General features: G+C 69.0%; 108 protein-coding genes and 12 pseudogenes (1 of these 120 cut by a window edge). 55 read left to right on the top strand and 65 right to left on the bottom strand.

What is annotated here, in order from left to right; genetic code table 11:
* The 4 genes and pseudogenes from AB0M39_RS01205 to AB0M39_RS01220 all read right to left on the bottom strand — a co-directional run.
* Window positions 1–581 (bottom strand): annotated as a pseudogene (locus AB0M39_RS01205) (hypothetical protein); the annotation flags it as partial.
* A gap of 150 nt (window positions 582–731) precedes the next feature.
* Window positions 732–1,070 carry a hypothetical protein gene (locus AB0M39_RS01210; protein ID WP_365358819.1) on the bottom strand — a complete coding sequence of 113 codons (339 nt, stop codon included), beginning with the start codon at window positions 1,068–1,070 and terminating at the stop codon, window positions 732–734.
* A gap of 400 nt (window positions 1,071–1,470) precedes the next feature.
* Window positions 1,471–2,007 (bottom strand): DUF4240 domain-containing protein, encoded by a 537-nt coding sequence (locus AB0M39_RS01215; RefSeq protein ID WP_365358821.1) that lies wholly within the window; start codon window positions 2,005–2,007, stop codon window positions 1,471–1,473.
* 610 nt (window positions 2,008–2,617) lie between these two features.
* Window positions 2,618–3,109: a helix-turn-helix domain-containing protein gene (locus AB0M39_RS01220; protein ID WP_365358823.1), complete on the bottom strand. Its 492-nt coding sequence runs from the start codon at window positions 3,107–3,109 to the stop codon at window positions 2,618–2,620.
* A gap of 77 nt (window positions 3,110–3,186) precedes the next feature.
* Here AB0M39_RS01220 and AB0M39_RS01225 point away from each other — a divergent pair, with 77 nt between their 5' ends.
* The gene (locus AB0M39_RS01225; RefSeq protein WP_365358825.1) at window positions 3,187–4,440 is read left to right on the top strand and encodes a multidrug effflux MFS transporter; all 1,254 of its coding nucleotides are present in this window, start codon (window positions 3,187–3,189) and stop codon (window positions 4,438–4,440) included.
* Between the two features lie 226 nt (window positions 4,441–4,666).
* Here AB0M39_RS01225 and AB0M39_RS01230 read toward each other — a convergent pair.
* Window positions 4,667–5,376 (bottom strand): annotated as a pseudogene (locus AB0M39_RS01230) (transposase); the annotation flags it as partial.
* Between AB0M39_RS01230 and AB0M39_RS01235 the strand changes: the two are divergent.
* Both AB0M39_RS01235 and AB0M39_RS01240 read left to right on the top strand, forming a co-directional pair.
* Window positions 5,371–5,541 (top strand): annotated as a pseudogene (locus tag AB0M39_RS01235) (transposase); the annotation flags it as partial. The pseudogenes AB0M39_RS01230 and AB0M39_RS01235 sit on opposite strands and share 6 nt — an antisense overlap.
* A gap of 124 nt (window positions 5,542–5,665) precedes the next feature.
* Window positions 5,666–6,181: a GNAT family N-acetyltransferase gene (locus tag AB0M39_RS01240; protein WP_365358827.1), complete on the top strand. Its 516-nt coding sequence runs from the start codon at window positions 5,666–5,668 to the stop codon at window positions 6,179–6,181.
* A 1-nt stretch (window position 6,182) separates the two neighbouring features.
* On the opposite strand, the gene AB0M39_RS01245 is transcribed toward AB0M39_RS01240, so the two are convergent.
* A complete protein-coding gene (locus tag AB0M39_RS01245; RefSeq protein ID WP_365358829.1) occupies window positions 6,183–6,710 on the bottom strand; it encodes a transposase in 528 nt (175 codons plus the stop codon).
* A gap of 191 nt (window positions 6,711–6,901) precedes the next feature.
* On the opposite strand from AB0M39_RS01245, the gene AB0M39_RS01250 reads away from it, so the two are divergent.
* Complete coding sequence (locus AB0M39_RS01250; RefSeq protein WP_365358831.1) at window positions 6,902–7,600, top strand: hypothetical protein; 699 nt, start codon at window positions 6,902–6,904, stop codon at window positions 7,598–7,600.
* On the opposite strand, the gene AB0M39_RS01255 is transcribed toward AB0M39_RS01250, so the two are convergent.
* Together AB0M39_RS01255 and AB0M39_RS01260 are read right to left on the bottom strand one after the other, a co-directional pair.
* Window positions 7,601–7,876, bottom strand: coding sequence for a hypothetical protein (locus AB0M39_RS01255; RefSeq protein ID WP_365358833.1), 276 nt, complete (start codon window positions 7,874–7,876; stop codon window positions 7,601–7,603).
* Window positions 7,877–7,946: 70 nt separating this feature from the next.
* Window positions 7,947–8,579, bottom strand: a complete 633-nt coding sequence (locus tag AB0M39_RS01260; RefSeq protein WP_365358835.1) for a tyrosine-type recombinase/integrase — start codon at window positions 8,577–8,579, stop codon at window positions 7,947–7,949.
* An 838-nt stretch (window positions 8,580–9,417) separates the two neighbouring features.
* Here AB0M39_RS01260 and AB0M39_RS01265 point away from each other — a divergent pair.
* Window positions 9,418–10,842, top strand: coding sequence for a hypothetical protein (locus AB0M39_RS01265; RefSeq protein ID WP_365358837.1), 1,425 nt, complete (start codon window positions 9,418–9,420; stop codon window positions 10,840–10,842).
* A 110-nt stretch (window positions 10,843–10,952) separates the two neighbouring features.
* Window positions 10,953–11,264, top strand: coding sequence for a hypothetical protein (locus AB0M39_RS01270; protein ID WP_365358839.1), 312 nt, complete (start codon window positions 10,953–10,955; stop codon window positions 11,262–11,264).
* A 278-nt stretch (window positions 11,265–11,542) separates the two neighbouring features.
* Here AB0M39_RS01270 and AB0M39_RS01275 read toward each other — a convergent pair whose 3' ends face one another.
* The 7 genes from AB0M39_RS01275 to AB0M39_RS01305 form a co-directional block, all read right to left on the bottom strand.
* Window positions 11,543–12,715, bottom strand: a complete 1,173-nt coding sequence (locus tag AB0M39_RS01275) for a hypothetical protein (RefSeq protein ID WP_365358841.1) — start codon at window positions 12,713–12,715, stop codon at window positions 11,543–11,545.
* Window positions 12,716–13,278: 563 nt separating this feature from the next.
* The gene (locus AB0M39_RS01280; protein WP_365358843.1) at window positions 13,279–14,457 is read right to left on the bottom strand and encodes a Cmx/CmrA family chloramphenicol efflux MFS transporter; all 1,179 of its coding nucleotides are present in this window, start codon (window positions 14,455–14,457) and stop codon (window positions 13,279–13,281) included.
* Window positions 14,458–15,183: 726 nt separating this feature from the next.
* Window positions 15,184–15,450, bottom strand: coding sequence for a hypothetical protein (locus tag AB0M39_RS01285; protein ID WP_365358845.1), 267 nt, complete (start codon window positions 15,448–15,450; stop codon window positions 15,184–15,186).
* Window positions 15,451–15,581: 131 nt separating this feature from the next.
* Window positions 15,582–16,214, bottom strand: coding sequence for a hypothetical protein (locus AB0M39_RS01290; protein WP_365358847.1), 633 nt, complete (start codon window positions 16,212–16,214; stop codon window positions 15,582–15,584).
* Between the two features lie 305 nt (window positions 16,215–16,519).
* Window positions 16,520–17,011, bottom strand: coding sequence for a hypothetical protein (locus tag AB0M39_RS01295; protein WP_365358849.1), 492 nt, complete (start codon window positions 17,009–17,011; stop codon window positions 16,520–16,522).
* Window positions 17,012–17,107: 96 nt separating this feature from the next.
* On the bottom strand, window positions 17,108–17,296 hold the full coding sequence (locus AB0M39_RS01300; RefSeq protein ID WP_365358851.1) for a hypothetical protein: 189 nt from the start codon (window positions 17,294–17,296) through the stop codon (window positions 17,108–17,110).
* A 94-nt stretch (window positions 17,297–17,390) separates the two neighbouring features.
* Window positions 17,391–17,747 carry a WhiB family transcriptional regulator gene (locus AB0M39_RS01305; protein ID WP_365358853.1) on the bottom strand — a complete coding sequence of 119 codons (357 nt, stop codon included), beginning with the start codon at window positions 17,745–17,747 and terminating at the stop codon, window positions 17,391–17,393.
* Window positions 17,748–19,035: 1,288 nt separating this feature from the next.
* Here AB0M39_RS01305 and AB0M39_RS01310 point away from each other — a divergent pair.
* The 9 genes and pseudogenes from AB0M39_RS01310 (at window position 19,036) to AB0M39_RS01350 (ending at window position 26,952) form a co-directional block, all read left to right on the top strand.
* A complete protein-coding gene (locus AB0M39_RS01310) occupies window positions 19,036–19,767 on the top strand; it encodes an HAD family hydrolase (protein ID WP_365358855.1) in 732 nt (243 codons plus the stop codon).
* Complete coding sequence (locus tag AB0M39_RS01315) at window positions 19,764–20,243, top strand: GNAT family N-acetyltransferase (protein WP_365358856.1); 480 nt, start codon at window positions 19,764–19,766, stop codon at window positions 20,241–20,243. Before AB0M39_RS01310 ends, AB0M39_RS01315 begins: the two co-directional genes overlap by 4 nt.
* Window positions 20,244–20,311: 68 nt before the next feature.
* Window positions 20,312–20,918: pseudogene (locus AB0M39_RS01320) on the top strand (transposase family protein).
* Between the two features lie 227 nt (window positions 20,919–21,145).
* Window positions 21,146–21,445, top strand: a complete 300-nt coding sequence (locus tag AB0M39_RS01325) for a DUF6506 family protein (RefSeq protein ID WP_365358858.1) — start codon at window positions 21,146–21,148, stop codon at window positions 21,443–21,445.
* Window positions 21,446–21,898: 453 nt separating this feature from the next.
* Complete coding sequence (locus AB0M39_RS01330) at window positions 21,899–22,447, top strand: hypothetical protein (protein WP_365358860.1); 549 nt, start codon at window positions 21,899–21,901, stop codon at window positions 22,445–22,447.
* 100 nt (window positions 22,448–22,547) lie between these two features.
* Complete coding sequence (fxsT, locus tag AB0M39_RS01335; RefSeq protein ID WP_365358862.1) at window positions 22,548–24,986, top strand: FxSxx-COOH system tetratricopeptide repeat protein; 2,439 nt, start codon at window positions 22,548–22,550, stop codon at window positions 24,984–24,986.
* 208 nt (window positions 24,987–25,194) lie between these two features.
* A pseudogene (locus AB0M39_RS01340) lies at window positions 25,195–25,293 on the top strand (hypothetical protein); the annotation flags it as partial.
* Window positions 25,294–25,539: 246 nt separating this feature from the next.
* Window positions 25,540–25,713: pseudogene (locus AB0M39_RS01345) on the top strand (helix-turn-helix domain-containing protein); the annotation flags it as partial.
* 798 nt (window positions 25,714–26,511) lie between these two features.
* On the top strand, window positions 26,512–26,952 hold the full coding sequence (locus AB0M39_RS01350) for a DUF6086 family protein (RefSeq protein WP_365358864.1): 441 nt from the start codon (window positions 26,512–26,514) through the stop codon (window positions 26,950–26,952).
* A gap of 67 nt (window positions 26,953–27,019) precedes the next feature.
* Here AB0M39_RS01350 and AB0M39_RS01355 read toward each other — a convergent pair whose 3' ends face one another.
* A complete protein-coding gene (locus AB0M39_RS01355; protein WP_365359317.1) occupies window positions 27,020–27,313 on the bottom strand; it encodes a hypothetical protein in 294 nt (97 codons plus the stop codon).
* Window positions 27,290–27,977: pseudogene (locus tag AB0M39_RS01360) on the bottom strand (transposase family protein); the annotation flags it as partial. The gene AB0M39_RS01355 and the pseudogene AB0M39_RS01360, both read right to left, overlap by 24 nt.
* A gap of 138 nt (window positions 27,978–28,115) precedes the next feature.
* Between AB0M39_RS01360 and AB0M39_RS01365 the strand changes: the two are divergent.
* The gene (locus AB0M39_RS01365) at window positions 28,116–28,691 is read left to right on the top strand and encodes a GNAT family N-acetyltransferase (RefSeq protein ID WP_365358866.1); all 576 of its coding nucleotides are present in this window, start codon (window positions 28,116–28,118) and stop codon (window positions 28,689–28,691) included.
* A gap of 238 nt (window positions 28,692–28,929) precedes the next feature.
* Here AB0M39_RS01365 and AB0M39_RS01370 read toward each other — a convergent pair whose 3' ends face one another.
* Entirely contained in the window at window positions 28,930–30,057 is a 1,128-nt protein-coding gene (locus AB0M39_RS01370) for a methyltransferase domain-containing protein (protein WP_365358868.1), read from the bottom strand.
* Between the two features lie 1,444 nt (window positions 30,058–31,501).
* Here AB0M39_RS01370 and AB0M39_RS01375 point away from each other — a divergent pair.
* Window positions 31,502–32,344 (top strand): phosphotransferase, encoded by an 843-nt coding sequence (locus AB0M39_RS01375; RefSeq protein WP_365358870.1) that lies wholly within the window; start codon window positions 31,502–31,504, stop codon window positions 32,342–32,344.
* Between the two features lie 400 nt (window positions 32,345–32,744).
* Here the strand turns inward: AB0M39_RS01375 and AB0M39_RS01380 are convergent, their stop codons facing one another.
* Entirely contained in the window at window positions 32,745–33,482 is a 738-nt protein-coding gene (locus AB0M39_RS01380) for a hypothetical protein (RefSeq protein WP_365358872.1), read from the bottom strand.
* Window positions 33,483–34,083: 601 nt separating this feature from the next.
* Window positions 34,084–34,479 carry a hypothetical protein gene (locus tag AB0M39_RS01385; RefSeq protein WP_365358874.1) on the bottom strand — a complete coding sequence of 132 codons (396 nt, stop codon included), beginning with the start codon at window positions 34,477–34,479 and terminating at the stop codon, window positions 34,084–34,086.
* A gap of 624 nt (window positions 34,480–35,103) precedes the next feature.
* Between AB0M39_RS01385 and AB0M39_RS01390 the strand changes: the two genes are divergently transcribed.
* On the top strand, window positions 35,104–35,469 hold the full coding sequence (locus AB0M39_RS01390; RefSeq protein ID WP_365358876.1) for a DsrE family protein: 366 nt from the start codon (window positions 35,104–35,106) through the stop codon (window positions 35,467–35,469).
* A gap of 412 nt (window positions 35,470–35,881) precedes the next feature.
* Here AB0M39_RS01390 and AB0M39_RS01395 read toward each other — a convergent pair whose 3' ends face one another.
* A complete protein-coding gene (locus AB0M39_RS01395) occupies window positions 35,882–36,040 on the bottom strand; it encodes a helix-turn-helix domain-containing protein (RefSeq protein ID WP_365358878.1) in 159 nt (52 codons plus the stop codon).
* A gap of 356 nt (window positions 36,041–36,396) precedes the next feature.
* Window positions 36,397–37,170 (bottom strand): SDR family oxidoreductase, encoded by a 774-nt coding sequence (locus AB0M39_RS01400; RefSeq protein ID WP_365358880.1) that lies wholly within the window; start codon window positions 37,168–37,170, stop codon window positions 36,397–36,399.
* Window positions 37,171–37,214: 44 nt separating this feature from the next.
* Here AB0M39_RS01400 and AB0M39_RS01405 point away from each other — a divergent pair, with 44 nt between their 5' ends.
* On the top strand, window positions 37,215–37,880 hold the full coding sequence (locus AB0M39_RS01405) for a helix-turn-helix domain-containing protein (protein ID WP_365358882.1): 666 nt from the start codon (window positions 37,215–37,217) through the stop codon (window positions 37,878–37,880).
* A gap of 526 nt (window positions 37,881–38,406) precedes the next feature.
* On the opposite strand, the gene map is transcribed toward AB0M39_RS01405, so the two are convergent.
* The 4 genes from map to AB0M39_RS01425 form a co-directional block, all read right to left on the bottom strand.
* Window positions 38,407–39,174 carry a type I methionyl aminopeptidase gene (map, locus tag AB0M39_RS01410; protein ID WP_365358884.1) on the bottom strand — a complete coding sequence of 256 codons (768 nt, stop codon included), beginning with the start codon at window positions 39,172–39,174 and terminating at the stop codon, window positions 38,407–38,409.
* Window positions 39,175–39,440: 266 nt separating this feature from the next.
* Window positions 39,441–39,653 carry a hypothetical protein gene (locus AB0M39_RS01415; protein WP_365358886.1) on the bottom strand — a complete coding sequence of 71 codons (213 nt, stop codon included), beginning with the start codon at window positions 39,651–39,653 and terminating at the stop codon, window positions 39,441–39,443.
* A gap of 656 nt (window positions 39,654–40,309) precedes the next feature.
* Window positions 40,310–41,221: a hypothetical protein gene (locus tag AB0M39_RS01420; RefSeq protein ID WP_365358887.1), complete on the bottom strand. Its 912-nt coding sequence runs from the start codon at window positions 41,219–41,221 to the stop codon at window positions 40,310–40,312.
* Window positions 41,222–41,223: 2 nt separating this feature from the next.
* Window positions 41,224–41,370 carry a hypothetical protein gene (locus AB0M39_RS01425; RefSeq protein ID WP_365358889.1) on the bottom strand — a complete coding sequence of 49 codons (147 nt, stop codon included), beginning with the start codon at window positions 41,368–41,370 and terminating at the stop codon, window positions 41,224–41,226.
* 416 nt (window positions 41,371–41,786) lie between these two features.
* Here AB0M39_RS01425 and AB0M39_RS01430 point away from each other — a divergent pair, with 416 nt between their 5' ends.
* Window positions 41,787–43,085, top strand: coding sequence for an alpha/beta hydrolase (locus tag AB0M39_RS01430; protein WP_365358891.1), 1,299 nt, complete (start codon window positions 41,787–41,789; stop codon window positions 43,083–43,085).
* Window positions 43,082–43,615 (top strand): DUF4158 domain-containing protein, encoded by a 534-nt coding sequence (locus AB0M39_RS01435; protein ID WP_365358893.1) that lies wholly within the window; start codon window positions 43,082–43,084, stop codon window positions 43,613–43,615. Before AB0M39_RS01430 ends, AB0M39_RS01435 begins: the two co-directional genes overlap by 4 nt.
* A 283-nt stretch (window positions 43,616–43,898) precedes the next feature.
* On the opposite strand, the gene AB0M39_RS01440 is transcribed toward AB0M39_RS01435, so the two are convergent.
* A complete protein-coding gene (locus tag AB0M39_RS01440; RefSeq protein WP_365358895.1) occupies window positions 43,899–45,275 on the bottom strand; it encodes a DUF5685 family protein in 1,377 nt (458 codons plus the stop codon).
* A 1,054-nt stretch (window positions 45,276–46,329) separates the two neighbouring features.
* Here AB0M39_RS01440 and AB0M39_RS01445 point away from each other — a divergent pair.
* From AB0M39_RS01445 to AB0M39_RS01470, 6 genes are all read left to right on the top strand, one after another.
* Window positions 46,330–46,806, top strand: a complete 477-nt coding sequence (locus AB0M39_RS01445) for a hypothetical protein (protein WP_365358897.1) — start codon at window positions 46,330–46,332, stop codon at window positions 46,804–46,806.
* Window positions 46,807–47,252: 446 nt separating this feature from the next.
* Window positions 47,253–47,456 carry a hypothetical protein gene (locus AB0M39_RS01450; RefSeq protein ID WP_365358899.1) on the top strand — a complete coding sequence of 68 codons (204 nt, stop codon included), beginning with the start codon at window positions 47,253–47,255 and terminating at the stop codon, window positions 47,454–47,456.
* 807 nt (window positions 47,457–48,263) lie between these two features.
* Entirely contained in the window at window positions 48,264–48,524 is a 261-nt protein-coding gene (locus AB0M39_RS01455) for a LuxR C-terminal-related transcriptional regulator (protein WP_365359288.1), read from the top strand.
* Window positions 48,525–48,606: 82 nt separating this feature from the next.
* Complete coding sequence (locus tag AB0M39_RS01460) at window positions 48,607–49,137, top strand: GNAT family protein (protein ID WP_365358901.1); 531 nt, start codon at window positions 48,607–48,609, stop codon at window positions 49,135–49,137.
* A 216-nt stretch (window positions 49,138–49,353) separates the two neighbouring features.
* A complete protein-coding gene (locus AB0M39_RS01465; RefSeq protein WP_365358903.1) occupies window positions 49,354–49,968 on the top strand; it encodes a transposase family protein in 615 nt (204 codons plus the stop codon).
* A 70-nt stretch (window positions 49,969–50,038) separates the two neighbouring features.
* Window positions 50,039–50,254: a hypothetical protein gene (locus tag AB0M39_RS01470; RefSeq protein ID WP_365358905.1), complete on the top strand. Its 216-nt coding sequence runs from the start codon at window positions 50,039–50,041 to the stop codon at window positions 50,252–50,254.
* Window positions 50,255–50,294: 40 nt separating this feature from the next.
* Here AB0M39_RS01470 and AB0M39_RS01475 read toward each other — a convergent pair whose 3' ends face one another.
* Entirely contained in the window at window positions 50,295–50,897 is a 603-nt protein-coding gene (locus AB0M39_RS01475) for a DinB family protein (RefSeq protein ID WP_365358907.1), read from the bottom strand.
* Between the two features lie 402 nt (window positions 50,898–51,299).
* Here AB0M39_RS01475 and AB0M39_RS01480 point away from each other — a divergent pair, with 402 nt between their 5' ends.
* Both AB0M39_RS01480 and AB0M39_RS01485 read left to right on the top strand, forming a co-directional pair.
* Window positions 51,300–51,431 carry a hypothetical protein gene (locus AB0M39_RS01480; RefSeq protein WP_365358909.1) on the top strand — a complete coding sequence of 44 codons (132 nt, stop codon included), beginning with the start codon at window positions 51,300–51,302 and terminating at the stop codon, window positions 51,429–51,431.
* A 190-nt stretch (window positions 51,432–51,621) separates the two neighbouring features.
* Window positions 51,622–51,813 (top strand): DUF6381 family protein, encoded by a 192-nt coding sequence (locus AB0M39_RS01485; protein ID WP_365358911.1) that lies wholly within the window; start codon window positions 51,622–51,624, stop codon window positions 51,811–51,813.
* 130 nt (window positions 51,814–51,943) lie between these two features.
* On the opposite strand, the gene AB0M39_RS01490 is transcribed toward AB0M39_RS01485, so the two are convergent.
* Window positions 51,944–52,351, bottom strand: coding sequence for a hypothetical protein (locus AB0M39_RS01490; RefSeq protein ID WP_365358913.1), 408 nt, complete (start codon window positions 52,349–52,351; stop codon window positions 51,944–51,946).
* Between the two features lie 970 nt (window positions 52,352–53,321).
* Between AB0M39_RS01490 and AB0M39_RS01495 the strand changes: the two genes are divergently transcribed.
* Window positions 53,322–53,963 (top strand): hypothetical protein, encoded by a 642-nt coding sequence (locus tag AB0M39_RS01495; RefSeq protein WP_365358915.1) that lies wholly within the window; start codon window positions 53,322–53,324, stop codon window positions 53,961–53,963.
* A 299-nt stretch (window positions 53,964–54,262) separates the two neighbouring features.
* On the opposite strand, the gene AB0M39_RS01500 is transcribed toward AB0M39_RS01495, so the two are convergent.
* The 6 genes from AB0M39_RS01500 to AB0M39_RS01525 all read right to left on the bottom strand — a co-directional run bounded on the left by AB0M39_RS01500 (window position 54,263) and on the right by AB0M39_RS01525 (window position 59,554).
* A complete protein-coding gene (locus AB0M39_RS01500; protein WP_365358917.1) occupies window positions 54,263–54,718 on the bottom strand; it encodes a peptidase inhibitor family I36 protein in 456 nt (151 codons plus the stop codon).
* 192 nt (window positions 54,719–54,910) lie between these two features.
* Window positions 54,911–55,993, bottom strand: coding sequence for a helix-turn-helix domain-containing protein (locus AB0M39_RS01505; RefSeq protein WP_365359290.1), 1,083 nt, complete (start codon window positions 55,991–55,993; stop codon window positions 54,911–54,913).
* 331 nt (window positions 55,994–56,324) lie between these two features.
* Window positions 56,325–56,705 (bottom strand): hypothetical protein, encoded by a 381-nt coding sequence (locus AB0M39_RS01510; protein WP_365358918.1) that lies wholly within the window; start codon window positions 56,703–56,705, stop codon window positions 56,325–56,327.
* Window positions 56,702–57,289: a TetR/AcrR family transcriptional regulator gene (locus AB0M39_RS01515; RefSeq protein WP_365358920.1), complete on the bottom strand. Its 588-nt coding sequence runs from the start codon at window positions 57,287–57,289 to the stop codon at window positions 56,702–56,704. Before AB0M39_RS01515 ends, AB0M39_RS01510 begins: the two co-directional genes overlap by 4 nt.
* A 620-nt stretch (window positions 57,290–57,909) precedes the next feature.
* Window positions 57,910–58,302, bottom strand: a complete 393-nt coding sequence (locus AB0M39_RS01520; RefSeq protein ID WP_365358922.1) for a DUF4267 domain-containing protein — start codon at window positions 58,300–58,302, stop codon at window positions 57,910–57,912.
* Window positions 58,303–58,636: 334 nt separating this feature from the next.
* Window positions 58,637–59,554, bottom strand: a complete 918-nt coding sequence (locus tag AB0M39_RS01525) for a zinc-binding dehydrogenase (RefSeq protein WP_365358924.1) — start codon at window positions 59,552–59,554, stop codon at window positions 58,637–58,639.
* A 121-nt stretch (window positions 59,555–59,675) separates the two neighbouring features.
* Between AB0M39_RS01525 and AB0M39_RS01530 the strand changes: the two genes are divergently transcribed.
* The gene (locus tag AB0M39_RS01530) at window positions 59,676–60,125 is read left to right on the top strand and encodes a helix-turn-helix domain-containing protein (RefSeq protein WP_365358926.1); all 450 of its coding nucleotides are present in this window, start codon (window positions 59,676–59,678) and stop codon (window positions 60,123–60,125) included.
* Here the strand turns inward: AB0M39_RS01530 and AB0M39_RS01535 are convergent.
* On the bottom strand, window positions 60,046–60,573 hold the full coding sequence (locus tag AB0M39_RS01535; RefSeq protein ID WP_365358928.1) for a recombinase family protein: 528 nt from the start codon (window positions 60,571–60,573) through the stop codon (window positions 60,046–60,048). The genes AB0M39_RS01530 and AB0M39_RS01535 overlap by 80 nt on opposite strands.
* A complete protein-coding gene (locus AB0M39_RS01540; RefSeq protein ID WP_365359292.1) occupies window positions 60,509–60,658 on the bottom strand; it encodes a recombinase family protein in 150 nt (49 codons plus the stop codon). Before AB0M39_RS01540 ends, AB0M39_RS01535 begins: the two co-directional genes overlap by 65 nt.
* Window positions 60,659–60,919: 261 nt before the next feature.
* Here AB0M39_RS01540 and AB0M39_RS01545 point away from each other — a divergent pair, with 261 nt between their 5' ends.
* The 3 genes from AB0M39_RS01545 to AB0M39_RS01555 all read left to right on the top strand — a co-directional run bounded on the left by AB0M39_RS01545 (window position 60,920) and on the right by AB0M39_RS01555 (window position 64,424).
* A complete protein-coding gene (locus AB0M39_RS01545; RefSeq protein WP_365358930.1) occupies window positions 60,920–61,459 on the top strand; it encodes a winged helix-turn-helix domain-containing protein in 540 nt (179 codons plus the stop codon).
* The gene (locus AB0M39_RS01550) at window positions 61,456–62,772 is read left to right on the top strand and encodes an MFS transporter (protein ID WP_365358932.1); all 1,317 of its coding nucleotides are present in this window, start codon (window positions 61,456–61,458) and stop codon (window positions 62,770–62,772) included. The genes AB0M39_RS01545 and AB0M39_RS01550 overlap by 4 nt, the downstream gene beginning before the upstream one ends.
* 950 nt (window positions 62,773–63,722) lie before the next feature.
* Window positions 63,723–64,424 (top strand): 2-phosphosulfolactate phosphatase, encoded by a 702-nt coding sequence (locus AB0M39_RS01555; RefSeq protein ID WP_365358934.1) that lies wholly within the window; start codon window positions 63,723–63,725, stop codon window positions 64,422–64,424.
* A gap of 216 nt (window positions 64,425–64,640) precedes the next feature.
* Here AB0M39_RS01555 and AB0M39_RS01560 read toward each other — a convergent pair whose 3' ends face one another.
* The 3 genes from AB0M39_RS01560 to AB0M39_RS01570 all read right to left on the bottom strand — a co-directional run bounded on the left by AB0M39_RS01560 (window position 64,641) and on the right by AB0M39_RS01570 (window position 66,121).
* Entirely contained in the window at window positions 64,641–64,805 is a 165-nt protein-coding gene (locus AB0M39_RS01560; RefSeq protein ID WP_365358936.1) for a hypothetical protein, read from the bottom strand.
* Between the two features lie 207 nt (window positions 64,806–65,012).
* Window positions 65,013–65,492 (bottom strand): SRPBCC family protein, encoded by a 480-nt coding sequence (locus tag AB0M39_RS01565; protein ID WP_365358938.1) that lies wholly within the window; start codon window positions 65,490–65,492, stop codon window positions 65,013–65,015.
* 41 nt (window positions 65,493–65,533) lie between these two features.
* Window positions 65,534–66,121, bottom strand: coding sequence for a TetR/AcrR family transcriptional regulator (locus AB0M39_RS01570; RefSeq protein WP_365358940.1), 588 nt, complete (start codon window positions 66,119–66,121; stop codon window positions 65,534–65,536).
* Between the two features lie 571 nt (window positions 66,122–66,692).
* Between AB0M39_RS01570 and AB0M39_RS01575 the strand changes: the two genes are divergently transcribed.
* Window positions 66,693–67,142, top strand: coding sequence for a DUF6415 family natural product biosynthesis protein (locus AB0M39_RS01575; protein WP_365358942.1), 450 nt, complete (start codon window positions 66,693–66,695; stop codon window positions 67,140–67,142).
* Window positions 67,143–67,551: 409 nt separating this feature from the next.
* Here the strand turns inward: AB0M39_RS01575 and AB0M39_RS01580 are convergent, their stop codons facing one another.
* The gene (locus AB0M39_RS01580; protein ID WP_365358944.1) at window positions 67,552–68,127 is read right to left on the bottom strand and encodes a TetR family transcriptional regulator; all 576 of its coding nucleotides are present in this window, start codon (window positions 68,125–68,127) and stop codon (window positions 67,552–67,554) included.
* A gap of 202 nt (window positions 68,128–68,329) precedes the next feature.
* Here AB0M39_RS01580 and AB0M39_RS01585 point away from each other — a divergent pair, with 202 nt between their 5' ends.
* The 5 genes from AB0M39_RS01585 (at window position 68,330) to AB0M39_RS01605 (ending at window position 76,093) form a co-directional block, all read left to right on the top strand.
* Entirely contained in the window at window positions 68,330–69,478 is a 1,149-nt protein-coding gene (locus AB0M39_RS01585) for an NAD(P)/FAD-dependent oxidoreductase (protein WP_365358946.1), read from the top strand.
* 522 nt (window positions 69,479–70,000) lie between these two features.
* Window positions 70,001–71,080 carry an LLM class flavin-dependent oxidoreductase gene (locus tag AB0M39_RS01590; protein ID WP_365358948.1) on the top strand — a complete coding sequence of 360 codons (1,080 nt, stop codon included), beginning with the start codon at window positions 70,001–70,003 and terminating at the stop codon, window positions 71,078–71,080.
* Window positions 71,081–72,148: 1,068 nt separating this feature from the next.
* Complete coding sequence (locus AB0M39_RS01595; protein ID WP_365358950.1) at window positions 72,149–73,726, top strand: MFS transporter; 1,578 nt, start codon at window positions 72,149–72,151, stop codon at window positions 73,724–73,726.
* Between the two features lie 13 nt (window positions 73,727–73,739).
* The gene (locus AB0M39_RS01600; protein WP_365358952.1) at window positions 73,740–75,530 is read left to right on the top strand and encodes a DEAD/DEAH box helicase; all 1,791 of its coding nucleotides are present in this window, start codon (window positions 73,740–73,742) and stop codon (window positions 75,528–75,530) included.
* 2 nt (window positions 75,531–75,532) lie between these two features.
* On the top strand, window positions 75,533–76,093 hold the full coding sequence (locus AB0M39_RS01605) for a hypothetical protein (protein ID WP_365358954.1): 561 nt from the start codon (window positions 75,533–75,535) through the stop codon (window positions 76,091–76,093).
* A 394-nt stretch (window positions 76,094–76,487) separates the two neighbouring features.
* Here the strand turns inward: AB0M39_RS01605 and AB0M39_RS01610 are convergent, their stop codons facing one another.
* Window positions 76,488–77,351: a LysR family transcriptional regulator gene (locus AB0M39_RS01610; protein ID WP_365358956.1), complete on the bottom strand. Its 864-nt coding sequence runs from the start codon at window positions 77,349–77,351 to the stop codon at window positions 76,488–76,490.
* 92 nt (window positions 77,352–77,443) lie between these two features.
* On the opposite strand from AB0M39_RS01610, the gene AB0M39_RS01615 reads away from it, so the two are divergent.
* Window positions 77,444–78,181, top strand: a complete 738-nt coding sequence (locus AB0M39_RS01615) for an SDR family oxidoreductase (protein ID WP_365358958.1) — start codon at window positions 77,444–77,446, stop codon at window positions 78,179–78,181.
* A gap of 203 nt (window positions 78,182–78,384) precedes the next feature.
* Here AB0M39_RS01615 and AB0M39_RS01620 read toward each other — a convergent pair whose 3' ends face one another.
* Window positions 78,385–79,020, bottom strand: a complete 636-nt coding sequence (locus tag AB0M39_RS01620; protein ID WP_365358960.1) for a DUF6188 family protein — start codon at window positions 79,018–79,020, stop codon at window positions 78,385–78,387.
* A 187-nt stretch (window positions 79,021–79,207) separates the two neighbouring features.
* On the opposite strand from AB0M39_RS01620, the gene AB0M39_RS01625 reads away from it, so the two are divergent.
* Window positions 79,208–80,491 carry a hypothetical protein gene (locus AB0M39_RS01625; protein WP_365358962.1) on the top strand — a complete coding sequence of 428 codons (1,284 nt, stop codon included), beginning with the start codon at window positions 79,208–79,210 and terminating at the stop codon, window positions 80,489–80,491.
* A 76-nt stretch (window positions 80,492–80,567) separates the two neighbouring features.
* Here AB0M39_RS01625 and AB0M39_RS01630 read toward each other — a convergent pair whose 3' ends face one another.
* Window positions 80,568–81,155 (bottom strand): GNAT family N-acetyltransferase, encoded by a 588-nt coding sequence (locus AB0M39_RS01630; protein WP_365358964.1) that lies wholly within the window; start codon window positions 81,153–81,155, stop codon window positions 80,568–80,570.
* A gap of 365 nt (window positions 81,156–81,520) precedes the next feature.
* Between AB0M39_RS01630 and AB0M39_RS01635 the strand changes: the two genes are divergently transcribed.
* Window positions 81,521–81,850, top strand: a complete 330-nt coding sequence (locus AB0M39_RS01635) for a hypothetical protein (protein ID WP_365358966.1) — start codon at window positions 81,521–81,523, stop codon at window positions 81,848–81,850.
* A gap of 684 nt (window positions 81,851–82,534) precedes the next feature.
* Here AB0M39_RS01635 and AB0M39_RS01640 read toward each other — a convergent pair.
* Complete coding sequence (locus AB0M39_RS01640) at window positions 82,535–83,467, bottom strand: LysR family transcriptional regulator (RefSeq protein WP_365358968.1); 933 nt, start codon at window positions 83,465–83,467, stop codon at window positions 82,535–82,537.
* 71 nt (window positions 83,468–83,538) lie between these two features.
* Between AB0M39_RS01640 and dapA the strand changes: the two genes are divergently transcribed.
* Window positions 83,539–84,462: a 4-hydroxy-tetrahydrodipicolinate synthase gene (gene dapA / locus AB0M39_RS01645; RefSeq protein ID WP_365358970.1), complete on the top strand. Its 924-nt coding sequence runs from the start codon at window positions 83,539–83,541 to the stop codon at window positions 84,460–84,462.
* Between the two features lie 617 nt (window positions 84,463–85,079).
* Here dapA and AB0M39_RS01650 read toward each other — a convergent pair.
* Both AB0M39_RS01650 and AB0M39_RS01655 read right to left on the bottom strand, forming a co-directional pair.
* Window positions 85,080–86,087, bottom strand: a complete 1,008-nt coding sequence (locus tag AB0M39_RS01650; protein WP_365358972.1) for a clavaminate synthase family protein — start codon at window positions 86,085–86,087, stop codon at window positions 85,080–85,082.
* 42 nt (window positions 86,088–86,129) lie between these two features.
* Window positions 86,130–87,128, bottom strand: coding sequence for a hypothetical protein (locus tag AB0M39_RS01655; protein ID WP_365358973.1), 999 nt, complete (start codon window positions 87,126–87,128; stop codon window positions 86,130–86,132).
* 485 nt (window positions 87,129–87,613) lie between these two features.
* Here AB0M39_RS01655 and AB0M39_RS01660 point away from each other — a divergent pair, with 485 nt between their 5' ends.
* From AB0M39_RS01660 to AB0M39_RS01670, 3 genes are all read left to right on the top strand, one after another.
* A complete protein-coding gene (locus tag AB0M39_RS01660; RefSeq protein WP_365358975.1) occupies window positions 87,614–87,889 on the top strand; it encodes a hypothetical protein in 276 nt (91 codons plus the stop codon).
* A complete protein-coding gene (locus tag AB0M39_RS01665) occupies window positions 87,889–88,338 on the top strand; it encodes a hypothetical protein (RefSeq protein ID WP_365358977.1) in 450 nt (149 codons plus the stop codon). The genes AB0M39_RS01660 and AB0M39_RS01665 overlap by 1 nt, the downstream gene beginning before the upstream one ends.
* A 91-nt stretch (window positions 88,339–88,429) precedes the next feature.
* Window positions 88,430–88,969, top strand: coding sequence for a hypothetical protein (locus AB0M39_RS01670; RefSeq protein ID WP_365358979.1), 540 nt, complete (start codon window positions 88,430–88,432; stop codon window positions 88,967–88,969).
* A gap of 253 nt (window positions 88,970–89,222) precedes the next feature.
* On the opposite strand, the gene AB0M39_RS01675 is transcribed toward AB0M39_RS01670, so the two are convergent.
* The 5 genes and pseudogenes from AB0M39_RS01675 to AB0M39_RS01695 form a co-directional block, all read right to left on the bottom strand.
* Window positions 89,223–89,408 carry a hypothetical protein gene (locus AB0M39_RS01675; RefSeq protein ID WP_365358981.1) on the bottom strand — a complete coding sequence of 62 codons (186 nt, stop codon included), beginning with the start codon at window positions 89,406–89,408 and terminating at the stop codon, window positions 89,223–89,225.
* 370 nt (window positions 89,409–89,778) lie between these two features.
* Entirely contained in the window at window positions 89,779–90,063 is a 285-nt protein-coding gene (locus AB0M39_RS01680) for a WhiB family transcriptional regulator (protein WP_365359295.1), read from the bottom strand.
* 623 nt (window positions 90,064–90,686) lie between these two features.
* On the bottom strand, window positions 90,687–91,658 hold the full coding sequence (locus AB0M39_RS01685) for an SDR family NAD(P)-dependent oxidoreductase (protein WP_365358983.1): 972 nt from the start codon (window positions 91,656–91,658) through the stop codon (window positions 90,687–90,689).
* Between the two features lie 260 nt (window positions 91,659–91,918).
* Window positions 91,919–92,450: pseudogene (locus AB0M39_RS01690) on the bottom strand (XRE family transcriptional regulator).
* Between the two features lie 121 nt (window positions 92,451–92,571).
* Window positions 92,572–93,786: an MFS transporter gene (locus AB0M39_RS01695; RefSeq protein ID WP_365358985.1), complete on the bottom strand. Its 1,215-nt coding sequence runs from the start codon at window positions 93,784–93,786 to the stop codon at window positions 92,572–92,574.
* Window positions 93,787–93,975: 189 nt separating this feature from the next.
* Between AB0M39_RS01695 and AB0M39_RS01700 the strand changes: the two are divergent.
* Both AB0M39_RS01700 and AB0M39_RS01705 read left to right on the top strand, forming a co-directional pair.
* Window positions 93,976–94,094: pseudogene (locus AB0M39_RS01700) on the top strand (IS5/IS1182 family transposase); the annotation flags it as partial.
* Window positions 94,095–94,471: 377 nt separating this feature from the next.
* Window positions 94,472–95,266: a hypothetical protein gene (locus AB0M39_RS01705; RefSeq protein ID WP_365358987.1), complete on the top strand. Its 795-nt coding sequence runs from the start codon at window positions 94,472–94,474 to the stop codon at window positions 95,264–95,266.
* Between the two features lie 332 nt (window positions 95,267–95,598).
* Here AB0M39_RS01705 and AB0M39_RS01710 read toward each other — a convergent pair whose 3' ends face one another.
* Window positions 95,599–96,003 carry a hypothetical protein gene (locus tag AB0M39_RS01710; protein WP_365359297.1) on the bottom strand — a complete coding sequence of 135 codons (405 nt, stop codon included), beginning with the start codon at window positions 96,001–96,003 and terminating at the stop codon, window positions 95,599–95,601.
* 307 nt (window positions 96,004–96,310) lie between these two features.
* Between AB0M39_RS01710 and AB0M39_RS01715 the strand changes: the two are divergent.
* A pseudogene (locus tag AB0M39_RS01715) lies at window positions 96,311–96,611 on the top strand (hypothetical protein).
* A gap of 28 nt (window positions 96,612–96,639) precedes the next feature.
* On the opposite strand, the gene AB0M39_RS01720 reads toward AB0M39_RS01715, so the two are convergent.
* Window positions 96,640–97,065: a MarR family transcriptional regulator gene (locus AB0M39_RS01720; protein ID WP_365358989.1), complete on the bottom strand. Its 426-nt coding sequence runs from the start codon at window positions 97,063–97,065 to the stop codon at window positions 96,640–96,642.
* Between the two features lie 100 nt (window positions 97,066–97,165).
* On the opposite strand from AB0M39_RS01720, the gene AB0M39_RS01725 reads away from it, so the two are divergent.
* Window positions 97,166–98,155 (top strand): aldo/keto reductase, encoded by a 990-nt coding sequence (locus AB0M39_RS01725; RefSeq protein ID WP_365358991.1) that lies wholly within the window; start codon window positions 97,166–97,168, stop codon window positions 98,153–98,155.
* Window positions 98,156–98,869: 714 nt separating this feature from the next.
* Entirely contained in the window at window positions 98,870–99,400 is a 531-nt protein-coding gene (locus AB0M39_RS01730) for a hypothetical protein (protein WP_365358993.1), read from the top strand.
* Between the two features lie 486 nt (window positions 99,401–99,886).
* On the opposite strand, the gene AB0M39_RS01735 is transcribed toward AB0M39_RS01730, so the two are convergent.
* The 11 genes and pseudogenes from AB0M39_RS01735 to AB0M39_RS01785 form a co-directional block, all read right to left on the bottom strand.
* Window positions 99,887–100,099, bottom strand: a complete 213-nt coding sequence (locus AB0M39_RS01735) for a hypothetical protein (RefSeq protein ID WP_365358995.1) — start codon at window positions 100,097–100,099, stop codon at window positions 99,887–99,889.
* Window positions 100,099–100,500: a hypothetical protein gene (locus AB0M39_RS01740; protein ID WP_365358997.1), complete on the bottom strand. Its 402-nt coding sequence runs from the start codon at window positions 100,498–100,500 to the stop codon at window positions 100,099–100,101. Before AB0M39_RS01740 ends, AB0M39_RS01735 begins: the two co-directional genes overlap by 1 nt.
* A gap of 51 nt (window positions 100,501–100,551) precedes the next feature.
* Window positions 100,552–102,015: a HAMP domain-containing sensor histidine kinase gene (locus tag AB0M39_RS01745; RefSeq protein WP_365358998.1), complete on the bottom strand. Its 1,464-nt coding sequence runs from the start codon at window positions 102,013–102,015 to the stop codon at window positions 100,552–100,554.
* A complete protein-coding gene (locus tag AB0M39_RS01750) occupies window positions 102,012–102,710 on the bottom strand; it encodes a response regulator transcription factor (protein WP_365358999.1) in 699 nt (232 codons plus the stop codon). The genes AB0M39_RS01745 and AB0M39_RS01750 overlap by 4 nt, the downstream gene beginning before the upstream one ends.
* A 467-nt stretch (window positions 102,711–103,177) precedes the next feature.
* Complete coding sequence (locus AB0M39_RS01755; protein ID WP_365359001.1) at window positions 103,178–103,675, bottom strand: hypothetical protein; 498 nt, start codon at window positions 103,673–103,675, stop codon at window positions 103,178–103,180.
* A gap of 133 nt (window positions 103,676–103,808) precedes the next feature.
* A pseudogene (gene tnpA / locus AB0M39_RS01760) lies at window positions 103,809–104,084 on the bottom strand (IS200/IS605 family transposase); the annotation flags it as partial.
* 7 nt (window positions 104,085–104,091) lie between these two features.
* Entirely contained in the window at window positions 104,092–104,232 is a 141-nt protein-coding gene (locus tag AB0M39_RS01765) for a hypothetical protein (RefSeq protein WP_365359319.1), read from the bottom strand.
* 4 nt (window positions 104,233–104,236) lie between these two features.
* Entirely contained in the window at window positions 104,237–104,713 is a 477-nt protein-coding gene (locus tag AB0M39_RS01770; protein WP_365359003.1) for a hypothetical protein, read from the bottom strand.
* A gap of 240 nt (window positions 104,714–104,953) precedes the next feature.
* Window positions 104,954–105,241 (bottom strand): hypothetical protein, encoded by a 288-nt coding sequence (locus tag AB0M39_RS01775; protein ID WP_365359005.1) that lies wholly within the window; start codon window positions 105,239–105,241, stop codon window positions 104,954–104,956.
* A gap of 388 nt (window positions 105,242–105,629) precedes the next feature.
* A complete protein-coding gene (locus AB0M39_RS01780) occupies window positions 105,630–106,148 on the bottom strand; it encodes a hypothetical protein (protein WP_365359007.1) in 519 nt (172 codons plus the stop codon).
* An 830-nt stretch (window positions 106,149–106,978) separates the two neighbouring features.
* Window positions 106,979–107,623, bottom strand: coding sequence for a hypothetical protein (locus tag AB0M39_RS01785; protein WP_365359009.1), 645 nt, complete (start codon window positions 107,621–107,623; stop codon window positions 106,979–106,981).
* Between the two features lie 615 nt (window positions 107,624–108,238).
* Between AB0M39_RS01785 and AB0M39_RS01790 the strand changes: the two genes are divergently transcribed.
* The 3 genes and pseudogenes from AB0M39_RS01790 to AB0M39_RS01800 all read left to right on the top strand — a co-directional run.
* Window positions 108,239–108,997 carry an Atu4866 domain-containing protein gene (locus tag AB0M39_RS01790; RefSeq protein ID WP_365359011.1) on the top strand — a complete coding sequence of 253 codons (759 nt, stop codon included), beginning with the start codon at window positions 108,239–108,241 and terminating at the stop codon, window positions 108,995–108,997.
* A 230-nt stretch (window positions 108,998–109,227) separates the two neighbouring features.
* The gene (locus AB0M39_RS01795) at window positions 109,228–110,619 is read left to right on the top strand and encodes an amidohydrolase family protein (RefSeq protein ID WP_365359013.1); all 1,392 of its coding nucleotides are present in this window, start codon (window positions 109,228–109,230) and stop codon (window positions 110,617–110,619) included.
* Window positions 110,620–110,642: 23 nt separating this feature from the next.
* A pseudogene (locus AB0M39_RS01800) lies at window positions 110,643–110,980 on the top strand (transposase family protein) (its annotated part continues 101 nt past the right edge of the window); the annotation flags it as partial.

The raw sequence follows: 110,980 nt of genomic DNA on the forward strand, positions 1-110,980 counted from the left end.
GTCGGGTGGGAGTCGTTTAATCGCGCCAGTGTCGCGGCCCTGCGACGCCGGGACGGCAGCGAGGGGTCGACGATGACCCCGGCGCCCTCGCCGGGAGCAGGTTCCAGCCACGGATCTTCCCGGCAACCCGGGCCAGGCGACGGCCGCCGGGGCCCACGTCTATGGAGAAGAGCGATTCGTCTGGCTTGGCGTCGTCGCCGCCCCACCGGACGATGCCTTCGAGGTCGGCGAGGATGTCGCGTATCACGTGCTCCTGGTGCGGGAAGAACCCGCCCTTCGCCCCGGCGGACAGTGGCCGGGGGCGGATCTGTACGGCGGGTTCCCGAAGCCTGGTCGCTCTCGGCCAGGCCCTTGCGGACCTCGCCCAGGGAACGCCAGCCGATGACGTCGCCCGTGCGGAACTCGTCGATCTCGTACCGGAAGCGGCGGATCACATGAACGAGGACGGCTACCACGTCCCCGATGCGTACGGCTGCCCTCATACCGACTCCGGCGACGGGCCGGCTCCAGACAGAGACACCGTCGTCGACGGCTTTCTCCATCTCCCAGCCGTTCGCACTCGGCCTGCCAGCAAGGACGCGGCACCGGTCAGGGTTCGCGGACGCTCCCGCAGCTCGGGCGGGGATGCCACGAGTGTGACTGCGGTCGTCGCGCGGTGGTGCCGGCAGCAGCGCCGCACTGTGCTGAGGATGGTGCGGCGCGAGAGATCAGAAGTCATGCCTGACTCCGATTCAGGTCAAGAGCGCACGGGCGGCCAGGAGCAGGACGTACGGGACAGGAATGAGAGCCGTGGCCTTCAGCCATGGGGCGAGGGGCTTGTCGCGGTGCAGCGGGATCAGCACGTCGACGACGAGGACCATCAGCAGGACCAAGCCGCCGACTACGGCCAGGACAAGCGTGGCCAGACCGGTCTGGTCGCGATCGGCTCCGCACACCTCGACGATGGTGGAGGGCTCCGTGTCGAAGGATGCGCCTGCGAACCAGTGGTGGTCGGCGAGCCACCACGCGCTGTGCAGTGGAATCACGGCGGGGACGCCGACCAGCAGATTGGCCCAGCATGCTACTCGCATCCGCAGAGACCCCCTCGCTGTCCGAGGCACTTCCGCATCGGCGCACAGTACTTGTCGTCAATCAACCGGCGGTCGAGGCTCTCGTACCCCGCCACGAGCGCGCAGCAAACGCACTTCGGGTGACGGCCTCACTGGAGACGACCCGCCGCGGTGGTGTTGACCGGAGTGCAGCGAGCACCGGGCAGACGGGGTGGTGGGGGTGCCATGAGAGCCGACCGGTCTGGCCCCAGGCCTCACACGGCAGTCGCCCGCCGCATCGCGTCGTGCGGCCGCAGCAGCCTGTTGCCAGCCTCCAACGCCGCCCGCGCATCGTCCGCGTGGGTGGGGACTTCCGGCGAGACGGGCCGGTCTGGCGGGCTGGTCGAGGATTTCTTGCAGTCAACTGCCAAGGGGCGGCTGTTCAGTCTGAGCAGAGGGCGGCGATGCGGGGCAGCCGGGGCGCAATCCTGTCGTGGTCGTCGAAGTCGAAGTCCCAGGAGGGATCGAGTTCCGGGCAGTCGACGGTGAAGGCATCGCTGGGCAGCTCCATGCCGGTTGCCGTCTCGTAGGCGTCCCAGGCGATGCTCAGGATCTGCTCGCCTTCCAGCGCGTCGCCCCCGGCTGCTGCCGCGTGGACGGCAGGCAGGTCGGCGAGGCGGTCGGCGTCTGCCATGACCTGCTCGAACACCGTGCGGCCCTGAGCTATCAGCCAGCCGCGGAAGTAGTCAAAGCCGTCGTCGGAGCATCCACCGTTGACCAGGTAGGCGGCAGCCCAGAGAGGAGCTCGATATGAGGCAGACATCAGATCCCACAGGATCTGCTGGGCGGCGATGATCTGTCGGGGCTCATACGCAGACAGGATTGCGGTGGCCTGCTCGGCGACGCCGTCGACATCCGCCGCATCGCCGGCTCGGCCACGAGCTCGGTCGATCAGACGCCCGAACTGTTCGATGTCCATGACGGCACAGCATGACACCCGGGTCGGACAACCCCCGGGGACTCCACTCCCGACCTCGGACCACCCGCTCCGCCGATGACACCTCCAAACCATGACGAGAGCCCGCCAGCCTCCCAAGACGCCACCCATCCACCGCCTCACAACCCCGCCAGACGGTGAACAGGCCAGACGACGCCTGCTGAAGGCGTCAAGCCCGCTACTCGCCGACAGTCCCGGCGTTGTTCCTGCTATGAACGACCCACCGAAGAATCACCATCCCCGCGGGCGCGGGGAGCAGGCATGCATGAAGGCGAGTGGGGCTGCGCGATTTCATAGTGGGCAAGTTTCTGGTCCGGCCGGGCGTGCCAGGATCTTCGGCATACCCACGCAGGGGTGGCCTGTGACGACGGTTGATCCGTCCGGGTGAGCGCGGGCCCACGGCGCTTGGAGGTCCATCCAGCCGGTCCCGGCCGGCCCACCCCCGATCCTGGACGATCCGCACCACTGCCGAGTCGCCCCATCGTCCGGCGGCCGATCGTAGGCGTGGCAGGGAACCGGCCAGGTGTCGCCGGGGCCGTCACCGACGGCTGAGGGTGCCATCGTGTGCCGACACCGGGCGCCCAGAGCACTGTCAATCGCGAGCGGTGTTGCGGAGGTCTCGCAAAGCGGAGCCGAGTGCACGCAGCGCCGGCGTCGCGGCGGCGAGTGCGGCACGGTCGTCGGCGGGCAGTGCAGCCAGGGCATCGGCGAACAGGGCAGCCCAGGCATTCTCAATCCGCGCCATTCCGTGCTGGGCATCCAGCGTCGGGTACAGCTGAACGGCTCGACGGTCCTGAGGATCGGTCTCGCGGCGGATCAAGCCCTGGGCGACCAGGCCTCGCACGGCTGTGCTGGCGTTGCTCCCCTGCAGCCCGAGTTCGCGCGCGAGCGCGCCCGTTCCCGTGCCCGGGGAATCCAACACATAGCGCAGGACCTCCAGCTCCGACGGCGGTAGCGGAAGCAGTCCCGCCTCGTCGACCCCTTGCAGCCGCAGGACTCGAGCGAGGGCATAGATCGCGGGGGTCAGCTGCCTGGCGTCGCGCAGCAGCGCATGGTCGTGGAGTTCGGCATCGCCCTTGGTCACTCTCCCATCCTAGCTTTTCCTATAGCTATATATCTATAGTCGTTGCGCCTGCCGTCCCTTCCTCACCCGGAGCGACCATGACCTCCCAAGCCCCCACCCAAGCCGGCCAGTCGGCGCCGAAGCCGACGCCCCCGTCCCCACCGGGCCCCCTTACCGCAACCCTCGCGCTGCTGTCCTTCGTGATCCCACTGTCCACGGACATGTACCTCCCGGGCTTTCCGGCCATGGCCCGGGATCTGTCCACGGACGCCGCCGGCGTCCAACTCACCCTCACAGCCTTCCTCTTCGGGCTCGCCGCCGGCCAGCTCGTACTCGGCCCCCTCTCCGACCGGTACGGACGCCGCAAGCCGATCCTCGTAGGAACCGGCATCTGCACATTGGTCACGGCTCTGTGCGCAGTCGCCCCCTCGCTCGAGCTCCTGACCGGCCTGCGATTCCTCATGGGATTCAGCGGGGCTGCAGCTGTAGTCGTCGGCCGGGCCGTGGTCTCAGACGTCGCGTCCGGCACGGCCGCCGCGAGGATCTTCGGCATGCTGATGGCCCTGGGCGGCATCGCCCCCATCGTGGCGCCGCTGGCCGGCGGGGCAATAGTGAACGGCTCCGGCGGCTGGCGCACGGTCTTCTGGGTACTGGCCGGCGCGACCGCGCTCATGCTCCTGGCCGCGCTGCTCCTCGTCCCGGAGAGTCTGCCCCCCGAACACCGACACCCCGGCGGCATCCAGGCCACGCTCAAGGCCGCCGCCTCGGTCCTGACCGACCGCTTCTACCTCGGCTACACACTTGCCTTCTGCTTCGCCAGTGCCACCCTGTTCTGCTACATCGCCGCCTCCCCCTTCCTGCTGCAGAACGTTCTGGGCCTCAGCGTCGGCGAGGCATCCACGGCCTTCTCCGTCGGCGCCCTCACCGCCACCGCCTCCAGCGCCGCCGCTACCCGCCTCGTGAGCCGCTACGGCTCTCGGCTCCTGCTGAACACCGGACTGGCCGCGCTACTGATGTCGAGCGCCGTCGCCCTGCTCGTCACCGCCACCGGAAATCTCAACCGGGTGTGGGCCCTGGGCTTGGTCGGCATCGGCTTCCTCGGCCTCGGGCAGGTCTTCGCCACCGCAACAGCACTCGCCCTCGAACGCGTGCCGCACGCGGCCGGTACCGGTTCCGCAGTGCTCGGCACACTGCAAAGCATCCTCGGCGCGGCCGTCGCTCCGCTAATGGGCATCAAGGGCGGCCACACCGTCGTGCCGCTCTTCCTCGGCATGACCGGCTGCACAATGATCGCCACGCTCGCACTGTGGTTGACCAGGCAAGACCCAGATCGGGCACAACGGAAGCAATAGCCGCACAAGACGGTTGACAGTCGACAGATGAACGAGCCACACGAGCAGACGGCTTTCGCTACACCATCCGGTCTACCCACTTAGGTGATCCGGTCCTTCTCCTGAACCGGCCCCGTTCGGGGCTGCGAGTCTGCCCAGCCGAGAACGTCTTCACAACGCTTCGGTCGTCCGCGCTTGGCCACGACCGGACCGATGATGCGCTGTGGCTGTGTAAGTTCGCGGTTGGTCAGGCTGCGGTGTTGAGGGGGCGGCCGCCCCAACGGATGCCCTTCTCGCTTCGGATGCGGGCGCGGTCCTTGCGCTCGGCGGCCAGGACGTCGCGGTGGCGGGCGTTGGCGTTGCGCCAGCGTAGACAGGCGTGCAGGGCTCGTGTCTGCACGGTGCGGTTGGGGTGGTTGGAGTTGGCGAACTGCCCAGCGGTCCGAAGTGGGCCTCGATGGGGTTGGCCCAAGAGGCGTAGGTCGGGGTGAAGCACAGCTCGACCTCGTGTTTTGTAGCCCAGCGGCGGATGTCGGTGCCTTTATGGGCGGACAGGTTGTCCAGGATCGCGTAGACGGGGGCACCGTCGGGCCGGGCGGCGCGGATCGACTTGAGCGCGGCCAGCGTGTTCGCGGCGCCTTTCTTGCGGCGGTTGACGCCCCACAACATGTCGTCGCCGACCGAGTAGCAGCCGTGGAAGTACCGGACTCCATGGGGGCAGTGGTAGGCGGCCGGCACCCGGTCGGAGCGATTCCGGTCGGCCCAGCCCGAGCCTGCGGTGGACCGGATCCCGAGTGGGCCGAACTCGTCGAACGCGAAGACCCGGTCGGGGAAACGGTCCAGGACGTGCTCGATCCGGTCCAGCTCCGCCTCGCGGTCGGGGTCGGTGGATTCCTTCCAGGTCTTGGTGCGCTGGAAGGTGACTCCACGGCGGGCGAGCAGGCCGCGTAACGCCTCACCCCGGCCCGGGTCCGCCGAGGGTTCAGGAACATCCGCGCCCACCTGCTCTGCCCGGCACATGTTCCTCAACCGACCGGAACCGGACCCGGACGCCCTCCCGGCTCGAAGAACCGGTGGCCCGCCACCCGCTACGACGTCGGCAAGACCGTCAAACGACCCTAAACCCTCAAAGCCATCGGCAAACCCGGTCGCTCCTGGTAGATAGAAAACAAGCTCAGTAAGTGTTTGAGATCCCCGCGAACTGGTGTCCTGTTGGTGCTGCGGGTGGCATGCCATGATCGGGCCCATGTCTGCTGCATCTGCTGTCGATTACTGGCCGGCCTCAATGACCACAAAGCGTCTGCTCTTGCGCCCTGTTGAACTGGCAGATGGATCGGCAATGGCCCGTTTGTGGACTGACCCAGAGGTGCGTCGATACCTCGGTGGGCCAGTTCCGGAAGACGTGGTGAGCGTCCGCCAGGCACGATGTGTCGGAGCCAAAGGGCTGTTCGCCGTGGTGCGGCAGCAAGATGACGAGCTCCTGGGATCAGTTTTCGTGGAGCCAGGAGGTCGAGATGGTCGGACCGAGATCTCGTATCAGCTCGCGCCGGACCACTGGGGTTTCGGCTACGCCCGTGAGGCGGTGGCTGCTGCAGTCAGCTGGGCTCTGGCAGAGATCCCTGCGGAAATGCCGGGGGTGGTCGCTGTGACGCAAGCTGCCAACGAGGGTTCACGACGTCTTCTTGAAGCTCTCGGAGCGTCCTTGGTCGACCACTTCGTCGCGTGGAACGCGCCCCAGGTGATGTATCGCTTCGACCAGTGATTCAGCCGCTGGACTTCCTCGCCCAGTCGGCGCGAGGTCCCTTGCGGGTGAGACGCCGGGTCATGAGTGTGATGAGTGCCCAGGTCAGGCGTGCTTCGGAGTGTTGTGGGAGGCGTTCGTAGTCGCGGACGTTGCGGCGGAAATTCATGATCCAGCCGAGGGTTCGTTCGACTTTCCAGCGCCGTGGCAGGACGACGAAGCCTTTCGCTCCGCGGGGTCGGGAGACCGTTCTGAGGGTCATATGCAGGAATTCGTCGGACCAGTTGGTGAGCTGGCCGGCGTGGGCGGAGTCGGCCCAGACCTGGGTGATCTGCGGTTGCAGGACGCGCAGACGCCAGAGGAGTTCGCGGGCGGCGTCGCGGTCGGTGGTGTCGGCGGGTGTGACGGTGATCATCACCGGGAGGCCGAGGGTGTCGATAGCGATGTGTCTCTTGCGTCCGTTGATTTTCCTCCCGGCGTCGAAGCCGCGGGTGGCTTTGGAGACGGTCTCGGCTCCCTTGACGGACTGGCTGTCAACGATCCACGTCACTGGCCAGGCGCATCGTCCCTGGCCAATGCGGGATCTGTCGGCGGAGCTGATCGCGCAGGAAGGCGATGACGCCGCGTCGGTGCCAGGCGGCGAAGGGGTAGTAGACGGTCTGCCAGGGCGTTCTGTGGAATCAACTGTGTTAAGTGGGTGCTGGTGGGAGTGTTGTCAGTGGGATCGGCTTGGATGGATCCGTGTCTGTCTATGAGCTCACTCGTCAGCTGCCGGAGATCTCGATCATTCGGGATCGCTCCCGTGCCATGGCTGTCCTCGACTCCATCATGAGCCCGGAGTGGGAGTCGCGGTTCTACTCGTTCGACTCTCAGTGGTCGCCGGCCGAGGAGATGGCCTCTATGCGCGATGGCTGCGGCAATGACTACTCGATCGTCTTCTCTCCAGCGGGTGCGTTTTGCCGCGGGTTCGATCACGAGTCGCCGATGAGCCCGCATCGGGTCACGCCTCCGGTTCCGTGGCCAGGGCTGTTCGATGGAGTGCCGGCGGCGTTTCTCCACCACGTCTCGGAACCCGCGTTCAGCGGGCCCGACGGAACACCACGGGCAACCGTATGCTTCTGGCGTGAACAGGCTGACTCCGAGTGGAGGGCCGGGACCATCGAGGCCCTGCCTGCGGGTGTAGAGGACGGCGACAGCGCGGAGTGGCTGTTCGACGTCTTGGTGGATGGCCGTCCCGAGGCGTATCAGCAGTTTGCAGAGGAGTACTACGAGGTCGCGGTGGACATCGAGGCCGTCCGTCACGTCTATGCCCTGCAGCCTCTTACTCAGGACGTGGTCTCTGCGTTGAACCTGGGCGTCGACCTTGCTGACCTGGCCGAGGATCTGACGCAGATCGGTTATCCCGTCCCGGGGCCAGCTTCTGGCCCCGGGACCGCGTGATCACTGGGCGGGTCCGCGTCTCACCTCGACCACAGGCAGCAGGGTCGCGGTGGCTGGGATGCCGATCTGCCGTGGTGTCGGCCCAGCCGGAGTCGGGACGTCGGTGAGTCGTTCGAGGAGTTGGTCAAGGGCGGTCTGCCCGTCGTCGACGGCGGCGCGTTCATCGTCGGTGCGTGGGATATTGGCCAGCATCCTCGGCAAGTTGTCTTTCGCCTCCAGCAGTTGCCCCTTGCTGGATTCTTTTGGGGTGTAGAAGTCGCAGCGTGCGCAGGCCATCCGGTTCTGGCACTGCTCGAAGAAGGTGTATGTGCATAGTCCGTGTCCCAGGTCGTAGTACTGCCAGGGCTCACCTGCCGCGGCGGCCCCGGAGGTGACCGCGTCGCGGTCGACGAGGACTTCGATGGTGCGTACGTTTCTGGCGAAGTAGCCGGCGTCGTTGTAGGCCCTGGCCAGGGTGTTCGGGGGTGAGCTTCGCATAGTGCGTGGTCGCCTCGGGAGTCTGGTGGCCCAACCATTCCTGCAGCTCGAAGAGGGTCATGGGCTCCGTGGCGTTGTAGAGCTGGCTGGCGACCGTGGACCGGGCCCGGTGGCTAGTGATGCTGCCGCGGACAACGGCGTTGGGGACGCCGGCCTTGCGGCAGAGCATCGGGATGATCGCCGTGTTGATGTAGTGCTTTGCGACCCGGTTGGCGCGGTGGGCGAACAGGAAGTCGGCGTACTCGTTGGTCTTGCGGTCGAGCATCCGCGGCTGAGCGGGTCTGACGGCCTGCCACGCCTCGATTGCTTGGCCCAGGAGTGGGTCGACGGGCATGGTGAACGCTGTGCCGGTCTTGTGGGTCGGCACGTCCAGCAGGCAGACGGCGTCGCGAGCGAGGACCTCTCCGGAGTCGCCGGGGATGGGCAGACCGTCGTGCTGCCAGCGGATGCAGCCCACCCGGAGGCGGGCGATCTCGTCGCTGGACGACTTCCTCGGCCCCATAGAGATCCCCGGCCAGCTCGGGGCAGACGAGCAGGGCATCGGTGATCATCGTGTCCTGCCGCTGCACGTAGCCCTCGGGCGACAACCCCAGCTCCAGCGAGGCTCCCATGGAAACCCCCCATGCCGCGACTTCAGGATCGCCGCTCCAGTTCACCCGCACCGAAACCCCCTCCCTGCGTGCGAGGCCGCGGATGTCCGTGCACGCCTCGGACGGCACACGGGCGATCAGCTCGACGTCCCCCAGCCGCACCAGCGGTCCGTCCATCGCATCGATCGCCACCGCGACCAGGTCGGCGTCCTCCCCGTAGACCGCGGTCACACCCCAGTCGCCGTAACTGCCCCATCCCAGCCCGCTGCCGAGGCCCTGCGAGACGTAGGCGACTGCCCCGTCCAAAGCCGTCGCCACCTGATCGCAGCTCATCCCGAACCGCAACGGCCCCACCCCGACCATCGGCTCAAGCACCCACTTGGCCCGCGCCCCGGGCCTCCTGTTCCACCAAGGCATGTCAACCCCAACGATCGCTTCGAGCAGCTTCGGCACATCCTGCCGGTGATCTTGTCGGCCACCCTAGGCACAGCCTCTGACAACGCGTTCGTCGACGACATCGCTCGCACGGTGGGGAACACGAGCTGGTCTGTCGAGCGAAGCAGACAACCATAGGGCTTTCAGGGAGCCCCGACGGCGGACGATCAACTCCTCAGGCAACCGCCCACGACCAGTGCGAGCACCCCGAGAGAGGTCAACACCAGCCCTTTGTCTGCGGCTTCAAGTCGACGGAGGCTCACTGCACCTCTGCTGTGCACCGAGACGTCAGTGGTCGTGTCTAGGCTGGCCCGCGTGAACGTCGACGATCTTGTATGGCAGGAAGACAGCTGCGGCGGAGTCTCTCCGCGGACAGTGGACTTGCTTCTCGAACACGGCCACCTGGACCTGGTCGTGCAGGCTGCAGGCGAGCGGGACGACTGGTTCTGCGCGCGGGCGGCAGCGCGTGAACTGTGCGTGGGAGGAGAGTTCGAGCGGGCCTGGGCGGTGATGAAGCCGTTCGCAGAGACCGGATGGCTGCCAGCCGTGTCGGCGGGCGCCGATGTCCTGCTCCAGTGGGGCCGTACCGAGGAGGCACTGACACTGGCGCGCCCGGACGGCGCGAGAGAGACGGGCGAAGCGTGCAGGAGGTACGCCGAAGTCCTGATGAGAGCCGGGCGGGCGGATGAGACGATCACGGTGCTCACGCCTCACCTCATGGATGACAGAGTGCTCTCGTTCCTGGTGGAGATGACCGAGGGACAGGGGCGGGACGAATCGGTCCTTCAACTGCTCACCCCGCTCGCTGAGGAGGCCCGGCAGAGGCCGGCCGAAGACCGGACACTCGCGCTGTGGCGGGCTCTGGACCTGCAGGCCGAGGTCCTGGAAAGGTCCGGCCGGCCAGAGCAGGCGATCCTGCTCCTCGGCGCGGACGTGGCCGGGCACCGAGAGGGTCCCGAGATCACGGTCGCGTCCTACGCAGCCCTCGTCGCCCGGCACGGACGACTCGAGGAACTGCGCCAGATGGCCGTCGGCGATCACGCATACGCAGCCTTCCCGCCCTTGGTGAAGGCGCTCGAACAGGCAGGGCGGGCATACGAGGCCGAGACGCTCCTGCGCGAATACATCCTCGCCGTCGACTGGCCGGGCAACTATCAGTGCCTCCTCATGGAACTGCTGGCCCGGCAGGGACGGATCGACGACGCCGTCGAGGCGGTGCGGCCCACATTCGACGATCACTGGAACGGCCTGCTGCAGGCCGCGGTGATGCTGCTCGCCGAGCACGGACGCCACGATCGGGCGCTGCAGCTCCTGGAGGAACGCAGCCCGGAGTTCCTTGAAGAGTGTGGGCACTGGGTTCCGTCCAACCGGTGGTGGCTGATGGGCGAGTCGGGGCGCAGCCGCGACGCAATCGCGGAGATCGAGGCGGCACCCGAGCTGGAACCGGATGAGCGGGATGCCACGATCGCCTGGCTGCTGGCACAGGACGGCCGGCTGGACGAGGCGATCGATCTGCTCGCCTCGTGCGGGGGACGCCACGCTACGGACCTCGCCGGACTCCTGATCAGGCAGAACCGGCCTGCCGAGGCGATCGCAGCCATCCCCAGCGTCGCCGCACAGCGGGAGGAAGAAGTGCGGCGGTGGGGCGCCCGGAGCAGCAAGGGAGACAGCGGGGCTTGCACCGGCGAGTGCAGCAGCAAGGAAGACGACGAGGGGCATACCGACGATCCGCGGTTCTAGGGCCGCATTCGCCAGCCCCGCATCACGGACCTCGGCGGCCGGCCATCACGGCTAGGCAGTTTCTTACGGATCACCGCACTGCTCCGAGCTGTCGATGCTGTGATGGCTTCATGCGACCTGAGCATTGTGTGACCCGGAACCACATCGAGGTGTGGCATGAACGTGCGCTGCCGTCGGGACCAGAACGGGTCGGGTTCTGGGCTGTGCTGCGTGGTTCGTTCCTGCCGATCCTTGTCTGGACGGGCGTCGCCTCTTTCGCGTACGTCGTCTACAACCCGCTCGCAGCGATGGGCCTCGGTGGGCTCTTCGCGCTGTCGTTCATCGTGGGGTTCGGGCTCCGCCGCAGGGCAAGGCACTCGGTTCGCTGCAGCGTCTACGGTGCGCTGGGCGGAGTGCTCGACAAGTCCATGGCCGGGTTCTGAAGCGTTGCCGCGGAGGGGAGGCAGGTCCTGCTTCGGGACTTGCCGAGTCTCAGCAGGTGTCCTGCCTCACATGAGTCGGGGCAGTCTCGATCATCTCAGGGCAACTGGGCAGGCGTCTCAGTCTTCTCGGGGCGCACAGACTCGGAGGCCAAGCAGCCGATCCCAGCCTTCAACAGGGCTGGGATCGGCTGCTTTAGCCCGGGGCCCGGTACCGGTGGCACAGTGACGGCATGGACCGCGTCCTCGTGCCTAGGCGACGCGGCGGCCGGGCGGCGCGATCAGCGATCGTGGAGAAGGGCGACCGCTTCGGCGAAGTCGGCATGCGCGGGTTCGAAGGATCGTGCCGCGACGAGGAACATCGACCGGTCGGTGAGGGCGCGGGCGAGGCGTGCGTGGTTGTCGGGCAGGCGGCGGGCGAGCGTCACACCCTCGTCGAAGTACGGCGTGAACCGGTCCTTGAACAGGTAGGGGTGGTCGCCTTCGCGGACGGCCGCGCGGATGCCGATCCTGCGTTGGACGTCGACCAGCTCGGGCAGCCGATCGGCCTCGCGCAGTCTCGCCGCCTCCGCTTCGAGGCCCGGCAGCATGCCGAGAAAACCTTCCCGCACGTCGCGCGACCATCGGAGCTCCGTGCCGAACGGCGGCATCGGCGACTCGGGGCTCGCGGCGGGTTCGGCTGCCCGCCCCGACAGGACGAAGAGCGTCCTCCACCACCCGAGGATGCAACTCCAGTTCTTCGGCTCGCCCGTGGTCGCGAGCTCCTCCAGGACACACAGAGCCTCTCGCCGGGCGGCCGCAGCACTCGCCTCATCCCCGACGGCCTCCCGCATCCGGGAGAAGTGAACCAACTCCCAGGTGAGAATCGCCAGAGCGGTGCGCTGTTCCGCCACCTTGCGCCGGGTCTCCTCAAGGAGCTCGCGGAAGACGGCTGATGCGGCGTCGTGCAGCCCGGCGCCCTCCAGGTTCGCCGCCCACTGGACCATGTTCCAGAAGGAGTGCTCCCGGATTCCGTTCCGGGCGGCCTCTTCGTCGAGCTTTGCGGCCTCCCTGAAGTGCCCCTCCTCGGCCAGAACGCTCGCCAAGGGCTCGCTTCGGCCGGCCTCGGCCAGCTCCTCACAGATTGCGCGTCCTTCCACCCTGTGCCCGAGGGCGAACAAGGAAGCCTGATAGGCGTCCAGGGCCCGGTGCAACCGCTCCGCCCGGTTCGGCGCCCCGACCTCTATCCTGCGAGCGGCCCGGGAAGCCTCCGCGGCGAGCGCGAGGTCCACCTTCGGATCCCGGCTCTCGTAGCGCAGCCCGAGCAGGGCGTCGACCAACTTCGGCATGTACGCCTTTGGACTCACCTCGGCCAGAACCCGGTACGCGCCGACCAGTTCGGCCTGACTCGGCCGTCCGGACCCCAGCAGCAGCACGCGGGCCCGAAGCACCGCGTCGTGATCGATCGTCACCATTCCCCCTATCTGCGGATGACGCACGAAGGAGATTCTGAGTGGCGGGGAACGGACCGGACAAGCCTCGCGAACTGTGCGTTCCGTCCTACGCAAAACGGCGCTGACCTGTCATGATGGACATGCTTTCGTCCTGAATCCACGAGCGTCCTGAATCCACGAGCGGGGAGCCGCACCGGACGCCTCCCGCACAGCACACAATGGGGCCGCATCCGGCACGGCCTGCGTCTCGGGCAGCGGTTGACCGGGCGGGTGAGCCGGGTTCCGACGTCCACTACGGCTGCACCCCATACCACGCTCGTGCTGCCGTGCCCCGAGATCGTAGAGACGAAACGACGACCCTCGTCTCAACCAATCTGGGGCACCGCAGGTCAAAGCCATGCTCTTCCTCCGTTGTCGGTGGCGGTGCCTAGGGTGCACTGCCATGGACGCTGCTGATCTCGACTACCGGGCCCGGGCCTTGTCCGAGACACCAGCCTCGGCGGCGACGGGCGAGATCGGACGGGTACGGCAGCGCTCCACAAGCCACCGGCGTCCCTCGATGTTCAAAGGAGCGTTCGCATGTGTCACCGCAGCACCTCGGTACTCCGGCCGGCCGTGACGACGGTGAGGAGGGGGAACGCGATGAGCATCGCGACCGCGACGAGAAGTCCGCTCGCCCAGAGCGGCCCGAGGACACCGGCTTCAGTGCCGAGGGTGGCCGCAGCCACAGCGGGGCCGACGGCGGCACCCACGTTGAGCGCCGCCGTCGCATACGAACCGGCCATCGTGGGGGCTCCCGCGGCCTCGTAGAGGACCCGTGTAATCAGCGTGCTGCCCAGCGCGAACGACAGCGCGCCCTGCACGAACACGAGGGTGAACAGGGCAATCGGCTCGTTGGCCAGCATCGCCAGAGCCGGCCAGCCGATGAGCAGCAACGGACCGCCGACCGCGACGACCGGACCGGGACTTCGGTCGGACAGCCGTCCGGCGACGGTGACGCCCACGAGGGAACCGGCGCCGAAGAGCACCAGAGCGACAGAGACCCACAACTCGCCCAGCCCGGCGCTGTCGGTCACCACGGGGGCAAGAAAGGTGAGGCTGCCGAAGGTCGCCGCGTTCACCAGCGCTCCGAGCAGCATCACCAGGATCAACCGCGGCCGGGCAAGCTGGGCGAGCTCCGCTCGCAACGCCGGCCTGCCAGTCGCCTCATCCTCACCGCGTCCTGCTGGGATGCCTTTCAGGATGCCGAGAGAGGCAGGCAGGCAGAGAACAGCGACGGCCCAGAAGGTGGCCCGCCAGCCGAGTGCCGTGCCGAGCACCGACCCACCAGGGACACCGGCGATCGTGGCCACCGTCGTGCCCGACAGCAGCACGGCCAGCGCCCGTCCCTTCCTGTCGGGTGAGACGAGCCCGGCCGCAGCCGTCAGAGCGACGGCGAGGAACCCCGCGTTCGTGATCGCGGCGACGACCCGGGTAGCGAACAGGATGGGGAAGCTCGTTGTGACGGCGCCCAAGACGTGAGCTGCCGCGAACACGAGGACGAACCCGAGAAGGACCGGGCGCCTGGGCCAGTTGCGGGCAAGCGCGGCCACCAGGGGAGCGCCGACGATCATGCCGATCGCGAAAGCCGAGGTGAGCACGCCTGCTGTCCCGACGGTGACGTCAAAATCCGAGGCGATGTCCGGCAAGAGGCCGGCGAGCATGAACTCCGAGGTGCCCATGGCGAAGACCGCCAGGGCAAGCAGGTACAGCGGGAGAGGCATCGAGTGGCTCCGAGGTGAGGAGAGGCACGAGAAGGTCATCTCGTCACCGCGGCCAGCCCCGAGCGCACATTCGTCCCACCGCAGAAGGCGGCGCGACGACAGGGCTACGAGCTCAGTGGTGCAGGGGGCTGACGGCGTGACCGAAAGCCCCCACCTTGTCTGACTCAGGACTCGACATGGCTCGCACGCTACCCGACCGATGCACGTCGAAGCATTCTGGTTTTACAGGCATCGGCCTGCGTCACCAACGTCCTGTCCCGCAACATCTAGTAGCGGATGAGCGGACCGCCGGCCGCCCGTGGAGGGGCAGTGCCGCGCAGTGGCTTCGGGCGGCGGCCGGGGGAAGGTAGAAGGCTCAAGGGCAAGCCCCGCCAGCCTGAAGGGACGTGTTGGGGACCGTGCGCTCAGGCGGGCAAGGGACTGAGGGAGCCGGTGACCGCGGCGATCAAGGTTCGCCCAACCCGGCTGATCCGCCCGGGAGCTGGGGCCAGTCGAGCGGTTCTCGTGCCCAGCCCCGGGGTCTGTGCGTGGGCAGTGGTTCCCGTCTGGGCAACGGCCAGGAGGACCAGTACCGACCGCGTCCACGAACAGGGTGCGGCCCGCGGCATGCAACCGCGCGATCCTCAGCTCGATCCCCGGAATAAGGACGTCCGACAGCTCACGCAACCCCCTACAGAAGTTGTGCCGCGACGAGACGATCCGGCATGCCTGCCGCCGAGCTCGTGGTCAGTACGGGCGCTGGATGCCGTGAGCCTCCAACGCGCTCTCGTAGCGGCCCAGCAATTCGTCGAAGTCGGCCAGGAGGACGGTGGCGGCCTCGTGAGCGTCATGGACGTCGCCCTGGGCGCAGGCCTCCACGATCTCGGCGACGTCGCCGCGGATGATCGACAGCGAGTCACCCTGGATCAGCACCCCCGGGAAGCGACGTGGGGGCAAGCGGACAACCGCGTCGTTGCCCGGATCCGTGAGCAGCTCAGCCTCAATGCGTTCCATCGGGCTACCCAACAGCAGACGCCATACCTCATCCAACCGTAGCCGTCACGAAAGCGCGGTCACAGCCGCATCCTTACCCGCCCGTGATCTCACGGGATTCGAGTCGAGCAGCGTCAGTAGAGCTGCTTGGGCTAGAAGGGGGGCTGCCAGTCATGCCAGTTCGGCGCGTAGCCAGGCGGGGGCCAGTGCTCTGAATGACCGGGGTACATCCACTGACGGCCTACCCACTCGCATTCCGGGATCGCGCCTTCCCAGTCGTCGGTGCAGCGGTCGGCCCAGGCCCGGCCCACCATAACCGGCCGGGTCACCACGTTTCCGGCGGCCTCTTGTACCCGCACGACGAGACCGAGCCCGTTGGCTCCGGGGTTTCCTCGCGGACCGTACCTCACATCGAGCACCCCACAATCGTGAGCATGCAGGAGGAACCGCTCTAGATCGGCCGGAACGCAAGCGGTCAACGCTCGTCCCCAGAGCGTCATCTGGGGGCCATGCACTGCGTCGACCGCGACGCAGAAGAGCAGGCCGTCGGCGAAGTAGGCATACACGGCGGGCTCCGCCGGCCCAGTACCGAACTCCACACCCAGGATTTCCCGAAACGATGGGTCAGCCTGGAACCGACGCAGTTCGGCCATGCCGGGCAGCACTGCGGCGACCTCAGCGATAGGCATGCCGAAACACAGCGGCCCGACGCCTTCCAGGGGCATCAGCTCCCAGTCGACCCGCGCCGGCCTCTTCACAGCATCTTGAGACTCTGCTACCGCCATCTGTTCACCCGCCCCCGCCCATGCACCGAGCCTCCCCACTTCTCGGCGCTCTACATCACCCTGGCATTACACCAGGCCCAAGATCGTTCACGGAACTCCGGTCAGAGCCAGAATCCGAGATCGGCATCAACTCAACTCGGCCGAAGGCATCTGGTCGTTGGCCGACCGACATCGGCGACTTCGCCGCCGCCGACCTCGGCGAGATCACCCGCGGACGCCAGGCGCCGGCTCAAGCAGATCCAGTACCGGCCTCACGTGATCGACGGCGGCCCTGCAAAACCGGCTTGGCCCTCGGGTCGTGATCGTCAGAAGTAGCCGAAGAAGCGGTGCCACCAACTGGGGCGCTGGATGTGCCGGGGCAGCCGGCTCGGCCCGTCGTAGTCGCGCTCCAGCAGCTCCTCGGCAACAACCGTGTACCCGAGGTCGGCCAACGCCCGATTGACCTTGGCGAGATCAGCGGCGTCCAGCTCGCCTTCGGCTCGGGCCTCTCCGGTGCCGAGAAAGGCTCCGGGGTTGTCTGCACAGACCAGGGCGAGCGACCCGAACTTGCTCACGCAGACCACGATCCGAGTCCCGCAGACGGTTGCCTCCGCGGGCACGACGACGCGTCCGTACTCGCTGGAGTCCTGGGTGTCCGGCTCAGCAACGCACCGGGCTGTGAAGTCGCCCTCGAGCCGTGCCACCAGGCGGTCGAACAGAACAGCGGTCTCACTGCGGTTGTAGTCTCGCGGCCGCTCCAGCCATGTGGGGTCGTCGAGCCCCCGCAGCAAGGTCAACAGATCCGCTTCGCTCTCCATCACTCGTACATCCTGGCCCGAGAGCTACACCTGGATCCACACGTATTCGGTCGTCCGCGCCCGCCCGACCCGGGCCCCGACAACACCCATGCACATTCAGTCGCGCAGGCTTTCCCGATCACCAGAGTGCGGCCCACCGATCTCCGCATCCGACTGCGGGAACGCGTCGACGTCGTAGTGCGGCTCCAGGAACAGTCCTCTGTACTGCGGCCGCGGATCGGCTGCGGCCATGGCAGCCTTCGCCTCCTGGTGCCGTCGCTGCTGCTGAACCGCAATGGTGGTCATGTGCATTCCCCTCCCGTGGCGTGCAGCTCGCGCGCAGACTGGCCTGCCGGCCTCGGTCCCGTTGTTGACATGAGGCGCGAGCCAGCCACAGTGATCATAGGCTCCGGCTGACCGGAGAGGGCCGCCTATTGACGTGCAGTCCTTCTCTGGCGGCCGATCGGCCGGCGCGGGGCTGTTCCTGCTCGCGGCGGGCGCTCTCCAGCACCTCTCGCCAGGACACCACACTGGGTCGGCGGCGCAGCAGCGCTCTCCGCTCGCGTTCGGTCATGCCGCCCCACACGCCGAACTCAAGGCGATTGTCGAGGGCTTCGGCGAGGCACTCAATGCGCACGGGGCACCCTGTGCAGACCTCCTTGGCCCGGGTCTGCTGCGCGCTCTCGGCGAACAACCCCTCCGGATCGACGCCCCGGCAAGCTGCCTCCTCGCTCCAGTGGCCCCTGACGCTCGGCATGTCATCATCCCCTCCCCCATCGGCGCTCGGCGACGGTGACGAGCCTATGGTGCTGGTCGTACCGGCCGCAGCGCGGGTGCGTGGCACGCGTCATGGGCGAGTGGCTCCCATGCGGGCGGACCGGTGGTCAGCCGCTCATGGAAGGGGTGAGCAGTGCTCTCAGAACAGTGTCGAGTACTGCTGCGCGCGGCGCGCGAATGGTTCGTGCAGACCCCCTGACTGGCGAGCTCCGCCGGTCTCTCGAGCAGGATGCAGGGCCAGCTCTGAGGCAGCCAGGTGTGCTTGGCGCCCGACGTCCGATGCCGGCGCGCATCCCGTCGGCTGCGCCGGCGTCGTGCAAGGCGGTCCCGACTGACGGAATCCGTGTCCAGGTCAGCCGAGCCGCAGCAGATCGAGGAATAGGACTTCGTGGTCAACGATCAGGCACTGCGCAGGATCTCGGTACAGGGGCACTTCCCCTGCGCGACTTACCTGCTGGACCAACGCGCCGGCGCAGATGGGGCGGGCTGATGCCTTCCCACGGCCTTCTCCGGGAGGCCGGAGGTTCAGAAGAGCGGTTCGGTGCTGCAGCCGCGGGCCCACGGGCCCGCGGCCTGCGGGGCCGGCGAGGGCGCTGCCTCCTGTCCCCAGGCGTTCAAGCCGCGGGCGGCGGCGAACGGTGGGACTCGTCGGCACTGACTGCCAGCACTTCGCGCACCAACGGAGTGAGAACTGCCGGTGCTGGACCAGCTCTGGAGCGTCCAGAAGGGAGACAGCCGCAGCGACGACCGCTTCCTGAACAGCAGCGTCGGCATCGTGAAGGAAGGCCGACACGGCCGAGAAAAGCGCAGGACGCAGTGCCCGAACCTGGACGGATGCCGGGTGTCTGTCCAGACAGAGCCCCAGCCGTGCCATCGTCGCCTCAGCCCCATGGCCGACCGCTTCGGTCACGGATTCCAGCCAGGCCAGCAGGGCCGCACGCACCTGCTTGCGGCCTCCGCCCGGATCGGGAAGGACCGTTGCCGTCGACGGATCCTCGAGTGCCGCTGCGACAAAACAGTGCTGCAGACGCCGTCGCCCTCAACGTCAATGATCGTCACACGCCGAGTCTGCCGGGCCGCCCCCGACAGTGCCTCAACTGCGCTGCCCTGCAGCGGACAGACGGCCCCGAAGCTGGTCACTTACGACCCCGGGGGGAAATGGGGTCCGGACGTGCTGGCCTGCCGCGATACAGCACTCGCTGAATGTAGCCACTGTTTGGGCAGTGGCCCTGGCGTCGAACGGGGCAGAGTGGCCAAGATCGTGAGCCATGCGTGCAGTTGTCTTCGATATGGATGGGACGCTTCTGGACAGCGTCCCCACGGTGTCCCGGGCCTACGCCGACGCGATTCGCTCGCTCGGCGGTCCGCCGGTCTCGCCTGAAGAGGTGGTCGCCAGCTGGCATGTCGGCCACACAAATCTGGTTCTGGCTCACTTTCTCGGCCGCGCCTGCGGCCCCGCCGAGGTCGAGTGCTTCCACGCACACCTGGATCCGGCCGTCACCGAGCTGCGGCCATTCCCTGGCATTGCGGCTTTGCTCTACGAACTCGCCGATGCTGGCTGGCGGTTGGGCGTGTTCACGGCGGCCACCCGGCGAGTGGCTCTGAGCATGCTCGCTGCCGCCGGCATCGACGCGCGGTTTGGCGTGGTCGTCGCGGGCGACGAGGTCGAGCGTCCCAAGCCGGCGCCGGACGGGCTGCTACTGGCGGTGCGGCAGCTCGGAGTTCCGGCCGAGGCAACCGCATATGTGGGTGATGCCGAAGTGGACCTCGGTTGTGCCAAGGCCGCGGGATCGCTGGGCGTGCACGCCAGGTGGGGTGCACGCGCCGGTGTCCGTGCCGGTGCTCACCCGGTCGCGGCGCGTCCGTGCGACGTGCTCAGCCTGCTGGTGGCGCCGCGCAGGCGCACGGGCAACGCAATGGCCCGCCCGGGCGCCCCTCAGCCAGAGTCCGGCAGATCGGCAGACCAGCTGAGGCTCGCAGGTGAGGAGGGGCAGCCGTGATCAACACTGGTTCGTTGCGCGAGGAGGATCGCGCCGCCTGGGAAGCCTTGGCGCGCGGCTACAAAGCGTTCTACCGCACCGCCGTGCGGGACAAGGGCTACGAGGAGACTTGGCAGCGGCTACTGCGCGCCACCGAGTTCCACGGCATCGGCGCCTGGTCGAACGGGACGCTGGTCGGCATCGCGCACTACCTGTTCCACCCGACGTTCTGGATGGAAGACAGCTGCTACCTCCAGGACCTCTTTGTCGACGAGGCGGCGCGCGGCCGAGGCGCAGCGCGGATGCTGATCGAGAAGGTGGCCGATGCAGCGCGGTTGCGGGGGGCATCCCGCTTGTACTGGACCACTCGGGAGGACAACACCGCCGCCCGCGCACTGTACGACAAGGTGGCGAGTTTCAAGGGGTTCGTCCGCTACGACTACCCCCTGGCTTGCGACCCGGGGGAAGCGCCGGCGGGCCGGTCGGCCGTGACGTGAGAAGGGCCGCGCGGTTTGGGTGAGTTGTGAAGCTGACCTGGGCCCGTGCGGCCTGTACCTATCCTGCCCTGTCCGGTGTCTCCCGCGCACACCTCGGCGAGTTGTTCGCCGATCTCGCCGCCCCATGGGAGGCGGCACGGCAGTCCGCGCTGCGCGAGGCCCGTGGCGGTGTGCGCAAGCGGGCAGCCGGCCGCGGGGCGCAAGCCGAAGCTGGTCTTCTACGATCGGCTGCTGCCGGACTTGGTGCATCTACGTCATCAGCTGCCGCACGAGGTCCTGGCCGAGCCGTACGGCGTCGACCGCTCGACCGTTTCGACGGCGATCCGGCCCTTGCTGGCGGCCCGCAGCTTCGCGGTGCCCGACCGGCCCGGGCTGCGCCTGCGAACGCTGGAGGACGTCTTCGCCTACGCCGAGTCCGAAGGTGACGCGTGTGACGGCGACAAGTGGACCTGGAACGAGGCGCGGCGGCGCCAATGCTCGGCCCGGATCTGCGTCGAGCACACTAACGCCGAGCTGCGGCAATGGGCACCCTTGCGGCGCTTCACCGGACGCCGCGAGACCTACGCGGATACCCACCTGGCCATCGCCGCCCTCGTCTCCGACCGCTCCGCGCACCGGCCCACCCGGCGCCGGACGAGCACCGAGCTCGTCCTCGTCCGTGACCGGGCCTGCTGATCACACACCAGCCGAACCGCCAGGCCAACACGTCCCGACTCAATTTCCCCAGAGGTCGTTAGGAGCTGTCCGGCGGATCATGTGCTAGCGGGCCGTATTGCTGTACTCGGACGGTGTGGGCATCCGGAGTGCGGCGTAGATCACTCACGGCTTGTCTCCGTTCCAGGCCGTTCCCGCCCTGGCTCTGCTTGGCTGGTGGCTCTGACGATCACAGGAGGTCGATACGTATGGCGCTCACACACTGGGGGTTCATCTACACGGCGGACGGCAGCGCGGCAGGTGGCGATGTCAGCGTCGTGGACACGGGTACGTGCCGCAGTGTGTTCGTCGGGGTGGAGAAGCCCGAGAAGGGCATCGAGGCCGCGCGCCGCCTGGTGGGCGAGGGCGTGCAGCTGATTGAACTGTGCGGGGGATTCGGGCCGGTATGGGCCGGGCGTGTGATCGAGGCGATCAACGGCGCAGTCCCCGTGGGCGCGGTTGGCTACGGACCCGAAGCGGTCAATCAGGTGCACGCGATTTTCTCGTGACGGTTGTGCCAGCTCCTTCACTCCGATAGGGACCGGAGCCAGAGCCGAATGGCTGCGACGGTGACGGTGCCGTGAAAGAGCCCCAGTGTCCTATCTCTCACCCACGGTTCAAAGTAGCCATCGGTCCTCTGGCCGTCCCCGTTGCTTCGTGCCCGGCCCCTTCGCTAGGCCGAACGAGTTGTCGACGGAGGGGCGGGGACGTTTCATGCGCCGGGAGTGGTCACCCGAGGACGTGCTGGCGAGCTGGACACCGGTAGGCCCTGACTGGGAGCTGGTCGCGAACAAGTCTGGTCCGACCCGGATCGGGTTCGTGCTGATGCTGAAGTTCTTCGAGCTGAAGGGCCGGTTCCCCCAGTTCGTCGAGGAGTTCCCGCAGGCCGCCGCGGTCGACTACCGGGCGGATGAGGAGCGGCTGACCGGCTGGCTCGCTGATGAGGTCTGCCCGGTGGAGTGGTGGAGGACCGGCTGCGCGAGGCCCTGCTCGTGCAGCGCCGCAGCGACCGCATCGAGCCCCCGGGGCGCATCGAGCGGATCGTGGACGCCGCGCGGGCCCGTGCGGACCGGGTCTTCTGTGCGCAGACCGTTGCGCGCCTGGGAGAGGTGTGCGCCCGGCGCCTGCTCGACCTGGTCGCGGAGGGCGATGAGGACGGCACCGCGCTGCTGGCCGCGCTGAAGCGGGACCCGGGCGCGGTGGGGCTGGACTCGCTGCTGACGGAGATCACCAAGCTGACCGGCATGCGGCAACTCGGGTTACCGGAGGGGTTGTTCGCGGTGACTGCGCTGTTCTGGTCGAACATCAACCCGTACGGCACCTTCCGCCTCGACATGGACAACGGCTCGACCTGCTGCCTGCCCTGGCGCCCGGGCCGCACCGTGCGGCGGATGACGGCGTTCAAGCAGCTGGCTCGGCATCCGGCCGCTGAACCGGAGCAACACCGCCGCCCGCGTCGTGAGCACCCGCACCCTTCCATGGACGTGATCCAGGCGGGAGCATCCTGGTGACGGTGGACGGGGGTGGCAGACCATGGGGCGTAGACGGGGTGCGTGGGCCGGGTCGGCGGTAGCGGGAGGGTCCGCATTGGTGGCGGCTGTGCTGGGGCCGGTGACCAACTACGCCAGTACGGCGGTGCCTGGCTGGGCGGCGCAGGCGTGGGTGATCTGGCCGGTGTTCGCCGCGCTGGTGGCGGTCAGCATCGGGCTGTTGCTGTGGGGCCGGCATCTGGATGCCGCACCAAGGCCCCCGGCGCGGCTGGCGCCGGTGAGCCGACTGGCCCGAGGCCAGCAGGCTTCGTTACGCCCCCCGCATGTTCAGCGCGTGCGGGGGCGTGAGGGAGAACTCGCCGTGCTGGCAGGCATGCTTCGGCGGCCACAAGGCCGGTTCGCGGTGCTGTGGGCGGTCGGCGGGATGGGCAAGACAACGGTGGCCGCGCAACTGGCCACCCAGGCCGAGGCTGCGGGCTGGCGAGTGTTCTGGGTGCGCTGGCGCGACGGTGCCGAGCTGGCGCAGCAGATGGTGCAGGCGGCGCTGGCCTGCGGCCTGCCAGAGGCAGAGCTGGAGGCCGCGCGAGCGGGGCAGGCGAGCCTGCCGGATGTGGTCTGGCGACAGTTGGGCCGGGTGCGGCGGTGGCTGCTGGTGGTGGACAACGCCGACGAGCCGCACGAGATCGGCCCGGCAGGGGAGCCGGTGGCCGACTATCGCGGCTGGATCCGTCCTCACGGCCGGGGCCTGCTGGTGGTGACCAGCCGGGATGGCAGCGAGCAGACCTGGGGTCCGTGCGCACAGCTGCTGCCACTGGAGCCGCTGCCGGTGCGGCCTGCGGGGCAGGTCCTGCTGGACGCTGCTCCCGCAGCCGGCACCGCCGAGCAGGCGCGGGAGCTGGCGGTGCGACTGGGCGGGCTGCCACTGGCGTTGCACGCGGCCGGCACCTATCTGGCCGGACCCACCAGCCGCTACCGCACCTTTGCCGCCTACCGCCAGGCCCTGGAACAGGAACTGCGGTTCTTGTTGGGAGCGGCGCACCCGAATGCCTCCCATCCGCAGGTCGCCCGCGCCGTGGTGCGGCACACCTGGGAGGTGTCCTTGGACCAGCTCGCCGGGGAGGGCAACGCTTTGGCCCGCCCTGTGCTGCGACTGCTGGCCCTGCTGGCTCAGGCCCCCGTCCCACTGTCCCTGATCACCCCGGACCTGCTATCCGTCGTCACCGGACACGACGTCACCGCGGTGGCCCTGGAGGCCGCGTTCGCAGGCCTGCACCGCTACGGTCTCCTCGGCCTGCCCCACTCTCCCGGCAGCACCGGCCCGGCGTCGGGCAGCAGTGAGGGGGCGCAGGTGGTGCTGCATCCCCTGATCCGAGAGATCAACGCTGTCGCCCTCACGGCCGAGACCTCCGATCTCGTCGTGTGGCACCGGGCTCTTGCCGAGCGGCTGACCACGGCTGTGCACGAGGCCAACCAGCGCGGGCGCGCTGGTTGGCCTGCAGCCGTGCTCCTCGCCCCCCACCTGCCGCTGCTGCTCGACTACGCGGATCCGCGCACCGCCACGCACCACCGCACCACTCTCAACGCCCTGGCGCAGGTGCTGCAGAAGGCTGGCGCTTTCGGTGCGGCGCGCCTGCTGCATGAACGGGTCCTCGACGTCGAGACCCGCATGTTGGGCCCCGAGCACCCCGATACCTTGACCAGCCGCAACAACCTGGGCAATGCCTTGTTCGGAATGGGAGAGCCGGCCGAGGCAATACGCCTGCTCCGGCAGACCCTGGAGGACCGCGCCCGCATCCTGGGCCCCGAGCACCCCGATACCTTGACCAGCCGCAATGACCTCGCATGCGCTTTGGACGGGACGGGTGAGCATGCCGAGGCGGTGGGTCTGCTGCGGCAGACCCTCAACGACCGTACCCGTGTCCTGGGCCCCGAGCATCCGCATACCCTGGCCAGCCGGGACAGCCTCGGTCTCGCGCTGGACGGGATGGGCGAGCACGCACAAGCAGTGCGCATCCACCGGAGCACCCTGGAGGACCGCATCCGTGTCCTGGGCCCCGAGCACCACCTCACCCTGCTCAGCCGCCACAACCTCGCCAGCGCCCTGACCAGGGCGGGTGAGCAGACGGAAGCGATACAGCTGCTGCGGCAGGCGCTCAACGACCACGCCCGCATTCTGGGCGACGAGCATCCGCACACGCTGGCCAGCCGCGACAGCCTCGGTCTCGCCCTGGACGGGATGGGCGAGCACGCACAAGCATTGCGCATGCACCGGCAGACCCTGGAGGACCGCACCCGCATCCTGAGCCCCGAGCACCCGGATACCCTCGCCAGTCGCCACAACCTCGCTCTCGCTTTGACCAGTGCAGGTGAGCAGGCCGAGGCGATAGACCTGCTGCGCCGAACCCTCGATGACCGCGTCCGCATCCTGGGCGACGAGCACACGCATACCTTGAGCACCCGCAACGCGCTGGAGACAGCGCTGGCCATGTCCGCCCAACGGCCACAGAGCCGGTGGTGGCACTGGCTGCGGCGCAGGAACGTCGCAGCCGGTGGCGGTTGAGGAGGCCCTGTATCCCCCGAGCCGCCGCCAAGCGACAAGTAGCACTCTGTAATTACTGTTGCATTGTGTGAGCGTAGCGGTGGTTGGGTCCACGGCTGCGAGCGTCGGCAAACGACGGCGAGCTCAAGCGGTCAGCGCATCACCGCCGTTCAGGTGAGCAATGTCGGCAACTCGCGTCGGAATTCAACGTCGGTGAACGGTCCGGCCGATGGATTTCGACACATGCTCCGCACCGCTCGCCTTGTCGACGTCCCGGCCGAAGCTCGAACTCGTCCTTCAGCTGCTATGGGAGGGCGACACGTTGAAGGTCACCCGACTCGACCGGCTCTCCCGTTCGGTGCTGCACTTGGTGACGCTCGGCGCCGACTTGCGCGAGCGCGCGGGATCGGGCTGCACGTCATCGAGCAGGGCATCGACACCTCCACGATGGAGGGCCGGGCGATGTTCGGGATGCTGTCCGTGCTCGCCGAGCTCCAGCGTGAACTGATCGTCGAACACCAACGACGGTCTCGCCTCCGCGCGGGCTCGGGGCCGGGTCGGCGGGCGCCGGCCGAAGCTCACCGAGGACCAGGCCGCGCTCGCCCAACGGCTCTACGACGAGCGGGAGAAGACCGTCCAGCAGATCGCCGACATGTTCGGCGTGCCCCGGTCGACGGTGTACGGCCACCTCGACAAGACCAACTCGGTCCCCCGCCAGCCGAAGAGGACCGCCGCCGCATCGTCTTGAAAGCTACCGGCGGGTTACTTGCTCCCTGGTGTCCGAGCTGGGACTACAGGGCCATCAAGAACGAGATCGCCTGGGATGACTGCGAGGAGTGACGCCACCGCCAGACCAGCGCATGAGCGTCCAGCTACTTTGCACCGTGGGTCACGGATAGGACACCGGGGCCGTCCTGATGCTCTTGCCACAAGCGGTCCAAGGTTTCGTACTCGGCAACTCTGTTCATACGGCTCATCGTCATACATCGTTCTCTGCGGCAGCAACAGTTCACCTGCTCAGGCGACGGTGCAGACGAGGGTCCCGGCTACGCCGACCAAAGCGAGGAAGTGACTGGTCGCGGTCCGCGATCGACTCGGTGTCCGAGCTGAAGGCGGGCTGCTGACCGGACCCTGCACGACGGCCTCAGACTGCAGCCGCTCGTGCGCGGGTCCCCCCGTCCGCTCCCACCCCGGACCCGCCGTCGTCCGGCCCTGCTCATTGCCGACAGGGGCTACGCCTACGATCCTCGCGGAATTTGGCTTCGCGAGCGTCGCATCCGCCATCGCATCGCCCGCAAGGGCGTCGAGCCGTCCACACGGCTCGGGCTCGGCCGACACAGCTGGACCGTTGAGAGGACACTCGTCCTGGCCGGCCGGATGCCGACGGCTACGGTGCTGCTACGAACACAGGCCGGAACACTTCCCGGCCGTCGTCGGCCCAGCCGCGGCCCTCCCCTGCCGTCCGCCTGGCCAGGGCGTAAAGCCGACGACGGCAGTGATCGGGCTGGATACGCTGGCCAGTCGTGACCAATGGGAAGGTGCCGCGATGAGCCAGTACTTCGACGTCGGCGACGAGACGCTGTGGAACCCGTCCAATGGAGCTTCTCGCCTGTTCCAGCAGCAGGCCGCAGTCTTCGAGGCAGAGCTGGGACTCCCTTCGGGCATCGGACCGATGGAGAACGACGAGTGCCAGATCAGCCTCGACACATTCGAGACCTTCGTGAACGCCCTCCTGGCGAAGCACCGAAGAACGAGCCATGCCATCTGGCTCGCGCTGTCCGAAGGCTTCATTGCCACAGTGCTGGTTCTGTCGGAACGCGCCGGGATCGAGGTGGACTGGGCACGGCACGGAGCCGCCCCAGAAGCCCCGCTGGAAGACGTGCAGGTTTCCACCGTCGCTGGGATGTCCACTCCTGCGGAAGGCGGAGCCTGGGCAGCGAGCCTGCGCGAGAAGGCGCGGGAGCTGGACCGTGGCATGCCCCGCTGACTGGAGCAACCGCGACGGACCGATCACCGTCCCGCGCCCGTGCAGCCCGCCGTCGGAAACGACCTCCTCATCCGTCGCCGCGGCTCGCGCACAAGGCCTGACCCAACTTGCCCGCGCCATGGCCGAGTACGTCCGCGCCGCCGGCCCGGACGCGGTGCGGGCGGCCAGGAGGAGCGCGCACAAGGGCGGCGGCCATGAGCGGGGCTGCGAAGCGGCCGTCGAGGGGGCCGGCCAGGGCGGTGCCCGTGGCCAGGCCCAGGCGGATCGCGCCGGACAGCCAGCACACGGCTTCGGTAGAGGTTCCCGGCGGGGCCAGGGAGGTGACCGGGCGGCGGCTGCGGAGGATCTTCCAGCTCATCATGCGGGCGAAGGTGTGCTCGACGCGGGCGCGTACCTTGCGGTGGGAGGTGTTGTGTTCCTATTCCCAGGCCGGGAGTTCGGCCTGGCCGGATTCGCGGCGGTGTGGAATGATCAGGCCGATGCCGCGGGCGCCGCCGTCAGCTATCGCCGCGGCGCGTCCGACGGCTGCCTTGACGCCAGACGTTTCCCACGCCTTGCAGTCGTTGCGATTGCCGGGGACCGGCTGGTCCGACGGTGACGACGAGACGGGTGTCGGCATCAATGACGACCTGGTGGCTGGTGAAGTACCGATAGTTCCTCAACTGCTCGACGACGGTGCGGGTGGGAACCAGCGTGCCGTCCACCATCAGCACGGTGTCCTTACGGAACCGCCTGCGGGGCTGGAGCGCGAGCGACGGGGCGAGGTGGTCGATGATGCGGTCGGCCGCGGACTTCGAGATCCCGAACAGCGGGGCGAGCTGCCGCAAGATCAGGGTCGTCCGCCAGTACGCGGCGACCAGCAGAACCCGGTCCTCCAAAGGCAGGCTCCACGGCCGGCCGCCCCTGCCAACCGGATCCGCACCCTCGCGCCGCAGGGCGGCGACCAGCTTACCGAACTGACACGGGCTCAGCCCGGTGAGCGGGGCTGTACAGGAAGGCTCCGAGGCCGTGACGACACCAGTCACCGCCGCGTAGCTGCGCACCGTGCCGTCGGCCGCCGCCGCACCGGTGACCCCGAGATCATCCACGATGTTTGGAGCGGCTCTTCGCGATGTCCGTGGAATCCGGTGGCGCGGCGCAGACCTGGCGCCCAGAATCGCCAGATGCATGAAGTGAAGGTGTCCGACGGGATCATCACCCTGTCCCCGCTGCGCCTGGACGATGCCGAGGCGCACCTCGCAGGGGAGGATGAGCCGCTGGTCCGCTGGCTCAGCGGCGGTCCCGGCACACGCGAAGGCGTCGTCGCCTACATCCGACACTGCCGGGAACAGTGGGACACGGCCGGGCCACTGCGCGCTTTCGGTATCCGGGCAGGCGCCGACGAGACGCTCGCGGGGACGATCGACCTGCGGTTCGCAGCAGAGGGCTTGTCTCCCGGCCAGGTGAACGTCGCCTACGGGCTCTACCCGTCCTGGAGGGGGCGCGGCCTGGCCACCCGCGCGGTCCTCCTGGTCTCCCGATACGCGGCAGATGAGGGCGGGAAAGAGGCGGTGATCCGGGTAGAGCCGGAGAACGCCGCATCCGCCGCAGTCGCCCAGCGGGCGGGGTTCACCCCCGGCAAGCACACGCACGGCGTGGACGGGACACGGCTCGACTGGTACATCCGGGACCTGCGCATCGATACCCAGGACGACTCCCAGTACCCCCAAGCCAGCATGAGCGCATTTGACAACGCGTGAACATGATTACGGGACAGCCCTGCCATGGGTGCGATAGGTGCTTGCGGCGGGAGCGGAACGGGTGGGGCGGCCGACCCCGGCCGGGTCGCTGCGGTCCGGCATGTCAGCTGGCTGGAGACCACGCGCTCTCGGCGGAATCGGCCCGCCTGCCCACTTCTACGGCTCCTACGGCTCGTACGGCTTCAATCCTGTGGAGCCCAGTGTGCTTGGTACATGACGACGGCGGCCGGCGGCGGGTTCAATCACCGTTCAACGGCCATCGCGGGCCCGTCTGCGCGTCATGGGCCCACGCGTACTGCTGGTCTGGCTCGACGGTCAGTCCGTAGTCGTAGACGTCGGGCTTGTCCAGGTCCAGCCACGCGTCCCAGGCTCTGTCCAGCTCGTCGGCCAGGCGGCGTGGGCCGCCTTGGTGGGCGACGGTCGTGCCGTCGCCGAGGGCGGAGAGGGACGCCCAGGAGCTCTTGGAGTCGTGGAGCCAGGCGTTGAGTCCGTCGGCGTCGGCGGCGAGCGTGACGTGCACGTCGGGAAGGGCGACGCGCAGGGCGAATCTGAGGTTCCAGTCGTCGCGCAGCGGTCCGATGTCTCGTTGGTACGGTCGCTCGTCGTCGGCCGGATCGGTGCCGCGCACCTGGCTGAAGTCGAGGTCGGCTCGGGTGCCGCGGGCGGGCATGAACTGGGCGAGGCCCTGTATCCAGCCGGTCGCCGACTTGCCGTCCTCGGCGACGGTCAGGGCCACGTGCCCCAGTCGGCCCCAAGCGGTGACGATGCGTCCGCCCGGCCGGGTCTGGGCCACCCAGGCCCACGGGACAGTGGGGACCGCGTACGTGGACATCACCCGGTCGTACAGCGCGCCCGCCGGCCACCCCGCCTCGCCGTCGCCGACCTCCACCGCTACCTGAGCGTCGACCGCGTCCAGGCCCCAACGGGCGGCGGCGGCAAGCGCAGGGTCCACTTCCACGCTGGTCACCTGTCCTCGGCCCGCTCGGAAGGCGAGGAGCGCGGCGTTCCAGCCCGTCCCGGATCCCAGCTCCAGCACGCGGTGCCCGGGCTCCACCTGGAGGGAGTCGAGCATGTCCACCACCACCGCCTGGCACGACAGGCTGGAGGAGGGCCTGCCGTCGGTGACCTGAGTGACGGCCGCCGCGTCCGGATCGCCGTACACCTCGGCCGCCCACCCTTCGGCGTCGGTCCGGCGGTCCACCGGGATGTAGGCCTGACCGTTCCAGCGCCACAGGCGCTGTGGGGCGAACCGGTGCCGGGGCAGAGCGTCGACAGCCTGGCGGATCCATGCGGAACGGGCAGGCCAGGCACCCCGGCGCTCCATGGCGGCCGCCAGGCGCCGACGTCGGTCGCCGAACTCGGACACAGGCCCCTACTTCTTGTGCTTGCCGTTTGAAGGCTGCGCCGGCGGCACTTGCCCGTCGGAGTTCCCGGGCGGCGGCTTGCCTTGCGAGGGGTCAGGCGGCGGCTTCTGATGCTTCCCCACAGTCCAGCTCCTCCATCATCGTCTGTCGGCGAGTCTATGGTGACGCACAATCAGGACGCTCGGTAGACGGCCGAGGCACACGGGGCAGGTGCCGCAGGCGACTCGTACACACTGCTGACCCTGGCCGATTTCCGGGTCGACGCCGGAGACCCGGCAGACGCTGAGGCCCTGGCCCTTCAACCTGCTCACTCGAGGTACAGCAGCTTCAGCAGTGTCTCGGCAGCCCGCTGAGCGTTCAGCGAAACGCGTGGTCGGGCGGCTGCAGGGGCTTTGGCTGATCGAGCAGTTGCCCGCGCCCCTGACAGGGCTGGGCAACCCGCACCGGACGTCTGAGCGCCAGCCAAGGTCACTGCGTTGACACGACAACGGGGGGGAACTCACAGGACATGGGGCAGCCGCAGGCCGGGGCGGACGGCAGATACCCGAGGGGCTGATCAGCTTCCTGCCGGACTGGCTGGAGATTCCGCTGCTGTGTCTGCTCGTCCTCATCGTCGTCGGGGGCTGGACCCGTTCGCTGACACGCAAGGTCTCGGCGCGTACGCCCCCCAGCAGCCAGGAACCAGACTCGCGCTGACCCGGCCGCGCCCGACCGCTTGGCCAAGGCCGGTTCCGGGGCCCCAAAGGCGGGAGACCGGGCAGGCCTTCTCCGCCCCCGGCCGAGGGCGGAGAAGGACTTCCTCCGCGACCTCGACGGACACCGACTGCGCACCAGCGAGCGGCCGGCTGTACCTGGGCTGGTCGACGCTCGGACAGTGACCTGCGGACGGGACGGGAGCAGCAGAGGATCCGTGCGGCCGTGCACAGTGCAACGGCGCGCGATGGGCGTACTCTCGCGTCGACTCGGGCGGGCGCCTGCACGATGACAGCCGAGCGGTTCGCCGGATGGAAGGCCAAACTCCGCCGCTTCGTCGACACGGACGACGCCGCCTCGGCGCTGACACACCTCGTACAGGGCAGGGCCCCCGTCCCGGGCCGTCGACTACGTCGATGTCTACCGCCGGTTCGACGGCGGGCCGGCGACGGCGGACGTGACCGGCCTTCTCGTCGCCCGCGTGCCGGGGTCGGACGACCCGCTGCCGGCCGTCCAGGACGCGGTCGCGCGAACGGCGCGGGCACGGTCGCCCCGGTCTACGAGGGCGACCGTGCCGAGCTGGCGGTGCTGGCCGAGGCGGCTGCCCCCGGCGCCGGGGCGTCCGGCTTTGCACCGGATCCGACTGGAACCGGCTCTCTCCGGGACCGGGTGCCGGATGATGTCCGCGAAGACATCGGGGCGCCGTTGCCGTCCCCGGACGCGTATGTGTACCCGACGATGAGGGAGAACGACATGGAGCCTTCGGAACTCCGTCGCGCAGTCGAGGCAGGACGGGTAACCGCTTCGGAGCTGGGCCTTCCGGTCGCCGATGTGGTCGTCATCAACAACTCGGACCGCGTCGCGCTGCGCCTGGCCCCTTGCGATGTTCTGGCTCGCGTCGCGCCTTTGGGGCATCTGGCTGATTCCGAGTTCGAAGTAGAGGTCGCCCGCCGTCTCGCGGACGTCGACGCTCCGGTGGCTGAGCTGGAGCCTCGGGTCGACCCCCGCGTCTATGTGCGCGATGCCTTCGCCATCTCGTTGTGGACCTACTACGAACCTGTGGAGACGGAGATCGCGCCGGCCGACTACGCGGACGTGCTCATGCGGCTCCATGCCGCCCTCCGCCAGGTCGATCTGGACGCACCGCATTTCACCGATCGGGTCGCCGGGGCACTGAGAGAGGTGAACGACCGGGAGCGGTCCCCCGAGCTGCCCGATGCCGACCGGGAACTCCTCAGCAGCACACTGAGTGAACTGAGCGCCGCGATCAGCGTGAACAAGGCCGGCGACCAGTTGTTGCACGGCGAGCCGCATCCGGGCAACCTCCTCAACACGAAGAGGGGGCCGCTTTTCGTGGACCTCGCCACGTGCTGCCGTGGGCCGGTCGAGTTCGACCTCGCCCATGCGCCCGACGAAGTGGAAAAGCACTATGTGGGGGCTGACCAGGACCTGATTCACCGGTGCCGCGCCGTGGACTGGGCCATGTTCTCGGCCTGGCGCTGGCGCCGGGAAGACCAGATGCCCGACCGGGTTCGCTGGAGAGCGGAGGGGCTCAACCGGGTTCGTGCCTCGCTCGACCGCTGCGGACTGGGCTGAACTCGGGGCAGTCGGGCTGCTTGTCCCGTCCGCTGCACCGTGCGAGGCAACCGACACGGTGCGGCGGGCCCTCGTTCTGTGTACCTGTGCAACGCGCTGTTCACCGACGGCTGGAGGAGATCACTCCTGCTCATCCCCGCCCATGGCGCCGGGTCGGCGGCCCCGCCCGCAGCGTCCTGGCCCCCGCTACCCGCAGCACCTCCGACCGGCTGCCCGGCGCCTGGAGCAGGTGCCGCAACGCCCGCCCGAGGAGGAAGCGCCGCCACAAGGTGACGCGGGCGCCCCGCACTGACTCGGCCCTGCCGGAGTTCGACCGCGGACAACCGCTGATCGCCCACAGACAGGCCCCGCCGGTCAGCGGCGGCCAAGGCGGCGGTGCGGGAGCTCCTGCGGCACGCTCCTACTGCGGTCGCATCAAGACCAAGTCCTCACCCCATGCGTCCAGCACCGCGCCGTGCCCGGCCCGCCGGGCCACCGCCTCGACGTGGGCGAAGAGACGACGCTGCGCGGACACGTCACCTGTCACCGAGATGCGGTCCACAGCGTCGAGCAGCATGGCGATGTCCCAGCCGGGCAGTGGGAATCGGGCCAGCTCCCATTCCAGATACTTGTTGTAGGGGCGCGGGCGACGGTCTAGAGCGAAGAGCAGCTCCAGCAGAGACCGGATGCTGTCGGCAGCGTCGAGCCGGGCTGCGAGCGCATGGCCGTCGCGGTCGTTCTTGACCGAGCGGTAGAGGGAGTTGGCGTAGGCATCGAGCCATTCGCCCGCCTCCCGGAAGGCTTCATCCGCGTCCAGCCGCGCCTTGCCGGCCAGGATCCGGGCGATGCCTCCGTCGAGCCGGTCGAGCACGATCCGGGCACGGGCGAGGGCGTACCGCTCGAAGCCGGGCATTCCGGCGGCGCGGAACTCGTCGAGGGAGAGGATGACGAGGTCGAGTTCTGGGGTGCGGTGGCCCGAGAACCGGGTGAGGGCTGTCGTCGCGCCGTCGTCGAGGACGACGTACAGATCGTGGTCGGAGTGGTCGGTGGTCATGCCCTCGTGGGCCCTGGAGCCCTTGAGGACGAGGCCGACGACAGCTGAGTCGGCGGCGGCGAATTCGAGGAACGCGTCGTAGCCGACGGGCTTCTGAGCAGTCATTGCTGACCTCCGGTGTGGTGAAGACGGGTACGCCGGCAAGGCAGTCCCGAACACATCGGGGCCGCCCGCACCGTCTGCGGCAGCGCTCGGCCGCCGCCCGGAAGATCAACGCACACGCGGACACTACCGCCCGCCCAGCCGGTAGGTCTCTCATTCGGCCGCCGTCGTCACGAGTCCGGTCGTTGCGCGGCTCTGCTCGACATCTCCACCACGATGCCCACGGGCGTCCTTGAACGGCTTCTCGGCATCAGCCCTGCCGCTGCCGACCGATGGCAGCCGGGGCTTCAGAACCGTCTACGCAGCTGAGGTGGCCCGCCGATCAGACGGCTGAGACCGATTACGCAGCACCCGCGTCTGCTCGACGGCCTGCCGTCATGCTCGGGTGGCCCACTCGGCGATGGCACTGTCCGGCTCAATAGAGCGGCAGGTCACAGGCTCAAAGGCTTCACCCGGTCCCCGCAGGCGCGACGCAGCGGCGGTCTCGTCATCGAGGGCGAGGAAGAACACTATGTCTCATGTCGTTGCCCTCCTCGGACCAGAGCCGCGTGGTCCAGCGAGTTGCCCGGCTCGCGGCGAGTACGGTGAACACCGGTGGCGGCCTCTACAGCTGGAGCTTCTGACCACCCGCCTTCGACGGCGGCTCGCGTTTGACGCCGCTGCACGCCAAGAGCTCGGTCCCCGTGGCGTCGAAGTACAGCGTGAAGTGCCACGACCGGTCTGCTGCGTCGATGATGCCGGTGCGCAGCTGCTTGTCGCGGTGCTGAGCCAGGATCTCGACGGTCTCGTCGAGGCCCAGGGTCGTCAGGCCGATTTTCAACGACCGCCTCAGCCTCGTCGCGGCAATGCCGGCGACCATCCAATGGGGCACCTCGTTGTCCCAGACCATCACCTGGCCGCCAGCGGCGATGGCGTCGCGTGCTGCCTTGCAGGCACGGGTCTGGTCGGTGAGCATCGCGGCGATGTCGGGCTGGCTTGAGCTCTCGTCCTCGATGGCCATGCGGTGACTGTAAGGGGCGAACGCTGGTGTTGCTACAGGATTCGGCGTGGCCTGCTCGGGGCGCTGGACCACTCTGCGTCTCCTGCAGTCCAGTTGACCTGAACCGGCTGCCCCTTTGCCGGTGAGCCGCTGGTTGAGATCACGCAGCCGGCCTATGCGGGCCTCGCGCGGGTCTGGCTGGCGGCCTGTGGCCCAGGCGGCTGCCCGCCGCTTCTCGTCCTCCTCGTACGGCTTCCTCCCGGGGGTGGAGCGGCGGAGTCTGCCATAGCGCAGCATGGTCCGAGCGCAGCCAGCGGACCAGTGCCGTTCCTTCACGCTCCGTCAACTCGACATCTTGAGGCATGGAGGAAAGCCGTGTCACGTACCCCTGGAAACGGGAGATATCAGCAGGTGGGGTGAGGTGTGAGGTCAAGCATCAAGCCTGCCATTCCGAAACTCTTTGGCTGCCTGGTCGTTGACTGTGTGTGATCGAGGTCGGAGATGCGCGGCACCTAGTGTCGGTGCCGCGCTGGCTGGGTGTTGCTTGCTGACACCGTGATGTAGATCAAGATTTCAGTGAATGACGCTCGGCTGCCGGCCGCCTATTCCGAACCCGAATCCCAACTCGAAGGGAAGGATCAGTCAATGACCAACAAGGCCGTCGTGAGTCTAACCACCGGCTTGGAGGACTCCGAGAAGGTAACAGTCGCCTTTCTCGTTGCCGTGGGCGCCGCGGAGCAGGGCCGCCCCACTCTGATGTTCCTGACCAAGGAGGCCGTCCGCCTTGCAGTCCCCGGCATCGCGACAGCGACCGCCTGTGACGGCTGCCCCCCACTGTCTGACCTGCTCGACCGGTACGAGAGGGCAGGCGGACGATACCTGGTCTGCCCGATCTGCTTTGACGCTCGCAAGCTCGACAACAACAATCTTCTCCTCAATGCCGAACTCGGCGGCACCGTACCTATGTGGAAGTGGATCGGGGACGAGGGCGCGACCACCTTCAGCTACTAAGTGGTCGACGCTCGAAGTTCTTCGGGGGTTGATCACGCAGCGGTACGGGCGGAGGATTCTCCCTGACGACGGATTGCCTGTCGGCCGAGCCGGACCAGCAGTTCGTCCAGATCGGAGGTGGTGGACCTCCACTGGAAGGGCTATGCCGTGGCGTTGTAGGGTCTTCGAATGCTTGGAGCCGATCCCGGACCTCGCTGACGTCCGTGAAGTCATTGGGCGAGACGACCTTGCGTTGGACGATCGAGAAGAAGATCTCGATCTGGTTCGTCCAGGAGGCGTGCACGGGGGTGTGGACCATGGCAGCGTTCGGAAACGCCCTGGTAAGACGATCTATGGCCTTCTTCCGTCGGTTGGGAGGAGCCGTTGTCGACGATCCAGAAAACGCGTTTGGCACTGGCGTAGGGCTCGGTGGTCATGACCTGGGTGTCCCGCTCTCGGCGGGTAACTCACAGGCCAGCGCCTTGACCTCGGCGACCTGCAAGGTGGTGAACGAGGCCAGCCGACCGGACCGCTTGCGGTCGGCGAGGGCGGGCAGGCCGCCGGTGGCGAACCTGCCCCGCCAGGTGCGCACCGTGTCTGGCCTTGTACACGGAGAAGAGCAGCGCTTGTACACCGGTTGGGGAGGCGGCTAGCGCTCACGGGTAGTCGAAACGTTTACGGGTTCGGACAGCGCTGGAGCTGGGCGGGAGCGCCGGTCCGATGAGGTCGGCACGGGGAGTGCCCCTGCCGGCGCAGCGCTGACTTCGGCGATGGCGTGGCGGTATGGGGTAGGGGCGCGCTGCGCCGGGTACCCGCGTGGGGCCTAGGGGGTGGGAGTCCGGCGCCGGCATCCGCTGAGCTCGGGGCAGCCCCGCTCGAGGGCGGCCGGGCCGGTTCCTGGTTTGGGACCGTCGTGGTCCTCTCCGGTCGTCGCGACGCCCTCGTCGGTCAGAGGCGTGGACCGAGGAACAGGCCGCCGCTCGCGTCGATGACCTGGCCGGTGATCCAGCGAGCGGCGTCGGATGCGAGGAAGGCGACCACATCGGCGACGTCGTCGGGCCCGCCCAGCCGGTCGAGTGCCGTCATAGCGGTGATCTGTTCGGCGAGGCCCGGCACGTCGAAGACGGCTCCGTTGGCCGGCGTCCTGGTGGCTCCGGGAGCGACGGCGTTCACTGTGATCCCCCGGGGCCCGAGTTGGTTGGCCAGGGTCCTGCTCATCGTCTCGACCGCGGCTTTCGTCATGGCGAAGGACGTCTGGGCCGAGTTGGCCATCCGGGTCGCCACCGATGAGATCGTGATGATCCGGCCGCCGTCACGCAGCAGGGGCATTGCGTGCTCGATGATGAAATACGGCGCTCGCACGTTGACCGCGAACAGGCGGTCGAACTCCGCCCGGGTCGTCGCGCCGAGCGGGCCGGCCGGTGCAGCCGCGGCGTTGTTGACGAGGACGTCGAGCGGTCTGCCGGACAGGCAGTCCTCGACGCCGGCGAAGAGCGTCTCGACGTCGCCGTCCACGCCCAGTTCAGCCCGGACGGCGCGGGCGGCCCCACCAGCCCGTTCTACCGCCTCGACCGTCGCCGCCGCCCCGCTCTCGTCCGTGCCGAAGTGCACGATGACCATGCCCCCTTCCGCTGCGAGCCGGGCTGCGATCGCCTGGCCGATGCCACGCGACGCACCCGTCACCAAAGCCGTCCTGCCGACCTGACCGCTCACGCCGTCCACCCCATCCGCACATTAGTTACTAACATAGCGGTAGTGTCTACCATATGACGGAGCGAAAGCCTCCCCTGAGGGAACGGCAGCGAGCCAGGACGCGGCGCGTGATCCAGGAGCATGCGGTGCGGCTGTTCACCGACCGCGGCTACGACACGGTGACCGTGGCCGAAGTCGCCGAGGCAGCCGGTGTCTCGGCGATGACCGTGTACCGGCACTTCCCCACCAAGGAGGACCTCGTCCTCATCGACCAGCCCGCCCGGCTCATCGCCGAGAAGGTCGCCGCATCGCCCGCGACGCAGCCCGTGGTACGCCGCGTCGGTGGCGCACTCGTCGATGCGGCCACGGTACTGACCGGCGGCGAGGGGGACGAACCAGCAGTGAGCGAGCGGTTCCTGCTGGACTGCCTCCGGCTGATGGTCTCGACGCCCGCGCTGCGGGCCCGGCATCTGGACAGCCAGTACGCGCTCCAGCAGGCCGTCGTCGACGCCCTCGGCCCAGACGACGCGACTGCCCATGACGCCGCGTTCCGCGCCCAGGCCGCGACCAGCGCATGCCTGGCCGCGATGCACACGGCATTGACGCGCTGGGCCGAGGACGACGGGCAGACGGAACTGCCCGACCTGATCGCGCGAGCACTCGCCGCGGCCTTCGGGAACGTCGTCGCCACCGGCCAAAGGAGTCGAGGCGGCCATAACCCGCCGTCAGGACAGGACTGACCCAACGCCACGACCTTGCGATGAACGACGGTCCCACCTGGCACTGTCCCTCCTCGTGAACATCGAACACAGCGCAGTTCTGGCGCCTCCCGAACCGCTGAACAATCGCTGCCGGAACGGCCGGCCGGTCCGCGCGCGTGAACAAAGCCACCGTGTCCACATGCAGCAGCGCCTGCGTGGATATCCGGGCATTGGAGTGCCCACGGGCAGCCGGCAGCAGGATAGTTGCGCGCTGCCGGGTCTGATGCGGGGTCTTGTGACCGTGGGCCGTCTTCTTGAGCCGGTGGCGCTCGGAGGCGGTCAAGGTGAGCGACACGGCTTGGGCCACAGGCATGGATGGGAAGCGGCCAATCTCGAGGGCAGGGTTCGGGACGGTCAATCACCCTGCGCCGACGCGCCGTCCGCTCCGCGTTCAAGGGGTTGCCTGTACTGCCAACCAGGGCTGGGCACCGGTGGGAGCCGTGATGGTCGGTGCTTTCCGAGAGTGGCCGAGGTGTCTGGCTGCCGGGTGTGAGCGGATTCGAGGTCAGGGCAGGGTGAGTATGCGGGGGCCGTCCTCGGTGATGGCGATGGTGTGTTCGATGTGGGCGGCTCGGCTGCCGTCGATCGTGCGCAGGGTCCATCCGTCGGGGTCGGTGCGGTAGTCGTTGCGTCCTCCGGCCATGAGCATGGGTTCGAGGGCGAGGGCGAGGCCGTGGCGCAGGGGGAAGCCGCGGCCGGGTCGTCCGTGGTTGGGGACGTGCGGGTCTTCGTGCATCTGGCGGCCGATGCCGTGGCCGCCGAAGTCGGCTGGCATGCCGCAGTCGGCCTTGCGGGCGACCGTGCTGATGGCATGGGAGATGTCGCCGATCCGGTGGCCGACGGTGGCGGCGGCAATGCCGGCGTCGAGGGCCTGCTGGGTGGCGGCGATGAGTTCGAGGTCGGCGGGGCGAGGGATGCCGACGGTGAAGCTGATCGCGGCGTCGCCGGTCCAGCCGTCGAGTTCGGCTCCGCAGTCGATGCTGACCAGGTCGCCGTCGCGCAGGCGGTAGTCGTCGGGGATGCCGTGCGAGACGGCGTCGTTGACGGACGCGCAGATCACGGCGGGGAAGGGGATGGGGGCGAAGGAGGGCTGGTAGCCCAGGAACGGAGAGCGTGCTCCGGCCTTGGCGAGAACGGCGCGGGCGGCTTCGTCGAGCTCGCGCAGGCGAACTCCCACAGCTGCCGCCGCGTGGGCGGCCGCAAGTGCGTGGGCCACGACGCGTCCGGCTTCTCGCATCGTCTCCAGTGCCGTGTCGGTCTTGATCTCCACCATGTGTCGTGACTCCCTGCGATGCGAGCTACCCAATACTTATACCGGTATTAGTATCACGGACGTGGTGAGAGTTCCTTTGAGTCCGCAAGAGCGGCAACGCGGAGAGCGCTTCGGGAGTGGATGTCGGCTCTGCGTTCCCAGCAGATCCGGAGGCGTCGGAAGCCGTGATGTCGGTGATCCCATTTCGTCTCGGGTGACTCACTCGATGCTGCCGAACCGCCAGGTTTCGAGCTCCTCGTACGGAGCGTCCTCGGGCTCCGCCACGTTCACCGCGCCCGGAGGAACCCCTCGCCCTCGCCGTAGGCGATGAAGTCCAGCAGCGCGGCGGTCTGTTCCGCCGTCACGTTGCCGGCGACGACGAGCACACGGCCGCTCTCGCGCCGCGCCTCGGTGGCGCGCAGCCCGCTCGCGACCTCTTCGAAGTCCTCGAACCCGCCCAGCCGCATCCGGATCGGCGGCTGCTCGTCGGCGGGTGTCATGAGACGCCCGTTTCTTCTGCAGCGCCCTCCGGCTCGTCGTCCTCGGTGGGCGGGGGACACGGGGTGCACGTCGAAGTCCCTCCCCGCACTGACAGGAGGGTGGGACGCGTGGTGCGCTCCAACGTGGCCCGGCGGCAGGCCGCAGCCCGTCCCGTACCGGCGGTGGCCACCTCGCACGCGTTGGCGGCGCCCGCTCGTCGGTGTGCTGGAGGATCGCGCTCAGCAACGCGCAGTTGGAGATGCGCTCGGCGACGCCTGCCTCGTGGAGCGCGGCCGCCAGGGTCTGGCCGCTGTTGACGCTCAGCCAGATCGTCTCCCAGGCCTCCACGACGCTGGTGCAGACCGCGTCGTCGTGCGAGGGCAGGGCGAGGGCTTCGCGAGCTTCGAGCGGAGCGTCGGCGCGGGCTGCCCCACGGCTGGGCAGGCGGCCTTCACCGCGTGTGCCTGCGCCGTTCGATCCGGTCGAGCAGCTGGCTGGCGGTGCGCTGGTTGAGCCATCGGGCGCAGGTGGTGCCCTGCTGCACCCTCGACAGCACGACGCCCGCCCTGCGACGCGTTAGACGGCGTCATCATCAAGGCCGGAATCGACTCCACGGGCTTCGCCGTCACCCGAGCGCGCCGAGCAGCAGCCCATGCCCGATGCCAACGCGCGTGGCTCAGAGAGCAATCGGACGGTACTGCACAGCCTCGCCGACGATCTCCTCCTCCGAGACGTCGCGAAGGCCGTCGGGGGGAGAGAAGACCAGATCGCCGACCCTGGGATGCGACACATTCGCCTCCAGGAGCCGCAGGTAGTAGTCGCTCTCCAAAGAGCCCTCACGAAGTCGGCGGACGATCTCGGCCAGTTCGCGCCGAGTGATGTCCGCAACCGGAGGTCGGGCAGGCCGGGCCGCTTCCCTCGCGAACTCCTCCAGACTCCGGCTCCCCTCGTACTCGGCGAAGTCGAGGGCCCCGTAGGCGTGGCCGGTCATCGCGTTGAAGGCCGTGATCGCCTGGTCCGCGTCCCCAGAACCGCCGGCCAGGAGGCCGGCAATCCTGGCGATCTCGCCACTCAACTCATCCAGCCGCTCGCGGCACACAGGCAGGTCGTTCGCGACCGGGTGGATCGCCTCGAGGACAGCCTGTCGCAGGGCCCTTTCCGTCACGGGCCGCGGCGGCGGCGGGACGAACGCGGGGTCGATGCGGCAGACCGCCGCCAGCCAGGCGTCCTCGATCCTCCGCAACCAGGTACGGGCGTCCATGCCGTGCTCGGCGGGGTCGAAGCAGCCATGTGTGGCGCCGAGCCATACTGTGCGGATCGCCTCGTCCGGCAGGGCGGACTCGGACAGACGTCGTACGTCCTGTCCGAGCTGGCGCGCATGCGACCGGTCGAAGCTCTCAACCGCCAACTCCGCAAGTCCCAGCCAGAACTCGACCGGTCCGCCCTTGGGAAGGTAGCGCTCCGCGTCTTCCGGCGACAGTCCGCGTGGGAGGTCCCAGCTCGAGGTCACCCAGGTCAGCCCGACGTCCTCGACGTAGATGTCCTCGCGGAACTCGTACTCGACGTCTCCTTCGTCGTTCTCCGCCATGGTCAGCCTTCCAGGTAGGCGCTGTAGACGACGTACTTTTGCGGGTCTTCCTTCCCCACGTATTCCAGCTTGATGATCACGGTGTTTCCGGCGGGGACGTTCTGCGGCCCTTTCCTCACCCACTTCGTCCCGAAGGACTCCGTTGACATCGAACCTGGGCTGTTTGCCGGCGAAGTTGGACGCTGGTGGTTCAGTCCTCGATATCCGCGGCGTACAGGGGCCGTCGTCTCGCAGAAGCCCAAGGAGTTCCGCCGGTCTGTCACCGGCGCCGTCGCCCCGCACGCAGCCGCCATCCGAACGACGAGTGGGTCAAGCACATCGTCGCCAACGGGCCAGGAGACCCGGACGACGTGGAGCTGACTCTCGTGCCGAGGGCGCTTGCACAGGAATGTTTCTCAAAGCATTCCACGAGGCGACTGAGGGCACGCACCAGCTTCCCCTCGGTCCGCATCCGATTGACCATCAGAACCGTAGGCAAAGATATCGCAAAGCGACGGGACAGTGCCCGACGGCAAGTGTCTCCCCGGCTGTGATCAACGGATGCACCCCCAAGGGAGACGCCAAGGTGGCACAGCACCTGAAGGCCAATCACTGGCCCGCACTACTCACCGCGGCCCTGGGCCTGGTCGCGGCAGTCGCCGGCGCCAGCGTGTACACGGCTGCAGGTGGAGTTCGCTCCGGGAAGAGCGTGGAGCCCGAGCTGATCTGGACAACCGAGCCGACCGCCGAGGCGAAGTCCGGTGCCCGGGCAAGTCTGACCGGCTACAGCCTCTCCCCTGGCCTTCTGAAGATCATGAGCGACCCCAAGCGGGGGAACCCGACGCAGGTGCACGGCGTCCTCGGCATGCCCGAGGGAGACGGCCCGCACCCGGTCGTCCTGGTCCTGCACGGCACGCATCCCAACTGCGTCACGGTCGGGAAAGAGGACCTCGTGGCCCGCGACCCCGTCAGGACCCGACGGCCGCTGGTCTGCGCGGACCCGAAGAATCCGAAAGAGGTTCCCGGCGTCGGCCCGGACTACCTGCGCCAGGACGCGGGGCTGTCCCACATCGTGGAGGCGCTGACCCGCAAGGGATTCGTCGCCGTCTCCATCGACGTCGTGTCCCCAGAGGTCTGGTGGGGCGGGGAGCCAGACACCGAGAAGGGCTACACGGCCCTCATCGACGCGCACCTGAGGCTTCTCTCCGACCTCGACAAAGGAATCGGCCACGGTCTGAAGATCAAGGACCTCAAGGGCCGGATCGACACGTCCCGAGTGGGCCTGGTCGGGCACAGCAGGGGTGGCGGCTACGTCCTGACCCCGAAGGCAGCCAAGCGGGCCGGCCTGTTCGGCGCCGTCGCCATCCAACCCGAACCGATGGCCGAAAAGGCGTCGCACACGGTCCCGGTCCTCAACATCCGCGGCGCGTGCGACGAAGACACCGGACCGCAGGCCGGCCTGACGACCATGCAAGCACTCGCCACATCCCGATCTACTAAGGTCGCGGCCGATGTCCTGCTCGCGGGCACAGGCCACCGGATGCTCAACACCAACCTCTCCCCCGCACCCGCCAAGGACGGCGGCTGTACGGCGTCCGAACTCGCCAGCCCGGCAGCGGCACAGGCTCAGGTCGCCCAGCTCACCGCGTCCTTCCTCGCCCAGGCACTGCACCAGGCCCCCGCCTACAGGCTCCCCGCGCTCGACGGCCTCACTCCCACAGGCCGCAACCTCAGGAAGGACGGCCCGTCCATCACCTTCGCCAAGACCTCCCCGGAAACCTTCGCCAACCCGCACAAGATCCCCGAGACGACCTCCAAGGACCGAGTGCTTCCCGCCATCCCCAAGGACCTCAAAGTGAACAAGAACCCCGACGCAGGCATATGACAACCCGAGCCGCACCGGCACTGCCGCCCGGTGTTCGCGAGGTCGTCCAGCCAGCCCCCAGCCCGGCAAGGCTGTGGCGTCACAGGCGTCGAGCGTCGCTGCGAAGCGGCAGACCAGTCGTCGGCGCGCCTGAGTCCCGGCAGTGGTCGGCGCCCCGGCTCGGCTTCGCGGTGCTGATGAAGTTCCTGCTCTGGCGCGGCCGGTTCCCGAAGCTGCGGCTGGATCTGCCGCACGACGCGGTCGACCACGTCCCCCGCCAGGTCGACCTCGACCCCGGCGAGCTGGCCGCGTACGACTTCACTTCCTCGACCGCCCGGCGCGCCGCCCGCCTCCCCGGCCAGCTCCGGGCTGTGCTGCCGGCCGTCCAGGTAAGGCGGCCCGATGCCTTTAGACCACAGGACGCCGCGGCGGATTCCGGCCAGGCTGCCGACTCGCGTCAGCCGTTCGGCTCACCTCTGCCCATCCGACCGTCAGGACCGGCTGAGCACCCTGCCCGGCCGGATGGGCCAACTGCGGCACTGTCACAGTAGGTGTGCCTGAGCGACATGGTTAGCCTGAGGGGTCAACTACAGCGCTCAGTCGGACGGCATGCGCCGACGTCGACGTCGTCCGGCAGTCGGCCGTACGGGCGTCCGCCGGATCTGGGGACCTGGCACCCGCTTCCCGCGCCACCTCGCCGGATGACTGGCCGGATGACCGGCACTCCGAGAGACCCTGGCCCTGCTGCACATGGTTGCGCTCCGGTGACACCCGCGGCGAGATGTCCCCGCCCCCGGATCCCCGGGTCCGGGGCCCGCCCGGCTCATCCGTCGTTCAGTCGCAGCAGTCGCAGCAGCACTTGCACGGGTTGCAGCATCCCCCGCCGCCGCAGCAGCCGTCACCCGAGTCGCCACCGGAGCCACCCGACCCCCGACCGCCCCCGCCCGACCCGCCGGAGCCACCCCCCGAGCTGCCACCCCCCGAGTTGCCGCCGCCTGGTCCGCCGAACCCGCCGTCGCCCCCGGAACCGTCCTGACGCGAGCCGCTGCTGCGATTGCCGCCGCCGAACTGCCACGGCTCTCCGTCCTGGCCGTCGTCCACGTTGCAGGTGCAGCAGTTGGAGCACAACCTGCAATCGCGGCACAATTGGCGCCACTGGCCACACCGCCGGCACTGCCCCTCCGAGGGCCGACCCGACGCCATCGAGGCGCCTTCCGGGGCCGCGCCTGCAAGGGCCCCGACGCCGCAGTCCGTGCTCGTGCCGGTCCCCGAGAGCGTTTCCGTCGCCGTACGGCGTCCCAGCCAGGGCAGCATGCGCGGGCTCCGCGCCTGCTGGCGGTGCTGGTGGCGGCGATGCCGGGGGGCGAAGACGCGGTCGACGGCACGCTCCAACTCGCTGCCCAGCAGCGCCCGTGCCAGCCGCCCGTCGACGAACTCGGCGTCGGACAGGGCAAGTCGGATCCCATGGACTGCGTCGTCGCAGAGCCGACGTGCCTCGGTGCGGTCGGCGCCGGTCACCGTGATCGGGTTCCACGCGCCGGTCGCCTCGTCCGCGTCCAGATCCTCCACCGCGTCGAGCAGATGCGCCAGCCGACCGAACAGACGGCCGGCCTCCGCGAGCGGCCCGGCGTTTCCCGGGCGGTCGGAGAGGACCGCGGTGTGCTCGAAGGCGGCGGCGGTTGCCGTCTCCGTAGGTTCCGTGACCGTCAGAAGCGAGTCGCCGAGGCCGGTCACCCGTTCGATCTCCGGCTGCCGTTCGACCGCGCCGAGCAGCACCGCGGTGTCGAAGCCGAGCCGTTCGCCGCCCGCGGCACCTGCACGGTCCCAGCCGTGGGCGATCCGGCGTGCCGCCAGCGTCACCGGGCGGCGGCCCAACAGGCCGTCGCCATCGGCCACATGGTCACGTACCTTCGCCGCAGCCAGCACCAGCGACACCGTCGCCGCCAGCCGGGCGCCCTCACCCTGCGCCACGTCCGCCGACCGCATCCCGCGCAGCGGACACGGACCGGCGCTTCGCCGCCAGTCGCCGGTACGCTCCGACTGCGCCTCGGTCAGCACCGAGACGATCAGGCCGTCGTAGTTGGTGGCCACCCGCGCGAACTGCCCGTACTCGCCGCGCAGCGCCAGGCACAGCCCGCACAGATGCGCCATCCACTCGGTACGCATGCCCTCGCCCAGGCGATGACGGCATGGCCTGATGATTCCGAACATCGAAGTTCTCCCCCGTAGACACAGCTGCCAGGAAACAGCCGGACGGGCGGCGACATCGCACACGACGCACGATCGCAGACAAGGCACGACCGCGCGTGACGCACGACCGCCCGTCACTCAACGGGCGACATGCTAAGGCCTGTCCGCACAAACGCGTGAGCTGCGGCTTTGCCGACGGTACGTTCATGGACGAGGTCCAAGCCGCCGCGGCGTCCACACCAGAGGACGGTCCGGCTTGATGCTGCGCAGCAGAGACGGTTCCAGCGGGCCCGCACCGGCCCCACGGGGCCGTGGAGGGACGCATCCAATGCTCTGGCGATGGCGGAAGGCGATGATGCCGGCCACCGCGGCGAGGACCGGCAGAACGACCCTCGCACATGATCTGGAGGAACTGGCGTAGGACCATGCCGTGCGCTATGCACAATCGACGACCGCCGGGCGGAGCCCTCAGCTGTGTGGCGCTGGGCATCTTGAAGTGGCTGGGGCACTGGCCCGAGAGAGGGTGTGAGATCGCCGGCTCGCGGTTCGGGGATGTCGGGCAGTCGGGGGTGCTCAGAGGGTCGAGGCGCTCCACGCGGGCTGCCGCCCAGTCGATCCATGCTTCGGCTTCGGCCCTGGTCTGGGGGGCATGGCCTCGACCTGGGTGCGTACGGCGCTCACGTACTCCGCCAGGAAGCAGCGTGGCACCACGCCGCTTCCTGCACCTCGAAGTGCCTGGCGCACGCTTCTTCCATGGCGGCTTCCCAGCGGACGCGCTTCTGACGAGCTGCTTCGATCTCGTCGAGACGTCTGCGTTCGGTGGCTGCTGTTGGCGATCAGGACTGCTCCACGCCGGTACAACGAGGACTTGCTCGACACGCTCTCTCTGACCCTGTTCGGCCTGTTCTATCGCCGTGGTCGCAATGACCGCCCGCTTCCTGTATCGCTGGTAACTTCCAGGAGACGGACAGCCTCAAAGCCACAGTCCTGTCCGCGGCCTTACCGGATACGGATCGAGCTCTGGCACCCCTGCGCTGGCAAGCGGTCGGGTCTTGCGTGGGGCAGGATGAGCGACATGGTCAACGAAGGGAACTCGGGCTTCACGCTGCCGCGCGGTGCGACAGGCTTCTTCGTGCCGAAGGATGGCCCGCTTCCGGAAACCGACCTTCGGGCGTTCCGAACCGCCCTTTACGCCGCTGCCCGACTCGCCGAAGGCCAAGTGGGCGAGATGGAGGGCCAGGAGTACCCCCGGAGCTTCCACACTGCATCGGTCGTCGATCGCACTGGCGAGAGCGTCATTCTGTGTCACGCCCATTACCCCTGGATCGCCTTCGCTGAAGAACGCCGCAATTGGTACGAAGAGGAGTTCCTTTCCCCTCCATCGTGGGCCTCTGTCTTCGCTGAAGCAGGCTTCGCGGTGCTGAGCAGCGAGCAGCTCGCCACGCCGCTCTCCGACCTGGACACTTCAGTGCTTGCACAGGCCGAGTGGCGTCACATTCGCTCCTACGGCATCACCACGCTAGGCGGCACGCTCTTCAACGCATGGGCTTGATGGCCAAACCGAGTCGTTGGAGGGCAAGTTCCGCTCGGCCAGTGGCCATTTCTGCAGCCGCCCCCGATCCAGATACCTCGCGACGCGGACCGTCAAGGTCAGGGCACTGTCACTCATGTGACGCTCCAACAGGTTGGGACCGGCCGATGTTGCCGCCGGGCCTCGCGCTTCCCTTGGCGGAGGTTGTCGTCGATGGAGCGCTTGCTCCACGTGAAGAAGTCCTCGAATGCGCGGGAATGTCTCGTTGGATTGCAACTGCGGTTCACGTCGGCTACTTCCGCTGTACTGATTGGTCCGGAAGGCTGGGGGGCGGCCCACGCGGCTCGTGTCACGGCATCGGCTGCTCCAGGGTTCGTCCACGGGCAGCAGCCGGGTACCCGAGCGGATACGCAGCGGGGCACATCATCCGCTCTTCGGAGCTGATCTGCGCACCAACAGGAGTCATCATGAACAGGTGGACGGCCTCCAGCGCTATCGCGGCAGGCGGCACGCTTCTCACCCTCTACGCGTTGGATGTCATCGTCACGGTCCCCTACTCGATCTTCGCCATCATGGCAGGCGCTACTCTCATCGTCGAGGGAACCCGCTCTCTGCTCAACCTCCGGCGCGCGCAGGACCATCAGAGCCAGAGCCCACAGGCGCCGACCTGATTGATCGTCGGGTACCCCTTGGCTTGGTTCGCGAACTTTCGCGGAGCGTCTCGCGGCTTGCCCATGTTGCCTCGTCGGTTGTCGATCCGCCTGGGGGCAGGGTGTGTGGCCCGGTCGCTGTGAGGCCCGTATGGAGCCAATCCGGCTCGGTGCGGGCGAACTCGACGTAAGCCCTGCCGAACGTATCGAGGCGCGCCGAGGAACGGGAGGGGCTCGGTATGCTCTCCCCCACGGAGGAAAGTCTGGACGGCGGGATCAGCGGTTCCGCGATCTCCGACAGTTCCTCCGGAACAAGTCAACTCCATGGACCCCGACCCGTGATGGGTCCAACGACCGCCTCACCACATTGGACGGCCTTAGCCGACCGTCCCCGGCCAGCAGCCGCGTGGGCGCGGCTGCAGCCGGGCTTGGCCGCTGTGCGGCACAAGGGCGTGTGGGTGTGGGCCACGGAGCTCGTTGCCACTGCGGTCCAGGCCGGGCTGGCGACAGGCCGCCGGGAGGAGGCGACGACATTGGTTCGGGAGGCCGAGGCAGGCCTGAAGGACCGATGCGGCCCGGCGGCGGAGGCCGAGGTCCAGTGGTCCCGGCGGCCTGCTCGCCGCCGACACCAACGCCGAACGGGCCGTCCGCCACCTGGAAGCCGCCCGAGACCTGTACGCCGTCATAGGCCGCGTCCCCGACGCGGCGCGCATGGACGAGGAGATCGGCCGACTCCTTCATCCCCACCGACACCGAACGCGGCACCCGCCACCTCAACGACGCCCTCGGCGTCTACACCCGCATCGGCGGAAGGTGGGGCGCGGCATGATGCCAGCAGCTACTGCGCACACACGGCCTCGACCACCCGCCGTCCGTCGGCCGCAAAGGGTACGGCGACCAGCTCTCCCCCGCGAGGAACAATTCGCCGAACACCTCAGCACCGGCGCGACGAACAAGGAGATCGCCCAGGCCCTCCGCTTGTCCACCCGCACCGTCGAGCACCACGTCGCCAACACCCTGCGCAGACTCCACGTGCACAGCCGGGAAGACGTCAAAGACGCACTCGACTCGACCTCGGCCGAGCCTTGACCAGCCCGGGGTGTTGTGATGGGCGGTCCTCGGTCGGGATATTCGCTGGTCGCCGCTTGTCGATGGTGGTCATACTGCCGCGATGGATCCAGTGACTCTCGAGACCGACCGTCTGCTGCTGCGGGCCTTCACATCTGCCGACGTGGATGCGGTGTACGAAGCCTGCCAGGACGAAGACATCCAGTTCTACACCCCGGTGCCGGTGCCGTACCGGCGTGCGGACGCGGAGAAGCTCGTCGGCGAGAAGCTGCCCGCCCAGTGGGCCGAGGACAAGGACTACACCCTCGGCGCGTTCCGCAAGGACACCGGCGCCCTGGTCGGCTCGTACTGCCTGACCCTCATCAGCCGCGGCGTTTGGGAGCTCGGTTACTGGGCGGTCAAGGAGCAGCGCGGACGCGGGTACTCGGTTGAGGCCGCTCGGGCCCTATGCGACTGGGGCTGGGCCACGCTCGACGTGCACCGCATCGAGTGGTGGGCCATGGCCGGGAACACCGGCTCGCATGCCGTCGCCGAGAGACTCGGCTTCACCGTCGAAGGGACACTGCGCAATCGCAGCATCGCCAACGACGGCAAGCCGCACGACTGGTGGGTTGGCGGACTGCTGAGGCCCTGATGCTCGGGCGGATGCCGCGCCGGCTGCGTTTGCTCTTCTGCAGGGAGGTTCCCAGCTCGGACAATTCCCGCAGAAAAGCCACACCCATTGATCATCGGCGGGCAGCCGTGACGTGGCAGTGGTCGCACGGGTTCTTCGAGTGCGACCAAGAAGTGGGCCCGTGCTGCCTTGACTGACCCTGCCTTCTGCGGCGTCTCGTGTGCACATCTCGGCGCTGTGATCGAAGAGTTGGGCGATCTGTGGCTTGCCTGGCGCGAGTCGGAGCTCCGTGAGCGGCGCGGCGCCGAGCGGCAGCGGGAGGCCGGTGCCGGCCCGAAGCACGACTTGGTCTTCACCGACGGCCTGCTCGTCACCCTGGTCCGCCTACGCACCGGGCTCCCGCACGCCGCGCTCGCCGAGCTGTATGGCATCGCCCGCTCCACGATCTCCGGCGCCATCGGGGAGATCCGCCCGTTGCCGGCCATGCGTGGCTTCGCAATTCCCGACCACTCCGGCACGCGACTTCGGACCCTGGCGGACGTGTTCGCCTACGCCGATGCCGTGGGGATCCGGTTGCGGATCGACGGCGCCGAGACCCAGGTTCGCCGCCCAAAGGCAGGCAGGCCCGGACGGCGGGCCTTCGTCTCAGGCAAGAAGAAGCAGAACACCATCAAGACCACCACCATCAGCGACGGCCAGGGACGTCTGCCGTGGTCGGGTGCGGACCGCCCGGGCCGCATGCACGACCAGACCGCGGTGCGCACCGAGGGGATCGCCGAGCAGTTCCGGCTCCACCCGAAGGTGACGGCCGAGGTCGAAGGGCGCCAGGGGGCTGGCCAACGAGTTCCCTGACCAAATCAGCGCCCCTCCGAAGAAGCCGAAGGGCGACGCGCCGCTCGGCGAGCAGTACGCCTGGCGGGAAATGCGCCGGCGGCAGTCCTCGCAGCGGATCTGCGTCGAGCACGCCAACGCCGAATTGCGTCAGTGGTGCCCGCTCCAGTGCTACACCGGCCCACGCGAGGACTACGCCGCGACCCACCAGGCGATCGCTTCATTGGTTTCGGGCCGCTCGGCTCGCCGACCGACCCGCCGCAAGCCGAGCACCGAACTCGTGCTCGCCCGGCAGGCCACCTGCTGATCAGCCACCAGCCAACCCGCCAGGCCAGCACGCCCAAATCTCAATCGCGGACCGAGTCGTAGGCCTTGACTGGTGCGGCCGACCTGGCGGCCTGCTCGATCTTCGCGAAGTGGGCTGCCCGGGCTTCCTCGTCGATCTGCTGCTCGTGTTCGGCGCGCAACCCGGTCCGGCCGTCGAGGCCCTCGCGCAGGATATCGGCGTGCCCGGCATGCCGGATGGACTCTCCGAGGACATGGACCATGACCGCGAACAGGTTCGTGTCGGCATAAGGCTCCGGCCACCACGGCACGTGGCCGGAGGCGTCGAGGGGAAGCTCGTTGATCGTCGCGTCCGAGTGTTCCCACGTACGCCGGTAGAACCCGATGATCTGATCGCGGGTCTCGTCCTCGGTCGCCCACAGATCGCTGCCGTCGGAGTCCTGCCACCGGGGCAGCGGTTCCGGGGAAGGGCGGTCGAAGACCTCGCCGAAGTACCTGGCCTCGACGGTGGCCACGTGTTTGACCAGGCCGAGGAGGTTGGTCCCGGTCGCCGTCAAAGGCCGGCGGGCGTCGTACTCGGACAAGCCGTCGAGTTTCCAGAGCAGCGCCTTGCGGTCCCGCCGCAGTCTCCCGTGCAGGTTGTCTTTCGCGAATTCATCGATCATGCGGCATGAGCCTGCCATGGGCTGCTCGTGGTCTCAAGATCCGTACGTGGTCCGCAACGACTGGCAGAGCCGAGGCCTGGCCATGGCCGCCGCCCTGTTCTGCAACAAGAAGCTCGCGAAAACGTGCCACGTGCAACAACCTATAAGCCGCTGAGGTGTGGGAACCCACGCTCGGGCATTGCGTTGGCGGTGATCTTGCGAGATCGGCGGAAGCCGCTCAGTCGCTTACAGGCAGGGCGCGGGCTTGTCCACTACGTCGGCACCGAGCTCGCTCAACAGGCGACCGGATACACGAAAGCACCCCGACCTGTCCGCGACGGGGTACGCAGGCAGGCAGGGGCCCAGAACCGTCGACGGGGTCTCATTCCCAGACGGCCCCTTGACCCCTCCGGTCTCAGGTCGGTGTCTCCAGCGCGGCCCCGAACCGTCGAGCGCCACGTCGCCAAGACCCTCGCCAAGCTCGGCGTCAAAGACCGCCCCCACGTCCCCGAAGCACTCGACGCCCAGAACCCCGCCCCGCCGCCGGAGACCTGAGAGACACCGTCCAACGCTGCCGGGGGGCAGCTCCACGCGTCGCGCTCGCCGGGACGTCGTCCCGGCAGCGGTCGTCAGTGCCCAGCGACGGACTGGGCGGATGACTGTGGGTGATCGTTCGGGATGCGTGGCTGAGCAGGCGGTGTTTCGCTGGTGTGGCCCGCTCTCACCGCGTTACCGAGGAGTGATCATGAGCGTTGCAGGCGAGTCCGGCGGCCGTGCCCAGCAGATGCGCCGGAAGGCACAGGAGCTGGAGCAGGCCGCGGAGCGTGCCACCGACCCGCAGGAGCGTCAGCGGTTGAAGGAGAAGGCCCGCCGGCTCACGGAGCAGAGCGCCCAGGAGGGCAAGACGGGCAGCGGGGACCACGACCCCATGATGTGAGCGCCCGACCCAAGCACCGGCCGGTGGCCGACCCCGCGAACCTCCAGCAGGCGCGGAAGCCACCGGCCGGTCACCCATGTCCGGGCAGGCGGTGATCGGCCGCTCGTACGCGTCATCAACGCCCGAGGGATCAGCCGCTGCCACAGCGTCTGGCGCGAGGCCGTCGAGCGGCGCGACTGCCTGAGGGGTTGCCGCACGGCCAGGCGTACGGGCGGAGGGGTTTGTCCCCGGTGGAGCAAGTGTCGGCCATACCGTGCAGCATCATCAGTAGGGGGTGCTTTCCCTTGTCCAGCCGGCGTGGATAGGTGACCTCGGCCTTCAGCTCTGTGCGCTTCCCGTCCAGGCCGGGCGGAGCGAAGGCTGTCTCACCGAGGTCGTAGACGAGCTGGGCCGACCGGTCCGTGGCGGCCTGTGCAGAAACCTGGACCGGGGAGAGGATGTCGGGCTGGGCGGCGCCACAGGCAGTCATCAGGGTTGCTGCGGCGGCGGTTGTCGCGGCGAGGACGCTGCGGCGCAGGGCGCGAGTGGTCAAATGCATGGCGCGGGGCCCTTCCAGTTCACGGTTGTCAGGCTGTGATGGCCGCTCGGGTCCACTGACGCCGCGACGATCTCCTGGAAGTTATGCAACGTACTCAACAGAGATGCATCAGGCATCGCTCAAACAAGAATCAAGGGCACCGAGAGGGTGTTTTCCTCCAAAGCTCAGTCCCTTCATCGCCAGGTGGACCATGGCTTCGTAACGGCGAGGTCTGGCCTCGCAGCCCCGGGCCGGCGGCGGTGGTTCATCAGCCAGCCCAGAGTCCGCCACGATCCAGCGGCGGGGCAGGCCCAGCCCGTCGCCATTCCCGATCCGTCCTTGAGCACCCGCTCCAGTGCGAGCCCGGCCGACGCGCGGAGCGATGCCGGTAGTTCGGGCAGCGGTTGTCTGGGGCCGTCGTCGGGGTCGATCAGAATGGGGCTGTCCCAGATGGTGCTTGCGACGAGAGCGCCGGCGGCAACTGCTTCGGCACCGTCTCCGCCGTCGACGCGTGCTCCCGAGTTGGCGACTCGCTGGAATGCCCGCTCGAGCACGTCGACGACCTGGTGGCGGGTGAGTCCCTCGAGTCCATCGACAAAAGTCAGCGGCGAGGTCGCTGTCGAACGGGCCGGCTCCCCACGTTCACATGCATCGCTCCAGGTACGGCTGACTCGGACGAAGGCAGGATTCCAGGAGCCGCTGATCGGTTTAGCGGGCGAGAAGGACCCGCTTGTGGAGCAATGCGAGGCCGGCACTTCCGAGAACAGGCGCAGGGAGGCATTCCGCACATGTCTCATGGATATCCGAGGGTTCGTCAGGAACGTTGGCCCATGTGGGGACGCCGGGCGAGCTCGGCGGTCCACCGGGGCGCCCCGACCGTAGTCACAAACCGCGTGATAGCGTCGATCCCTTCTCCGGTAGGCCGGATGAGGTCCCCAGCAGGTGCCCCGTGACCGACCCTTCCCAGCAGCTCCAGCACGCTCTCGATGCATTGGACGCCGCCTTCGCACCGCTCGCCGAGCAACCGTTCACCGTAGGCGGCTGCACCTACTGCTACACCGACACCGACCTTGGAGCACTCGCCGGGCCGGCGCACCAAGTACCGGAAGAACTGATCTCCTTCGTCGCATCCGAATCGACCGATCACTGGGACGACTTCACTGCCCTGTACCGTCGGATGACACCGCGAATCGTCCGCCAGCTGGCTACCGGACAGCTGCACGTCGACCACGGGCTGGTCGCCTCCCGGCTGCTCGCCGCCGGCTGGCGGAACTGGACGATGCCGGAGCAGGAGGCATTGGAGAGCGTCTGGCACGCCTGGTGGCGGTCAGCCCTGCACGAATACCCCGGCACCGAGCCTGTCACCGGGGTACTGGAGACGATCTCCGTCAGCACAGGGAGCCTCTCGCCGTGGCTGGCCGTCTGGGCCGAAACCCGAACTGAGGCCGCGGGCCGCCACCTCAGCGACGCGCTCGACGACTGGCTCTTCGAGGGGCGACTCACGGATCTCCGATTTGGCTTCTACAACGAGCTGCACGCCACATCGGAGCTGCTGACCTGGCTGCTCTCCCTAGAGGAAGACCGTATCGGCGCCGCCCAGCTCATCGAGGTCGAGCGCATCGCGTACAGCTAGGCCGCGCGGACCTGAGCAGACACGCCCTCTTGGCGCTCAGCGATCGAGCCGTACTCTTGCCAGTCCCCGCGCAGACGCTCGTCGATCGGGCGGCGTGCGACCCCGTGCTCAGGGAGTCGCGAAACGCCCTGACCCCGCCAGCTGCATCGGCGGGGGCAGGGCGTTGCCAGGGGTAGCCACCCGATCCAGGTGATGCGGGGCGGCAGGACTGGCGGCCGGTAGGCGCGGGCGGCTTGGACCCGGTGCAAGATCTCAGACGACCGACATACCCACCCCCGCACCGCCCTGACCAAGCCGTATCAGCAGGGCGCGTACACGGAGCTGATCTTGTCGTTGAAGTTCCCCGGGAGGTTGATCGGCGGACCGTACGCTCCGTAGCTCCCCAGCATGGTGTTCCCGTTGCTCCCGTTGTAGACGTTCAAGGAGCTGCCCGACCTGTTCCACAGGGAGCTGGCCCGGTTGTTGATGCTGGAGTCGAGGTTGTACACCCTGTCGCAGCTGGGCACGACCCACATGGTCCCGTTGCCGTTGCTGTTCTGGAACAGACACGCCTGCCCGTGGTGGCAGTTGTCCCAGGCCTCGATCCCGGCGTCGACGCCGTTGAAGTGGATCGGCTCGATTACTTGGCTGCCCGCTGCGGGGGCAGTTGCCGAACTGCTCCCTGTCTGGGTTCGGTCCTGTGCGAGTGCGGTGCCCATCGTCGATGCCAGCAGCAGGGTGACGCCCGCGGCAACCAGTGCGATCTTGTTGCTCATGATCGTTCCTCCTCGTACGGGATCTCTCTGGGACGCGGACCCCTGCACACCAGGTCCGCCGTGACACGACCCTAGGTCGGTCTGGGCACGCCGAATGGGCTGCCCGTGCAGGATTTCTGGGACCGTAGTGCAGGGCCGGCTCGAGAACTCTGGGATTCCGGCGCGGGCGGGTGCCTTGACCGGCCCGGCTGTTCAGGATCGAGGAGGACTGCTTGCGGCGGGATCTGCGGTCGCGCGGCGGCGGTGGTCTTTCGGAGTGCTTCCGTACGCGCTGCGGAACGCACGGCTGAACAAGCCGGCGTCGGTGAAGCCCCAGCGAGCGGCGATGGCGTGGACGGGTACCGTTCGCGAGCGCGGATCGGCGAGATCGGCGCGGGCGCCTTCCAGCCTCCGGTGCCGGATCGTCGCGGAGACGGTCCGCTCCCGTTGCCTGAAGAGCGCGTGGAGTGTGCGGAGCGCGATGTGGTGGCGTGCGGCGATGTCCGCGGGAGACAGCGTCGGGTCGGTGAGGTTGGCGTCGATGAAGTGGTCGATGCGCGCCAGAAGCATCCTTGCGCGGGACTCCGGCTGTACCCGGCTCAGCAGGCCGAGCCGATGGGCGAGAAAGGCGGATGCAAGGTCCAGGGTCACCGGACCCAGCGCCGTGCAGTCCGGCTCCGTGAGCGCTGGGCCCTGCTCCATGACGCTGCACAGGTGGCGGGCCAGGACGGCGCCCATGCCGTCGGCGGCCGGGAGCCCCCGGGCCAGTAACTCGTCGATCCTGGCGTCCGGCAGGGGCAGAAGCCCCCGCGGCAGGTGCACGATGATGGCGCGCGAGGCGCCCACCACAGCGCCGCTGAGAGCCCGGCCGGCATAGGGACGCGACGAACTCCACATGAGGAACTCGCCGGCAGTCGCCTGGACCTCGTTGCGGTTCTGGGAGATCCACATCTGGCCGCCGAGGACCAGCGTCAGCTCATACGTCTCCGGATCCGACTGTCGGATCAGGCCGGCGGTACGCTGCGACTGCACGGCGGGGAAGGCAAGCGTGCTGGTCTGCACCGGCCCCATGGTCAAGAAGGCGACACTGCCCGTGAAATCAGCGGCGTGACTGCTGGTCTGCCGGGTGGGCGACACACTTTGGTTGACGGTCTCGCACCACCAGTCGAACCTTTGATCTGTCGGCAACGTGGTGCTGTCGAAGAACGTGTACGCCATTACCTTCACCCTCCCAGGTCGCGTCTTCCGTTCACTCTCGGCACCGGTTGCGCGCGAGACAACACGCCCCCCAGCCATGTCGCCCACGCTTGGCAGGAGAACGGCCTCGGGACTGGTGGGCTCGCATGCTGAGGTGTCGCGTATTCCTCGTTGAGGTCGGTCCTGGTGTCACCGTGTGTGGTCGCCGGGGGCGTATCGGCTCCAGGTTCCTCCGGCCTCTGTGACCGGGGCGGGTGGCAGCCTGCTGGCAGTGTCCGATGGTGCGGCCTGTCTTGTCGTGGTAGCCGAGCACCTTCGCGATGACGGGGGCCGGGGCCTGGAGGACGAGTTGGCGGATCGCGGAGGTCCTGCCGCGCTGGGGCGGGACGCCGATCTTCCGCAGGTGGACTTGGAGTATCCGGCGCTGTCGCTACGCGGCGCCCGCCGCCGTCAGGACCGCGACCGGCAGGAGCAGGATCCACTGCGGCAGCCGGAGCAGCGGCTTCGGCCAGCCGACCGACAGTGTGACGACCAGGAAGACGACTGTGTACGCGACGAAGTGCGCTGCCACGAACCAGGCCACCAGGCTGGTCGCCGACGTATCTTCCGCCAGCGCGAGGTAGAGCAAGGCGGCTGCGGAGAGCACCAGGTCGACGGTCACCATGTGCCACACGGCGTGAAAGACGCGCTTGGGTTCGTCTGCGAGTCCGCAGGACAGCAGCGGGCGCACCACATCCCGGCGCCCGGCGACGATGTGCACGGCGCTCACACCGAACGCGGTGATGCCCCCAGCGAGAAGCCAGCCGTTCATCGGATCTCGATTCCCTTGGCTATGACAGCAGCCAGCCGGCCGGCCAGCTGAGGGTCGGGGTGTTCCCCGACCAGGCCGACGTGGAAGAACACGGCTCCTGCCAGCGTGTCCAGGACCAGATCCACGGGCGTGTCGGCCGTGATCTCTCCGCGGGTCACGGCGCGTTCGAAGACGATCAGCAGCCGCTCCTTCGACGGGGCCAGGAAGTCGCTGCGGATGCGCGCCTTCAGCCCCGGATCGGCGGCGAAGTCGGCGAGCAGCCCCGGGAGCGCCGCTGCGGCGGCAGGTGCGTGGAACTCGTCGACCAGGCCCTGCAGCAGTGCGGTCAGGTCCCCGGCCAGCGTTCCGGTGTCTGGGACCGGAGCATGGTCGGTGGTCGTGAACACGGCCTCGAAGACCAACTCCGGCTTGCCCCGCCACCGCCGGTAGACCGTGTCCTTGCCGACGCCGGCACGGGCAGCCACCGCCCCGATCGACGTCGCGGCGTAGCCGACCTCGATGACCAGCTCTGTGGCCGCGCTGACGATCGCCTCGTGCGAGCGGGGATCCCTGGGACGTCCCCTGGAGGACGGAAAGGAGCTCATAGCGATTTAATATACGGGTCGACCCGTTTGATAATCAACATCGGTCGGCTTGCCGAGGGACATCTCCCCGCCCAGCGGTCGCCGTTGCCCGCGGGCCAACGCCTCACCACGCCGCCCTCATGGCCCTCGGCGATCGAGCCGTACCCTGGCGGTCCCCGCGCAGACGCTCGTCGATCAGGCGGCGTGCGACGCTGACGCTCTCGGGCAAGCCTCGCCGGCGGCTAAGAATCTGCGGTTCGTTCAGCAACTTGCGTTCCTGGCCGACCAGTTGCCCGGCATGTGCCGTGCCCCAGCCGGTCAGGCCGGGACAGGATCGACACGAGTGCCCCTACGAAGGGACTGTCCGAAATGGGCCTGGTGCACTCTGGCCCGGTGCCACCGTCGCCTTCCCTGGCGTGCGTGAGGATCTCTTGAGCGGTCATGGTGAGCGCGTGGTCTTCGCCGAGCAGCCGCTTGCCGTCGGTATGGAGCTGCTCGAACATCGGAATGGCCCGGCCCACATCCCCCGCCGGCAGATGGCCGCCAGCGAGGTCGTGGCGTGAGGCAAGCGTGTAGGGATGGGTGCCCAGCACGCGCTCGGAGGCGGTCAGAGCACCCTGGAGGTACTTGATCCCGCGGCCTCAGGCGGCTGCCGGCCGCTCGCGCAGGAGCAGTCCCGCGGTCACGGCGACCGCCGCCGCAGCCAGTCCGTGGACGCCGTATGCGGTCGCCGCCGGGCCGCCTTCTTTCAGCACGATCAGCATGTCGCCGACCGGGACGACGGCCATTGCCGCCATCGCCAGCCCGAGCGCCTTGCGCTGCCCGGCCAGCAGCAGCGTGAGTATCACCAGTCCGAAGCCGATGTCTCGCATGCCCTTGACCTGCAGGAAGCCCTCCCCCTGGTCCTGCGGCAAAGTCGGCACCCCGAACCCTGCGGCCGTGGCATGCGGTGCGAGCAGGAAGCTGATCCCGGTGTAGAGGAGGAACAGGCCGCCGAGGACGGCGAGGGCAGTGGCGAGGCGCTTCATAGTCATGACGGTTCTCCTGAGGGTGTCGTACGGCGGGGCAGAACGGAACGGATCGACGGCGGGCATCGCCTCGCCTCGCGAGGCATCGCAACCGCATCGCTGACAGCGGGAAGCGGGGAGCGGGCTGAGACTTCGTCTCCTGCCCCGGACGTCTCGGCGTTGTCCCGACCGGCGTCGAGAGGGGCTGGGGCTGCTGTGGCTCGCCGGTCTCGGCGATGCCGCCGATGTCGTGGCCGGGCCGGAGGTCGGCTGCGCAGCAGGGACCGGCCCGTTGCGTTGGAGGCGTCCGGCGGGCAGGCGCCGGTGAGCCCGGTCGGCGGCGCGCTCGGCGCCGGGCTGGTCAGGGGCAGATGATGTAGCGGCCGCGGAGGCCGCCCTTGGCGGTGGCCCGGTGGGCTTCGGCGGCCTGGTCCAGAGAGACGACCGCGTGGACGCGGGCCGAGAGTTCGCCCGAGGCGGTGCGGGTGAGGAGGTCGGCCAGTCGCGCGCTGTCGAGAGCGGTGACCACGGAGGCGACCGAGATCCCGCGCTCGGCGCGCGGTTCGAGGCCTGGCCGAAGCCCGACGTAGGCTCCGCCGTCGCGGAGCAGCCTGAGCGCTTCTTCGTTCAGCTGGGCGGGGTCGGCGACTGCGTCCCATTCCGGCTCGGCGTGTGTGGTGAAGTCGGCGCCGAGGCTGCGGACGAACTCCTCGTCGCCGGTGCGGGCGAGCCCGGTCACCTGCCAGCCGCGTTCCCGGGCGAGGACGGCGACGTTCGCTCCGACCGCCCCCGCGGCGCCGGTCACCAACAGCCGGGCGGCCCCGGCGGGCGCGTCGCCGAGCAGGTCGACTACCTGCGCAGCGGCCAGCCCATTGAGGGGGACCGTGGTCGCGGCCAGCAGGTCCAGCTCGTCGGGGACGAGGGCGACGTCGGCCGCTGCGACCACGATCTGCTCGGCGTAGGTGCCGTAGTCGCGGTCGAAGCCGACCACCAGACCGGCCACCCGGGTGCCGACGGCCAGGTCGACGCCCGGCCCGGACGCGTCCACGACGCCGGCGAACTCCCAGCCCAGGCCTGTGTGCTCGGGCTGATCGACCAGCCCTATCGAGTGGAAGAAGCCTGCCGCGACGCCGAGATCGGTGGGGTTGACCGTCGCAGCGGCGATGGCGACGCGGATCTGGCCGGGGCCGGGATCGACGACGGGCGCCTCGATGACCTCGATCGAATCGGGCCCGTTCGGTACGCGGACGACGGCGGTGCGGAAGGTGGGGGCGCCCATGGTTTTGCTCCTCTGCGGTGGGGTGATCGTTTCCGTGTTCCATGCTCGTTTTGTGGACTCCGCAGCGGAAGAAGGCACTTGAAAGTGCGTAAGCTGCCCTCAGGTACGGAAGGAGCGATCGATGTCGACGCAGACAGCGGCTCAGCAGCGGGCCGAGGCGAAAGCGAGCTACAACGCGTTCATGGACGGCTGCCCCAGCCGCCAGTTGCTCGACCGCATCTCCGACAAGTGGGTCGCGTTGATCCTCGCGGCGCTCGGCAGCGACGGCCCGCACCGCCCCGGGATCGCCCACGAAGACGGGCCGCGGGCGATGCGCTACTCCGAACTGTCCCGCCGGCTCGCGGGCGCCAGTCAGAAGATGCTCACCCAGACCCTGCGCTCCCTGGAAGTCGACGGCCTGGTCACCCGTACCGTCACACCCACCGTGCCCGTCACCGTCACCTACGAACTGACCGACCTCGGTCTGTCCCTGAACCACGTCATGGCCGGCCTCAAGGACTGGGCCGAAACGCACATGACCGACGTACTCGCCCACCGCGAGGAGCACCACCGCACGGCAGCCGAACACTGAGCTTGCTCGGGTACGCCTCCTGGGCGGGCGCTTCGAGCTGACAAGGCACGGCACCGTGCCTAGTTCGCGCAGGTCGGGGATGTGGTTGGAGAGGGCGCCCGGGGAGACGCCGAGGAGCTTGGCGATCGAGGCGATGGAACGGCCGGGGGTCGGGCAGCAGGTCGCGGGCGGCCTCGATGACTTCCTCGGTGGCGACGGTGGGGCGTCCGCCGACCTGGCCGCGGGCGCGAGCGGCGGCCAGACCCTCGCGGGCGCCCAGGACGATGAGTTCGCGGACGAACTCCGCGAGGGCCGCGACGACGTGGAAGACGAGCCGACCGCCGGATGTAATGGTGTCCAGGTTCTCGTGCAGCGAGGAAAAACCGATCTCGCGCGTACGGAGTTCAGCGGCCCATGTCGATGAGGTCCTGGAGGCTGCGGCCGTAGCGGTCGAGCGAGGGGACCACAAGGGTGTCTCCGGTGTCGAGGAAGGCGTGGCACGCCTTCAGCTCCGGGCACAGGTCGGTCCTGCCGCACTTCGTGTCGGAGAAGATCTCGCGGCGCCCGGCCGCGGCGAGGGCGTCGAGCTGCCGTTCGAGCTACTGACCACCGGTGGAGGCCCGCGCGTATCCGATCTCGATCTCGGTACGGACGAGGGGTTCGGCGACGAGGAGTTCGGGGTGGCCGGGCGGCCCCGGAAGGTCGCTGGTGATCCCGGATCGCGCCAGGAAACCCTCACGTGCTGGACAGCCGATTTCGGAAGCCCGAGCAAAACTCCCTTGCGCAATGGTCAAGAAGTGTTGACCATTGGGGCCATGCCTACCGACGATCTCCCCGAGACGTTCCACGTCACCACTGACGACCAGCTACGCGCCGTCTCCAATCTCACGCGCCACCGGATCATGGCCGTGCTCCGCTTCGAGCCCGCGACGATTACGCAGATCGCCGAGCGAGTGGGCCTTGCGAAGGGAAGCTCCAGCTACCACGTACGGCTGCTCGAGCGGGCCGGCCTGGTGAAAGTGGTGCGGACGCGCAAGGTCCGGGGGGTCACCGAGCGGTACTACGCCATGGCCGCGCGGGCGATAGTGCTGCCGGATCCGGGCGAGGGAGGCCCGGATGTGCTGATGCGGCACGCGGTGGCGGACCTGGAGGCAGCGCCGGTGGACAGCGAGCGGCACGTGCGGATGGCGCATCTGCGGCTCACCGAGGAGCAGTTCGCGGAGCTGGGGGCACGGCTGCAGGCGCTGGCGGACGAGTACCGGGAGCTGTCCGATCCGTCGCTGCCGGACGCGTCGCTCGTCTTCGCACTGTTCCACCCGGCATCGCGCGAGCAGGCCACAGGGGACGCCAAGTGACCTCAGACGTACGGAAGTTGCCGACCGGGTTCGGACGGCTGTGGACTGCGCAGACGGTGTCCTCGCTCGGTGACGGGGTGTTGCATGCCGCGCTGCCGCTGCTTGCGTTGACGTTGACGCGGGATCCGATGGCGCTCGCCGTCGTCACGGCCGCCGGAACGCTGCCGTGGCTGCTCTTCGGGGTGCTCGGCGGTGCGCTGGTGGACCGCTGGGACCGTCGGCGCACCATGTGGGTCGCGGACACGGCACGTGCGGTGCTGCTCGCGATACCCGCGGCGGCGGCCGCGCTCGACGTGCTGAGCATTCCACTGCTCGCGGCCGTCGCCTTCCTGCTCGGCCTCGGCGGACTCTTCTTTGACACGGCCGCCACGGCCTATCTCCCGGATCTGCTCGGCCGCGACCCCGCCCTCTTGGAGCGCGCCAACTCCCGCCTGCGAGGCGCTCAGACAGCCATGTCCGGCTTCGCGGGGCCGCCTGCGGGCAGCGCCCTGCTCGCGCTCGGGCGGGCGGTTCCGCTGCTCGCCGACGCTGTGTCGTTCATGCTCTCCGCACTGCTCGTACGGTCGCTGCCGGCCATGCCCCGGCCCGTGCCGGAGGTCCGCGAGTCGCTGCTTCGGCATGCGCGGGCCGGGGCGTCGTACATCTTCCGCGACCGGTTGCTGCTCGGGCTCGCGCTCCGCCCGGCGGTCGGGAACGTCGCCTTCCTCGCTGTGGAGACCGTCCTCGCCCTCTTCGCGCACGACCGCCTCGGCATCGACGCCTACGGTTTCGGCCTGCTCCTCACGGCGGAGGCCGCCGGCGGTCTGCTCGGTGCAGGCATCGCCTCCTTCCTCGGCCGCCGACTCGGCACCGGCACCGCGCTCACCTGCACAGCCGGCGTCGAGGGACTCGCCATCCTGTGCCTGGCCGCTGCCCCGAACCCGTACGTCGCCGGCCTCGCGCTCGCCGTCTGCGGGGCCGGCATGGGCGCCACGATGGTGCTCGGCCCCTCCCTCCGGCAGGCGATCGTCCCCGCCCACCTGATGGGCCGGGTCGCCTCCACCTCCCGCATGCTGGCCATGTGCGCCGCCCCCGTCGGGGCCTTCCTCGGCGGCTGGCTGGCGACCGCCTACGACGTACGCACCCCGCTCTACGCCGCCGCCGTCCTCCTCCTGGCGATGACGGCCGTCACGGCATCCATGACCAGCAACCGCCGGGTCGAAGCGGCGCTGCGTGCCGCCGCCCCGGCCGGTGGTCCAGATCACCCGGAGTCCCGGGATCCCGTTCAGGAAGGCGCCGTTCAGGGCTCCGCGAGGCCGTTGAGCCAGCGCTGAGCCCAGCTTGGCGTCCCTCGCCTCGGCCTCGGAGCGTCGGGGGCCTGGCCTCCACGGGATGCGACGAGTGGTCCAGCGAGCCGGGTGCGCCGCCGTCAACCCTCGTCGTCCTCGACAGCCTCCGGGTCCCGGAAGGGGCGCAGGCCCTGACCGGTCCGCCAGCCTTGATGTCGAACAGACGGCGGCCCAGGAAGTCGATGCGCCGGTCCTCGAGCGGGGAGGCGGGCGACGTCCTCGTCGTTGATGTCGTGGCCCTCGGACGGAGCCTGGCGACGGCGGCGTCCCGGTAGCGGGTGTTCCACAGGCCGTGGTTGACCGTACGAGGTGCGGGTTGGCGAACTCGTCCCGGAGCAGAGTGACCTCCAGGCGTTCGCCGGCGAGCTGGGCACGAAGTGTCGCGCTCGGCTCGATGACGTCGTTGACCTCGTCGAGCCCGGCGTGGAAATCGCGTGGCGCCCGGGCCGACCGCGATGGGGCTGGCCGCTGGCCGCCCCAGGACCCGTTGACCCCGATCGCCTTCAGCGTCCTGGCTCGCCAGGCCGGGTTCCGGCAGCTCCACACGACATGGCCGGCCCGGCGGGCCTGGGTTAGGGAGACCAGCTTCTTGGCTGCGGCGACCTGCAACTGATGTCGAACTCCCTGACCCACCATGCGTCGGGGTTGCCGGGTAGGCGAGTGTGGTGCGGTTCGCGAGGCCCGCTGGGCGGCGTGCTTGAGCTGCGGCCCGAGCACGATCTCGCCGTCAGGCTCCTGGGCCGCGATGATCGACATGGTGCGGCTTGTGTCCGCAGAAGCCGTGTGCCGGTGACTCGCGCGGCGATGGAGCAGGCGTGTTGTCGCGGACCACTTCCGCGACGCAGGCAGCCGGAGGTCTCGCATTCCGAGACCATCCACGTGATGCGCACCACTCTCCGAGCGCCTCGGGTCGCGCATACGCGATCATGACCGGAATGAACGCTCGCTTCCTCGGTATCCCCGATCTGGCCCAAGCCCCGTCCGTGGCGGTCGTCGTCGACGTCATGCGTGCCTTCACCGTGGCCGCCTGGGCCTTTGCCCAGGGAGCGGAAAAGATCGTCCTTGCCGAGTCGCTGGACGACGCCTTGGCGCTCAAGGCTCGCCACCACGATTGGGTGGCGCTCAAAGACGGCCCGCCCGCACCCGGGTTCGATGCCGTCAACTCGCCGGGCCTGCTGCGGTCTATTGACCTTGGCGGACGGACCGTTGTGCAGAAGACCACGGCAGGGACAGTCGGTGCCCTTGCCGTCAAAGACGCGCCACTGGTGCTGTGCGCCAGCTTCGTGGTGGCGGAGGCAACGGCCCAGCTCTTGCGGACACACAAGAGCGACAGCGTCACGTTCGTCGTCACGGGCGAGGACGGACAGGCCGATGAAGATCTGGCCTGCGCGCAGTACATCGCACGGAGAGCTGCCGAGACTGGGACGGATGCAGCTGAGTTCCTCCGCCGCGCTGCCGACTCACGCGCCGCCGCCGAGCTGACGGAGGGTGTGCGTCAAGGAGTCCATCCCGATGACGTTGCACTCTGTCTTGAGCTCGACCGGTTCCCCTTCGCCATGGTGGCGACCTTGGAAGACTCGTTGATGGTCCTCCGTCCGTGCGCCGTTCCTTCGCTGACCGACGACACCTCGATCTGATCGCTGGCGAGGTCCGACTCTCGCCGTACGAGAGGCAGCATCCGGTCAGGTATGCGGCATCAGCCGCACGTCCCGAAGACGGTGGCTCGGGTGGCGGCAGGTGGCTGAACCGAGCAGCGCCGGCAGTGATCTCGCAGAGCCCGACGATCTCTTCGTGCTGGGCGGCAAGGCGGGCCAGGGCTTGAGGTAGGTCCGCTGGGCTGGCCGCGGAGATTCTCATGCGGAGTCCTCGTTCATGGCGGTGCAGGCGGCGACGATCTCGGCGACGACGGCGAGACTTAACCCCCGCGGTGGCAACTGGTGCGGCGCGGCCAGCCGCACCAGGCCGTCGCGCACCTCCGCGATCGCCTGGACTGGGCGAAGGCGGTGCGCGGGTAGCACCTGCGACGACCCCTGTCGCGCACACCACTACGGCCGAATCGACCGCAGTGCAGGCGACTTCGGACTGTCCGGCCCGTACCCATTTCTCTGCACTCGGTGGCAGAGCCCCAGTTCATCCGTGCACATGACTACGGACATGCGCACACGACGCGAGACCGGAACATCACGCTGAGCTCCTTGTGTTGCAGCTTCGGGAGTGCAAGGCCGTCATCTGGAGCATCGGTTCGCGTCGCTTTCGGCGGCTGCCTTGATTCGCTGGAGTGTGGTCAGCATGCCGGCGCGGAGTTCGTCGTGGAAGTTGTCGTAGCCGCCCAGCAGCAGCGTATAGAGCGGGCGCAGCATCCAGGCTCGGGTGCCGGAGGTGTCTCGCTGCTCGGTGAGCAGGGTGCCCTGGCCGGCAGGTTGAAGCCGGTATCGCCACAGGGTGTTGTGGGTCGTGGTGCGGAAGGCGAACTCCCGGCAATACTCGACGCGCTCCACCCTGTTGAGGGTGGGCAGAATGACTATGCCGCGCCGGTTGACGCCGAGGAATCGTGCACCGGGGACTGGTCCGCGGGTGCGGCCTATCCAGATGCAGCGGCGGCAGCTGGGGCTCCACAGCCGCATCCGCGTGGGGTCGGAGACCAGTTCCCACACCACTTCGGGTGCGGCATCGATGTGGAGGGATACCTCGTCCAGGTCGTTCATCGGTGCTCTCCGTTGCTACGTCGGTGGTGCGGGGTCGCGGGTCAGGCGGTGATGGCGCGGCTGGCCGCGTCCAGCAGGGCCCTCGTCTGCCCGTCGGCGAGGTCGCCGTGGATCAGCCAGTGGTAGATCAGGGGGCCGCAGAGCAGGTCCTGAATGTCCTCCGGGGTCAGGTCTTCGCGGAGCTGGCCGCGCTGTTGACCTTGCTGGATCAGATCGTGGACAAGCCGCTCGCGGGGGCGCAGATAGTGCTCCCGGAGCAGGGCCTCCAGCTCGGGGTGCCGACCGGCTTCGGCGTGAACGGCCAGGACTGTCCTTCCGGCAGGAGAGTTGGCCAGCCGGGCGACGAAGTCGACGGCCAGCTCGATCAGATCGTGCAGTGCGTTACCGGTGTCCGGAGTGCGCAGCGGCGGCACGGTCTGCACCAGGGCGTGCACGACGAGGGCGTTCTTGTCGGCGAAGCGCACGTACACGGTGGGACGGCCGACGCCGGCACGGGTGGCGACCGCGCCGATCGTGAGGTCGGCGTAGCCGCGTTCGCCGAGCAGTTCCAGGGTCGCCGACACGATGGCCTGATCGATGTCGCGGTCACGGGGGCGGCCGCGCGCCGAGGGTTTGCCTTGATCCGTCACGTCGCTACATTACATGACGTCCCGTAAAGTAAATCAGGATGCCTCCGCCGCACCCATGACATCGCCTACTGATAGTTCGTTGAATCCGGCAGCAGACGTCAACGCCGTGTCCGGTGGCGACTGCGACGATCAGGCCTGGAGCTCGGAGGATAGGTCCGTGTCCGTCCAGGCCTGCCACCACCGGTTGAGGGTGACGGCGGGGGTGAGCCAGGACCGTATGGCGCGTCATGCCCTGGGCCAGCAGGGCGGCTGGGGCTCGTCGTACGGGGGCCCTGTCTGGCCCGTCGTCGGGGCAGCGTCCGGCGCACGCAGTTGACCAGCGGCGGCGAACCGACGACTCCCCCGTTGGCCCCACCACCTGAGCCGCCGCCCCCGCGCGCGGCAGCGCACCCACACGCAGAGCTGCGCATTGATCATGCATGCAGGTAATTCTCCGCATGCCTTGAAATGGGGCCGAGTGCATACTGGATCAAGCCCGGCCAACGGATGTGCGAGCTGGGGACACTCAGAGGGCCTCACCAAGCCTGTCTGCCCTTCCTCATCGCTCAGCAGCCACTCTCTTGGAGCATGCATGCCCTCCATCCCCCTCGACCCGGAGGCCGAACTGTGCACCGGCAGCCGAGGTGTTGCGGCCCAGAAGTGGGAGCCACCGCTCGATCCCGAAGGCCTCATGCTTGTGCTGGCCAAGATGCGAGTGTGGAACCCGCTCGTCCTGGAATCAGTCTTCGATGACCTGGACAAGGTCCTTGGCGACTGCTTACCTGCAACCGGGGAGATCGAGGAGCTCGCAGAGCGCCTGCGCGGAGCTCTGCTGCAACTCCTCAACATCACGGTCGCTGATCCCCAGTTCCAGCCCGACGAAGCCATGGCTGAGGTTCTCGAGCGAGCGCGCCACGTCATCTCCCTCCCGCTTCCGGGTGGTTACTGGCCAGCGGTTGGGCAACTGCGCAGGATGAGCTGGGTCGCCTCGACTCTTTTGGATCGACTGATCGCCTCGTCGCACATCAACGAAACCTCGTGACACATCGCAGCAATCCGATTGAGACTGGGGGCAGTTCGGCTCGGGGGGATGCCGAGTCGGGCCGTAAGCAGCCCAGCCTGAGGCTCCACAGTATTAGCCGGGACGACCCGCACCGGGCACCTCCATCGAATCCGGCGTCGTCGAGTGTCACGACCACCACCTTCCGGGCTGCCTTCAGGACTCCAAGGAGGGGCACCGGGCGGCGCGTCCCACAGGAACGGGACTGCCTCGACGGTCGCGTCGAAGGCAGCCAGCTCACCGAGCCACAGGCCAAGATCTCTCGCCGCTGAAGCACCGGTCCGGGCGTCGCCCCACGCGACGCGTGACAGCGCCGACCCGGCGCCTCTGCCGCCGATCCGTACGCATGCGTCAGCTCATGGGGCGTCAACCTCCTTCGCCGCGTGATCCGTTACGCGGCGCCCCAGCCGTCTTGGAGGAGAGCGAAGGCGGCGTCCATGGCGAGTTCGGGGTCGTCGGAGCGATGGGCGAAGGCCGCTGCCTCCAGGGCGAAGTGGGCAAGGGCGGCGCACCGATAGTCGTCGGGCCGGCTCCCGATGGCCTCGGCGATCGCACGGGCGAGGGCGTCCTGGTGGCGCATCCACATGCGGTGCCCGTACTCGCTCAGGGCCGGCGTGTCGTTGACGAGGCGCGCGAAGGCCGCGAACCGCGCATCCCAGTCGCCGGCGCTGGTCCGTACCCGCTTGATGTGCGCGCACAGCACCTGAGGGATGCCCTGGCCCTCCGGCCGGTCGCGGACGGCGGCGACGAGGCCGGCCTCCTGCTCGGTGTCTTCGTCGAAGACGAGCGCTTCCTTGGTGGGGAAGTACTTGAGCAGCGTGGTGGTCGACACGTCCACGGCGTCTGCGATGTCGCGGATGGTGACGTTGTCGTAGCCGCGTTCGAGGAACAGGTTCAGGGCGGTGTCGGCCAGCGCCTGGCGGGTGGCGGCCTTCTTGCGCTCGCGACGCCCCACGGTTGCAGTCATGCCTGCATCATAAAGAAAAGACGCCGACATAAAAAGTTGTGTCGTTGCACTTTTTGGGCGAGTGTGTTTTTGTGGTGGCTCGGTCAGCGAGGCGCCGCCTGGCCCCGCCCACTCCTCACCCGCCCAGGCCACCGCGCCCACCGGCGCAAAGGCCCTGCCCCATCGACGAGTTCACGTGCGTCAGCATGAGAGAAGGCACTTTATGAACGCTCCCACCCCTCGTATCGCGATCATCGGAGCCGGCGTCGGCGGACTGACCTGTGCCCGCGTCCTCCAGCGGCATGGCATCCCCGTCACGGTCTACGATCTCGACGCTTCTCCCTCCGCCCGCGACCAGGGCGGCACCCTCGACATGCACCCCGGCACCGGCCAGCACGCCCTGTACGCGGCCGGCTTGCTGGACGACTTCCTCGCCTTGGCCCGCCCCGAGGGCCAGCAGATGCGCATGGTCAGCGCCGACGGCCGGATCGTCTTCGACGGCATCCCGCCCGACGCCGACACCGCCGAGGGCAACCCCGAGATCGACCGCGGCCAGCTGCGCAACCTCCTACTGGACTCCCTCAAGCCCGGCGCCGTGCGCTGGGCCCACAAGCTCACCCGCATAGAGCCCGTCGGCGACGACGTCCACCGCCTGCACTTCGCCGACGGCGCCACCACCGACGCCGACCTCGTCATCGGCGCCGACGGCGCCTGGTCCACGGTCCGCCGCCAGCTGACGGACGCGACGCCCCTCTACACCGGTGTCACCTTCGTCGAGACCGGCTTCAACGACGTCGACACCCGCCACCCCCGCCTCGCGGCACTCACCGCCGCCGGCACCATGATGGCCCTCCACAACCAGCAGGGCTTCGTCGCCCAGCGCAACAGCGGCGGACACATCCGCGTCTACGTCGCCATGCGAACCGACGAGGACTGGCACCAGCAGGCCGGGCTCGACCTCACCAACGCCGCTGCCGTGCAGAGCGCCCTCCTGGACCGGTTCACCGGCTGGAGCGACCACCTGCTCGGCTTCATCACCGACACCGACACGGGCTACCTCAACCGCCCCCTGTACGCCCTGCCCGTCCCACACACCTGGACGCACACGCCCGGCCTCACCCTCCTGGGCGACGCCGCCCACCTCATGTCCCCGTTCTCCGGGATGGGCGCCAACCTCGCCATGCTCGACGGCGCCGACCTCGCCCAGGCCCTCATCGACAACGCCACCATCGACCAGGCCGTCACCGCCTACGAGAAGATCCTGCTTCCGCGCTCCGTCGAAGCCGCCGAAGGAGCGGCCGAAGCCATCGACGACGCCTTCAACCCCGACGGCGCCGCCCAGGTCCTTGCCCACATGACCCAGCACCACTGACCCATCACACGCCCTCATCCGCCAGCGCTGGATAGGCCCAGTGACATTCCCGCCTCGCGACGTCGGCCGGACAGGCCTTGATATTCGGCCGCTGCCATAGGCACTCCTGGCCATGCCATGGCCACGGCCAGCGCTATGACGACCCGCAGTCCACGCCGAGGAAGCGGGCGCCGGCCACTGCCGCGGACGCCGAGATCAGCACCACGCTCACGAACGGACGACGTACTCCCCCGCCCACGGCGCGGGTCCGGCAGCCTGGCCAGCCGCTCCGGCAGCGACATGCCCGCCGCCCGGTGCGGCGGCAGGGCCTTGACGCGACACGGCATGGCAGACTGACGGCGCATCGAAGCTCCGTCGCAGGCAGGCGGCTTGGGAAGGTCGTCTGCGTCGACGGGGTCTCGTTGCGTCGGGCAGGGCCACCCTCCCTGCGACGCTGCAGATCACGCGACTGTGCAACGGCCCTGCGCCGGGACCTGCCATGCTGAGCAGGCTCGACTCGATCCTCACACCATGGAGGTCTTGATGCGTGCAGGCGTCGTCGTCGCCGCGCAGCCCGGTGTGGAGGACCTCGCCGTGCGGGCCGAGGAGTTGGGCCTGCACAGCTTCTGGGTCAACGACACCCCGATGGTCCACGGCGACCCCTTCGTCGCCTTGAGCCTGTGCGCGAAGGCCACCAGCCGCATCAGGCTCGGCGTCGGCGTGACCTCGCCGGCTCTGCGCTCGGCCCCGGCCGCCGCAAGCGCGCTCGCCAGCCTCAACGCCCTGGCGCCGGGCCGGATCATCTGCGGAGTCGGCACCGGGAACACCGCCCGGCGCACCCTGGGCATGCGGCCGACCACGGCAGCCAGGCTGGAGGACTTCACCGCCGCACTGCAGGACCTGTGCGCCGGACGTTCGACCGAGTACCGCGAAGGCGACCTGGTCCGCGACATCCGGTTCCTGCACGCCGGGGCACACGTGAACACCGCCGACCCGATCGAGTTCGTCGTGGCCGCGCTGCTCGGGCCGAAGGCCGCCGCCGTCGCCGGCCGCCGCGGCGCCGGCCTCATCTCCTTCGGCCTGCTGGACCCCACCGCCTGGCACGCGCTGCACGACACCCGCCGCCACGCCGCCCAGGGCACACCCCGCGACCCCGACTCCCACACGGACTCCCGGGCGTACTCCTACGTGGTCACCTCGCTCCACCTGCTCGACGAGGACGAGGACCCCCACGGCGACGCGGCCCGGGACGCGACCGGCCATCTCGTCCTGTCGCTGCTGGCCTTCGCCGCCGACACAGCCGCCGACACACCCGCCTTCGCCGAGCAACTCGGCCCCGAGGGACGCGAGGCGGTGCGGCGGCTCCTCGACCGGCGCGGCACTACCGCCGCAGCGCCGGACCGGCACACCAAGCTCTACCCCAACTACCTCGGACGCATCGCACCGCAGGACCGGGACCTGGTCCTGCCCTCGCTGATGAACACCCTGGCACTGGTCGGCGCCCGCGACGACCTCCTCGCCCGTATCACCACCCTGGAACAGGCCGGCGTCGACGAACTCCTCATCCAGCCGGTGATCGACCCGCCCACCGAGATGGCCCGACTCGCGAGACTCCTCACCTGAGCTGACCCGCCTGCCGCACGTCCTCGTACCTGCACACCTACAAGATCAGTGCTTGTCGCTCGAACAGAGAGCCGAGGTGCCTGATGCGGCGCTCAGCGCTGGGCTTCGCCCACCCGAGACGGCTCTCCCGCGTCCCCGGACACAGCGCTCTTCTCAGCGGCCCTATGAGTGCAGCTCGCTCGCAGGAAAAGGAGAGGCGCGTGGCCCAAATCAGGCTTGCTCTGACGGTTGTTCTATTCGGGCCCATCCATTGATGTTCTGACCGGTGGTCCCGAAGGCTTCGTCCAGTCGGTTGCTGAGATCGAGAAAGGCGCCGCGCTCGGGTTGCTGTTCAGTTCAGTTCGGCGCCTGGGATCCCCTGACCGCGCCAGCGAAGAACCGCACGGACCGAATCCAATGAGCACACCGAGAGAATGTCCGAGACGTAACTGTCGCTTTCGCTCCACCATTGGCCCTGCAGGGTCGCCCTCTGCTTTTCCCTGCATCCCCCGGCGACTTCCGTTCCGCTGACCCGGGCGAATCCTCCTCCCATTCAAAGACAATACGCGAGAAAAACGTTAGGCCTGCTGAACCGGCAGGCCGAAACGACCGCCCGCACGGGGTAGCCGTCTGGGTACTCTGCCGCTCCCGGCGGCCCCAGGACGGGCCCCGGGAGCGGTCGCACCGGTGCCGGCGCGCCCAACACCCCCTTCCTGCTCCCGATGCAGCCCACGACGCGGGACACCGGGTGGGACAGGGCGCGGAGCAGAGGCACAACACGGGGCGGGGCACGGAATTCACGCGAAGTCAAACAACAGGATCAGAGATTGACAGGACGCTTGGCGGTATGCCCACGGGAGCGCACTAGACCGCCCGTCCGATCACATCTTCACGAATTGACAGAGCGCTTGTCGGCATGCCCTCGAAGGCGCCAGAAAATCGCCGACTGCTGCCGACCGCCCGGGAATTGACACACGCTCAATAGTTGCCTACGGTCCGCTCGTCAGCTTTTCCAGACCGCATCCGAAGGTATTCATGACTTCATCTACGTTGCCGAAGTCCAGGCAGCAGTTGATCCTTGCCGTTCTCATGGTGTGTTCACTGCTGATCTGGCTGGACAACACCGTCTTGAGCACCACCCTGGAGACTCTCTCGGACCCGGTCCGTGGGCTGAACGCCAGCCCGGCCGAGCTGCAGTGGGCCACCGGCTCGTACACGCTGGCCTTCGCCACCTTGATGTTCACCGCGGGTGCGCTGGGCGACCGCTTCGGCCACCGGGTCGTGCTCGCGGCGGGTCTGGTGGTCTTCGGCGCGTCCTCGGTGTGGGCGGCGTACGCGGGCGACGCGGGGCAGCTGATCGCCGCGCGGACGGCGATGGGCGTCGGCAGCGCGCTGATCATGCCGGCCAACCTGGCCATCCTCATATGGACGTTCACCGGCCCGGCCCGGTCGACCGCGATCGCCATCTCCTCGACCTCCGCCGGTGTCGGCATGGCGGTGGGCCCGGTGCTCGCCGGTGTGCTGCTCGACCACTTCTGGTGGGGCTCGGTCTTCCTGGTCAATGTCCCGGTCGTGGTCCTCGCGCTGATCGGCATCGCCCTGCTGGTCCCGAACTTCCGCAGCCCCGTCGTGCGACCGCTGGACCCGGCCGGGATGCTGCTGTCCGTCACCGGCCTCGCGGCGCTCGCCTACGGACTGATCCGCGCGGGTCAGGTGGCGGCCTGGGGCCGTACGGACGTCTGGGCGCCGATCGTCGGCGGACTGATCCTGCTGGCCGTGTTCGTCCGCGTCGAACTGCGCAGCAAGACGCCGAGCTTTGATCCCCGGCTGATCGCCCAGCGCGCGTTCGGCGGCGGCAATGTGGCGCTCGGCCTGCTCCTGTTCGCCGTGTCCGCGGTCACCTTCTACAACGCGTTCTACCTGCAGGGCGCGCGCGGCTACTCGCCGATCGAGGCGGGCCTGGCCGGCCTCCCGACCGCGCTCGGCGCGATCTTCGGCGCGCCCGTCGGCGCCCGCCTGGTGCACCGCTGGTCGCTGCGGCTCGTCGCCGTGCCGGCGCTGATCGTCGCGGCGCTGACCATGGGCGCGTACGGGCTCTTCGGACTGGGCACGCCCCTCGTCTGGATCGAGGTCGTGCTGCTGGTCCAAGGTCTGTCCATCGGCATGGTGCTCGGCCCGGTGACCGCGGCGCTGATCAGCACGCTGCCGCTGGAGCGGGCCGGCGCCGGGTCGGCCGTCACCAACACCGTGCGCCAGACCGGCAGTGTGATCGGTATCGCCGTCGGCGGCACGATCATGTCGATCGTGTACCGACGCGCGATCGAGCCGTCGCTGGACGGTGTCCCCGGACCGCTACGGGAGCAGGCGCGGGTCTCCGCCGAACAGGCGCGGCACGTTGCCGCCACGTCCCACCTGCCCGCGCTCGGACACGCCGCCGACGACGCGTTCGTCCACGCCATGCACGTCGGCGCGGTCTGGATCATGTTCATCTCGCTCTTCGGCGCGGCCGTGCTGCTGCTCGCCCTGCGCTCGGTCCGCAGGCCCGCGGCTGCCGGGGGCGCGCCGGAGCCCGCCCGGGACGGCGGCCCGACCGCGGACGAGACGGCCCCCGGGGCTGAGGCCGGGGACTTGACCGCCCGCGAGGGCGACGACGTGGGCGCCCGCTGACGCCATGGGATCCATGCAGAAGCTCCCTGAGGCGCGGTCAGGCAGTCAGGCCACGTACCTGCCCGACCGGCACATGTTCGCCCTGTGGACCTGGGCCGACGGCGCCGTGGGGGCGGCCCCGCCGGTCGGTGACGTCGACACCGTCCCCCTGGTCGTCCCGACGCCGGACCTCGGCAGGCTCAAGGTGTCCGACGTCGACTGCGTGCTGATCGAGCCGGACCGGCTCCCGGCCGTGCCCCTCGACTCGCCCGGCCGGTCTGTGGACGTCTGGCGGTCGTGGATCGCGGGCGGCGAGTCGGCTCTGCCCATCGCCGCGCACGCGGTCCCCGACGCCACGGGTGTCGCCGTCACCACGGCGGAGCACGCGAGCGACGTCTTCCGCCGCACCACCGCGGCGGGGGCCGAGATGCGCACGGCGCTCACCGCCAAGCTGCGCCCGTATCAGATACGCGGGGTGAGCTGGCTGCGCGAGACCATCGAGACGCACAGCGGCGCGGTGCTGGCCGACGAGATGGGACTCGGCAAGACCCTGCAGACCATCGGCTGTGTCGCCGGACGGGCCCAGAAGGGGCCGCAACTGGTGCTCTGTCCCACGTCGTTGGCGATGAACTGGGCGCACGAGATCGCACGGTTCGCACCTGACCTGCACACCACGATCTGGTGCGGCGGGCCGCTGCCCGCGGTGGACAGCGGCACGGTGGTGCTCACCGGCTACCCCACGCTGCGCACGCACAGCCCGGCCCTGGCGGGGATCCAGTGGAGCACCGCCGTCTTCGACGAGGCGCAGGTCCTGAAGAACCCCCGTACGCAGGTGTCGAAGGCCGCGCGCACCATCGCGGCCGACGCGCGGATCGCCCTGACCGGCACGCCCGTCGAGAATCACCTCGACGAGCTGTGGGCCCTGCTCAATCTGGTCGCACCGCACCTGTTCGGGAACCGGACGCAGTTCCGCCGTCGTTTCGTGCGGCCGATCGCGGACGGCTCCCCGGCCGCTTCCGCCCGGCTGCGCGGGGCCATCGAGCCGGTCGTGCTGATGCGGAAGAAGTCCCAGGTCGCGGGGTCGCTCCCGCCGAAGATCCATGCCGATCTCATCTGCGACCTCACCGAGGAGCAGGAGAGGCTGTACGACCGGCTGCTGGAGCAGGTCGTCGACGACGGCTTCGGCAGTGGCGCCCAGCGGCAGACCAAGGTGCTCTCGGTCCTGACCTCGCTCAAGACGGTCTGCAACCATCCGGGCCTGATCACGGACGACCTCGGTGAGCTGTCGGGCAGGTCGGGAAAGCTCGACCTGTGCACCGACATCGTGGCCGACAACCTGGAGAACGACTCTCCGACCCTCGTCTTCACCCAGTACCGGCAGACCGGTGAGCTGCTGGTCCGGCACTTCGCCGAACAGTTCGGGGTGAGTACGCCGTTCTTCCACGGCGGCCTGAACCAGGAGCAACGGGCCGACATCGTCCGCCGGTTCCAGTCCGACGACGGTCCGAAGGCGCTCGTCCTCAGCCTGAAGGCCGGGGGCACCGGGCTCACGCTCACGCGCGCGGCCGACGTCGTCCACTTCGACCGCTGGTGGAACCCGGCCGTGGAGGCTCAGGCGTCCGACCGGGTCCACCGGATCGGCCAGACCCGCACAGTCACCGTCACCACCCTGACCACCGGAACCACCGTCGAGGAGCACATCGCGGCCATGCACAACCGCAAGTCCGCGCTCTCGGACATCGCCGACACGTCCAGCGTCGCCGAGCTGACACGCCTGGACGACGACCGTCTCATCGAGATCCTGCGCCGGAAGCGAGTCAACTGACCATGGCCGACCACGACTACGGATACACGAAGTGGGGCAAGGACTGGGTCCGGTTCGCCGAGTCGTTGCGCCAGACCCGTCCCGATCCCCAGCTGCCGAGCGCGCGGCGCATGGCGCGCGACGGCAAGGTGCAGATCACGTTCGACGGCCGGACCGTGCGCGCCGCCGTGCACCGAGGTCGCGGCACCACGGTGGTCACGATCGAGGTCGCGCCGATGTCCGCGGGGGCGACGGCCGAGATCTCCCGTCGGCTGAGCGGCATCCAGCCCCTGCTCACCGACGATCTGTACCGCGCGATCGCCGACGCGGGCCATCCGCCCGCGCCGGCCCTCGAAAGCGCCGACTGCTCCTGCCGGGCCGCCACCCCGCGGTGCGTCCATGAGCTGGCCGTCTACTACGACATGGCGCGGCGCATCGACGACGATCCCCGCATCGCTCTCGACGTGCAGGGCTTCTTCCGTGCTTCGGCGGGCAGCGGCAAGGCGTCCGCCAAAGCGACGGCGCAGCGCTGGATCGCGCTCAACTCCCTTGATCCGGCCGCCTACTTCACGGTGGCCGAGTGACGCGGCCTGTCTGAGAAGGAGCAGTTCGTGCCCGCCCGGCGGGCACGCACCCTCACCACCCGCTGAGCCCGCGGATGCCCCCGCATCCTCCGGCCGTGACGTCCGCCCCCATTGAGGCGCTGCCTCAGCGCCGCATCCGCGTTCGCTATCTCTGTTTCCGGCGCGGGGGGCAGCAGTGAGGCGTACGAGGTGGGGGCGTGCTGCTCCAGCCACGCCACGACATGGCCCCATGCCGCCTCGACTTGGGCCGCCTGGCCTTCTGCATCCAGTCGATCGCTCATCCCGCCAACTTACGGAGGCTGCCCTCGGGATGTCGTGTTGTTGCTCAGTGTCCTGTCTCATCGAAGTGGTGCCTGAGCTGTCCCGGGTGCTGACCGATGGGGGCAGGAGCTGGTCATAGCCGTGCGGCCGTGCGGATCAGGCCGGCCAGGGCGAGGGAGCGGCTGTGGGCGGGCCAGACGATGTGGGTCACGACGGGAGGCGCGTCGGCCAAGGGGACGGCCGTGTGCTCGGCCCACAGCCAGGAGCGGGCTGAGTCGGGGACGACCGCCACGGTGCGTCCGAGGGCGATCAACTGGGCCAGTTGCGTCTGGTTGTGGATCTCGGGGCCCGGGCCGGGTGCGTAGGCGCCGTGGGTGGGCCAGCGGGCGAGCGGCAGATCGGGGACGTCCCTGACATCGGCCAGGGACAAGGTCTCGCGGGCGGCGAGGGGGTGCCCGGCAGGCAGGACGGCAACCTGCCCCTCGGTCGTCAGTGCCTCGCTGTCGAACCCGGCGAGGGAGTTCCACGGCGTGTGCATGAGCGCGACATCGGCGCGTCCGTCGCGCAGCAGCTCTTCCTGTTCGCAGAGGCCGCACGGCAGCACCTCGATCTCGGCGCTGTCGGGTTCGGCCGCGTGAGCGTCGAGAAGTTTCCGCAGCAGTTCGTGGGACGCGGCGGCCTTCACCGCGAGGACCAGCCGACCGCGGGGGCCGCCAGGGCTGTCGGCGCCGCCGGCACGCCGGGTACGGCGAGCGGCGGCAGCGGTCGCGTCGAGGGCCGCCCGGCCCTCGTGCAACAGCACCTCTCCGGCACCGGTCAGACGGACGCCACGGCGGTTGCGCTGCAGCAGGCAGACCCCGAGGCGCCGTTCGAGCTGCTGGATCGCCCGCGACAGCGGCGGCTGGGCCATGCCGAGGCGCTCGGCGGCGCGCCCGAAGTGCAGTTCCTCGGCGACCGCCACGAAGTACCTCAGCTCGCGGGTCTCCAGGGTGTCCACGGCCGCAGCATACGCGGTGATACCTGGCGGGTATGACAGGACACCGTATCGGTGTTGGCCGCGCCACTCGTCCGCGAGCCAACATCATCAGCATGAGCGAAACGATGATTGCGCTGGTGACCGGCGCGAACAAGGGCATCGGGTACGAGATCGCGGCCGGGCTGGGCAGCCTCGGGTACCGCGTGGGCGTCGGAGCCCGCGACGCCGCCCGACGCGAGACCGCCGTCGGGAAGCTGCGCGCCGTCGGCGTGGACGCGTTCGGGGTACCGCTGGACGTGACCGACGACCAGAGCGTCACTGATGCCGCGGAACTGATCGAACGGCTGGCCGGGCGCCTGGACGCCCTGGTCAACAATGCCGGCATCTCGGGCGAGATGGACCCGGGGTGGGTGCAGGACCCGACCGCGCTCGACCTGGAGGTGCTCCGCACAGTCGTGGATACCAACGTCATGGGTGTCGTCCGGGTGACCAACGCGATGCTGCCACTGCTGCGGCGCTCGGCCTCGCCACGCATCGTCAACGTCTCCAGCAGCGTCGGCTCCCTGGCCCGGCAGGCGGACCCCGACACCGAGATCGGCCCGATCATGGCGGCCTACGCGCCGTCGAAGTCGTTCCTCAACGCCCTCACCGTGCAGTACGCCCGGCAGTTCGCCGGTACGAACATCCTGATCAACGCCGCCTGCCCGGGCCTGGTCGCGACCGACTTCACAGGTTTTCACGGACCCCGCACCCCTGAACAGGGCGCGGCCACTGCGATCCGGCTCGCCTCCCTGCCCGACGGCGGCCCGACCGGTTCGTTCTTCGAGGACGACGGCGTCGTCCCCTGGTGATCACGAACCCGCCGTGAATCGACGAGGCTCCGCCAGGTCCACGAAACGACGGCAAGGACCAGATCGACTGAGGCAGTGTCAGGCATCTGCCCGACAGGGACCAGACCGACTGAGGTCTCCCGCGACGCGGCGTCTCAACCGATCTGGTCGCCGCAGGCAAGGGCCCCGATCCCGGACTAGGTCATCGGAGACGGGACACAAGGCTAGGACTCGCTCGCTCCTGAGCGGGTCCAGACGGCGAGGCCGCCTCCAGACAGCGATACGAAGCGCCATCCTGCCGGGCTCGTGACCTGCCACGCTTCGAAGGACGGATCTGACGAGCAGTTCAGGTGGTGTCCTGTGTCGAAAACGAGACGCAGCGTGCCGGACTTGAACGCGACCGCCGACAGGACCTTCGCTCCGAAGAGTGCGAGGGCCGCTGCGACGTCCTGCGACTTCGGTTTCAGGAGGACGGACGGGTTGGCGTGGACTGTCCCGTGCGAGAGGTTGGCGGGTGCTTCCAGTGCGATTTCCCAGTCCGAGTCGAGTACCAGCACGAGCCGGAAGTCCAAGCTGATCTTGGTGACGCTCATCCCGCGAAGGCTCAGGATCCACCGGTCCTCGTGTTCGACGGGGCTCTCTTCAGTGCTCACTACTGCACTTTGGCGGATTCGACACTCGAGAGCCACTCGATCCGCTCGTCCGCACGGACGTCGACGGCGCCCGTGCACCACGTCCACGTACGACAACTCGATGCACGGTCCCGCGTGATCCACCCCAGTCCCGGGATGCGGCGAGCTCCCCCTTCTCCGAATCCACATCAGCACCGCCCCGCAGTGGTCCCAGGAGTCGAGCGACATGCGTCCGGGCTACGCGGCAGAGTGGCACGGAGGGAACTCCGCGAGAACTGATGGCCGGAATTGCCGATACACCCCCGGGAAAGTGATGTCACACCCATCATGACAGGTCAGAGGTGTATTTCGTAGGAGGAACGGCACAGGCGACCAGCCTTGTTCGGCCCTGTCCAGGGCGCCCAGAATCTCCGTCATGAATCACTCGGGGAAAGTCGATCAGGACGACATCATTCGAGCGCGGAATGTGCTGCTCGCATCGGGACACCGCACGCCGCGCGAGGAAGTCGACGCCTACCGGGTGCTGGCTCAGGTCAGCCCCGCCTCGTACCTGCCGCTCTTGGCCAGGGCGCTGCAACGTCTGAGCTACGACAGCAACTCCGGCAAGAAGCATGCTGCCTGTCTCGGGCTGCGCGAGGAGGCGGTGGCCGCGGCACGGTCCATCGACCCGGCCGAGCCTGCCCGTGCAGATGTTCTGTACGAGGCCCTCGACACGTGCCAGATAGAGCTGTACAGCCTGGGTCGACGCGCCGAAGGACTCGTCATGCGCGCCGAGATGCTCGCCATTGGCCGTGCACAGGCCGAAGTGTCCGGCGACCCCGTGGTCAAAGGGCTGTGTGAGTGGGCTGCCGGACTCTCCGAGGAGGGCCGCTATGCCGAGGCTGCCGATTCCATGACCGAGTTGGTCGCAGCGATCCTGCCCGACGGGCTCCAGGGTGGGGCTCTCGCCTGGTCACTCCTGGAGTGGATCGCCGCTCTCCATGACGCCGGCCGGTCCGGCGAAGCACTCGCCGCGTTCGAGACGCTCGTCAGCATGGAAGCGGCCGAAGCCGCGAACGACCGGGGCTCGATGGCCTGCCGTCTCTACACGCTCATCGGGTACGCACAGATGCTCGACACCTACGGCCGAGGCGAGCAGGCAGCCCTCGTGCGGCAAGAGGCACTCGCCGTGATGACGGAGTTGGCCGATACCGGTGAGCGGAAATCCTGGAGTGGCTATCAGGAGTCGTTCTGGGCAGTGCTGCTGACCTTCTCCGGCGCCGAAAGCGATCGGCCCGCGCCCGATGGACCGCGTCCGCCTTCGGGTGCGGCGCCCATGCCGTGGTCGCCCGACGCCAAGCGGCGCTACATCGACAGCCGTCATGCCCTCCGCGAAGAGGTGGACACCCTTGCTCCGCGAGCCACCGATGATCCGAGCCGACACCTGGCCGAACTGGTCCGCCTGCATCGCGTCCTGACCATCCGCTCGGCCGCCTACTGGGTGAACCACACCCATCTGTTCGCGGAGCGAATGCGCTCCCTGTTCGACGACGGAGTGAGCCTGGCCCGCCGACTGACTCAGCACAATCCGGCAGAAGGAACGCGAACACTGGCCAGAATCCTGATCGACCGATCGACCTTCCACACCGCCGCCCGGGAGTTCGGGCCCGCCCTGGATGACTTCCGCCAAGCCCTGAGCTACCTGGGGGAGGCCGACTAACCCGAACCGGCCAACGTCCGCCCCAGGACTCGTGCACGCCAACAGCTCGCCCCAGACCGAGGAACCCCCGCTTCGTTCACTCCGTGGGGTTCTGGCTCGAGTTCTGCGGTCGATCACCCTGCGCATCGCCCGCGTCTCGTGCGGTCCCAGGTTGCTGCACGAGATCGCGCGCCATACGCACGTTGGGCAACCTGTCTCGCCACAGCTCACGCTCACCCGTGAGCTGGAATCCGTGGCGCTCGTAGAACCGGATCGCCCTCCCGTTGTACTCAGTCACCCACAGGTGCATGGGAGCACCGTCCGCCCATAGGAAGAACTCGCCCATCAGCTGACCGCCGATGCCCTGGCCTTGGGCTTCGTTCAGCAGATACATCGGTCCGAGGGTCACTGATTCGTCCCGGCGGCCACAGAGGACACCAGTGATCTCAGCCCCTGATCGGACGAAACGGCAGAAGAGCCGTTCAGGGCGGCGTGCGACCTCGTCAATGAACTCTCGCCACTGCGCAACGCCCTCGGTGGTGACAGCGGACCCTCGCTGTGCGCGGATCCACGCCTCGTCGATGCCGGCGTCTGCGTTGGGGTAGGTCTGGAGCCAGGCCGTGAGCTGCAAACCGCCCAGGGACGCAGCATCGTCGGGACTGGGCGCTTCGATTCGGTGGGCCATGGGCGCCATTCTCAGGGTGCAACTGACCTGCCGCATGCGGTTATGCCACCGCCGGCCCCGCCAGCGCGGTGCCACTCCCCCACCGCCGGGGCCGGGGCACAGCGAGTCGGCTGCGCCCCGGGGCTGGGTCAATCACGGGACAACGTCCTATAGCCGAGGTGGTAGCGGTGCTTGAGGTACAGCAGCTTCAGCAGTGTCTCGATCGGGAGCCCGCGAGCGTTCAGCGGGACGCGTGGTCGGGCGGCTGCCGGGGCTTCGGCTGGTCGAGCAGTTGCCCGCGCCCCTGACAGGGCTGGGCAACCCGCACCGGACGTCTGCGCTCGCGCTAAGATCTCTGCGTTGATTACGACAGCGGGGGAATTCACATGGACATGGGGCAGCCGCAGGCCGGGGTCGGACGGCAGATATTCGAGGGGCTGATCAGCTTCCTGCCGGACTGGCTGGAGATTCCGCTGCTGTGCCTGCTCGTCCTCATCGTCGTCGGGGGCTGGATCCGTTCGCTGACACGCAAGGTCTCGGCGCGCCGCGCCGCGAGGGTCGCGCCGCCCCTCGCCGCCCCGCCGAGCGGCGGGGCCAGCGGCGCCGACTTCCTCGGGCCGTACGCTCCCCAGCAGCCGCAGGCGCCCGCGCCGAGCGGCGCCGACTATCTCGGTGCGTACGCGCCCCAGCCGCGGCAGGAACCTGACTCGCGCTGACCCGGCCGCGCCCGACGTCTGGGCCAAGGCCGGTTCCGGGGGCCTCGGACGCGGGAGACCGGGCAGGACTCCGCCCCGGGTCGAGGACGGACGAGAGTTTCCTCCGCGACTTCGACCGACACGGACTGCGGGACCACGACGACCGGCTCTACCTGGGCTGGTCGACGCCACGGACAGTGGCCTGCGGATGGGACGGGAGCAGCAGAGGATCCGTGCGGCCGTGCGGAGTGCAACGCATCGGGATCTGGTCGAGCTGGACGTCCATCCGGCCGCGACAGCTGAGGTGTTCCCGGACGCGCCGCCTCGGTTCCGCCCGCACGTCGTGCGCTTCTCCGGCCACAGCACACCGGATCTGATCGCCTTTGAGAAGGACGTCGACGGCTTCCGCCAGAGCGCCGTCGTCAGTGACGGCGCCTTCGCCCGGGAGCGCGGCGGTGGACAACAAGCCCTGCTCGTGCTCACCAGACGGCGGGCTGGTCCCACTGCCGTTGCTCTGTGCGGCCAAAGGACTCGCTCTCCTTCCCTCCAGGTTCCCCCGACACTTCAGATCGTCGAAGCATGCCTTCTTGATGCTCTTGACCCCGAGCAGGGTGGTGAGGGGTGGCCCCTGCCGGGGCCGGGGAGACGACGAGCGCCTGGCGCGCGGTCGCCCCACGCCTCGGCCGCAGGAACATGAGTCCCTGACTAGGAGGTACCGCCCCTGGCGCCCACTGCTGTCCGTGCCGCCGCCACGAAGGCTGCGATCGCCGGGTGCGTACCGCCGCCCGCACGGAAGGCGACCTTCGAGCGACGGAAGAGGGGCAGCCGGGTCAGGACCACGCCCTCGGGGGCGTGTGCGGTGGCCATCTCCGGTACGAATCCGGTGCCTTGCCCGATCGCGGCCAGTGCCAGGACCGTACGGAAGTCGTTGACCTGATGGCGGATGCGCGGCTGGAATCCGGCCGCCTGACAGGCGCGTACGGCCATCGCGTGGCCGGTCGTCCCGTCCCGGGCCGTGATCCATGGGGAGGCGGCCCACGGTCCGAGCAGCTCCGCCAGCGTGTCGCCGCGGGCGGAGGGGCCGGTAGCGGGAGCGCTGTCGGTGGCGCCGCCCGTGGCCAGGTACATCGGCTCCTCCAACAGGGGCACCTGATCGACCGTGGTGTCCGGTGACGCGGGAACGAAGTCGTAGTCGTGGACGAGGGCCACGTCGAGTTCGCCGGCGCGCAGGCAGTCGGAGACTCGCGCCGAGTCGATCTCCTGCACCATCGGCTCCAGCGCGGGATGTCGCAGGGCTAGTTCGGCCAGCGTGGTGGGCACGATCGCGGGGCCGCCAGAGGGGAACGTCCCGATCCGCAGCGGCCCGCCGATGCCCTCGCGTGCACCGGCCAGCTCGGAGACCGCCAGTTCGAGGCGTTCGAGAACGGCGTCGGCGTGGGCGACGAGGGCGCGGCCTGCAGGCGTGAGCACCACGCGTCTGCCGCTTCGTTCCAGCAGGGGCACGCCCGCCTCGCGCTCGAGCACGCCCAGCTGCTGGGAGACGGCCGAGGCAGTGAAGGTCAGCGCCTGGGCCACGGCCGCGATGGTGCCGCGTCGGTCCAGTTCGCGCAGCAGGTGGAGACGTCGGACATCGAGCATAAGGCGAGCTTACGCATAGGCGAAGAAACATGAACTGGAACTACTGGGTTGGTGTCGGTCAGGCTGGGCGCATGAAGCCCGAAGCAAACCTCACCGGCCTGTTCGTCCCCTTGGTGACTCCGTTCACCGACGACCTGCGCCTCGCCCCGGACGCGCTCGCCTGCCTCGCCGACGAAGCACTGTCGGCCGGCGCTCACGGACTCGTCGCCCTGGGCACCACCGCAGAGGCGGCCACACTGACCGCCGATGAGAAGCGAGCCGTGGTCCGCATCTGCTCGGCCGCCTGCCAGGCACACGGAGCTCCGCTGATCGTCGGCGTCGGCGCCAACGACACCGCCGCCGCCGTCACGACCCTGCGGGAGCTCGCTCACAGCGGCGGCGTCGCCGCAGCGCTGGTTCCCACGCCGCCCTACACCCGGCCCGGCGAGGCGGGAACGCTGGCGCACTTCACGGCACTCGCCGAGCACGGGGGTCTGCCGCTGGTCGTCTACGACATCCCGTACCGCACCGGTCAGCCCCTCAGCACCAGCACGCTGAACGCCCTCGGGCGCCTACCGGAGGTCGTCGGGGTCAAGTACGCGACCGGCGCGATCGACGCAGCCGCGATGGAACTGCTCGGCTCGTCGGCACCGGGCTTCACGGTGCTCGGCGGCGACGACGCCGTCATCTCGCCGCTGCTCGCCGCGGGCGCCCGCGGCGGCATCCTGGCGTCGGCCAATGTCCGCACCGCTGACTACGCAGAGCTGATCTCGCTGTGGCAGCGCGACGCCGCCGGACCGGCCCGCAGGCTGGGAGCCGAGCTGGCCCGGCTGTCCGCCGCGCTCTTCGCCGAGCCGAACCCGACTGTGATCAAGGGGGTGTTGCACGCCCAGGGCCGCATCCCCAGCCCGGCCGTCCGGCTGCCGCTGCTGGCCGCCTCCGCCGACTCGGTCCGGCGGGCGGCGGACCTGGCCACCGCCCGGAGCCGCCAAGTCCCCCAAGAGGCCGCGGCCTGACACGGGCCCGTGGTCCCCCGGGGAAGCCCGGTGGACTTCGACGCAAGCCGACGGCGCCCGCCCGCTCCCGTGCCACGACACTCCCCACGCGGGCTTACTCTCCAGGCGGCCGAGGCGGCGGGCCGGTCCACAACGCGGACCTGTCAGCGGCTCTTTGATCGCAGGAATCCGGGTCAGCCGGCGGTAGGTGTCATCGACCGGGTCGACCACGGCGAGCAAGTGCATGGTCTTGTCGATCCGCCCATCCTGATTCGTCATGACTGATCCGGCAACGCTGAGCATGTCCGGCCAGTGCGTTTCGATTGCCCGGCCCAGTTCGGCGTGGCCGCGGGCCGTCTGCCGGCGGACGAGGCCGGGAGCGATGCTGTGCCGGACCTTTGGGGTCTCGACGACGCCGGCGGCGTGGGGCGTCCGCGCGTTGACCGGGGGTGCGGAAGCCAGCCCGCGTTGACCGGAGGTGGGGAAGCCCACCTTCGTCGCGACGCCCAGCTGAGAGTGTTCGGCCACGGCGGAGGCCAGGAGCCGGTGGGCCCGTCCCCGGCAGTAGTTGGGGGCGGTGTCGATCCGGTCGGAGCGGGAGCCGGCCGCGAACACCTACCCGTGGGACTGGACGCCGGTCACCTGACGAGCATGTGGCCGTCGTGGGGGCGGTGGTCGCGGGAGCGGCGCAGGTCGGTGGTGACGTAGATGCGTTGCAGCCAGCGGTCTGCTCCGTCGTAACGGGGGTGGAAGGCGGTGCGGCCATGGACGGTGACGCGGTTGTCGATGACGACCAGGTCGCCGGGAGTCAGGCGCAGGGTGCGGGCGATCGCCTCGCAGGCGCGGCCGAATTCGGTCAGCGCCGCGGTGGCCCGAGGGGTGAGCGGGGAGGTGACGAGTTGGGCCATCCGTATGTCGGGATCCTCGGCCGCTCCCGCCAGCACCGGTCGGGGCTCGACGTCGGGCTCGCTCGCGGCAGCGTCGGAGCCGAAGGAGGGTGGGGGTGTGGTGATGAACTCCGGTGCGAACAGGGCCTGGCGGCTGGCTGGGGTGAGAAGCGGCAGCGCTTGGCGGATGCCGGCGACGCGCATGCCGGCGATCTGGTCGTGGTCGGCGCGCAGGCACAGGAAGATCACATAGTCGGGTGGGTGGGGGTGGAAGCCGTTCTCGGTGTGGAAGGACAGCGGCGCCGATCCGGCGTTGCCGTGGAAGGTCTCCTGCCCGGGCACGGGCACGACGTCCTGCACGAGGGCGCCGGACTTCTCAGCCCGGTAGGCGAGCGGCTCCCCGAGCCCGCAGGCCACCATGGTGAGCACTGCGGCCGAGATGGTGGCCTGGCGCTGGACCGAGCCCGGCACGGTCGGCGTCGCGGGCAGGGCCGCCTGGCCGACGGGCAGGCCGCCGATCACCAGAGTGCCGTGCGGGCCGGAATGCCTTTTGAACCGGCGTGCCTCGCGGCGCAGCAGTAACGGGAGTTCCTCCCAGGCATCCCGGGCTCGTGCCACCCACTCGGGGCTGTCGACCTGATCGGGCTCGCCGGTGCACAGGGCGCGGGCCAGCCGCTCGCACGCGTCGGCGTCGGCCGGATCCAGGCTCCGGCGGGCGACGGCGGTGCTTGGGGTGACGTCGGGCGTCGTCTCGGGCATCAGAGTCTCCCTGCCGGGGATGCGGGCGGCCAAGCCGTGGACTCACGAGTGGCGCAGCTCGGCAACGGCATCGGCGATGTAGTGGTCCCCGAAGCGGATCAGGGAGGCGTACTGGGCTGCGCGGCGATGGCGCATATGCCGTAGTTCGGCGACGGCGTTGTCGGGGCCGTCGGACCTCTGAGCGATCGAACGGTCCAGATGCACCATCGAGTACGCGAGGGTGACGTGCCGTTCACTATCGACGATGTCGGCTTCCAGGAGAGCGCCCCGCGCCTCGGCCAGCTCCGGGGCGCGAGCCGCCAACTGCTCGTAGGATTCGGGAACCACGGCCAGCAGATCCCTCATCGCCGTACGGAACAGCTTGTATCCGCGGTGCTGGCGCCCGCTCAACGGGATGTCCACCGACGGAGGCGCCATGGTCTGGCGTATCGCCGCCATGTAGTAGTCGGCCGGAACCGTACTGGCGTGAGCCATGGCCGCAGGGAACCCGCGCACATACACCGTCGCATCTGCCAGTCGCCGCAGCGCGGCATCGCCGTCGCCGCGCCGCAGATGGTCGGCGGCGTCTGCTACGGCGACCGCGGCGCAGACGTTGAACAGGACATGGACCTGGTGACCGATGAGCCACCGAGCGCTCCACACGCTTTCCAGCGGCGCATCCGCACTGCGCTCGGAGACGGCCACCGGCGCGGCGAAGTCACGGTCGGCTCCCGGCGCTGCGCCGGTGAGGTCGAGCACCGCCTGACGCATCCCGGCCGCCTCCAGTGCCAGGTCGGCGCCCGACAGCGGCGCATCACACAGATCCTCCAGACCGCGGTGGACGACCAGGACACCGTGCAGGGCGGCCTGCTGATCCGACAGCTCTCCCTCACGGACCCGAAAGTAGGACTGGCTGGTCGACTCCGCCGGCAGTTCTTCACCGGCCACGGCCGGAGTCAGATCCGACAGCGAGACCACCAACCCACCGGCAGCTGCGGCGGCCTGCCGCAGCGCGAGGGCCCGCTCGACAGGTCTGTCATACGCCGCCACCCCGGCCAGCACGCGCGCAGTGCGCTTCCCCTCGGCATCGACCCGTGAGCCCAGCACGGGGACGGGCCGCCCGCCTCGGGGCTCACGGAAGACAGCGACAGCAGGATGACCAGCGACCGGCGGTAAGCCCATAGTCGAAGTACTTTGCCACGCACACTCGCCCGAAACCCTGATCGACGAGACCACTCCTGTACAGGGCATGGGATTTGGCCAGAGAAGGCAACAGCGGTAAGCGGTCGATCGGCAAGTCACACGAGGGGCAGAAGAGCCACGGCGGGGAGGCGCGGACACGCTCTCGAGATCACGCGTTGGCGAGATCCCGGCTCCGGGTGGCGGACGACGGCTTCGCGCGCTTCGGCAGCGGCGAACGGCAGCGCCCATTTCGTTCCCGGTCAGGAACAGCAGGCCCCACAGGCCTGCCGTCACGCTGCCCTGTACGCCTCTTGAGGCTTGGGTGAGTTCCTCGCGCGCGGTCTCCGGCAGCAGGAGCCACAGGTGTGGCCAGCTTCTGGACGCCCTGGGCCTGGTGGGCGGCACCCGCCGGGCTACTGGTCTGTGCCGCCGCGTTCCTCATGTGGCTGCCGGTCCGGGTGTCCCGTTTCGCCGACTTGGTCGAGACCTGCTTCGACCTGCACCGCGCCGAGCTGTACCGTTCGCTGCGCTGGCCGCTGCCGACCAGCACCACGGGCGAACGCGCCGAAGGCGAACGCCTCACCCGTTATCTGTGGCGCGGAGCCGACGGCACCGAGCCCCCGTTCATCCCGGAGCCCTGATGGACACGGCTGCGGAAGACGCCAGGCAGCGCATCGGCAAGATCTACGCGATGGAGATCATCGGCGCGGCCGTATCCGCCTACGGCCACGCCGAGGCCCAGGAGACGCTGGCGACGGAGTTCGCGGAACGTCCACTCATGCTCGCGGCGCTGCTGGCGATCCGGACCTTCCGCTGGGAGCCCGCTCTGCTCGACGGACTGAACCCCCGGGAGTCGGTCATCGCCAGCCGCGCCTGGGGCCTGATCGAGGACGCCGACTCGGTCACCGCACTGATTCCCGCGCCCTTCTCGGTCTGGCTGGCGGACGGCCCGCTCCCGGATGGCGCCACGATGACTCGCGCGTACGAGAGCCTGCCCGAACACGCCCAAAGGGTTGTCATGGCGGGACTGGCCTACCTCGAAACCCGCCGGGAACACACCAATACCGTCCTACGTTCTGGGTCGGGTTGAGCGAGCCGTTCGTAAGGCAGCCGGCCCAGGGGTGTCGAGTGTGGCTTGATTTCTCAAACCCCATCTGTGCCTAAGTCGCTACGGTGGCGTGATGGACGCAGGGCTGGCAGGGGTCGTTGGAGCCGCCGTCGGCGTGATCGGGGGCCTGGGAAGCGGCTTCATCGCATTTCTCAGCCAGAACGCCCAACAACGGCGGCAACAGACGATTGACCGCGAACACCGGCTGGAGCAGAGCCGCCGCGAAGCGTATCTCGTCTGCGTCGAGACGTCTAAGCATATGACTGCCGCCTGGTGGAAATTGGCCAACTGCATTCTGTCCGACGACAGGCCCGCTGAGCTGTGTCAGCAATATGCGCAGGAAGCGCAACACGTGTGGGTGGCGTTCACCAAGACGGCGGACGCGGTCTGCATAGCTGGCCCTAACGAGATGGCTGAAGCGGTCCAATCGCTCCGTGAGGCCATGTGGCGCATGGACCGCGCAGGAACGTCCTGGTACGAGTGTGTGCGCTCCGGGGACAACGTAGACCTGGACTCCTGCGAGGAGGAGTTCAGGGCTGCGGAAGCTGCAAGGACGCAACAGGGGTTCGTATTCCTGGCCGCTGCTCGACGCGCTCTCATGGCCGAGCATTAGAGGCGCGTCATCCATGACTCAGAGCTCTGATCGATTCACGGTCGGCTGCTCGCGCGGCATCGAGGCCCGCCCGAGCATCCGAACTGGACAGCGAATGCAACGTCATGCTCACGGATCAATCAGTACGGAAGAGTCAGCGCCGCACCAACGACCTCGGCAGCAGGCCAGCGCGCGTCGCACCGATGAGCCGCGACGTCCTCCAGCGAGTCCCGACGTGCCGCTCACGGCCGTGTGCGGCAAGGCCGCCGGGGGGCTAGCCCAGGCTCTCGAACTCGCCAGCGTCCAGTTCATCGATCTCCGCATCCGACTGCGGGAACGCGTCGACGTCGTAGTGCGGCTCCAAGAAGAGTCCCCTGTACTGCGGCTGCGGATCGGCTGCGGCTACGGTCGCCTTCGCCTCCTGGTGCCGTCGCTGCTGCTGGACCGCAATGGTGGTCATGTGTATTTCCCTCCCGTGGCGCGCAGATCGCGCGCGAACTGGCCTGCTGGCCTCGTGGTCCCGTTGCAGACACGAGACGTGGGCCGGCCACAGAGATCATAAGGGTCAGGCTGGCCGGAGAGGCCCGCCATTTCTCCCGCAGTCTGCCATTGGCGATGTCGCCACCCTGCCGGGGCGGTCAGGCCGAGGGAGCCGGTCATCAGGCAGCTCAGCCAGTCGCCGTTCAGCGGAGAACCGCTGTCGTCGTCCTCGACTCCCCGTACCAAGACGGCGGAGCCATGCTCGTACTGCTGAACCGCACTCGCTGCATGGGGAACGTACTCAACTAACCCGCGGGAAGGGCTCTGACCTGTGTTCTAGGGTGGGCCGATCAGCTGGCGCGGGGCTGTTCCTGCTCGCGGCGGGCGCTCTCCAGCACCTCTCGCCAGGACACCACACTGGGTCGGCGGCGCAGCAGCGCTCTCCGCTCGCGTTCGGTCATGCCGCCCCACACGCCGAACTCGACTCGGCTGTCGAGGGCTTCGGCGAGGCACTCGGTGCGCACGGGGCACGCTGTGCAGACCTCTTTGGCCCGGGTCTGCTGCGCGCTCTCGGCGAACAGCACCTCCGGATCGGCGCCCCGGCAGGCTGCGTCCTCGCTCCAGTGGCCTCTGATGGCCCCTGACGCTCGTCATGCCATCCCCTCCCCCATCGGCGCTCGGCGACGGTGACGGTGACGAGCCTATGGTGCTGGTCGTACCGGCCGCAGCGCGGGTGCGTGGCACGGGTCATGGGCGAGTGGCTCCTACGCGGGCGGACCGGTGGGCAATGGGCGGCGATCACGCCCTGCGCCGCAGGCTCTGCAGGCCGTCAAGTGGGCCGCCGACCAGTTCGGGGGCCGGGCATGCGACCGGGCCGGGGATCGTCGTGGTCCCCCGTCCGTAGACCCGGCCGCGCAGCAGACCCCTCGTCCCTCCCTGTCCCCGTCCATGCGTCCCAGCCCCTCAGCCTCTCAGCCTCTCAGCCTCTCAGCCGCCACCGACAACGCAGGCTTGCCCAGGGGCGTCTTGGGCGTGCCCGTGCCGTCGGCAGAGGCTTGCCCGGGACAGGTACGCAAGCGCGAGCCCGCCTCCGGCCTTCTGCTCGGGCAAGCCTGCTCTCGCCCCTGGCGCTCGCCGTCGGCCTGCTCCTGGCGAGTGGCGGCTTCGCCGATTGATCGCGGTCCCGGATCGCGATCGAGCCTCAACCCATCGGTCCGGTGTGACTGAGCGCCGCAGTTGGCCACCCTGAGCATGCTTGTCAGCCAGCCCGCGTCTGGGGCTGTCCAGGGATGGCGCCGAGGTCGACTCCGGTCAGGTCGCAGCTTGCGTCCCACAACCGCGCCGCGACGGAGGTGTCGGCGAGGTGGTTCCACACCGGCTCACGTTGGGGCTTGCCGCGCAGGCTGAAGACGCGCGGTCCCCACAGCTGTCCTCCGCGTACGGTCGGGTCGAGCACCGCTCGGACCGCAGGCCATGCTCCGGCGTGCTTGCCCTGGACGATGAGGGCGGCTGGTGCCCCGCAGATCCGCGCACCAGCAGTCCTCACATGGACTGGCGGCCGTGACGGGGTCAGGGAGTCCAACGCGCCTCCGGGATGGACCACCACGCTTGCGATCGTGCTGTCGACGGCGCGCAGGCGGCGGTCGAGTTCGAGGCCGAAGTACATCTGCGCCAGCTTGGAGCGTCCGTAGGTGCGCTTGGACTGGTAGTCCTTGCGGGACTGCAGATCGTCGAGGTCGTGCCGCTCGGACTTCGCCGCGAAGCTGCCCATGGTCACGACGCGGGCCGCCGGTGCGGCCGACAGCAGGGGCAGCAGCCAGTGAGTCAGCGCGAAGTGCCCGAGGTGGTTCGTGCCGAACATGAGCTCATGACCGTCCCCGGTCTCCCGGCGGGGCGAGTCGTCGAGTGCGACGCCGGCGTTGTGGACCACCGCGTCGAGGTGTTCCACATCTAAGGATTCCACCGCCGTTCTGAGCGACGGGAGATCGGCGAGGTCCAGCCGTACGGCCCGCACCCGCGCACCGGGGACGCGCGAGCGGATCGAGGCTGTGGCGGCTTCGGCCTTCGCGGGGTTCCTGCTGCCCAGGACGACGGTGGCCCCGGTCGCGGACAACTGCTCCGCAACGAAGTACCCGATGCCGGCGTTCCCGCCGGTGACCAGGAAGACGCTGCCGTCGGCACGCGGGAGCCGTCGTACGTCCCAGGGCGGGGTGGAGGGCGTGGACGACATGGCGGCGGGGCTCCCTTGCTGTCGAAGGCGGCTGCGGCCGCCCGGCAGAGCGGCTCGGCACCCACGGTTCCAGCGGCCCCCGACACATCGCCTACAGATCACCGACAGCCCCGCCCGACGACCGAAATCCCGCCGCCGCGGTGCTGACGCGTCGCAGCCCACCGTTCCCACTGAGCATCGCGGTGACCAACTCAAGCGCTGAATGGCCAACTGTGGCACTCAGTCACATCCGGGCTCGCTGCCTGTTCGGAGTGCGACTTCTACAGCTCGGTCTCCAGGTGCTCCACGTCCGCGAACCGCCTCCACCAGGCAGCTGGCCTGCGGCGGCCGCCGTCCTGGACGTACACCTCCCTGAGCGCTTCGGCGGCGATCTCCCGCAGCTCCTGATCGCCGGCGCTCTGCTCCTGGGCCTTGAAGAGGCGGGCGGCGGGAGGGCGGCGGTCAGGCGCCGGACCCGTTCCTCATCCGTCGACCCGATCGGCACGACGTAGCCGAGCTGGGCCCGAGTGTCGACGACGAGCCGCCGGTGCTCGCCGCCTCCGCCATGGCCTTCGCCTGGATCTGCGGCTGCCACCGCTTCTTGGCCTCGGCCTCCAGCCGGGCGGCGAGGTCCGGACGGGGCTTGCTGGTCTGGTCCTTCGCGTACCGTACGACGGTGCGCTCGGAGATACGCAGCGTCGGGGCTACGGCCTTCGTGCCCTTGGGCTGCTCGACCAGGCACTGAATCCGCGCGCCCGCGCTCTTGGACGCCGGGTAAATCGATCGCGGGCGGTGACCGCCCACTGCAGAAATCCGGCATGTACAACGGCTGACACAATGAGCCGAGTGGTAAGTGGCTGACCGAGCGGCAGCCAGGTCGACGGCCATGAGCTAGGTGTTCGGCAGAAGCATCTGTGGGCGAATCTCTGTGTGTTCAGGACCGCTCGTTGCAGTCCGGCCCGACGAGGCGTGCCCCTATCGCCAGGACCATAAGCACTGCGGTGCAACCGCCTAGCAGCATGACCGCGGACGGAGAGGTGCGGTCCAGGGTGACTCCCCCTACGAGTGCACCAATCGAGATCGTTGCCTGAAAAGAAGCAGTGAACAGGACCGATGCCGCTTCCGGGGCGTGCGGCGCCGCCTTGGCGAACCAGGTCTGCGACGCGACTGGTACGGCGCCATACGCGATGCCCCACACGATCAGCAGCATCACTGCGCCGGTCTCCCAGCGGCCCAACGCTGGAAGCAGGAGGGTCACCGCGGCGATCAGGGCGGCCGCGAGCCCGAAGACGCTCCGCGGATACCGGGCCACCCAGGCGCCGCCCAGGAAGTTGCCGAGGATGCCGGCGGCACCATAGAGCAGCAGGAATGTAGTGATCAGACCACCGCTGGCGTGGGTGACCTGTTCCAAGAATGGTGTCACATAGGTGTAGGCGCCGAAGTGAGCCAGCACGACAAGGAACGTCAGCAGGAGTGCGAAGCGAGTGTCGACGCTGCGGAGCATGCCTTTGAGGACGCCCAGCCGTGTGGCCTGGACCGGAGGAAGCGGCGGGACGAACAAGAGCAGCATGACCAGTACGCCGACCGTCAGAGCTCCCATGACGGTGAAGGCCGTTCGCCATCCAGCGAGATCTCCGATGAGGGTGCCCGCCGGCACGCCGAGGACGGATCCCAGCGGGACGGCAGAGAAGATCACAGCAGTTGCCCTGCCGACCGACGCCGGCGGCACCAGTCGTTCCGCCAGCCCGGCTCCGATCGACCAGAAGCCGCCGATCGTGATCCCGACCATGATCCGGGAGGTCAGCACGAGCCAGTAGTCGGGTGCCGCGGCGGCAAGAAAGTTCGCCAGTGCCAGCAAGAGCATGAAGATGCATAGCATCAGCCGACGGTCGAAGCGTGCCGTGGCCACGGTGACCAGTGGAGCGGCGATCGCCGCCAGAAAGCCCGGCACGGTCATCACCAGTCCGGCCATCCCGTCCGAGACGGTGAAACTGGATCCGATCGAGGTCAGAAGACCGATCGGCAGGATCTCTGTGGTGACGATGGTGAAGATTCCCAGCATCACCGAGACCACGGCCAGCCACCCCATCAGCGGGGACCGAGGGAGTAAGGGTTTGCCGTTGACTGAGGCTGTGGTGGTTGCCGGCATGGCGTTCCGTCCTGTGTAAGGCAGCGCGTTTCGCGATCAGTCCAGCAGGTCTCACCCAGACGTGGCTGGCAGATCTGCGACTGCACCCTTGCCCTTCACGGGTGATGTCGCATTCCGGCTAACAACGGCCAACGCAGTAAGGTGCCTTGGCCCTAGCTGTGGTGTCCGCAGGGCGGGCTGAGCATTCTGATCACATGGGGGCTTCACCATGGATCGTGTCGGACGAGCTGTGGGAGCGGATCGGTCCGCTGCTCCCGTGCAAGCAACGGCGGTTCCGGTATCCGGGGCGCAAGCCCGTGCCGGATCGCCCGCGGCCGGTTCCCGGGCCGGAACTCGGCGATGGGCGGCCTGGTGCTGGGCACCGGGATGCGGAGCCGGGAGCTCACCCACCTGCTGGTTCATGCGCGACAGCCGTCGGGTTGAGTGGGAGGCAACCCTCAGCCTGGCGGGCACGGAGCCTGAAGGCGCCCATGTGCTGGGGAAGGTGTACGAACTCGATCCCGGCTGACGGCTGACGGCCCGCCTCCGTCCGGGAGAGCACCCATCGCACCCGATGTGACGTCAGGAGCCGCAGGGACCAATGCGTCGAGGCCGAAATCCCCCGGGCCCGTCACCGGTTCCGTGAGAAGATCTACGGGCCCCCTCGGGCTCCATCCTGCCGCAGTAACGACTCCTCGGAGAGCCCATGCGCCACGCCCGCCTCCTCTCCGCCGCTGTCCTCCTGCTCTGCACCGCCTGTTCCGGCGGTCCGGACCGTGACTCGGGGGCGAGGGCGAAGAAGGCCGTGGATCACGGGGCGGCCGTGCGCGCCGCGATCGAGAGGACGAGCGCGGACAGCGCCCGCGTGGACGAGAAGATCGAACTGCGGTCCGCCGACAGCCCCACGACGTACGTGTTCGCGATCGCCGGTGCCTTCGACCTGGCGGGCGACAGGGGGCGGCTCACGGTGGAGCTCGAGGGCAGCGGCATGGACCCCGTCGAGGAGGTCTTCGTCGGCGACACCGTCTATGTGCGGGGCTCGCGGGCGGTCGACGAGGGCAAGTGGGCCTCGGCTGTCCGGAGCGAGGCCCTGACCCGCTATTTCCTGCGGGCTCCGCTGAACGACCCCGAGCACCTGCTCCGTCAGATGAAGGCAATGCGGCAGGTGTCGAACGAGGGCGAGGAGCAGGTGAACGACGCCCCTGCGGTCCACTACCGGGGCACGATCGACCACGCCACCGCGACGCTCCGGATGACGACGGAGACGAGACAGGGGCTGGACGACCTGCGCGAGAAACTGGGCGACGACATGCCCGTCTACGCGGACGTGTGGGTCGACGGGAAGGGGCGCGCCGTCCAAGCCCGGCTTTCCTACTTCGGCGGGATGAAGGCCATGACGACAATGACGCTGTCGGACTTCGGAACGCCGGTGAAGGCTGAGGCTCCGTCGGCCAGGCAAGTCGTCCCCGTGACGGCGGGCGAGGACGTCCTGCTGGCCTGAGCGGGCCGAGCCCGGGGCTCCGTGGTCTCACGGGTCCCCTGCCGACGCGAGACGCCCACGTCGCTGACACCGGACCGACCAGCCACTCACACGAGAACGAGAACGAGACAGCTCGGCTCAGCAGGGAGCCGAGGAGAGCCAGACCGGCGGCCGCAGCGCGATGCCGGTAGGCGCGCGCAGTCCGGGCACCGGAAGGCGCCGGCCGGCGGGCCTTGCGGTGCCAGCGGCCGTTGAGCGCGGCACGGAAGGCAGCGCTCCAGGATCTCAGCCCATCGACGCAGGACCACGAAGCCGGCGGTGTCGGCCTGTACCTGGACCAGCCGCTCAAGTGCTCACCTTGTGACTCCTGCCCATGCCGAGATATCCGCGGCTCCCCGACGGACGGCTTCTTCCGGATCCCGGGCGAGCTTCCCGCAGGCCGCTGCGACCTCTGATACACCGCCCAGCCCCACAAGCGCGTCATGCACCCCGGTCTGCAGCCAGTCGGCTTGGCAGTCGTCAGCCTCGGCAACCGCGAGGGCAATAAGCCTGATGGCGGCCACCGTCCCTACCCGTACCAGGGCCTCTGCTGTCTGCCGGGTCACCGCCGTGTCCCCGACGTCCAGCAGCAGTCCCACCAGCGTTTCCGAAGCCTCAGGAACATCAGCGAAGGAAGCAAGGTCACGCCCGGCACGAACACGTCGCGTCCACGAAGGAGACGACGCCTCAACCAAGGCCTCCACCAACCCACTCGTCATCTCTGGCACGACCAGACACTCTCATGCCCCAGAGAAGTTCGAACCCCTGCAACAGCTGCCAACCACGCTTGACGAAGAACACAGAGGCGCCTCGCGCCGTCACAGTTCACCGCGCGGAAGTCACCGCGCTGCATGAAGCCGCCAGCCTCCCCGGTGCGGCGGTGCCGGGCTGGCGGTGGACGAGAACGCCCGGGCCGGCACCTCCATTGCGACCTCCCTGAGGCGGCACTCAACCCGGGTGAAGTCGACCTGCACACCCCCGGCGCCGCCGTGAGCACGAACCCGGCCACAGCGCCGCCGGACCCCGGTGGTGCGGGTCCGCGGCCGCTCCCGCAGACGGATCTCCATTGCCGCGCTGACCTGCTACACGCCCGGCCGCCGGTCCCCCGCCACGCCGGGACGACGGCGGCGCGACGGCCGCAAAAGCCTCTCCTGGCACGACTACCGGGAGGTCACTGCTGCGACGCGGCCGGCTTCCCGGTGTCGCGTTCAGCACCCCCGGACACCTGCCCTAGCGCATCCGATGCGGCCTACGGCACATCCAGCACCGCAGCGAGCTCGTAGACGGCTGCCTCGCCGAGACCGGCCTGACCGTCAGACCCATCTGAGCAGCCCAGCGACATCACGCGTTCAGCCTCAGTGGGCGCCGGCCATGAGCTGGAGCAGGTCGCGGAGGTCGCGTCGCTGGCTCTCGTCGAGGGCCGCGAGCGGGTCGCGGGCGAAGCGGAGGCGGTCGACCAGATCCTCGGCCATCTCCTTGCCGGCGTCCGTGATCGCCAGGAGTTTGACACGCCGGTCGCCGGGGTCGGGCTGGCGCTCGAGCAGGCCACGGATCTGGAGCTTGTCCACGATGCCGGTGAGGTTGGAGGGCTCGGCGCCGAGGCGCTCGGCGATGCGCCGCATGGGCAGAGCGGCGCCTTTCAGGGCGATGAGCACCTTGACCTGCTGCGGGGTGAGGCCGTGGTGGGCAGCCGCGGACTCGTATTCGCGGGTGTACCGGTCGGTGATCGTTGCGAAGAGCTTGGTCACCTCAGAGGTCAGCGGGTCAGGGGTGAGCGTCATGCGCCCCACCCTAGATTAAGTTATAGCGACCTACAACGATTGACAATAATGATTATGCAGAATAAGTTTCTCTCATCACCACCGAACCAGGAGACATCACATGAAGCAGCGCACCCTCGGCACCGGCGGCCCCTCAGTGTCCGGCGTAGGCCTGGGCCTGATGGGCATGTCCGAGTTCTACGGAGCCACCGACGACAGCCAGTCCATTGCCACCATCCACCACGCACTCGACATCGGCGTGAACCTCCTCGACACCGCCGACGTCTACGGAGCCGGCCACAACGAACGCCTTCTGGGCCGCGCTCTGGCAGGACGGCGCCGCGACGACGCCGTCGTGGCCACCAAGTTCGGATCCCGGGCCAGCGCCGACAGGACCACCTTCACCGTCGACTCCACCCCCGAATACGCGCGGCAGGCCGTCGACGCCTCACTGCAGCGACTGGGCCTCGACCACATCGACCTGTACTACCTGCACCGCCGCAACCCCGCCGTACCGATCGAGGACACCGTCGGCGCCCTGGCCGAGCTCATCGCAGCCGGCAAGATCCGCCACATCGGACTGTCCGAGGTGAACGCCGACACCCTGCGCCGGGCCCACGCCGTGCACCCGATCACCGCCCTCCAGAGCGAGTACTCGCTGTGGGAGCGCGGACTCGAGGCCGAGATCCTGCCCACCGCCCGCGAACTGGGCATCACCGTAGTCCCCTACTCGCCCGTAGGCCGCGGATTCCTCTCCGGCAAGATCACCGACACCGCCACCATGGCCCCCGACGACTACCGCCGCTTCGACCCCCGCTTCCAGGGCGAGAACCTGCAGAGCAACCTGAAACTGGCCGAGCGGGTCCGCACCCTGGCCGCCGAAGCCGACCACACCCCCACCCAGCTCGCCCTGGCCTGGCTGCTCCACCAGGGCGAGGACATCGTCCCCATCCCCGGCACCAAGCGCATCACCTACCTGGAGGAGAACGCCGCCGCAGCCGACCTCCGCCTCGACGCCGACCAGCTCGCCGCCCTGGAGACAGCCATGCCGCCCGGCGCCGCCGCCGGCCCGCGCTACCCCGAAGCCTTCATGGACCGCGTCAACAACTGACGCGGCCCCTGGCCCGGCGCCCAGCACCGCCCCAGGCCAGGGCCAGGGCCAGGGCCCGCAACCAAAGCACCCGACGTCGAGCGCCTGGTCATCCGGCTCGCCGCACGGATCGCATCATCAGCCAGGCACCCGCGTGCGCCCCTGATGCGTGGGTACGGCGGGCAGACGAAAATGCGCGGGTCGAGCGGACCGGGGCGAACCCGCGGCGTAGGCAGGCGCGGTGGACGGCCGGGCTGTTGGGCACGACGACCAGTCCGGCCTCGTGGGCGTCGCGATCAATCCAGTCTTCGCCATATCGCGCGGGCCGCCCAGCACACCGTCCCTCACAACTGGGCCCAACTACTGGTCTTCTGACATGCTGTAGTCCCCTTCACCGTTCAGGTCCAGGGTCGTCATTCGGCCCAGAAACCTCCTTCCGAGTTCCTCACGGCTGAGCCGGGGAAACAGACAGAGCGCCTCGTGGCGCACGTGGTCTGTTCGATGACCCATCGGTTGGCGTCCGAGTCGGTGTGAGGTCCCTCATCTCCTCGGCGGGCGATCCGTAGTGCGACGGCGCGAGAGCGAAGCCATCGCCGCAGGTGGGCGTCGTCGTATTCCTTGTCGCTGTGAGGCTCGTCGGGCCGTCTGCGGCGGGGACCGGCGGCTGCGGATCGGCGGTATCGACGGGACAAGGAGCTAAACTGCTCCGCCCCACCCCGACTGGAGGTCACCTCGGTGTTCCCCGCACGGGCACTTGCCGGCGCCCCTTTGGCTCTGGCGATTCTCGCCCTGTCGGGCTGCTCCTCCCACTGGGGCTGCACCGACACGACGGCGGAGCGCGGTCAGGCCGGTGTCAGCGTGCAGGTCGAGGACACGTCTGGGCGGCCTCTCGGCGTCACCGCCGAGGTCGTTGACTGGCGTCTGGAGCCCCACCCGCAGGTGCCCTCCGACGGTGACCAGGTCCACTTCCACTACCGCTTCGACGGTGCCGACGATATGTCCGGCCCTGCAGTGGACGCCTGCGCGGTCGACAAGGAGCGCGTGGCGTTGGGGTGTCAGACGCTTTATTCGTCCGAGGCGCGGCCCGGACCGGACGGCGGCCTCACTGGCGACGACTGGCTCGCCGTCGAGCACCCTAAGCAGGTTGCCAGAGTGCTGTTGATCCCCAACGACCAGTCCTACGACGGACGAACCTGCGAGCAGGACATCAAGGACGGTGGCGGGCCGCATCCTCCGGAACCAGCTGCAATGGGGGACCAACTGTGAGGAGATCGGCTTCTCGATCGCTCGTAACCAGTACCGGCCGCACCGGGGCCGCAGCAGACGGGACCGCGCTTCCTGGCCGGCCTCCTTCCAGACGTTGGTCAGCGAGCGCCTGGAGGTGTCGCCCTGGGACGGCACACTGCGCCGGGCGATCCGGACGCAGCGGAGCGGGAGAGCGGGTGACGCCGGGGATCGTGGCAGGAGGGCCAGATTCGCGACCTCGTCGCCGTCGTGCCACCGCATCTTGATGACTGACTTCCGTGGGGGCGTACCGGCTTCACGTGCGGCCGAGAGGGCTCCCCGCGCCGGCCGGCGGCGGGCCCGGAGCCCCCGCCGCCGGCCGGTTCGGCCGACCGGGAACATCGTCCGCGCGCATCGAGCGGCGTACGCCTCAAGACCGCTCCGCCGGCCCGCCCCCCGGCACGGCCTGAAGATCCACGGCGTGTGCGAGCACCGCTCCAGCGGGCGGCCCACGGCGAGCCCCTCGGGTCAGCGGCCTGCGTCCGTGTCCGCCGACGCGTCCCGGTCCGCCGCGGCGGCGGCCGACTCCGCCGCGTTCGCCTTCTCCTGCATCTGCGAGTAGCCCGACGGCGTGGCGTCGGGAGTACTCGGCGACGCCCCGTCGTCGCCGGAGCAGCCGACGGCCAGGGCGGCAAGGGCAGCCAGCAGGACCGGAAGCACCGCAGCGGTCCGCGCGCGCATCAGCTCGCCGCCTTGCCGCCGTCGTCGTCCTGGCACCACTCCTTGACCTCGGCGAGGTCCTTCTGACGCTGCTCGAGCACCGGCGCCAGCGCCTTCCGGGCCTTCAGCCGGCCCTCGAGAAACGTGACGACCTCGGCGTTGCCCGCCTTCTTGGCTTTCTCGACGCGCCGCTCCAGCCTGGCCACCGAACCCCGGGTGCCCGCCCCCGCGTCCAACCGCTTGAGCGCCTGGTCGATCCGCCGGTCGATCTTCGGCACCCGGTCGCACAGCGCCTTTGCCCCGTCGCCGGTCGGTGCGGGCGCTGGGGAGCCGTCGGCCGCTGCCGCGCCCGTGCCGCCCGCCAGCAGCGCCGCCGTGGCGAGCGCGGCCAGCAGGGTGCGCCGCTTTCGCAGGATGTCCATAGCAATGCCTCCGTCCCCGGGCAGACCCCGCGTCCGCCCGTCGCCAGCAGGCTAGGAACCCTTCTTGGGGAAATCCTGTGACCGGTATGTCCTGGCCGTCCCGATCAACCAGTCGCGACGCTCCGGCAGTTCGCCCTCCCCGGCCGGCAGCCGCACCTCGAAGCGCGCCCCGGCAGCGCCCGGTGCGTCGGCGACCGTGACGCTGCCGCGGTGCAGCGCGGCCTGCTGGGCCACCAGCGTGAGCCCCAGCCCGGTGCCCGCGCTGGACGGGCCGCGCCGGAACCGCTCGAAGATCCGCTGCCTGTCCTGCCCCGGCACCCCAGGACCGCCGTCGTCCACGGTCAGCACGATCCACTCCCCCACGCGGACCATCCCCACCCTCACCCTGACCCGCCCCAGCGTGTCGGCTCCGTGCGCCACGGCGTTGGCCAGCAGATTGTCCACGAGCAGCCGCAGTCCCGGCTCCCAGCCACGCACGCTGATCCCCGCCGGCGCGTCCAACGCGACCACCGCGCCCGGCTCGCGACGCCTCACCTCGGCCACGGCGGCCTCCGCGATCTCCGTCAGGTCGACGATGCGGAACGCCTCGGCCTCCACCAAGTCCCCGCGCCCGAGGTCGCGCAGCATCAGCAACAACCCCAGCAGCCGGCTGTGCTCGCGGCGCAGATCGTCGACCACCTCGGCGCGGTCCGCCTCGGCCAAGGTGGAATGGACGGCCAGGATGTCCAGATTGGTGCCCATGCTCATCAGGGGGGTGCGCAGTTCGTGTGCGGCGGCCGCCGAGAACGAGCGGGCCGTGTCAAGCGCCTGGGCGGTGCGAGCGGCCTGCTCGTCGTAACGGGCGAGCACCGTGCGCACGGTGGCGGCCAGCTCGTCGACCTCGGTGAGACCGGTCCGCTCCAGCAGCGGGCGCGCACGGTCGGCGCGCGGGTCGAGACCGGCGGTACGACGGGTCAGCCGACGCAGCGGCGCGGCGGCGCCCGCGGACATCCCCCAGGCGAGCACGCCGGACAGGGGCGCCGCGAGCACAGTGGTGACCAGCACCCGCCGCCGCACCAACTGAAGCTGTCCTGGGTCGGCGGTGTCCCGCGCGAACACCCACAGCGTGCCGGACGCCGACGATGTACGCACCGGGCGGGCCAGCACCCGCCAGCTGCCGCCCTCGGCAGGCACGGTGACCGGTGCGCCGGTGCGCTCGGGCAGCGCCACGCCGGAGCCGGGCTGCGGCCCGGCGCTGAAGGAGCCGTCCGGTCCCACCACCCGAACACCCACGTCAAGCGCCGCGCTGTAGAGGGCGCGTTCACGGTTGTCCGCCGCTCGGGACCGACCCGCAGCCCCGGCCCGCAGCAACGCCCGGGCGTCCGGGACGATCGCCGCGGCCCGGTCTTGCAGATGCTCGTCCGCAGCGCGGTGCAGATCACGGGCGACGAGCTGAAGCAGCAGCCATCCGAAGGCCAGCACGAGCAGCGGCACCGTGCAGCCGACCGCCAGTCCGATCCGGACCGACAGCCTCACAGCTCCTCCCGCAGCACGAAGCCGACCCCGCGCACGGTATGGATCAGCCTGGGCGCGCCGCCGGCCTCCAGCTTGCGCCGCAGATAGCTGACGAAGGTGTCGACGGCATCGCTGCGCACGTCGAAGTCGTAGCCCCACACCCGCTCCAGCAGCTGGTCGCGGGTAAGGACGAGCCCGGCGTTGCGCGCCAGCACCTCGAGCAGCTCGAATTCGCGCCGGGTGAGGTCCAGCAGCCGTCCGCCGCGCCGGACGGTGCGGGCGGCAGGGTCCATCAGCAGATCCGCCACCCGCAACGCTTGATCCCGGGCGTCGGGCGGCCGTCGGCGCAACAGCGCCCGCAGCCGCAGCACCAGTTCCTGCAGGGCGAACGGCTTGACCAGGTAGTCGTCGCCGCCGGCCTGCAGGCCGGCTATCCGGTCGGCGGTCTCGTCGAGCGCGGAGAGCATGAGAACCGGAAGATCACGGCCGTCGGCGCGCAGCCGCGCGCACACCTCGATGCCGCTCATACCGGGCATCGACACATCCAGAACCAGTACGTCGGGCGGGCCGTCAGCGATCGCAGCGAGCGCGCCCAGCCCATCGGGCGCGGTGCGGACCGCAAAGCCGCTCAGCCGCAGTCCACGCTCCAACGACCGCCGGATGGCCCCGTCGTCGTCCACGACCAGCACCGAACCGGGGGATGCCGTCCCGCCCATGCGCGCCTCCTCACACCAGCCGCCTACGCCCAGCCGGCGCACGGGCCGCTCCGGTCAGCCGTCAGCCGACGGCCGTCAGCGTAACGCCGCTCTCCCGCACACCGGCAACCTCGGCGGGCACGGCACTCTACGGCCACAGCGCCACTTCCCCGCGGCACCGGTCGGCCTGTGGCCCGACATCGACGGCGTCGAGATTGACGTCCCCCCGCCGACCGCAGGATCGAGAGCACCTCCGAGGGCACCTTCGAAGCCCTCCTGTCGACGCTGAGGTCTGCCGGGAGCAAGGCCGTGCGCGCCAGCGAACCGTCTTGGGAGGCGCACGGCGGGAAATCCTCCCGCCCACCCCCGAGCGACAGGGGAGGCCGAGGCACCAACGCCAACTCGTGTCCGAAGGCCCAACCGAGCGAAGCACACCGCCCGCTCACGCCTGACCCCGCCGATGCAGAGTCAGGCATGCACGCCCCGAACTAGCCGATGATCTTGAGAGTCACCAGTTCCAAGTTCTTGCCCTTGCCCGTGGTACCAACCTCGACGCGAGTGCCGCGGAAAGGACCGATCCACCCGATGTCCTGCACCTGGCCGATCCCCTCCAGGCTCCCGTACGACAGGGTCACGCTCACGGCCTCCATGGGCTGAGCCTGGCCGACGGTGCCCACTCTCTTCACCTGGCCTGAGGCCACACACTCACCATGCGGAGTCTCCCAGCCCACATTCCGGATATGGGCGTTGGCGCAGAAATAGCCCCGCCCCCAGACCTGGATCTCCATGGCCTCGATCGCCCTGTTCTCCCCTACCGTCCCAGCGAACTGCCCATCGCAGTTCCACTCCATCCAGCCCTTGCCGGCCACATGAGCCCGGTAGCAGACTTTCACTTTCTCCGTTGCGGCGGCCTCAGCCGCTCCACCGCTCATCACAGCCAAACCCAGCACAGACAACGCCAGGAACGAACGAGCAAAACGCCTCACGGCAACCCCCTGCAACAAGCCAGAACAAGAGCTCGAACATACAGCACCTTGATCATCTGAGGTCCGCCAGGACCCCGCCAGGCAGGACACCACACCGCCTACGGCCCCCATCACAATCGTCCATGAAGCGAAGTCAGATGGGCCGCTTCTGGTTCTCGACGTACTGCTTGACCACGGTCAGCGGTGCGCCGCCGCAGCTCCCGGCGAAGTAGGAGCCGGACCAGAAGTGTCCGCCCCACAGGCGCCGGCGCACGTGAGTGTCGTACTCCTTGCGCAGCAGCCGGGCCGAGACGCCCTTGAGCGAGTTGACCAGCTTGGAGAGCTGGACCTTCGGCGGGTAGCGCAGGAGGTGCACGTGATCGTCCTCGCCGTTGAACTGCTTCAGCTCGGCCTCGTTCGACGAGGCGCAGCGCCTTCTACAGTTCGTCGTTTCTGAGGGGCTGCGGCGCGGCGGCGGCAGGGGTGGCGAGGAGACTGGTGGAGGCGAGGCTCGCGGCGACGGTGACACCGGCCGCAGCGGTGAGGGTGTGTCTGCGGGTCATGTCGGTGGGGCTCAACAGGTCAGCCTTCTTTCCGTGTTGTCGTGCGCTGCTTGTGGTGGAGAAGGGCGGAGGTGAGGGCGCAGGCGAGCGTGAGCAGCAGCAGGATGGCGACGGTCGGGTTGATGTAGTCGGGGATGACGATGGAGTAGTCGCGGCCGTCCGACGCCTCGCACACGAGCCGTAGCGGGATGAAGTCGCCTCTGAGGCCGACCAGGGTGGGTGTTCCCTCGGGGCGCTGCCTCTCGCATTCCTCGGCCTGTTCCTGGTCCTCGAGGAAGAGGACGTGGAGACACCCCCACAGGTAGAGGGCGATGGCGACGGCGGCCGTCGCCAGGGACAAGTCCCGCCATACGGCGAACGGGGTGTACCGCCGGCGAGCCTGTCGTGTGAACCGTGAGCACAGGTACGCGGTGAGGCCCAGCACGGTCGCCGCACCGGCGACCAGGATGGAGAACAGCGCTGCGAAGTTATGCCCTTGCCAAGCGTCGGATGCCATGATCATGACCTTTCAGGACCCGCGGATGATGCGGTGCACTTCTCGAAGATCACGTAGAGCGGCAGCCGCAGCTTCGCGTGCCCCCCCTGCCTCGCTGCCGAATCACTGGTAGCGGCGGGGATCTCCAGGTCGTCCGAGTCGGAGTAGTCGAGGGCCGGGCGGCGCATCGGGGTCTCCGCATGGTCGCCAGTTGCTCTGCAGGCGGCCCTCGCGGTTTCTTAAGGGGCCGCCTGCTGCTGGTTAGCTCTGCAGCTCTCGCTTGACGTTCTTCACGATCGAGACGACCGGGGTTTCCGGCAGGGGCTTGCCGGGGTCCTTCACGGTGAGTTCAGTGGGCCACGACGTGCCGGGGAAAAGGGCGACCGCGTCGGTGTCCACTCGCACCGTCGCGTCAAATCCGCCCGGCCCGGTGATGCGTACCTCGACATGGTAGAAGGCGCGCTCCTTGCCGCTGTTGGTGATGCTCAGCGGCAACGTCAACGAACCCCTGTCAGGACGGGGCTTGAAGACAGTGACATCGCCGCTCACAACGACCGGCTGTCCAAACTCCTCACTGCCTTGAGCTATGCCGGTCGGTGTGCTGCGAGCGACGGGGTCACCGCTGGCAGCCGCTGCCCGCCGCTCGTCGATCTCGGCGCTGACGCGATCCTGCGCCCCAGGCCGAGATGACGACGGTGCGGGCGCAGGCGTCGCCTCGGCAGACCTCGAAGGCGAGTCCGCCCCTGCCGCCGACTCTGCCGATCGACCGACAGACGGAGGCCCACTGGGCGCAAATGAACCTGGCGGGCCGCCAGCCGTTCTGTCGCTCCCCCCGTCCTCTCCGGTGAGAACAACGGCTGTTCCAGTCGTTATCGCCGCTGTCAGCAGCAGGGCTCCGCCCCAGGCGACAGTCCGGCGGCGCGGCATGGGCCGCCGCCTAGTTGCACGAGAAGGCATATTGGGAGGTGTAGTTGATGAAGTCCGACATCTTTGCTGTGACGGTCGCGCACACGGGGTGCCTGGTGTAAACGGGGCCGGCGTACTGGCTGAACGTGGCACTGCCGGTGTCGCAGTCGGCACCCGGGTATTCGCCGCAGACCTTCGCCGTCATACTCTGGGCTCTGCCCGTGTTGTCGTCGAAGATGAGGCAACCGCCTGCCTGGCTGTTGTAGGCAATGACGGTTGCAAGTCGTAGCCTGGGATCAGCTCCCAACGGCAGCGGTATGGCCCTGTTCAATGTGCACCCCGCGCCACACGCGTCTGCGGCAGCCGCAACCGCCCCCGGGTAAGCCGCGGCGAACTCTCGAGTCTCCTCGGACACACCGGCGGACATCTTCACATCGGTACCTGTGGGACCCTCAGCGGCTGACGCGTGAGGCGCAGCAACAGTGAGGGCAGCGACAAGGGCTGTATCCGTAACCGCTAATCGAGTGGTGGATCCGGCGATGGCCAGCATGCAGCTTCCCCCTCATGAATGCACCGAGTGCAATCGACTGATTCTGGTCCGTATGGGCGAGAGGCCGTTGAGTGTTGCCCGAACTTCCCAGTCCCCATTCTGCGCACGACCTCTCTCAATCAGACGAGAGCCTAGGAGGCAGTCACGCCACCTCCAAGGGATGTAGACCAGCCATCCCGCTCCCCCTCAGCAATTGCAGCTACGGAGAGCCATCAAGGCACCCACCCTGATGTCGTATGCGGCATTTGAGCCACCGAGTGTCACCTGAGGTCACACAAGTCAACGGGACATGTCCTACATCACATAGCCATCACACGCTCAACCGTCACCCACCCCCAACACGCATCGAATCCGCTTGTGTCGAGACAGGGCCTCTATCAGCGCATGCGACCCCTTAGCCGCCCTCCGGCTCGATGTACGACGACGAGCAAAGCACCAAGTCCTCTCCTGATCGCTCGGCATGCGTTCAGCACGGCGAGGCTGAAAAATGACGCAACCACTCGAGCTCGGGATCCAGAACGACTCTGGCAGGACGGCCGTGCACAGCAGCCCAGTGCAACAGGGAGTCCCGGGCATTCATCCGTGTGAGCAAGCATCCCTCGCAGTCACGCATCGCGCCCGTTGGCGGTGTACGGCGCGGGTTCGCGTTCGCCGACGACGACGGAGCCGCGCAGCGGAGCCATCGGCCTCGGCACCCCAACTGGACCAATCGCGGGGCCGTTCACGGCCGGGCAGCGGCAGCGGCAGCGGGCAAGCCCGGCCGCGCACCGCTGAGCGGCTGAGGGCAGCCGGCGGTCGCCCGTGATCGCGTACGCCGGTCGCGAGCCGGTCTACCGGGACGCGTCGGCGAGCTTGGACAGCTGCTCGTCCACCGCGTCCTGCGGCAGCACGGCAGGGCCGTCGCCCCTGGTCACCGATTGGAACGTGGCAATCGTCGAGCCGATCCGCACCACGGTGACGGTCATCGGCACCTTCAGCGGTCTCTCCCCCTTCGAGGAGAGGACCTGGAGCAGCCGGAAGGAGGCGGACCAGTCGCCGAGTTCAGGATCCGGCAGGGGTGTGACGTCCTCGTAGTCGAAGCCGAAGCCGGACAACGGGGTGAACTCGGTGCAGTCGCGCAGCGCGGTGCGGAGTGCGCGGGTGACGGCGTCTGCCTGGTCGGGCGGGTAGGAGGCCAGCATCATGGCTCCGCCCCGGTCGCCCTCGGCGGAGCTGATGACCTGCTTGACGCGGCCCCTGGGCGGGAACGGGCTGGACATGCTCGCCGCGTCCTGGACCGCCTGGCACTTGGCAGGCTTCACCGGGCTGGCGTCGACCCTGGCCGGGCCGAGCAGCGCCTCGAAGGTACGCGCAGGAAGATCCTCGGACGTGAGGGCAGCCCGTTCCAGCTCCCGCTGGTCCAGCACCCTGCTCCCCGCAGGCGACGCGGCAGGACGCTCGTCCACCGCGGTCTTGCCCGTGGCCTGGCAACTCACCGCTGACAGGGCCGCCGCGGCGCACGCGGGCCACCGCCGACAGTGCCCGTCCGCGGCCGTGTGCCGGACGTCTCTCCACCACCGCACCCCCCCGAGTACAAGATCGCCAACCGTGAGTAAACGCCCGACCTCCCCCGCCGTCAACGTTCGAACGGCACAGCGGCCAGGTATGGCCTGATCGCAGCGATCCGGTACGAGGCCCGGCCGGAGGCGGCGACCGCGGTGTACGACGAGGTCGGCGGCAAGGGCGCCGACAGCGACGCAACCTGGGGACGGCTGGGCTGGCAGGTCCCCTTGGCATTGCGCACCGCGTCGCTCCGGCGGGCCCTGGGCGCCGCGCGCCCAGCATCGCAAGCGACTTCGTGCGGCGCGAGAGCGGCGCGGGCCGTTCAAGACCTACCTTCCCCGTCCATGGCCTCCGCCGTCGTTCGCGGCGGGACGGATCGTGGGTGTCGTAGACCTGGGATAACGGCAGCCTGGCTCCGATTCCACCGTGCGACGAACCTAGTGGTCAGGCAGCCGCTGTAGCTGCCGGACTCTCGCCTCCAAACCTGCACCGGCGCTCATTTCGCGCAGCGGTGACCCCGATGAGGCGACCCCACTGAGGAGCGTGCAATGAGCATCGCCGACACCACCGGCACTGTGAGCTGGAACCCCGGAGCCCTCAAGGAGATCCTGTCGAACGACGAGAGACGTCCCGTCCTGTTCGCCAACGCCCGCATCCTGACGATGGATCCGCTGATCGGGACCATGACCGGTGCCGACCTGCTGTTCGTCGGCTCTCTGCTCGTGGGCGTCGGCCCGGGCATCATCACCGCGGCGGGGGACGACAACGCCATCGTCGTCGACTGCACCGGCCTGACCATCGCCCCCGCCGTCGTGGACGCCGTCGCGCTGGCCGGCGGCCGTGGCCAACGGTCGGAGTACGTCGCGACGCTGACCCCGGGCAACATCCCCGACTTCCTGGTGGTGCCCGACGCGCTCGCCGCGGATGGGCCGAGCGCGCTGGCCGCCCTCGTGACCGTGCCGGAACAGGTCCGCGCTCTCGTCGCGGCCGGCAGGCCGGTCCTGTGGGCCGGCACGGACGTGCCCGGCCGGGTCACCGCGCCCGAGGCGGGCATCCCGGCCGCAGCGGACCTGACCGCCAGCCCGCCCGTCGGCGTCTGGATCGACAAGAACGACTTCCTGCACCAGGAACTCAGCGCCGACGGCCGCTACGACGAGACCCGAGGCGGGCGCCCACACGCCTACCAAGGCCGGTACTGGATCGACGGCGACCGCATCGACTACCTGGACGACCTCGGCTTCTGGGCCTACGGAGAGTTCCAGGGCGACGAACTCCACCACGCCGGCTACGTCATGACGCTCCGCTGACCTTCCCTCCGACCGGCAGCCCAAGCTCCCGATCCTGGGTGCGCGACACCTGGGGAAACCGCGGCCTGGTCGCCGTCGCGGACTCGATCGAAGCCGGGCTCGAACAGCCTCGGCCGGTCACCCCCGGCACCCCGCACTTCCTGCCCTATCGGCCCTATCCGCCCTTTCAGCCCTCCGTCCGGAGGGTCCATCCTCCCGGCTCTCTCCGCCGCACCGAAAGAAGACCTCTCATGAACGTCAACAACACGACCAGCGCCGCCGTGCTCGAAGAGCTCCGGCGTCGGCCCGCCGACCGGCGGCGCATCCTGTTCACCGGCGCGACCATCGTCACCATGGACTCCGATCTCGGCGTCATCGACGGCGGCGACCTCCTCGTCGAAGGCGACACGATCACCGCCGTCGGCCGCGGCCTCGACGCGGAAGGGGCCGTGGTCGTCGACGCCGCCGGCACGATCCTGACCCCCGGCTTCGTCGACACCCACCGGCACGCCTGGCAGGCCCAGCTGCGCCGGATCATGCCGGACGTCGACGACCTCGGCGACTACATCACGGCCACCCTGGCCGGCTACGCCACGGTCTACCGACCCCAGGACATGTACATCGGCAACCGGCTGGCCGCCCTGACGGCGATCGACAGCGGCATCACGACGATGCTCGACTTCTCCCACAACTCCCGCACCCGCGAGCACTCCGACGCCGCGATCGAGGCCCTCGTCGACACCGGCATCCGTGGCGTGCACGCCTCCATGGGCCCGAGCTTCGGCGCGTGGGACCGGCAGTGGCCCGGCGACCTGTCCCGCCTCAAGGGCCAGTACTTCAGCAGCGACGACCAACTGCTCACGCTGCGCCTGGCGACCCTGGCCACCGAAGAGATCTCCGGATCGGAGCCCGCCTACGGTCCCGAACTCGCCCGCGCCGCGAAGGAGCTGGGTATCGGCGTGAGCGTGGACGCCGTGTTCGGCGCGTCCGGCTCCGAGGCAGTCCTGCGCTGGGCCGAGGACGGCATCCTCGGCCCCGACATCACCCTCATCCACTCCACCGGACTGACCTCCCAGGCGTGGAAGGCAATGGGAGAGACCGGCGCCACTGTGGCCCTCGCCCCCACGTCCGAGGCGCAGATCGGCCTGGAGACCGCGATCCCCGCCGTCGACGAGGCACTCGCCGTCGGCATCCGCCCAGGACTGAGCATCGACGTCGAAGTCGCCCTGGCCAGCGACATGTTCACGCAGATGCGCGTCCTGCACGCCATCCAGCGGATGCGCGCGGTCAACGCCGCCTACGGCACCGACCAGCAGCCCTCCCGCATCACCACCTACGACGTCCTCGACTTCGCCACCCTCCAAGGCGCCCGCACCAACGGCCTGGCCGCCGTAACCGGCTCACTCACGCCGGGAAAGAAGGCCGACCTGCTGGTCGTCCAAGCCGAGGACCTCAACAACATGCCGCTCAACGACCCGATCGGCACGATCGTGCTGGGCTCCGACGCCCGCAACATCAGCGCCGTCCTCATCAACGGCGAGCCCCGCAAGTGGGACGGACACGTCCTCGACGTCGACCTGGCCGCCCTGCGCAACGAGGTGCACGCCTCGCGCGAGTACGTCCTCAACACCCCCGCCGCCTGAGCAGCCCCCACCTTCGTCCCCTGGCCATCGAGCCGGCATCCCGTCCCGCCGTCGCCGCGGATCGGGTGTGATCGTGGACGGGACCCTGATCCCGGTCCGTGACCGGCACGTCGGCGCTCATGGTCGTCGCGGCCCGGCACGGCACAGGGGAGCAAGGCCAACGAGCAGGTCTGGCGGAACTCCGGCCTCGCCCAGCACTGTGAGGAAGTCACCGTGCTGGGCGACGGTGCCTACGTCAACACCGGCCTCCTCGTCCCGCACCGCAAACGCCTCGGCCGGGACCTGCTGGCCGGCGAGGAAGAAGACAACGCAGAGCACCGCAGAGCCGGTGCCCGTGTCGAGCACGCCTTCGCCCGCATGA

Source organism: Streptomyces sp. NPDC051907 (assembly GCF_040681075.1).
Classification (GTDB): domain Bacteria; phylum Actinomycetota; class Actinomycetes; order Streptomycetales; family Streptomycetaceae; genus Streptomyces.

Excerpts from the sequence above, each read along its gene's own strand:
- AB0M39_RS01210 (WP_365358819.1), bottom strand. The coding sequence starts at position 1,070 with ATGCGAGTAGCATGCTGGGCCAATCTGCTGGTCGGCGTCCCCGCCGTG.
- AB0M39_RS01215 (WP_365358821.1), bottom strand. The coding sequence starts at position 2,007 with ATGGACATCGAACAGTTCGGGCGTCTGATCGACCGAGCTCGTGGCCGA.
- AB0M39_RS01225 (WP_365358825.1), top strand. The coding sequence starts at position 3,187 with ATGACCTCCCAAGCCCCCACCCAAGCCGGCCAGTCGGCGCCGAAGCCG.
- AB0M39_RS01240 (WP_365358827.1), top strand. The coding sequence starts at position 5,666 with ATGTCTGCTGCATCTGCTGTCGATTACTGGCCGGCCTCAATGACCACA.
- AB0M39_RS01255 (WP_365358833.1), bottom strand. The coding sequence starts at position 7,876 with ATGGCCTGCGCACGCTGCGACTTCTACACCCCAAAAGAATCCAGCAAG.
- AB0M39_RS01260 (WP_365358835.1), bottom strand. The coding sequence starts at position 8,579 with ATGGGGCCGAGGAAGTCGTCCAGCGACGAGATCGCCCGCCTCCGGGTG.
- AB0M39_RS01270 (WP_365358839.1), top strand. The coding sequence starts at position 10,953 with ATGCGACCTGAGCATTGTGTGACCCGGAACCACATCGAGGTGTGGCAT.
- AB0M39_RS01275 (WP_365358841.1), bottom strand. The coding sequence starts at position 12,715 with ATGGTGACGATCGATCACGACGCGGTGCTTCGGGCCCGCGTGCTGCTG.
- AB0M39_RS01280 (WP_365358843.1), bottom strand. The coding sequence starts at position 14,457 with ATGCCTCTCCCGCTGTACCTGCTTGCCCTGGCGGTCTTCGCCATGGGC.
- AB0M39_RS01285 (WP_365358845.1), bottom strand. The coding sequence starts at position 15,450 with ATGGAACGCATTGAGGCTGAGCTGCTCACGGATCCGGGCAACGACGCG.
- AB0M39_RS01290 (WP_365358847.1), bottom strand. The coding sequence starts at position 16,214 with ATGGCGGTAGCAGAGTCTCAAGATGCTGTGAAGAGGCCGGCGCGGGTC.
- AB0M39_RS01295 (WP_365358849.1), bottom strand. The coding sequence starts at position 17,011 with ATGGAGAGCGAAGCGGATCTGTTGACCTTGCTGCGGGGGCTCGACGAC.
- AB0M39_RS01300 (WP_365358851.1), bottom strand. The coding sequence starts at position 17,296 with ATGACCACCATTGCGGTTCAGCAGCAGCGACGGCACCAGGAGGCGAAG.
- AB0M39_RS01305 (WP_365358853.1), bottom strand. The coding sequence starts at position 17,747 with ATGCCGAGCGTCAGGGGCCACTGGAGCGAGGAGGCAGCTTGCCGGGGC.
- AB0M39_RS01310 (WP_365358855.1), top strand. The coding sequence starts at position 19,036 with ATGCGTGCAGTTGTCTTCGATATGGATGGGACGCTTCTGGACAGCGTC.
- AB0M39_RS01325 (WP_365358858.1), top strand. The coding sequence starts at position 21,146 with ATGGCGCTCACACACTGGGGGTTCATCTACACGGCGGACGGCAGCGCG.
- AB0M39_RS01350 (WP_365358864.1), top strand. The coding sequence starts at position 26,512 with ATGAGCCAGTACTTCGACGTCGGCGACGAGACGCTGTGGAACCCGTCC.
- AB0M39_RS01355 (WP_365359317.1), bottom strand. The coding sequence starts at position 27,313 with ATGATGAGCTGGAAGATCCTCCGCAGCCGCCGCCCGGTCACCTCCCTG.
- AB0M39_RS01365 (WP_365358866.1), top strand. The coding sequence starts at position 28,116 with ATGCATGAAGTGAAGGTGTCCGACGGGATCATCACCCTGTCCCCGCTG.
- AB0M39_RS01375 (WP_365358870.1), top strand. The coding sequence starts at position 31,502 with ATGGAGCCTTCGGAACTCCGTCGCGCAGTCGAGGCAGGACGGGTAACC.
- AB0M39_RS01380 (WP_365358872.1), bottom strand. The coding sequence starts at position 33,482 with ATGACTGCTCAGAAGCCCGTCGGCTACGACGCGTTCCTCGAATTCGCC.
- AB0M39_RS01385 (WP_365358874.1), bottom strand. The coding sequence starts at position 34,479 with ATGGCCATCGAGGACGAGAGCTCAAGCCAGCCCGACATCGCCGCGATG.
- AB0M39_RS01390 (WP_365358876.1), top strand. The coding sequence starts at position 35,104 with ATGACCAACAAGGCCGTCGTGAGTCTAACCACCGGCTTGGAGGACTCC.
- AB0M39_RS01405 (WP_365358882.1), top strand. The coding sequence starts at position 37,215 with ATGACGGAGCGAAAGCCTCCCCTGAGGGAACGGCAGCGAGCCAGGACG.
- map (WP_365358884.1), bottom strand. The coding sequence starts at position 39,174 with ATGGTGGAGATCAAGACCGACACGGCACTGGAGACGATGCGAGAAGCC.
- AB0M39_RS01415 (WP_365358886.1), bottom strand. The coding sequence starts at position 39,653 with ATGACACCCGCCGACGAGCAGCCGCCGATCCGGATGCGGCTGGGCGGG.
- AB0M39_RS01420 (WP_365358887.1), bottom strand. The coding sequence starts at position 41,221 with ATGGCGGAGAACGACGAAGGAGACGTCGAGTACGAGTTCCGCGAGGAC.
- AB0M39_RS01425 (WP_365358889.1), bottom strand. The coding sequence starts at position 41,370 with ATGTCAACGGAGTCCTTCGGGACGAAGTGGGTGAGGAAAGGGCCGCAG.
- AB0M39_RS01435 (WP_365358893.1), top strand. The coding sequence starts at position 43,082 with ATGACAACCCGAGCCGCACCGGCACTGCCGCCCGGTGTTCGCGAGGTC.
- AB0M39_RS01440 (WP_365358895.1), bottom strand. The coding sequence starts at position 45,275 with ATGTTCGGAATCATCAGGCCATGCCGTCATCGCCTGGGCGAGGGCATG.
- AB0M39_RS01445 (WP_365358897.1), top strand. The coding sequence starts at position 46,330 with ATGGTCAACGAAGGGAACTCGGGCTTCACGCTGCCGCGCGGTGCGACA.
- AB0M39_RS01450 (WP_365358899.1), top strand. The coding sequence starts at position 47,253 with ATGAACAGGTGGACGGCCTCCAGCGCTATCGCGGCAGGCGGCACGCTT.
- AB0M39_RS01455 (WP_365359288.1), top strand. The coding sequence starts at position 48,264 with ATGCCAGCAGCTACTGCGCACACACGGCCTCGACCACCCGCCGTCCGT.
- AB0M39_RS01460 (WP_365358901.1), top strand. The coding sequence starts at position 48,607 with ATGGATCCAGTGACTCTCGAGACCGACCGTCTGCTGCTGCGGGCCTTC.
- AB0M39_RS01470 (WP_365358905.1), top strand. The coding sequence starts at position 50,039 with ATGCGCCGGCGGCAGTCCTCGCAGCGGATCTGCGTCGAGCACGCCAAC.
- AB0M39_RS01475 (WP_365358907.1), bottom strand. The coding sequence starts at position 50,897 with ATGATCGATGAATTCGCGAAAGACAACCTGCACGGGAGACTGCGGCGG.
- AB0M39_RS01485 (WP_365358911.1), top strand. The coding sequence starts at position 51,622 with ATGAGCGTTGCAGGCGAGTCCGGCGGCCGTGCCCAGCAGATGCGCCGG.
- AB0M39_RS01490 (WP_365358913.1), bottom strand. The coding sequence starts at position 52,351 with ATGCATTTGACCACTCGCGCCCTGCGCCGCAGCGTCCTCGCCGCGACA.
- AB0M39_RS01500 (WP_365358917.1), bottom strand. The coding sequence starts at position 54,718 with ATGAGCAACAAGATCGCACTGGTTGCCGCGGGCGTCACCCTGCTGCTG.
- AB0M39_RS01505 (WP_365359290.1), bottom strand. The coding sequence starts at position 55,993 with ATGGCTGGGGGGCGTGTTGTCTCGCGCGCAACCGGTGCCGAGAGTGAA.
- AB0M39_RS01510 (WP_365358918.1), bottom strand. The coding sequence starts at position 56,705 with ATGAACGGCTGGCTTCTCGCTGGGGGCATCACCGCGTTCGGTGTGAGC.
- AB0M39_RS01515 (WP_365358920.1), bottom strand. The coding sequence starts at position 57,289 with ATGAGCTCCTTTCCGTCCTCCAGGGGACGTCCCAGGGATCCCCGCTCG.
- AB0M39_RS01520 (WP_365358922.1), bottom strand. The coding sequence starts at position 58,302 with ATGACTATGAAGCGCCTCGCCACTGCCCTCGCCGTCCTCGGCGGCCTG.
- AB0M39_RS01525 (WP_365358924.1), bottom strand. The coding sequence starts at position 59,554 with ATGGGCGCCCCCACCTTCCGCACCGCCGTCGTCCGCGTACCGAACGGG.
- AB0M39_RS01530 (WP_365358926.1), top strand. The coding sequence starts at position 59,676 with ATGTCGACGCAGACAGCGGCTCAGCAGCGGGCCGAGGCGAAAGCGAGC.
- AB0M39_RS01545 (WP_365358930.1), top strand. The coding sequence starts at position 60,920 with ATGCCTACCGACGATCTCCCCGAGACGTTCCACGTCACCACTGACGAC.
- AB0M39_RS01555 (WP_365358934.1), top strand. The coding sequence starts at position 63,723 with ATGAACGCTCGCTTCCTCGGTATCCCCGATCTGGCCCAAGCCCCGTCC.
- AB0M39_RS01565 (WP_365358938.1), bottom strand. The coding sequence starts at position 65,492 with ATGAACGACCTGGACGAGGTATCCCTCCACATCGATGCCGCACCCGAA.
- AB0M39_RS01575 (WP_365358942.1), top strand. The coding sequence starts at position 66,693 with ATGCCCTCCATCCCCCTCGACCCGGAGGCCGAACTGTGCACCGGCAGC.
- AB0M39_RS01580 (WP_365358944.1), bottom strand. The coding sequence starts at position 68,127 with ATGACTGCAACCGTGGGGCGTCGCGAGCGCAAGAAGGCCGCCACCCGC.
- AB0M39_RS01585 (WP_365358946.1), top strand. The coding sequence starts at position 68,330 with ATGAACGCTCCCACCCCTCGTATCGCGATCATCGGAGCCGGCGTCGGC.
- AB0M39_RS01590 (WP_365358948.1), top strand. The coding sequence starts at position 70,001 with ATGCGTGCAGGCGTCGTCGTCGCCGCGCAGCCCGGTGTGGAGGACCTC.
- AB0M39_RS01595 (WP_365358950.1), top strand. The coding sequence starts at position 72,149 with ATGGTGTGTTCACTGCTGATCTGGCTGGACAACACCGTCTTGAGCACC.
- AB0M39_RS01600 (WP_365358952.1), top strand. The coding sequence starts at position 73,740 with ATGCAGAAGCTCCCTGAGGCGCGGTCAGGCAGTCAGGCCACGTACCTG.
- AB0M39_RS01605 (WP_365358954.1), top strand. The coding sequence starts at position 75,533 with ATGGCCGACCACGACTACGGATACACGAAGTGGGGCAAGGACTGGGTC.
- AB0M39_RS01615 (WP_365358958.1), top strand. The coding sequence starts at position 77,444 with ATGAGCGAAACGATGATTGCGCTGGTGACCGGCGCGAACAAGGGCATC.
- AB0M39_RS01620 (WP_365358960.1), bottom strand. The coding sequence starts at position 79,020 with ATGTCGCTCGACTCCTGGGACCACTGCGGGGCGGTGCTGATGTGGATT.
- AB0M39_RS01625 (WP_365358962.1), top strand. The coding sequence starts at position 79,208 with ATGAATCACTCGGGGAAAGTCGATCAGGACGACATCATTCGAGCGCGG.
- AB0M39_RS01630 (WP_365358964.1), bottom strand. The coding sequence starts at position 81,155 with ATGGCCCACCGAATCGAAGCGCCCAGTCCCGACGATGCTGCGTCCCTG.
- AB0M39_RS01635 (WP_365358966.1), top strand. The coding sequence starts at position 81,521 with ATGGACATGGGGCAGCCGCAGGCCGGGGTCGGACGGCAGATATTCGAG.
- AB0M39_RS01640 (WP_365358968.1), bottom strand. The coding sequence starts at position 83,467 with ATGCTCGATGTCCGACGTCTCCACCTGCTGCGCGAACTGGACCGACGC.
- dapA (WP_365358970.1), top strand. The coding sequence starts at position 83,539 with ATGAAGCCCGAAGCAAACCTCACCGGCCTGTTCGTCCCCTTGGTGACT.
- AB0M39_RS01650 (WP_365358972.1), bottom strand. The coding sequence starts at position 86,087 with ATGCCCGAGACGACGCCCGACGTCACCCCAAGCACCGCCGTCGCCCGC.
- AB0M39_RS01665 (WP_365358977.1), top strand. The coding sequence starts at position 87,889 with ATGGACACGGCTGCGGAAGACGCCAGGCAGCGCATCGGCAAGATCTAC.
- AB0M39_RS01670 (WP_365358979.1), top strand. The coding sequence starts at position 88,430 with ATGGACGCAGGGCTGGCAGGGGTCGTTGGAGCCGCCGTCGGCGTGATC.
- AB0M39_RS01675 (WP_365358981.1), bottom strand. The coding sequence starts at position 89,408 with ATGACCACCATTGCGGTCCAGCAGCAGCGACGGCACCAGGAGGCGAAG.
- AB0M39_RS01685 (WP_365358983.1), bottom strand. The coding sequence starts at position 91,658 with ATGTCGTCCACGCCCTCCACCCCGCCCTGGGACGTACGACGGCTCCCG.
- AB0M39_RS01695 (WP_365358985.1), bottom strand. The coding sequence starts at position 93,786 with ATGCCGGCAACCACCACAGCCTCAGTCAACGGCAAACCCTTACTCCCT.
- AB0M39_RS01705 (WP_365358987.1), top strand. The coding sequence starts at position 94,472 with ATGCGCCACGCCCGCCTCCTCTCCGCCGCTGTCCTCCTGCTCTGCACC.
- AB0M39_RS01710 (WP_365359297.1), bottom strand. The coding sequence starts at position 96,003 with ATGACGAGTGGGTTGGTGGAGGCCTTGGTTGAGGCGTCGTCTCCTTCG.
- AB0M39_RS01720 (WP_365358989.1), bottom strand. The coding sequence starts at position 97,065 with ATGACGCTCACCCCTGACCCGCTGACCTCTGAGGTGACCAAGCTCTTC.
- AB0M39_RS01725 (WP_365358991.1), top strand. The coding sequence starts at position 97,166 with ATGAAGCAGCGCACCCTCGGCACCGGCGGCCCCTCAGTGTCCGGCGTA.
- AB0M39_RS01735 (WP_365358995.1), bottom strand. The coding sequence starts at position 100,099 with ATGCGCGCGCGGACCGCTGCGGTGCTTCCGGTCCTGCTGGCTGCCCTT.
- AB0M39_RS01740 (WP_365358997.1), bottom strand. The coding sequence starts at position 100,500 with ATGGACATCCTGCGAAAGCGGCGCACCCTGCTGGCCGCGCTCGCCACG.
- AB0M39_RS01750 (WP_365358999.1), bottom strand. The coding sequence starts at position 102,710 with ATGGGCGGGACGGCATCCCCCGGTTCGGTGCTGGTCGTGGACGACGAC.
- AB0M39_RS01770 (WP_365359003.1), bottom strand. The coding sequence starts at position 104,713 with ATGGCATCCGACGCTTGGCAAGGGCATAACTTCGCAGCGCTGTTCTCC.
- AB0M39_RS01780 (WP_365359007.1), bottom strand. The coding sequence starts at position 106,148 with ATGCTGGCCATCGCCGGATCCACCACTCGATTAGCGGTTACGGATACA.
- AB0M39_RS01790 (WP_365359011.1), top strand. The coding sequence starts at position 108,239 with ATGAGCATCGCCGACACCACCGGCACTGTGAGCTGGAACCCCGGAGCC.
- AB0M39_RS01795 (WP_365359013.1), top strand. The coding sequence starts at position 109,228 with ATGAACGTCAACAACACGACCAGCGCCGCCGTGCTCGAAGAGCTCCGG.